109 protein-coding genes, 2 pseudogenes and 1 riboswitch (1 of these 112 running past the window's edge) are annotated in these 115,343 nt (G+C 49.5%); of the genes and pseudogenes, 54 read left to right on the forward strand and 57 right to left on the reverse strand.

Features of this window, described 5'->3' with window-relative positions:
* Together PHI12_00005 and PHI12_00010 are read left to right on the forward strand one after the other, a co-directional pair.
* On the forward strand, positions 1–252 hold a 252-nt coding region (locus PHI12_00005), incomplete at its 5' end, for a DDE-type integrase/transposase/recombinase (GenBank protein MDD5509192.1).
* A gap of 707 nt (positions 253–959) precedes the next feature.
* The gene (locus PHI12_00010) at positions 960–2,780 is read left to right on the forward strand and encodes a PAS domain S-box protein (GenBank protein ID MDD5509193.1); all 1,821 of its coding nucleotides are present in this window, start codon (positions 960–962) and stop codon (positions 2,778–2,780) included.
* A 127-nt stretch (positions 2,781–2,907) separates the two neighbouring features.
* Here PHI12_00010 and PHI12_00015 read toward each other — a convergent pair.
* From PHI12_00015 to PHI12_00025, 3 genes and pseudogenes are all read right to left on the reverse strand, one after another.
* A pseudogene (locus tag PHI12_00015) lies at positions 2,908–3,048 on the reverse strand (IS3 family transposase).
* A 41-nt stretch (positions 3,049–3,089) separates the two neighbouring features.
* Positions 3,090–3,221 (reverse strand): hypothetical protein, encoded by a 132-nt coding sequence (locus PHI12_00020; protein MDD5509194.1) that lies wholly within the window; start codon positions 3,219–3,221, stop codon positions 3,090–3,092.
* A gap of 244 nt (positions 3,222–3,465) precedes the next feature.
* Complete coding sequence (locus tag PHI12_00025) at positions 3,466–4,845, reverse strand: aspartate aminotransferase family protein (protein MDD5509195.1); 1,380 nt, start codon at positions 4,843–4,845, stop codon at positions 3,466–3,468.
* Between the two features lie 363 nt (positions 4,846–5,208).
* Between PHI12_00025 and PHI12_00030 the strand changes: the two are divergent.
* The 6 genes and pseudogenes from PHI12_00030 to PHI12_00055 all read left to right on the forward strand — a co-directional run bounded on the left by PHI12_00030 (position 5,209) and on the right by PHI12_00055 (position 10,286).
* A pseudogene (locus tag PHI12_00030) lies at positions 5,209–5,887 on the forward strand (integrase core domain-containing protein).
* Between the two features lie 33 nt (positions 5,888–5,920).
* Positions 5,921–6,679, forward strand: coding sequence for a hypothetical protein (locus tag PHI12_00035; GenBank protein MDD5509196.1), 759 nt, complete (start codon positions 5,921–5,923; stop codon positions 6,677–6,679).
* Between the two features lie 18 nt (positions 6,680–6,697).
* Positions 6,698–7,495, forward strand: coding sequence for a glycosyltransferase family protein (locus PHI12_00040; GenBank protein ID MDD5509197.1), 798 nt, complete (start codon positions 6,698–6,700; stop codon positions 7,493–7,495).
* Positions 7,496–7,576: 81 nt separating this feature from the next.
* Positions 7,577–8,560 carry a UDP-2,4-diacetamido-2,4,6-trideoxy-beta-L-altropyranose hydrolase gene (gene pseG, locus PHI12_00045; GenBank protein MDD5509198.1) on the forward strand — a complete coding sequence of 328 codons (984 nt, stop codon included), beginning with the start codon at positions 7,577–7,579 and terminating at the stop codon, positions 8,558–8,560.
* A gap of 5 nt (positions 8,561–8,565) precedes the next feature.
* Complete coding sequence (locus PHI12_00050; GenBank protein ID MDD5509199.1) at positions 8,566–9,579, forward strand: NAD(P)-dependent oxidoreductase; 1,014 nt, start codon at positions 8,566–8,568, stop codon at positions 9,577–9,579.
* Positions 9,576–10,286 (forward strand): WbqC family protein, encoded by a 711-nt coding sequence (locus PHI12_00055; protein MDD5509200.1) that lies wholly within the window; start codon positions 9,576–9,578, stop codon positions 10,284–10,286. The genes PHI12_00050 and PHI12_00055 overlap by 4 nt, the downstream gene beginning before the upstream one ends.
* Before the next feature lie 103 nt (positions 10,287–10,389).
* On the opposite strand, the gene PHI12_00060 is transcribed toward PHI12_00055, so the two are convergent.
* Both PHI12_00060 and PHI12_00065 read right to left on the reverse strand, forming a co-directional pair.
* Positions 10,390–10,686, reverse strand: a complete 297-nt coding sequence (locus PHI12_00060) for a hypothetical protein (protein ID MDD5509201.1) — start codon at positions 10,684–10,686, stop codon at positions 10,390–10,392.
* Complete coding sequence (locus PHI12_00065) at positions 10,667–11,125, reverse strand: hypothetical protein (GenBank protein ID MDD5509202.1); 459 nt, start codon at positions 11,123–11,125, stop codon at positions 10,667–10,669. Before PHI12_00065 ends, PHI12_00060 begins: the two co-directional genes overlap by 20 nt.
* Positions 11,126–11,325: 200 nt before the next feature.
* On the opposite strand from PHI12_00065, the gene pseI reads away from it, so the two are divergent.
* The gene (gene pseI, locus PHI12_00070; protein MDD5509203.1) at positions 11,326–12,384 is read left to right on the forward strand and encodes a pseudaminic acid synthase; all 1,059 of its coding nucleotides are present in this window, start codon (positions 11,326–11,328) and stop codon (positions 12,382–12,384) included.
* 62 nt (positions 12,385–12,446) lie between these two features.
* Here pseI and PHI12_00075 read toward each other — a convergent pair whose 3' ends face one another.
* Positions 12,447–13,940, reverse strand: a complete 1,494-nt coding sequence (locus PHI12_00075; protein MDD5509204.1) for a flippase — start codon at positions 13,938–13,940, stop codon at positions 12,447–12,449.
* A 239-nt stretch (positions 13,941–14,179) separates the two neighbouring features.
* On the opposite strand from PHI12_00075, the gene PHI12_00080 reads away from it, so the two are divergent.
* The 5 genes from PHI12_00080 to PHI12_00100 are packed head-to-tail and all read left to right on the forward strand — an operon-like array spanning position 14,180 to position 19,309.
* Positions 14,180–15,301 (forward strand): hypothetical protein, encoded by a 1,122-nt coding sequence (locus tag PHI12_00080; protein MDD5509205.1) that lies wholly within the window; start codon positions 14,180–14,182, stop codon positions 15,299–15,301.
* A 41-nt stretch (positions 15,302–15,342) separates the two neighbouring features.
* Positions 15,343–16,305 carry an NAD-dependent epimerase/dehydratase family protein gene (locus PHI12_00085; protein ID MDD5509206.1) on the forward strand — a complete coding sequence of 321 codons (963 nt, stop codon included), beginning with the start codon at positions 15,343–15,345 and terminating at the stop codon, positions 16,303–16,305.
* Positions 16,302–17,639: a nucleotide sugar dehydrogenase gene (locus tag PHI12_00090; GenBank protein MDD5509207.1), complete on the forward strand. Its 1,338-nt coding sequence runs from the start codon at positions 16,302–16,304 to the stop codon at positions 17,637–17,639. The genes PHI12_00085 and PHI12_00090 overlap by 4 nt, the downstream gene beginning before the upstream one ends.
* The gene (locus PHI12_00095; protein MDD5509208.1) at positions 17,632–18,402 is read left to right on the forward strand and encodes a class I SAM-dependent methyltransferase; all 771 of its coding nucleotides are present in this window, start codon (positions 17,632–17,634) and stop codon (positions 18,400–18,402) included. Before PHI12_00090 ends, PHI12_00095 begins: the two co-directional genes overlap by 8 nt.
* Before the next feature lies 1 nt (position 18,403).
* A complete protein-coding gene (locus tag PHI12_00100; protein ID MDD5509209.1) occupies positions 18,404–19,309 on the forward strand; it encodes a glycosyltransferase family A protein in 906 nt (301 codons plus the stop codon).
* Positions 19,310–19,347: 38 nt separating this feature from the next.
* Here PHI12_00100 and PHI12_00105 read toward each other — a convergent pair whose 3' ends face one another.
* The 7 genes from PHI12_00105 to PHI12_00135 all read right to left on the reverse strand — a co-directional run bounded on the left by PHI12_00105 (position 19,348) and on the right by PHI12_00135 (position 26,267).
* Positions 19,348–20,055: an ABC transporter ATP-binding protein gene (locus tag PHI12_00105; GenBank protein MDD5509210.1), complete on the reverse strand. Its 708-nt coding sequence runs from the start codon at positions 20,053–20,055 to the stop codon at positions 19,348–19,350.
* 1 nt (position 20,056) lies between these two features.
* Entirely contained in the window at positions 20,057–21,217 is a 1,161-nt protein-coding gene (locus PHI12_00110) for an FtsX-like permease family protein (GenBank protein ID MDD5509211.1), read from the reverse strand.
* 222 nt (positions 21,218–21,439) lie between these two features.
* Entirely contained in the window at positions 21,440–22,381 is a 942-nt protein-coding gene (locus PHI12_00115; protein ID MDD5509212.1) for a hypothetical protein, read from the reverse strand.
* A gap of 418 nt (positions 22,382–22,799) precedes the next feature.
* Positions 22,800–23,537 carry a PKD domain-containing protein gene (locus PHI12_00120; GenBank protein ID MDD5509213.1) on the reverse strand — a complete coding sequence of 246 codons (738 nt, stop codon included), beginning with the start codon at positions 23,535–23,537 and terminating at the stop codon, positions 22,800–22,802.
* 182 nt (positions 23,538–23,719) lie between these two features.
* On the reverse strand, positions 23,720–24,283 hold the full coding sequence (locus PHI12_00125) for a manganese efflux pump MntP family protein (GenBank protein MDD5509214.1): 564 nt from the start codon (positions 24,281–24,283) through the stop codon (positions 23,720–23,722).
* A 107-nt stretch (positions 24,284–24,390) separates the two neighbouring features.
* Positions 24,391–25,701 (reverse strand): FecR domain-containing protein, encoded by a 1,311-nt coding sequence (locus tag PHI12_00130; GenBank protein ID MDD5509215.1) that lies wholly within the window; start codon positions 25,699–25,701, stop codon positions 24,391–24,393.
* 161 nt (positions 25,702–25,862) lie between these two features.
* A complete protein-coding gene (locus tag PHI12_00135; GenBank protein ID MDD5509216.1) occupies positions 25,863–26,267 on the reverse strand; it encodes a DUF151 domain-containing protein in 405 nt (134 codons plus the stop codon).
* 250 nt (positions 26,268–26,517) lie between these two features.
* Between PHI12_00135 and PHI12_00140 the strand changes: the two genes are divergently transcribed.
* On the forward strand, positions 26,518–27,312 hold the full coding sequence (locus tag PHI12_00140) for a TatD family hydrolase (protein MDD5509217.1): 795 nt from the start codon (positions 26,518–26,520) through the stop codon (positions 27,310–27,312).
* A gap of 71 nt (positions 27,313–27,383) precedes the next feature.
* On the opposite strand, the gene PHI12_00145 is transcribed toward PHI12_00140, so the two are convergent.
* The 3 genes from PHI12_00145 to PHI12_00155 all read right to left on the reverse strand — a co-directional run bounded on the left by PHI12_00145 (position 27,384) and on the right by PHI12_00155 (position 32,446).
* Positions 27,384–28,433, reverse strand: coding sequence for a zinc-dependent alcohol dehydrogenase family protein (locus PHI12_00145; protein ID MDD5509218.1), 1,050 nt, complete (start codon positions 28,431–28,433; stop codon positions 27,384–27,386).
* 53 nt (positions 28,434–28,486) lie between these two features.
* On the reverse strand, positions 28,487–31,288 hold the full coding sequence (locus PHI12_00150) for an alpha/beta fold hydrolase (protein ID MDD5509219.1): 2,802 nt from the start codon (positions 31,286–31,288) through the stop codon (positions 28,487–28,489).
* Positions 31,289–31,540: 252 nt separating this feature from the next.
* Positions 31,541–32,446, reverse strand: a complete 906-nt coding sequence (locus tag PHI12_00155) for an alpha/beta hydrolase (GenBank protein MDD5509220.1) — start codon at positions 32,444–32,446, stop codon at positions 31,541–31,543.
* Between the two features lie 231 nt (positions 32,447–32,677).
* On the opposite strand from PHI12_00155, the gene PHI12_00160 reads away from it, so the two are divergent.
* Both PHI12_00160 and PHI12_00165 read left to right on the forward strand, forming a co-directional pair.
* On the forward strand, positions 32,678–33,379 hold the full coding sequence (locus PHI12_00160; GenBank protein ID MDD5509221.1) for a hypothetical protein: 702 nt from the start codon (positions 32,678–32,680) through the stop codon (positions 33,377–33,379).
* A gap of 741 nt (positions 33,380–34,120) precedes the next feature.
* A complete protein-coding gene (locus tag PHI12_00165; protein ID MDD5509222.1) occupies positions 34,121–34,339 on the forward strand; it encodes a dodecin family protein in 219 nt (72 codons plus the stop codon).
* Positions 34,340–34,384: 45 nt separating this feature from the next.
* Here PHI12_00165 and PHI12_00170 read toward each other — a convergent pair whose 3' ends face one another.
* Positions 34,385–35,251, reverse strand: a complete 867-nt coding sequence (locus tag PHI12_00170) for a class I SAM-dependent methyltransferase (protein MDD5509223.1) — start codon at positions 35,249–35,251, stop codon at positions 34,385–34,387.
* Positions 35,248–35,988 carry a pseudouridine synthase gene (locus PHI12_00175; protein MDD5509224.1) on the reverse strand — a complete coding sequence of 247 codons (741 nt, stop codon included), beginning with the start codon at positions 35,986–35,988 and terminating at the stop codon, positions 35,248–35,250. The genes PHI12_00170 and PHI12_00175 overlap by 4 nt, the downstream gene beginning before the upstream one ends.
* A gap of 181 nt (positions 35,989–36,169) precedes the next feature.
* On the opposite strand from PHI12_00175, the gene PHI12_00180 reads away from it, so the two are divergent.
* Positions 36,170–38,872 carry a GNAT family N-acetyltransferase gene (locus tag PHI12_00180; GenBank protein MDD5509225.1) on the forward strand — a complete coding sequence of 901 codons (2,703 nt, stop codon included), beginning with the start codon at positions 36,170–36,172 and terminating at the stop codon, positions 38,870–38,872.
* A 95-nt stretch (positions 38,873–38,967) separates the two neighbouring features.
* Entirely contained in the window at positions 38,968–39,738 is a 771-nt protein-coding gene (locus tag PHI12_00185; protein MDD5509226.1) for a hypothetical protein, read from the forward strand.
* A 23-nt stretch (positions 39,739–39,761) separates the two neighbouring features.
* Here the strand turns inward: PHI12_00185 and PHI12_00190 are convergent, their stop codons facing one another.
* Both PHI12_00190 and PHI12_00195 read right to left on the reverse strand, forming a co-directional pair.
* The gene (locus PHI12_00190) at positions 39,762–40,955 is read right to left on the reverse strand and encodes a trypsin-like peptidase domain-containing protein (GenBank protein ID MDD5509227.1); all 1,194 of its coding nucleotides are present in this window, start codon (positions 40,953–40,955) and stop codon (positions 39,762–39,764) included.
* 410 nt (positions 40,956–41,365) lie between these two features.
* Complete coding sequence (locus PHI12_00195; GenBank protein ID MDD5509228.1) at positions 41,366–42,193, reverse strand: hypothetical protein; 828 nt, start codon at positions 42,191–42,193, stop codon at positions 41,366–41,368.
* Between the two features lie 295 nt (positions 42,194–42,488).
* Here PHI12_00195 and PHI12_00200 point away from each other — a divergent pair, with 295 nt between their 5' ends.
* From PHI12_00200 to PHI12_00215, 4 genes are all read left to right on the forward strand, one after another.
* On the forward strand, positions 42,489–42,908 hold the full coding sequence (locus PHI12_00200; protein MDD5509229.1) for a hypothetical protein: 420 nt from the start codon (positions 42,489–42,491) through the stop codon (positions 42,906–42,908).
* Between the two features lie 71 nt (positions 42,909–42,979).
* Positions 42,980–43,285, forward strand: a complete 306-nt coding sequence (locus PHI12_00205) for a hypothetical protein (protein ID MDD5509230.1) — start codon at positions 42,980–42,982, stop codon at positions 43,283–43,285.
* Between the two features lie 205 nt (positions 43,286–43,490).
* Positions 43,491–43,922: a hypothetical protein gene (locus PHI12_00210; protein ID MDD5509231.1), complete on the forward strand. Its 432-nt coding sequence runs from the start codon at positions 43,491–43,493 to the stop codon at positions 43,920–43,922.
* A gap of 108 nt (positions 43,923–44,030) precedes the next feature.
* Positions 44,031–45,707: an IPT/TIG domain-containing protein gene (locus PHI12_00215; protein ID MDD5509232.1), complete on the forward strand. Its 1,677-nt coding sequence runs from the start codon at positions 44,031–44,033 to the stop codon at positions 45,705–45,707.
* Between the two features lie 147 nt (positions 45,708–45,854).
* Here PHI12_00215 and PHI12_00220 read toward each other — a convergent pair whose 3' ends face one another.
* Positions 45,855–47,216 (reverse strand): SLC13 family permease, encoded by a 1,362-nt coding sequence (locus PHI12_00220; GenBank protein MDD5509233.1) that lies wholly within the window; start codon positions 47,214–47,216, stop codon positions 45,855–45,857.
* Between the two features lie 56 nt (positions 47,217–47,272).
* Positions 47,273–48,181, reverse strand: a complete 909-nt coding sequence (locus PHI12_00225) for a universal stress protein (GenBank protein MDD5509234.1) — start codon at positions 48,179–48,181, stop codon at positions 47,273–47,275.
* Between the two features lie 277 nt (positions 48,182–48,458).
* Between PHI12_00225 and PHI12_00230 the strand changes: the two genes are divergently transcribed.
* Entirely contained in the window at positions 48,459–50,504 is a 2,046-nt protein-coding gene (locus PHI12_00230; protein ID MDD5509235.1) for a bifunctional mannosyl-3-phosphoglycerate synthase/mannosyl-3 phosphoglycerate phosphatase, read from the forward strand.
* Between the two features lie 49 nt (positions 50,505–50,553).
* On the opposite strand, the gene PHI12_00235 is transcribed toward PHI12_00230, so the two are convergent.
* Positions 50,554–53,094: a glycoside hydrolase family 38 C-terminal domain-containing protein gene (locus PHI12_00235; protein MDD5509236.1), complete on the reverse strand. Its 2,541-nt coding sequence runs from the start codon at positions 53,092–53,094 to the stop codon at positions 50,554–50,556.
* A gap of 147 nt (positions 53,095–53,241) precedes the next feature.
* Positions 53,242–53,362: riboswitch (molybdenum cofactor riboswitch) on the forward strand.
* 80 nt (positions 53,363–53,442) lie between these two features.
* Here PHI12_00235 and PHI12_00240 point away from each other — a divergent pair.
* From PHI12_00240 to PHI12_00255, 4 genes are all read left to right on the forward strand, one after another.
* On the forward strand, positions 53,443–54,237 hold the full coding sequence (locus PHI12_00240) for an ABC transporter permease (protein ID MDD5509237.1): 795 nt from the start codon (positions 53,443–53,445) through the stop codon (positions 54,235–54,237).
* A gap of 41 nt (positions 54,238–54,278) precedes the next feature.
* Positions 54,279–55,280: an ABC transporter ATP-binding protein gene (locus PHI12_00245; GenBank protein MDD5509238.1), complete on the forward strand. Its 1,002-nt coding sequence runs from the start codon at positions 54,279–54,281 to the stop codon at positions 55,278–55,280.
* A gap of 80 nt (positions 55,281–55,360) precedes the next feature.
* On the forward strand, positions 55,361–56,335 hold the full coding sequence (wtpA, locus tag PHI12_00250; GenBank protein ID MDD5509239.1) for a tungstate ABC transporter substrate-binding protein WtpA: 975 nt from the start codon (positions 55,361–55,363) through the stop codon (positions 56,333–56,335).
* A 189-nt stretch (positions 56,336–56,524) separates the two neighbouring features.
* Positions 56,525–56,728 (forward strand): TOBE domain-containing protein, encoded by a 204-nt coding sequence (locus tag PHI12_00255; GenBank protein MDD5509240.1) that lies wholly within the window; start codon positions 56,525–56,527, stop codon positions 56,726–56,728.
* A 235-nt stretch (positions 56,729–56,963) separates the two neighbouring features.
* Here the strand turns inward: PHI12_00255 and PHI12_00260 are convergent, their stop codons facing one another.
* From PHI12_00260 to PHI12_00290, 7 genes are all read right to left on the reverse strand, one after another.
* Complete coding sequence (locus tag PHI12_00260) at positions 56,964–57,185, reverse strand: NIL domain-containing protein (protein MDD5509241.1); 222 nt, start codon at positions 57,183–57,185, stop codon at positions 56,964–56,966.
* Positions 57,186–57,269: 84 nt separating this feature from the next.
* Positions 57,270–57,647: a response regulator gene (locus PHI12_00265; protein ID MDD5509242.1), complete on the reverse strand. Its 378-nt coding sequence runs from the start codon at positions 57,645–57,647 to the stop codon at positions 57,270–57,272.
* Between the two features lie 13 nt (positions 57,648–57,660).
* A complete protein-coding gene (locus tag PHI12_00270) occupies positions 57,661–58,965 on the reverse strand; it encodes a PAS domain-containing sensor histidine kinase (protein ID MDD5509243.1) in 1,305 nt (434 codons plus the stop codon).
* A 121-nt stretch (positions 58,966–59,086) separates the two neighbouring features.
* Entirely contained in the window at positions 59,087–60,550 is a 1,464-nt protein-coding gene (locus PHI12_00275) for a Ni/Fe hydrogenase subunit alpha (protein MDD5509244.1), read from the reverse strand.
* A complete protein-coding gene (locus tag PHI12_00280) occupies positions 60,543–61,535 on the reverse strand; it encodes a F420-nonreducing hydrogenase (protein MDD5509245.1) in 993 nt (330 codons plus the stop codon). The genes PHI12_00275 and PHI12_00280 overlap by 8 nt, the downstream gene beginning before the upstream one ends.
* A gap of 23 nt (positions 61,536–61,558) precedes the next feature.
* Positions 61,559–61,990, reverse strand: coding sequence for a hydrogenase iron-sulfur subunit (locus PHI12_00285; protein ID MDD5509246.1), 432 nt, complete (start codon positions 61,988–61,990; stop codon positions 61,559–61,561).
* Between the two features lie 23 nt (positions 61,991–62,013).
* Positions 62,014–63,804: an FAD-dependent oxidoreductase gene (locus tag PHI12_00290; protein ID MDD5509247.1), complete on the reverse strand. Its 1,791-nt coding sequence runs from the start codon at positions 63,802–63,804 to the stop codon at positions 62,014–62,016.
* Positions 63,805–64,062: 258 nt separating this feature from the next.
* On the opposite strand from PHI12_00290, the gene PHI12_00295 reads away from it, so the two are divergent.
* Complete coding sequence (locus tag PHI12_00295) at positions 64,063–65,220, forward strand: pyruvate kinase (protein ID MDD5509248.1); 1,158 nt, start codon at positions 64,063–64,065, stop codon at positions 65,218–65,220.
* A gap of 91 nt (positions 65,221–65,311) precedes the next feature.
* Positions 65,312–65,815, forward strand: coding sequence for a rubrerythrin family protein (locus tag PHI12_00300; protein MDD5509249.1), 504 nt, complete (start codon positions 65,312–65,314; stop codon positions 65,813–65,815).
* 45 nt (positions 65,816–65,860) lie between these two features.
* Here the strand turns inward: PHI12_00300 and PHI12_00305 are convergent, their stop codons facing one another.
* Positions 65,861–66,442 carry a Fe-Mn family superoxide dismutase gene (locus PHI12_00305; GenBank protein ID MDD5509250.1) on the reverse strand — a complete coding sequence of 194 codons (582 nt, stop codon included), beginning with the start codon at positions 66,440–66,442 and terminating at the stop codon, positions 65,861–65,863.
* Between the two features lie 225 nt (positions 66,443–66,667).
* Here PHI12_00305 and PHI12_00310 point away from each other — a divergent pair, with 225 nt between their 5' ends.
* The gene (locus tag PHI12_00310; protein ID MDD5509251.1) at positions 66,668–67,261 is read left to right on the forward strand and encodes a zinc-ribbon domain-containing protein; all 594 of its coding nucleotides are present in this window, start codon (positions 66,668–66,670) and stop codon (positions 67,259–67,261) included.
* Positions 67,262–67,310: 49 nt separating this feature from the next.
* Here the strand turns inward: PHI12_00310 and PHI12_00315 are convergent, their stop codons facing one another.
* From PHI12_00315 to PHI12_00325, 3 genes are read right to left on the reverse strand one after another with little or no spacing between them, the layout of a single operon-like run.
* A complete protein-coding gene (locus PHI12_00315; protein MDD5509252.1) occupies positions 67,311–68,183 on the reverse strand; it encodes a hypothetical protein in 873 nt (290 codons plus the stop codon).
* 8 nt (positions 68,184–68,191) lie between these two features.
* Positions 68,192–68,842, reverse strand: coding sequence for a hypothetical protein (locus PHI12_00320; GenBank protein ID MDD5509253.1), 651 nt, complete (start codon positions 68,840–68,842; stop codon positions 68,192–68,194).
* Entirely contained in the window at positions 68,781–70,229 is a 1,449-nt protein-coding gene (locus tag PHI12_00325; protein MDD5509254.1) for a hypothetical protein, read from the reverse strand. Before PHI12_00325 ends, PHI12_00320 begins: the two co-directional genes overlap by 62 nt.
* Before the next feature lie 324 nt (positions 70,230–70,553).
* On the opposite strand from PHI12_00325, the gene PHI12_00330 reads away from it, so the two are divergent.
* From PHI12_00330 to PHI12_00340, 3 genes are all read left to right on the forward strand, one after another.
* On the forward strand, positions 70,554–71,156 hold the full coding sequence (locus PHI12_00330; GenBank protein MDD5509255.1) for a zinc-ribbon domain-containing protein: 603 nt from the start codon (positions 70,554–70,556) through the stop codon (positions 71,154–71,156).
* A gap of 92 nt (positions 71,157–71,248) precedes the next feature.
* The gene (locus PHI12_00335) at positions 71,249–71,812 is read left to right on the forward strand and encodes a TM2 domain-containing protein (protein MDD5509256.1); all 564 of its coding nucleotides are present in this window, start codon (positions 71,249–71,251) and stop codon (positions 71,810–71,812) included.
* Positions 71,813–71,872: 60 nt separating this feature from the next.
* On the forward strand, positions 71,873–72,568 hold the full coding sequence (locus PHI12_00340; GenBank protein MDD5509257.1) for a zinc ribbon domain-containing protein: 696 nt from the start codon (positions 71,873–71,875) through the stop codon (positions 72,566–72,568).
* 182 nt (positions 72,569–72,750) lie between these two features.
* Here PHI12_00340 and PHI12_00345 read toward each other — a convergent pair whose 3' ends face one another.
* Positions 72,751–73,659, reverse strand: a complete 909-nt coding sequence (locus PHI12_00345) for a DUF72 domain-containing protein (protein ID MDD5509258.1) — start codon at positions 73,657–73,659, stop codon at positions 72,751–72,753.
* 156 nt (positions 73,660–73,815) lie between these two features.
* Here PHI12_00345 and PHI12_00350 point away from each other — a divergent pair, with 156 nt between their 5' ends.
* From PHI12_00350 to PHI12_00360, 3 genes are all read left to right on the forward strand, one after another.
* A complete protein-coding gene (locus PHI12_00350) occupies positions 73,816–74,646 on the forward strand; it encodes a radical SAM protein (GenBank protein ID MDD5509259.1) in 831 nt (276 codons plus the stop codon).
* 118 nt (positions 74,647–74,764) lie between these two features.
* On the forward strand, positions 74,765–75,808 hold the full coding sequence (queA, locus tag PHI12_00355; GenBank protein MDD5509260.1) for a tRNA preQ1(34) S-adenosylmethionine ribosyltransferase-isomerase QueA: 1,044 nt from the start codon (positions 74,765–74,767) through the stop codon (positions 75,806–75,808).
* 30 nt (positions 75,809–75,838) lie between these two features.
* Positions 75,839–76,369 carry an epoxyqueuosine reductase QueH gene (locus tag PHI12_00360; GenBank protein MDD5509261.1) on the forward strand — a complete coding sequence of 177 codons (531 nt, stop codon included), beginning with the start codon at positions 75,839–75,841 and terminating at the stop codon, positions 76,367–76,369.
* Positions 76,370–76,371: 2 nt separating this feature from the next.
* On the opposite strand, the gene PHI12_00365 is transcribed toward PHI12_00360, so the two are convergent.
* The 10 genes from PHI12_00365 to PHI12_00410 all read right to left on the reverse strand — a co-directional run bounded on the left by PHI12_00365 (position 76,372) and on the right by PHI12_00410 (position 85,029).
* Positions 76,372–77,091 carry a queuosine precursor transporter gene (locus PHI12_00365; GenBank protein ID MDD5509262.1) on the reverse strand — a complete coding sequence of 240 codons (720 nt, stop codon included), beginning with the start codon at positions 77,089–77,091 and terminating at the stop codon, positions 76,372–76,374.
* Positions 77,092–77,110: 19 nt separating this feature from the next.
* A complete protein-coding gene (tgt, locus tag PHI12_00370) occupies positions 77,111–78,295 on the reverse strand; it encodes a tRNA guanosine(34) transglycosylase Tgt (protein MDD5509263.1) in 1,185 nt (394 codons plus the stop codon).
* Between the two features lie 151 nt (positions 78,296–78,446).
* Positions 78,447–79,148 carry an ABC transporter ATP-binding protein gene (locus PHI12_00375; GenBank protein MDD5509264.1) on the reverse strand — a complete coding sequence of 234 codons (702 nt, stop codon included), beginning with the start codon at positions 79,146–79,148 and terminating at the stop codon, positions 78,447–78,449.
* 58 nt (positions 79,149–79,206) lie between these two features.
* Complete coding sequence (locus tag PHI12_00380; GenBank protein MDD5509265.1) at positions 79,207–79,935, reverse strand: ABC transporter ATP-binding protein; 729 nt, start codon at positions 79,933–79,935, stop codon at positions 79,207–79,209.
* Entirely contained in the window at positions 79,919–80,917 is a 999-nt protein-coding gene (locus PHI12_00385; GenBank protein MDD5509266.1) for a branched-chain amino acid ABC transporter permease, read from the reverse strand. Before PHI12_00385 ends, PHI12_00380 begins: the two co-directional genes overlap by 17 nt.
* A 20-nt stretch (positions 80,918–80,937) precedes the next feature.
* On the reverse strand, positions 80,938–81,792 hold the full coding sequence (locus PHI12_00390; GenBank protein MDD5509267.1) for a branched-chain amino acid ABC transporter permease: 855 nt from the start codon (positions 81,790–81,792) through the stop codon (positions 80,938–80,940).
* 123 nt (positions 81,793–81,915) lie between these two features.
* Entirely contained in the window at positions 81,916–82,983 is a 1,068-nt protein-coding gene (locus PHI12_00395) for an ABC transporter substrate-binding protein (protein ID MDD5509268.1), read from the reverse strand.
* Positions 82,952–83,341, reverse strand: a complete 390-nt coding sequence (locus tag PHI12_00400; protein MDD5509269.1) for a hypothetical protein — start codon at positions 83,339–83,341, stop codon at positions 82,952–82,954. Before PHI12_00400 ends, PHI12_00395 begins: the two co-directional genes overlap by 32 nt.
* A gap of 286 nt (positions 83,342–83,627) precedes the next feature.
* Positions 83,628–84,296: a sensor histidine kinase gene (locus tag PHI12_00405; protein ID MDD5509270.1), complete on the reverse strand. Its 669-nt coding sequence runs from the start codon at positions 84,294–84,296 to the stop codon at positions 83,628–83,630.
* Between the two features lie 67 nt (positions 84,297–84,363).
* The gene (locus PHI12_00410) at positions 84,364–85,029 is read right to left on the reverse strand and encodes a response regulator transcription factor (GenBank protein MDD5509271.1); all 666 of its coding nucleotides are present in this window, start codon (positions 85,027–85,029) and stop codon (positions 84,364–84,366) included.
* Positions 85,030–85,314: 285 nt separating this feature from the next.
* Here PHI12_00410 and PHI12_00415 point away from each other — a divergent pair, with 285 nt between their 5' ends.
* Positions 85,315–85,890 carry a rhomboid family intramembrane serine protease gene (locus PHI12_00415; GenBank protein ID MDD5509272.1) on the forward strand — a complete coding sequence of 192 codons (576 nt, stop codon included), beginning with the start codon at positions 85,315–85,317 and terminating at the stop codon, positions 85,888–85,890.
* Between the two features lie 28 nt (positions 85,891–85,918).
* Here the strand turns inward: PHI12_00415 and PHI12_00420 are convergent, their stop codons facing one another.
* Positions 85,919–86,602: a TIGR00730 family Rossman fold protein gene (locus PHI12_00420; GenBank protein ID MDD5509273.1), complete on the reverse strand. Its 684-nt coding sequence runs from the start codon at positions 86,600–86,602 to the stop codon at positions 85,919–85,921.
* Between the two features lie 170 nt (positions 86,603–86,772).
* On the opposite strand from PHI12_00420, the gene PHI12_00425 reads away from it, so the two are divergent.
* The 4 genes from PHI12_00425 to PHI12_00440 all read left to right on the forward strand — a co-directional run bounded on the left by PHI12_00425 (position 86,773) and on the right by PHI12_00440 (position 91,072).
* Positions 86,773–88,035: a 3-isopropylmalate dehydratase large subunit gene (locus tag PHI12_00425; GenBank protein ID MDD5509274.1), complete on the forward strand. Its 1,263-nt coding sequence runs from the start codon at positions 86,773–86,775 to the stop codon at positions 88,033–88,035.
* A gap of 40 nt (positions 88,036–88,075) precedes the next feature.
* On the forward strand, positions 88,076–88,582 hold the full coding sequence (locus PHI12_00430) for a 3-isopropylmalate dehydratase small subunit (GenBank protein ID MDD5509275.1): 507 nt from the start codon (positions 88,076–88,078) through the stop codon (positions 88,580–88,582).
* A 34-nt stretch (positions 88,583–88,616) separates the two neighbouring features.
* Entirely contained in the window at positions 88,617–89,693 is a 1,077-nt protein-coding gene (locus tag PHI12_00435; GenBank protein MDD5509276.1) for an isocitrate/isopropylmalate dehydrogenase family protein, read from the forward strand.
* A 125-nt stretch (positions 89,694–89,818) separates the two neighbouring features.
* Complete coding sequence (locus tag PHI12_00440) at positions 89,819–91,072, forward strand: homocitrate synthase (protein MDD5509277.1); 1,254 nt, start codon at positions 89,819–89,821, stop codon at positions 91,070–91,072.
* A gap of 146 nt (positions 91,073–91,218) precedes the next feature.
* Here the strand turns inward: PHI12_00440 and PHI12_00445 are convergent, their stop codons facing one another.
* The 4 genes from PHI12_00445 to PHI12_00460 form a co-directional block, all read right to left on the reverse strand.
* Entirely contained in the window at positions 91,219–92,541 is a 1,323-nt protein-coding gene (locus tag PHI12_00445) for a TRAP transporter large permease subunit (protein MDD5509278.1), read from the reverse strand.
* Between the two features lies 1 nt (position 92,542).
* The gene (locus PHI12_00450) at positions 92,543–93,106 is read right to left on the reverse strand and encodes a TRAP transporter small permease subunit (GenBank protein ID MDD5509279.1); all 564 of its coding nucleotides are present in this window, start codon (positions 93,104–93,106) and stop codon (positions 92,543–92,545) included.
* 126 nt (positions 93,107–93,232) lie between these two features.
* Complete coding sequence (dctP, locus tag PHI12_00455) at positions 93,233–94,372, reverse strand: TRAP transporter substrate-binding protein DctP (protein ID MDD5509280.1); 1,140 nt, start codon at positions 94,370–94,372, stop codon at positions 93,233–93,235.
* A gap of 196 nt (positions 94,373–94,568) precedes the next feature.
* Positions 94,569–95,912 (reverse strand): aspartate aminotransferase family protein, encoded by a 1,344-nt coding sequence (locus tag PHI12_00460; GenBank protein ID MDD5509281.1) that lies wholly within the window; start codon positions 95,910–95,912, stop codon positions 94,569–94,571.
* Between the two features lie 285 nt (positions 95,913–96,197).
* Here PHI12_00460 and argF point away from each other — a divergent pair, with 285 nt between their 5' ends.
* The 5 genes from argF to PHI12_00485 all read left to right on the forward strand — a co-directional run bounded on the left by argF (position 96,198) and on the right by PHI12_00485 (position 101,035).
* On the forward strand, positions 96,198–97,160 hold the full coding sequence (argF, locus tag PHI12_00465; GenBank protein MDD5509282.1) for an ornithine carbamoyltransferase: 963 nt from the start codon (positions 96,198–96,200) through the stop codon (positions 97,158–97,160).
* A gap of 21 nt (positions 97,161–97,181) precedes the next feature.
* A complete protein-coding gene (locus tag PHI12_00470) occupies positions 97,182–97,841 on the forward strand; it encodes a hypothetical protein (GenBank protein ID MDD5509283.1) in 660 nt (219 codons plus the stop codon).
* A gap of 94 nt (positions 97,842–97,935) precedes the next feature.
* Entirely contained in the window at positions 97,936–99,261 is a 1,326-nt protein-coding gene (gene der / locus PHI12_00475) for a ribosome biogenesis GTPase Der (GenBank protein MDD5509284.1), read from the forward strand.
* Entirely contained in the window at positions 99,261–99,911 is a 651-nt protein-coding gene (gene plsY, locus PHI12_00480) for a glycerol-3-phosphate 1-O-acyltransferase PlsY (GenBank protein ID MDD5509285.1), read from the forward strand. Before der ends, plsY begins: the two co-directional genes overlap by 1 nt.
* A gap of 71 nt (positions 99,912–99,982) precedes the next feature.
* Entirely contained in the window at positions 99,983–101,035 is a 1,053-nt protein-coding gene (locus tag PHI12_00485) for an NAD(P)-dependent glycerol-3-phosphate dehydrogenase (GenBank protein MDD5509286.1), read from the forward strand.
* 83 nt (positions 101,036–101,118) lie between these two features.
* Here the strand turns inward: PHI12_00485 and dnaJ are convergent, their stop codons facing one another.
* The 4 genes from dnaJ to hrcA all read right to left on the reverse strand — a co-directional run bounded on the left by dnaJ (position 101,119) and on the right by hrcA (position 105,758).
* Positions 101,119–102,174, reverse strand: a complete 1,056-nt coding sequence (gene dnaJ, locus PHI12_00490; GenBank protein MDD5509287.1) for a molecular chaperone DnaJ — start codon at positions 102,172–102,174, stop codon at positions 101,119–101,121.
* A gap of 76 nt (positions 102,175–102,250) precedes the next feature.
* Positions 102,251–104,158 carry a molecular chaperone DnaK gene (gene dnaK / locus PHI12_00495; protein ID MDD5509288.1) on the reverse strand — a complete coding sequence of 636 codons (1,908 nt, stop codon included), beginning with the start codon at positions 104,156–104,158 and terminating at the stop codon, positions 102,251–102,253.
* Positions 104,159–104,163: 5 nt separating this feature from the next.
* Positions 104,164–104,700, reverse strand: coding sequence for a nucleotide exchange factor GrpE (locus tag PHI12_00500; GenBank protein ID MDD5509289.1), 537 nt, complete (start codon positions 104,698–104,700; stop codon positions 104,164–104,166).
* A gap of 17 nt (positions 104,701–104,717) precedes the next feature.
* Positions 104,718–105,758, reverse strand: coding sequence for a heat-inducible transcriptional repressor HrcA (hrcA, locus tag PHI12_00505; protein ID MDD5509290.1), 1,041 nt, complete (start codon positions 105,756–105,758; stop codon positions 104,718–104,720).
* 215 nt (positions 105,759–105,973) lie between these two features.
* Here hrcA and rpmH point away from each other — a divergent pair, with 215 nt between their 5' ends.
* The 7 genes from rpmH (at position 105,974) to ileS (ending at position 112,920) form a co-directional block, all read left to right on the forward strand.
* A complete protein-coding gene (gene rpmH, locus PHI12_00510; GenBank protein MDD5509291.1) occupies positions 105,974–106,114 on the forward strand; it encodes a 50S ribosomal protein L34 in 141 nt (46 codons plus the stop codon).
* A gap of 229 nt (positions 106,115–106,343) precedes the next feature.
* Positions 106,344–106,736: a ribonuclease P protein component gene (gene rnpA / locus PHI12_00515; GenBank protein ID MDD5509292.1), complete on the forward strand. Its 393-nt coding sequence runs from the start codon at positions 106,344–106,346 to the stop codon at positions 106,734–106,736.
* Between the two features lie 27 nt (positions 106,737–106,763).
* Positions 106,764–106,979 (forward strand): membrane protein insertion efficiency factor YidD, encoded by a 216-nt coding sequence (gene yidD, locus PHI12_00520; GenBank protein ID MDD5509293.1) that lies wholly within the window; start codon positions 106,764–106,766, stop codon positions 106,977–106,979.
* Between the two features lie 26 nt (positions 106,980–107,005).
* Entirely contained in the window at positions 107,006–108,133 is a 1,128-nt protein-coding gene (locus PHI12_00525; GenBank protein ID MDD5509294.1) for a PQQ-like beta-propeller repeat protein, read from the forward strand.
* Positions 108,134–108,188: 55 nt separating this feature from the next.
* The gene (locus tag PHI12_00530; GenBank protein ID MDD5509295.1) at positions 108,189–109,124 is read left to right on the forward strand and encodes a YidC/Oxa1 family membrane protein insertase; all 936 of its coding nucleotides are present in this window, start codon (positions 108,189–108,191) and stop codon (positions 109,122–109,124) included.
* Positions 109,125–109,174: 50 nt separating this feature from the next.
* A complete protein-coding gene (locus tag PHI12_00535; GenBank protein ID MDD5509296.1) occupies positions 109,175–109,669 on the forward strand; it encodes a KH domain-containing protein in 495 nt (164 codons plus the stop codon).
* 134 nt (positions 109,670–109,803) lie between these two features.
* Positions 109,804–112,920 (forward strand): isoleucine--tRNA ligase, encoded by a 3,117-nt coding sequence (gene ileS / locus PHI12_00540; GenBank protein ID MDD5509297.1) that lies wholly within the window; start codon positions 109,804–109,806, stop codon positions 112,918–112,920.
* Here ileS and PHI12_00545 read toward each other — a convergent pair.
* The 3 genes from PHI12_00545 to PHI12_00555 all read right to left on the reverse strand — a co-directional run.
* The gene (locus tag PHI12_00545) at positions 112,917–114,023 is read right to left on the reverse strand and encodes a trypsin-like peptidase domain-containing protein (protein ID MDD5509298.1); all 1,107 of its coding nucleotides are present in this window, start codon (positions 114,021–114,023) and stop codon (positions 112,917–112,919) included. The genes ileS and PHI12_00545 overlap by 4 nt on opposite strands.
* Before the next feature lie 119 nt (positions 114,024–114,142).
* On the reverse strand, positions 114,143–114,919 hold the full coding sequence (locus tag PHI12_00550) for an RNA methyltransferase (GenBank protein ID MDD5509299.1): 777 nt from the start codon (positions 114,917–114,919) through the stop codon (positions 114,143–114,145).
* Between the two features lie 299 nt (positions 114,920–115,218).
* On the reverse strand, positions 115,219–115,343 hold the 3' end of the coding sequence (locus PHI12_00555) for a TrpB-like pyridoxal phosphate-dependent enzyme (GenBank protein MDD5509300.1). Its footprint extends 1,234 nt past the window's final position; the window shows 125 of its 1,359 coding nt (coding positions 1,235–1,359); the start codon falls outside the window, past its right edge; the stop codon is at positions 115,219–115,221.

The raw sequence follows: 115,343 nt of genomic DNA on the forward strand, positions 1-115,343 counted from the left end.
ATCGCTACTCATCCAAATGAGAACTGGTCGATGGATTTCATGAACGATGCACTTTTTGTTGGGCAGAAAATCAAGACCCTAACGTTAGTGGATAACTTTACCCGGGAGAGTCTGGCGATAGAGGCAGTCTGGCGTCTCGCTGGGCATGGTGTCGTAGCAGCATTACTGAAGGTTGCTGATGAGAAGGGATTACCTAAGTCAATTAGGATTGATAAGAGGCCTGAATTTACTTCAAAGGCGCTGGATCAATAGGCGTATTTAAATGGCGTGGAGTTGGATTGTATACGTCCTGGAAAATCGACGGACAATGCTTTGATCGAAGCATTCAATGGAAGATTCAGACAAGAATGCTTGCACGAAAGTTGGTTTCTGTCCATGGAGGATGCCAGGGAGAAGATAGAACAATGGCGGCACACTACAACTATGAAAGGTCTCATGGATCGTTGGGAAACCTATCAGCGGTTGAATTCGCAGGAGTACAAGTGGCAAAATGGTCGGAAAAATCTCCTAATGATTGTTCCTAAGAAAAGGACAGGTCCATATCATAGGTAGACTCTAACTCATGGTGTGGCTGTTTTCGGTGGAAAGGTCAAAAACTGGGGCATATCGAGAATTTCAATTATAAGCCGAGAAAAAATTTCCTGAACCGAAAGACGTTTAATAATGGGAAGGAAGTATAGTATATTGCGTGAGCCTTTAGGCACGAGTATAATAACTCTTGGCCAAATAATCCACTGCACTATCTTATACCGGTAGATTTGGTTACAAGATTATGCGAAAATATCTATAAAAGGGGAAAACAACCTTAGGGAAAGATGGGTAGCTACTCCTTATATGTGGTACTAGAAATTATGATACTAAGTGCATCATCTTGTAAATAATAATGCGAACAATATCGAAGAAATGGCTGCATTAAGTAAATGGTGTATTAAAGTAAGTAGTAGAGAGGGTGAATCTCATTGGCAGGAAGCAGACTAAACGAACTTAATTGTATTTGTGATATCGCTCAGATTATTGACAGATCGAATCTTACCCCGGATGAATTGTGCCAAGATTTTATAGGCGTAATAAGTAGATATCGAACCTCTGACATCAGTATCGTTGGTGTTACGATCAGGATTGGAAGCAAGGATTTTAGATCAACAGGTTTTCAAATGGGCAATTGGAAACGAATTGCGGACATTTTAGTAAAAGAAGTTAGGGTAGGCACACTAGAAATTCATTGTTTGACCCCAAGTCGCGGATTTGAGCAAAAGCAATCTTTCGCATGGCTAAGCTTCTTAACTGACTTTGTCGCTGAGAGAATTGGAAGAGCCGTTGAGCGCACGCAGATACTGTGGGAGATAAAACGCAGAGAGGAACGTTTTAGGGCTTTAGCCGAACATACAAGTGACTGGGTCTGGGAAATGGATACTAATTGTGTATACACCTATTCCAGCCCCAAATCTAAGGAAATCATAGGTTACGAACCAGAGGAAGTGATTGGTCGGTATGAATGGTTCTCTAGCTTGCCCGAGTATTTAGAGGAATACAAAAAGAAACTCCGTAGTATTATTAGATCCCAGCAGCCATTTGTACAATTAGAGAATTCTAACTTACATAAGGATGGCCGATTGGTAATATTAGAAACCAGTGGTGTACCTTTTTTCGATGAGTTCGGTCGGCTTTTGGGCTACAGAGGCATTGATCGTGATATTACTAATCGAAAAAGTCTGGAAAAAGCACTCAGGGATAGTGAGGAGTTCGCCTCCGATTTATTGCATATGTTACCTAATCCGATAATAGTGTTATATCCTGATACCAGTATAAAGTATGTTAATCCTGCATTCGAAAGGCTGGTTGGTTATTGCTCCTCAGATGTTGTTGGCGCTAAACCCCCATTCCCATGGCAGACAGAAGGAACTCGAAGCCAAACAAGTATGCAGTATAAAAAATCCGTGTCTAAGAAGGCGAAAAATATAGAGCTACTTCTTCAAAAGAAGCATGGTGAGACATTCTGGGTTGAGAAAACACTGCTACCGATAATAGAAAATGGGGGTATCGAATACTATCTAGAAACCTGGGTTGATATAACAGAACCGAAGCGTCTTAGAGAATCTATGCAGTTCTATATAATGATGGCTACTTCTGCCCAAGAAGAGGAACGTAAGCGAATTGCCCATGAGCTACACGACGAGACGATTCAATCGCTCTACAGCCTACTTCAGGATATAGATGCGCTGATGAATAAGGAAAAACACATGTCAGAGAGTATCGTTAGTAATTTGAAACGCCTTAAGGTTAGGATTGATACTATAATGGGTGAAACGAGACGGCTCAGCCAAGAATTGCGCCCCGGGTTGTTAGATAAATTTGGGCTTATACCATCTATAGAGTTGCTGATCGAAGAGACGCGGAAGACAGATAACCTCAATTGTCGTATTGAAATATTCGGCTCGAAGCGCCGCCTGTCTTCCGAGATTGAGTTGATGCTATATCGTGTTACTCAAGAGGCACTACATAATGTGAGGAAACATTCTAGGGCAACCGAGGCTATAGTGAGAATCGGATTTAGCAAGAGAAAAATCAAACTTAGTATCATCGATAATGGTATCGGCTTCGAATTACCTGATGACTTGTACGAATTTGCCCATGTTTATAGAATGGGTTTATTGAGTATGACAGAACGTATTCGTTTGATTGGTGGTAGCATATCAATTATATCGGAGGTTGGCAAAGGTACAAACATAGTAGCTGAAGTATCGATCCCAAACGCACAAAGTAAACTACCATCTGGATAGACGATGATCTACCTAGAACACCGCTGTCAGCTATTTGTAAGTAGTTTAGTGTGCATGACCTTACCCCTGAATTAGCGCACCGATGATTTGAGAGTAATCCCTTGAGCGCCCTAATATCGAGCGCCTAGTCGGCTACAATCTGCTTGAGACGGCAATTTTCGCCTTCCAGAGATTTCAGGCGTTTCAATTCGCTGATGGTGAGACCGGCTTACTTGCCTTCCCGGAGCACGGCTATGATCTGTTCCTCGGTGTACTGTCTTGCTTTCATGAGTCCTCCTTAGTTTATTTATTATACCGGAAGACTCTAACTCATGGTGTGGCTGTTTTCGGTGGGAAGGTCATGTAGCCAGAGCCGTTATCTGATAGCAACACCACTTGGTTTTCCATCAGCACATTCATCATACTGGTGAAGCGTGTTTGTCCCAGTTTCACTGAAAACATAGAACCTCTTGCTCTGTTGGCTTAGCCTTCCGTTTCTTTTATTACCAGTTATACATAAAGATATCTTTGAGATTACTCGTGGATAATACCTCAATAGTATGACATAAAATGAGAATACAAAAACACTTTATTTACTGGTCCGTTATCTAGCATTGTTAGCATATGTTATTGGGAATTAAACTTTGGCAAGATAGTACACATCTCTCCTTTACTCAATACTGAATCCACACGTCTCACTGCATGACTAAATATAACCAAGATCTTTAGCTAGCTCACCACAGATAATATCCAGTTTAGCGATGATCTCTTCAACATCACTCTTGTTTAAACATAGCGGCGGTGTTAATACGATAGTTGATTCAAAATCTCGTGCCAATATACCATGTTTCTCCATCTTACTGTACGCTCGATCAAAAATATTTACCTCTGGAGGGAAGAAAGCTCTTGTCTTTTTGTCTGCTACCAGCTCTATGCCAACCATTAGTCCTATTCCACGAATGTCACCAACTATTGGATACCTATAAAGGCGCTCCTTGAGACCCTCAAGCAGATAATCTCCCATCTTAGCTGAGTTATCAACCAATCTTTCACGCTCGATGATAGAGATATTTGCCAAAGCTCCGGCTGCAGAGTTAGGGTTTCCACCCCAGGTGGAAAAGTTGACAAGGCCCATTCTGGGGCCACTCTCTATTACCTCAGCTATTGCCGGTGTTGTAATAGCTGCCGCACAAGGTATGTAACCGCTGGTAATTCCTTTGGCAAAATTAATTATATCAGGAAGATAATCCCAATGCTCACAGGCAAACCACTTACCAGTACGACCAAAACCGCAGATTACCTCATCATTGATAAGCAGTACACCGTATTTGTTACAAATGTTGCGTACAATAGGCCAGTATTCAGGCGGTGGTACTGCAACACCACTGGAATGAGATACAGTATCCCCTATGACTGCTGAAACAGTTTGCGGTCCCTCGTTTAATATAACACGCTCTATCTCTTGAGCACACTGAATATTACAGTCAGGGTATGACATCCCGTAATCACAATGGTAACAATAAGGTTGAGGAACGCGTATCGCCTGTGGCATCATGGGTTCAAAATACGAAAGCACTTCTCTATAACAGCCCATTACACTCATGCATGCCCAAGTTGTTCCATGATAGGAGCCCCTCCTACTAATCATCTTATGTCTCCTGGGCTCTCCGTTTAGCACATGGTATTGCTTGGCCATTTTCATCGCTGCCTCTACTGCTTCGGAACCCGAGTTACAAAATGCTACCTTTGTCAAGTCCCCTGGTGTAATCTCAGCTAATTTCTCGGCTAATTCTATACAAGGAATATTACAAAACTCAGGAGCGACAATAGTTATCTCGGCTGTCTGTTTTAGTATGGCTTCAGCAATTTCCACTCTGCCGTGTCCGACTATTCCAAACTGCCAACCCGCAGCACCATCAATATATTCTTTCCCCCTTATGTCCCTAACACGAATCCCCTCTCCTTTTACCAGAATCTTTATATTACCTGGTTTTTGATACCAATCTAGCGATCTATATGGAAGAAAAATGTGTTTAAAGACCTTTGCTCTCATTTCTTCATAATTATTTTTATTCGTTGCTACCATTACCTAACTCGCCTCCCTCTTTTCTTTTAATTTAAACACGATACTATGTGTAGATTAATTAAAGAATAGCACTTGATATTATTTAAAACATCATACCAATTATGTATTCTGCTAATGTAATATGTTTGTATTTTGTGTGTATCATCTGTATATCGTCAATAAAAATGCAACAGTACTTCTGAACACCCATCGGTTCTAAATCTCAAGTCAACTGGGACTACGAGAAATTTTAATCTTCCCACCGAAAACAGACACACCGATGATTAGAGTCTTCCGGTATAATAAATAAACCAGGGGGACTAATGAAAGCAAGACAGTACACCAGAGGAACAGATCATAGCCGTGCTCCGGGAAGGTTAAGTCATTGACAGGGTCGCTGATCTCTGTCGCAAGTCGGGATGAGCGACGCCACCTATTACAACTGGAAGGCGAAAATCGCCGTCTCAAGCAGATTGTAGCCGACCAGGCGCTCGATATTCGGGCGCTCAAGGAATAATTACTTCTGAAGCCCAGGGGTAAGCGTTTAGCGGTCTCTCACATCAGGAAGAGCCTTGGGCTGAGTGAAAGACGGGCCTGTGAGCTGGTTAATATCTAGTCCTCGGTATTCCGTTACCGGCCGAAGCCGGGTAATGATGATGCCTTGCGTCACCGCCTGCGGGAGCTTACGGAGCAGTGGAAACGGTTTGGTAGTCCTCGGCTGCATATCTTGCTGAAAAAAGAAGGCCTGGTGATTAATCATAAAAGGACTGAACCATGGGTAACGGACCGGAGTTTACCAGTCGAGCTCTTGATGAGTGGGCGTACCGTAAAGGCGTGAAGCTGAATTTCATCAGGCCCGGGAAGCCGATAGAGAGCGCCTATGCCGAGAGCTTCATCGGCAGACTGAGGGACGAATGCTTGAATACCAATCGGTTTCTCAGCTTGAAACATGCCCGGGATGTTATCGAAGACTGGCTTATAGACTATTAATGTTGTCAGACTACACAGCTTATTGAAAGGAAGTACCCCCAAGGAGTATGCTGAAATAACCGCGAGACGCTAATCATCGGTGCGCTAATTCAGGGGTAAGATCAGCATGACCAAGAAGATTGCAGTATTAACTGTTTCGGAGTCTAAGAGGTTAATCGCCAAAGGTGTAGCAAATCTAGACATAGTCAAAAACGCGTTGGGGTGCGGTATAGTAGCCATTGCAAAAGGAACTACAAATGGATATGTAGTTGAAGAGCTTTTGAATAAGGGAATAGATAAAACTGTATACGTTCTGGGAAGAGTGCTGCCGGAGAAAATGGAGAATACGTATGACTTCTCTCCCTCTATGAATGATATTGTATTGAAAGATGGTAAATTAGTTGGTATTTCTGTGATCGAGGCAGTGCACCACATGGGTGAAAATGACGTATTCATTAAAGGATGCAATATATTGAACTATGAAAAAAGGATTGCCGGGGTCCTAAAGGGTAGCGGGACTGGCGGAACCATAGGAGCAACGATTGAAGTAATAAAACGTAATAAGATAAATCTAGTACTGCCTGTTGGCATTGAGAAATCATCAGGTGCTGACATCTATTCTATTCGTAAGGAACTTGAAGAAGGTGTGACTTGGCGGGGTAGTCTTCTCAGATTAGAGCCTCTAACCGGTACAATAGTGACTGAAATTGAGGCGTTAGAGATATTGACCGGTGTAAAGGCGATTCAGGTTTCTGCTGGGGGGATTGGAGGGGCGGAGGGTTCTGTAAGACTCCTGCTGAAGGGTAAAGAAGGGCAAGTGCAAGAAGCGGAGGACCTAATCGAAGATATTCAGGGAGAACCTCCATTTTTGAAACTGCTGGGGTGAATGCAAGAGGAGTAGATCATGACAGATAGTAAAGAAGGTGTTAAGGTCGGCGTTTTTATCCAGGTAAGAATGAAATCCACTCGGCTTCCCAGGAAAGCAATGATTGAAATAGAGGGGAAAACGGTTATTGAGCACCTGATTGAGCGAGTTAAAATGGCTAGGATGCCAAATGTAATTGTAGTTTGTACTTCCACACATCCGGATGACGCTATTCTTATTGAGGTTGCTAAAAGGGCAAAGGTAAATTGGTTTGCCGGGAGTGAGGAGAATGTGATGGAGCGGTTTTTGGGTGCTGCCAAGCAAGAGAGGGTTGATATAATCGTTAGAGCTACCGGGGATTGCCCTCTAAAAGCCCCTGACCAAATTGATAAAGCTATCGCTCACCTCATTGCCAATAAAGCTGATTATGTTAGATTAGTGGGCATGCCATTGGGTACAGGTTGCGAAGTATTCACGACCAAGGCTCTTGAGAAGGCTCACTCTTATGCCATTGATCCTAACTATAGCGAGTACATGTCTTTTTATTTTTGGAATAATCCGGACGTATTCTCCATGGAGGAATTAGAATGCGATGAGAGCTTAAAGCGCCCTGGTTATCGTCTCACGGTTGACGAAGCCGTGGATATAGAGCTAATGGAGCAAATATATCGAAGTTTATACCATGGAGGGAGAATATTCTCGCTAAAAGAGGTTATAGAATTGCTTGATGCCAGGCCAGACTTGGTAGAACTCAGTAAGCGAGTGAAAGTCAAATGGCAGGATGATAAGGAATTAGTTGATCTCTTGAAACAGAAAACAAGGCTACGGAATAAATAAGGCTTTTCTTCGTGCAAATGGTTGTCGTGCTGCACTATTGGTTATAAATGATCATATCAGGCAATAGAGTCTGGGGGAATAATGAAGATTGCTTTTGTGGTTGAGGGCGGCTTGAAGATGGGGATGGGTCATATTTGCAGATCTATAACCCTGGCTGAGGAATTAGTGTGTGGAGCCGAGATATGTTTTCTGACGAAGAGTGATGAGACCGCAGTCAATCAAATAAAGACTGCTGGATTCAAAACGATTAAACTAGAGAATGATGAAGAAGTATTGAAACTTTTACAAGAGGTGAGACCCGGTATAGTCATTATTGATAAGCTTGATGTGGAAGAGGACTTTGCCAGGAGGTTAAAAGAAGGTCTGAGTTCGAAGATAGTAATATTTGCCAACATGACTGCAGCCAATAAGTATGCGGATATTGTGGTAAATGCTGTTGTTGGAAGCAAGCTTAAGAACAGGAAATTTCTAGACGAAAATACAAATACACTTTATTTCTTTGGTCCCAGTTACTTTGTGTTAAGGGAGGAGTTCCTTAAATTTAAGGAGAGAGGAAAAACGTCAAAGGATAAGGTAGAAAAGATAGTTTTGATTTTTGGGGGAAGTGACCCCTCAAATCTGACCACAATTGTATCGAACGAGCTGCTTAGTTTAAGTTATGACTTCAAAATAGATGTAATCCTGGGGATTCACTTTGTGCACTTTGATGAACTAAATCGGGTCTTGGAGAAATATCGAGATAAAAAGGACAACGTACTTATATACAGGAATGCCAGGAATGTTGCTGAGTTGATGTATAAGGCAGATTTAGTAATAGCTTCCCCGGGTGCTTCAATATTTGAAGCCTTGTGTACCAGAACACCAGTAATAGCAATACCCCAGAATCTGCTGCAGAAAAGTTGGTTCGATGGATTGTTGCCCGCATTGGATAAGAATGAAGTCAACAGACTTAGTAATATTATTGCTAATACCAATTTCATTAACCCAGACGCAGACTACGTTAGGGAATTGGATATTGGAGGAGGGAAAGCGGAACTAATTAAAGCGATAGTGGAGGGGGCTTAATAGTAATGATAATAGTTACAGGGGCTACCGGGCTTATTGGTACATACCTGATTGATCAGCTAGTCAAAGATGGCGTGGAGGTTTTAGCTACAGGCAAAAGTGGAATCGGCGAAGCATATTATAAGAATCAGGACATACCCTTTCAAAATTTGGATATCACACAAGAAACAGATTTTAGAAAACTTCCCCAAAGAAATATCAGTGCGGTGGTGCATTTAGCAGCTCTGATACCAGCTAACGTAATAGAAGAAGACTATGACCCTAGGCATTATATAACTGTGAACGTCGTCGGAACCCTTAACGTCTTGGAATTTTGCCGAAGAAATAGTGTGCACAAAATTATATATTCATCATCACATAGCGATGTTGAGAATCTTTGGGGCTTCGGCAAGCCAATAGGCGAAGAAGCAGGCAGTAATTTCAAGTACACCGGAGACCATGCCATGTACATTATTTCCAAGCTATGTGGGGTGGATTGCGTCAGACACTATTATGAACAATATGGCGTACGGAATATAGTATTCAGGCTACCACCGGTGTACGGTTATGGACCACATACCGAGATTTACAAGGATGGCAAGTCTCTTAAAACTGGATTCGTAATCTTCATTGAGAACGCTGTCGACGGAAAACCAATTGAAGTCTGGGGCGATTGCCAAAAAGGAAGGGATGTAGTCTATGTCAAGGATGTCGTTTCTGCCATTATTCTAGCATTGAAAAGCGAAGACGCTTTAGGTTTGTATAACATTGCTTCTGGGAAAGTCGTTACTCTGAAAGAGGAGGCGGAATCAATTGTAAGAGTATTCTCACCAAAGGAAACTCCGTCCAGAATCGTCTATCGTCCCGATAAACCAAATTCAATACAACCTTTCCTATATGATATCAGCAAAGCAAGAAGAGATTTTGGGTGGTTTCCAAAATACTCATTTGAGCAAATGCTTGAGGATTACAAAAAGGAAGCGGAAAGCGGGAGATTCACATTCTTGCTAGAAAAGAGGAAGGAGATTAACCGAAAATGAGGTCGGTTGTTCTACAGCCCACTTATTTGCCATGGATGGGCTACTTCGGGATGGTTGACGCTGCTGATATTTTTGTCTTTTACAATGATGTGCAGTTTTCACCTCAGTCTTGGCAACAGCGAAATAGGATTAAGACTTCTCAAGGCTGGATTTGGCTATCAGTGCCGGTTGTACGGCAATTCGGCTCAAAGATTAATGGTACCAGAATCAACAATAGCACCGATTGGAACAAAAAACACTGGGAATCTATAAAACAAAGTTACACCAAAGCCCCTTTTTTTGAACAATGGGCCCCGATTTTTAAGGAAGTTTATGATAATGAATGGGAATATCTCGCCGACTTAAATGTAACCCTCATTCAAAAAATAGCCAAGGCCTTGGGATTGGAAACGAAATTCGCTGTTTCTTCTGATTTAGAGATTGGGGGCGTAAAAACAGAACGTTTGGTAAATACCCTGCAGAAAATAGGTGCTGATGAATATGTCAGCGGTCCTGGGGCAAAGGACTATATTGACGTTGATAGCCTCAGGGAAAAAGGCATCAAACTGTATTGGTATGAATACCAACACCCGGTCTATCCCCAAATAAGAGGGGAGTTCGTGCCGTATTTGTCAGTAATCGATCTGTTGTTTAACACTGGTGCAGAGGCAGTAAGGTATATAAGAGAAGGGGCGAAAGGTGTCATCAGATTAGAAGGGGAGGTGTAGAAGGTGATAAGACCGGCGGCTGCTGATAAGTCATCACGTAGCAACGTAATGAGATTGCTGAGATGGCTGTTCAGGCTAGGTGGGGGAAGTAATTACCGCTTAGTTAATATTTATCCGGGTGATGGCCGGCACGCTTGATAACTACACAGCGATTTTCTCTATCAACAATATACCAAACCCTTGCGTCATTCTTGGTTACATCATACTGCAAAATACCTTTGTATCGGCCTTTTAGCTTCTTCAACCTGTTGTTGCTTTTTAGTCTATCTTCCGGTGTTTGCTCAAGATATTCCCTACATTCTTGCATAAAGTTTGGTAATTCCTGTTCTAAGGAAATCCAACTTTTTCTTGTTTGAACACTTCCAAACACTATCTCATATCTACGCATTAAGCCTGACATACTTAGATTTGTCTGCTTTCTTCAATAGCTTCCGGGAGAGAGCAGGGTGCTTTGCTATTTCTGCAGTGGCCTCCCAATCGCCGAGCATTTCTTCTAAGATACCCCAGTTATCCGAAGCAAACGCCTCCTGATAAACCTTTAGTAACTCTAAAAAGAATTCCCTCTTCTCGCTGTCAGACAAATGAGCAACCCATGGTAATGGGGTAAGCACTCCGGTACGCTGTATATAGTTCTGGCAGAAATTGACCACCAAGTTCGTATAAAAAGCCTTTTCAGTAAGGTCTCTGAGTGTCTTACGATTTATAATAGTTACAGGCTCACCCTTATAGAATATTGTTATTGGACGACAACGGGCTGCCCCTAGCCATTTAGGCAATTGGTTTTTTAGGTCTGTAGAGTTAATAATCTCATCATTAAAAACAGACGGAGCGAGTACCATAGCAGCCTCCTTTTTCCCTTATTATGTACTTTATTTCGTACTCATTTTAGGCTACTATAGTGGTCATAATTTGTCAAGGGATAATTACCAAATAGAAAATATGAGAGTTGTTGCATTGGTTAAGTGGAGCGCCTATAATCGTGTTAGATATGGTGTTAACAATAGTTGGCGTCTTGTGTTACTTATAGAATTAGTCAAAGATGAAAACAGCTTACATAGAAATCAACGGGCGTAAGATCGGACATCACTTCCCAGTTTATATTGTCGCTGAAATGTCGGCTAACCACAGCCAGGACTTTGACCAGGCGGTGAGGCTTGTTCAGAAAGCCAATGAGGTCGGAGCCGATGCCGTCAAGCTGCAGACTTATACGCCGGATACTTTGACTATCGATGTTGGCTCCGACTTGTTTCGGCGTACCGAGGGGCTTTGGGCTGGCCTCACCCTTTATGATCTCTATAGTGAAGCTTATATGCCATGGGAGTGGCAGCCTGAGCTGAAGAAGGTGGCCGACGATATAGGAATCGACTTGTTTTCCTCACCTTTCGACAGGACGGCAGTCGATTTTCTGGAAGAGATGGACTGCCCAGCTTACAAGGTGGCTTCATTTGAAATAGTCGATATCCCTCTTATCGAGTATATTGCCGGTAAAGGTAAGCCGATAATAATCTCAACCGGCATGGCTACTCCGGATGAAATAGATGAAGCAGTACAAGTGGCAAGGGGGGCCGGTGTTTCCCAGATTGCGCTGCTTAAGTGTAGCAGTGTTTATCCGGCGCCAACGGAGGAGATGAATCTAAGGACCATCCCTCATCTGGCTGAGTCGTTTAGGCTGCCCGTTGGCGTTTCCGATCACACCCTGGGAATTACCGTGCCGGTAGTGGCAGTGGCATTAGGGGCTTGTATTGTGGAGAAGCACTTAACCCTTTCGCGGAGTATTCCAAGCCCCGATCAGGCCTTTTCTCTGGAGCCCGAAGAGTTTGGAAAAATGGTAGAGGCAATAAGAACTGCTGAGAAGGCACTGGGTGAAGTTCGCTATGGGATAAACGCACAAGATGCCAAAAGTCATAATTTTCGCCGCTCTCTGTTTGTGGTAAAGAATATGAAGGCAGGGGATATCTTCACCGAGGAGAATGTGCGTTCCATCAGACCGGGTTACGGCATTCACCCCCGTTACTTAAAAGATGTACTGGGACAGCGAGCGGGACAGGATATTGAGCGGGGGACGCCAATAAGTTGGGAATTAATATGCAGACAATAATTCCCAAAAGCTAATTCATCGTGAAGGTGATCATCGCTTCCGGCAGCGGATTCAGGCGGAGTTCAGAGAGTCGTATCCTCACCGCTATTAGGTTCTGTAGAATTTTTTCTGCGCAGTAGTCCGAGGAAGAACCGGAGCTCTGTTTTACTGAATCCCTTTGAAGCAATAAGGATACCGCCATAAATAGCTGCTCCGGCAAGCACAGTTACTACGGTATCCAGATTTCCCTGTGGCGCCATTTGCCAGATGGCCAACGACATCACTGCCGATGCGATCAAGCTTTTACCGATGAAACGCCGGTCGATAGGAAACCTGAACTCCCTAAAGGCAAAGTAGCTTATTACACCAAATGCCAGGGAGTAGGCAATCAGGGTGGTGATGGCGGCTCCCAGGATTCCCAGGCGGGGTACTACCAGTATGTTGAGGCCGATGTTGAGTCCGGCAGCGATTGCCCAGGTTATACCCAGTATCTTTGTCTTCTTGGCCAGTAGCAGATTATAGGATACTATATTGTGGACGCTTAAGAACGAAACAGCCAGGGCGACTAAAGGAATAATAAGACGTCCTTGACTAGCTATCTCGTCGGTAGAAAAAAGCCTCAAAACTGACTCACCAATGATGGCTGCTCCGAAGACGAAAGGAATAACTATCGCCAGAAGGTATTTTAGGGAGTAACTTAAATGATTCTTTACCTCATCCATTCTGCCTTCGTCGTAGAGCTTGGACAGGGTCGCCAGCAGAACAAAGGTCAATACTGTCGCAACGGAATAGGGGAGACTGCCTATCGAATAGGCAGCCGAGTATATGCCTACCGGGGCTGCCCCCAGAAAAAAGCCGATAACATAACGGTCGCTTAGGTTAACCAGCCAGAATGCGATACTCCTTGGTATAAGCGGTATGCTATAGCTCAGATATTCTTTTATCGGGGAAAAGCGCGGCCTTATTATGCCGACCTCCGATTTTATTAAGAAGAACAGGATGATAAGAGTAACAAGTTTTACCGCGACGGAAGCTAGTGCCACGCTAGTGACTCCGTGTCCATTTAGTACCAGATAGGCGATTAGCCCGAGTTGACCACACCCTTCAGCAATCATAAAAATTGAGAGCCTCTTTATTTGTCGGAATGTCCTTATCAGATTATGGTACAGTGCGACCAACGGACTTAATAGAATGAGGATACCGGTTATCTTTACCATCTCGACGGCGCCGTCGAAGAAGTTCACTGCGATGATATCGGTGAGGCCGAAACCTATTACTACTGCGGTGGTCAGATTGATCAGAAACGACATGGCTACCACGGAGTAAAATGATTCTTGAATCTTGTCCCTGTCCTTTTCCCCGGCGAGAAACCTTATCATGGCACCGCCCAGACCCAGTGCGGTAAAGGGTAGAACAAGACTTACCGTGGCATTGAGCTGTGACCATAGGCCATAATCATGGGCACCCAGGGTTTTTGTCAGTAGCGGCAGTTGAACTAACCCGATGACGAACTGTACGACGGTGGCGATCGCAATGAATATCGTATCCCTGCCTGATTTTTGGTAAGAGCTGACCAAGCATCTCTCCTGCTTTGTGTGCTAACAGCCAGTATACAATAAAAGCCATTCTTGAAAACAGAGATTCCAGAAATGTTTAGAATATATTTAGAAATAGTCATTGACTTTCAACGTGCAGTAACTTATGTTTTTAATAGCGTGAGTGGTTATCCTGGAAATAGGTTCGCACTTGGTAGATACTCCCGTCAATGAATGACGAGTACTTTCTAAGCTATCAAATAAAGTATAAGAGAGCATCTTTGAAGCGATTAGTAGTATTCTGCGGGTCGTATCCACAAATCAAAAATACCTTATACGTTGTAACCAGGATGCATCCCGATGTATCCGCTACCATTATAGTTCTTGCTAATCATGACCTTTTTAGATTTTTCGAGGTAATTAACGAAAAGGCGTTTCATAACAAACTCGACGTTTTATATTTGAAGACGTACCAAACACGCAGAGCTAAAGCTAATAGACTAATCCAGAGAGTATTCTATTTGCCACTCGATATCATAGGGGAAAAGCGTTATTTAAAGCTGATTTATGATACATGTTTTGGTGGATTAAAAGGAGCGCGGGTATTCTTTTCCAGCAGGTGCTTCTGTTCGTATACCTGGTATCTACTTAATAAGCTTAAGCGGGTAAATACTCTGGTTCATATCCCTGACCCATCCTGCGATGCTCTGGCGATAGATAGGTCCAAACCGAAGGATATCTTCGAGCTGGCGTGGCTGGCCGTGATGAAGCTTACCTTTGGGTATGGTATAACGGTCGGCAGACTCAGTTATACGAAATTCACCTGCATTCCGAATAGATTCATGGAAAAGGAAGTGGATAAAGCTTTCAGCATAGAAGAGCGCAACGAGATGATGAAGGATTTCGATCTGGATAAGTTTGATGTTTTCGATGCCGGCAGTTATAAGGTGCTATATTTTGACCAGCCCATAGCGGGGACAGGCTGTGTTGATAATTATGATACTTACAAGGTAGAGCTTGCTGCTATTTTCGCTATACTGAGAAAATATTTCTCTGAGCATGAGATAGCTATTAAATATCATCCGCATTATGTTACTGATAGAACCATGATGGAATTAGGAGTAGTGCTAGAGGATTTTATACCGGCAGAGTTTCTCTATAATGATAATATAAAAATGTATCTAGGTCTTTCTTCTATCGCCTTGGCCAATGTCAAGAAAGGGTTGGTGGTTTCCATAGCCGATCTAATTTCTCTCGCAAATGATGAACGCAGTAAGCAGTTAAAAGAGACATTAATACTAAGGAGTCGGTCGCAGATATTGTTTCCTGAGTCCCTGGAGGAATTTGAGCGGATAGTAGCCGGTGTTAGCGGAGTAAAAGGTGCTACGGCTGATAGGGGATAGAAGGGATTAGAAGAAATAACATCGGGAACGGAGGATTGAGTATGATAAAAGCATTGGTTTGCGGAGCGGGCGGCTTTATCGGCAGCCACCTGGTCAAAAGACTAAAGGATGTGGGCTACTGGGTAAGAGGAGTAGACTTGAAATACCCTGAATTCAGGCAAACTCATGCCGATGATTTTGTCATCGGTGATTTAAGGGATCCCCTCATCTGCAAGGAGGTTACCGACCGGCCTTTCGATGAGCTTTACCAGCTTGCCGCCGATATGGGCGGTGCCGGTTTTGTCTTCTCCGGCGACAACGATGCGGATATCATGCACAATTCCGGGCTGATAAACCTGAATATGGTTGAAGCCTGCTATAAGGCTGGTGTGAAGAAGATATTTTATTCTTCATCGGCATGTATTTATCCTCAGTATAACCAGATGGATCCGGATAATCCGAAGTGTTCCGAGGACTCTGCCTATCCGGCATATCCCGATAGTGAATACGGCTGGGAAAAGCTGTTCAGCGAGCATCTCTATCTGGCCTTCAGGAGAAACTACGGCATGGACGTGCGTATTGCGCGCTTCCATAATATTTTTGGCCCGGAGGGTTCCTGGAATGACGGCCGTGAAAAAGCGCCGGCCGCTTTCTGCAGGAAGGTTGCCGAAGCACCTGACGGCGGAGAGATCGAGATGTGGGGTGACGGGCTACAGACCCGTTCTTTTCTATACATTGATGAGTGTCTGGATGGTGTCCGCAGATTGATGGAATCCGACTTTGTCGGTCCGGTGAATATCGGCTCTGAAGAAATGGTGTCCATTAACCGGCTGGCGGAAATGATCATGAATATCGCCGGGAAGAGTCTTTCCATCAAGCATATTTCCGGCCCTCTTGGCGTCCGGGGCAGGAACTCGGACAACCGGTTGATTGAGGAGAAGATCGGTTGGAAGCCGTCGAATCCGTTGAGGGAAGGATTGGAAAAAACCTACCGATGGATTGAAAAAATGGTGAGGAAGGAATGAAAGCAATTTCTGTTATCGGCATCGGTAAGCTGGGGTTTCCCATCGTCGCCTGTTTTGCCCATAAGGGCTACAAGGTTATCGGAGTTGATGTCAATCCCGACCTGGTGCAGGCAGTGAACAACCGAAAGCCCGTTATCAATGAACCCGGTCTTGCCGATTTGTTGAGGGAGCCGGTGGACCTGTCCGCAACCGGTGATTACGCGTATGCCATTAAGAATTCCGTGATGACCTTTATCGTTGTGCCCACACCCAGCCGGGAAGACGGCAGCTTCTCCACAGAGTACGTGGAGGCTGCTGTCGGGCAAATAGCCGCCGTGCTGAAGAATAAGGATGACTTTCATGTGGTTGTGCTTACCAGTACGGTCCTTCCCGGTGCTACCGAAGGAGTAGTGATACCTCTGCTGGAAAGGGTCTCCGGGAAGAAGTGCGGGCGAGACTTTGGTTTGTGTTACAGTCCGGAGTTTATTGCCCTTGGCAGCGTAATTTGGGATTTCTTAAACCCCGATGTAATCCTGATTGGCGAGTCGGATGCGAAATCTGGAGATCTACTGTCCGAAGCTTACCGGGGGGTCTGCGATAACGATCCGCCGATGGTGAGGACCAATATCAACAGTGCCGAACTGGCCAAGATATCGCTGAATGCTTATGTTACTATGAAAATAAGCTTCGCCAACACCCTTGCCGAGCTTTGCGAACGTGTACCCGGGGGTGATGCCGAGGCGGTGAGTAGAATGCTGGGCTTCGACTCACGGATAGGCAGAAAGTACCTGTTAGGTGCTCTTGCTTATGGGGGTCCCTGCTTCCCCAGGGACAACAGGGCCTTCGCCCACTTTGCGGAGCGGGTTGGTTGTGAAGCCAAGCTTGCTAAAGCCACCGACGAAGAAAATGCGCACCAGAGTCAACGGATAGCGGCAATGGTCAAGGAAAAGCTGGGTACATTGAACGGTAAAAACATTGCTATTCTCGGCTTGACCTATAAGCCGAATACCGATGTTATCGAGGAGTCGGCGGCGGTCAAACTGGCGGCTGCTCTGTTACAGGGAGGGGCCGAGTTGTCACTCTATGATCCATTGGCGATGCCGAATGCCAGAAAAGTCCTCAGGGAGGATAATGTTAGATACGCCGCTTCGGCAGAGGAATGTCTGCGAGGCGCCGATTTCTGTATCCTGGCAACCCCGTGGGATGAGTTCAGGAACCTGAGGGCTCGTGATTTCGTTGAGAATATGAGGCAGCCCGTACTGCTTGATTGCTGGCGTCTGTTCAACCGGACTGAATTCAGCAAAGGGATGGATTACATAACTATCGGACTAAATTCAGGAGTTAAAGATGGATAAGGTGACGAAGCCGGAGGATATCAGGGACTTCTGGGAGCAGGGGCCGCCGATGAGTTTTATCAATGAAAAATTCAGTTACGAAGAGAAGAGGAAATTCCGCTACTCCCTTCAGGACTATATGCATGCTACCTTCAAGTTCGATAGCTTTTCCGGCAAGAAGGTGTTGGACCTTGGTTGCGGGGCCGGTATTGACTCCGCGGAGTTTGCTCGTAACGGTGCTTTGGTCACGAGTGCCGACTTCAGTGAAACGGCTGTTCAATCCACCAGAGAACTATTTAGGGAAGCCGGCCTTCCGGGTCAGGTAGTACAGGCGGACGCAACCGCGCTGCTTTTCGAAGATAACACTTTCGATTGCGTGTATTCCTTCGGAGTGTTGCATCATATCCCTGACGTCCAAAAGGCGCTTGGGGAGATAAAGAGGGTACTCAAACCGGGCGGGTTGGTGATGGCGATGCTGTACAACAGGGACAGTTTGCTATACGGCTACAGCATCGTATATCTGAGGGGAATAAAAGAAAAGCAACTGGATAAAATGACTATGGATGAGCTCCTGGCTCGATATTCGGAGAGAAGGGAAGACAATCCTTATACCAGGGCATACACCAAGACGGAAGTAAAGGACTTGTTCTCCGGGTATTTCAAGAACTGTTCTGTCGAGGTACGCTACAATGTTATTGACCTGCCCGAGCAGCGGAAGGTGAAGGTTGGCGTTTCCGATGATTACGAGCTTGGCTGGCATCTTGTCGTCAAAGGCGTAAAGTGACATGCTGACGATATTCTCGTTGCCCAAGGCTTTTAAGGGGCATATCAAAACGATCCAGGTTAATGCCATACTGAGCTGGCTGAAGCTTGATTCCGGGTGTGAAATAATACTTTTGGGAGATGATGAGGGCACTGCGGAGGCAGCGGACAGGTTTGGCGTACGATATTATCCTGGTATTGAGCGCAATGAATACGGCACGCCGCTGGTTAGCTCTGTTTTCGATAAAGGGCAAAGTTTGGCCAGTAATGACATCGTGTGCTACGTCAACGCAGATATCATCCTGCTGAGTGATTTCTTAACCGCTATTCGCCAAATCAAAATGTCGTCCTTCCTCGCTATCGGACAGAGATGGGATTTGGATGTCAGAGATGAACTGGACTTCAATACCCCGGGTTGGGAAGATCAGCTGCGCACACGCCTTCTTAAGAATGGTGAGCTGCATAACCGCTCGGGGCTGGACTACTTTATCTTTCGCCGTGGTTTCTATCAGAATATTCCTCCCTTTGCCATTGGGCGTACTACCTGGGACAACTGGCTCATCTACCGGGCACGTTATTTAGGCTCATCCGTAATTGATGCTACCCAGGCCGTGGTCGTCGTGCATCAGAACCATGACTACTCACATAATCCCGGAGGTACAGCCGGCGTCTGGAAGGGGCCGGAAGCGGTACGGAACCGCGAGCTTGCCGGGTGTAGAGAGCATGCCTTTACTCTGGAGCATGCTACCTGGATTCTATCCTCACAGGGCGTGAGGCGGGCACTGTCACCGCGATACCTGTACTTTCGGCTGGATGCCATGACCGTGCTGTCTCCACGACTCCGCTTTATGCGACGGCCGATGAAGGCATTGACACGGCTGCTGGTCCGTATCCGCTCAAGGCTGGGTGTTAATCGAAACACGGGCTGAGATTGTCCTCTCGTCGGTGCGCTGATTCGGGGGGAGGGTCAACGTGGTTCCGGTACGATTTTAGAGTTCAGTTCATCGCTGATTATTCTGCCGTCCCGGACCTCGACGATGCGGTCGGTGTGTGAAGCTACCGTCCGATCATGAGTGACTACGATAAAGGTGGTATTGAACTCATTCTTTATTTCTCCAAATAGCCGGCAGACGTTTTGTGTGGTTACCGAATCCAGATTGCCGGTGGGTTCATCGGCCAGTATTATGCTGGGGCTGTTCATCAGTGCCCGGGCAATCGCCGTTCGTTGCTGTTCTCCTCCCGAGATCTGTGTCGGCAGTCTCTTCTCGAGCTTTGCTATACCCACGAGATCCAGGAGATTTCTGGCTCTATTCAGTACCTGCCCGGATTGACTTCTGTTGTGTATTAGATGCGGTATCAATACGTTTTCCAGAACGGTAAACTCCGGCAGCAGATAGTGGAACTGGAACACGAATCCGATTGTCCTGTTCCGAACTTCGGCCATCTGCTTTCTGTTCATGCCGGATACGAGGTTGCTGGCAATGGTTACCTCGCCGCTGGTCGGCGTATCCAGAATGCCCATAATATTCATCAGTGTACTTTTGCCGCTGCCGGACTCGCCGACTATTGCCGAGCAAGTCTTTGCTTCGAAACTCAGGTTGATATCGAATAATACCTGAGTCTGGTAGGCACCGGAATATATTTTGTTAACTCCCGATAGTTCCAGGGTAATCATTTTAACCCTCTCTGATCACATCGACCGGGTTCAGTTTCAGAGACCGTCTTGCTGGGATTAAACCGGCCAAAGTTGATGACGATATCGCTATCACCCACGAGCGAATGATAAAGTTGTAGTCAATATAGATTTCAATCAGAGCTGTACCTTCAGCACTTGACGTAAAGGTATTAAAAGCATAGAGCAGACCGAGGCCAAGTGCGATGCCTACTGTGGCACCTATCAAGCCGATCAGCAACCCTTGAAAAACGAAAATGAGACTGGCGTCGCGATCCGTAATTCCCATGGCTTTCAGAATGCCCAATTGCCGGGATTTTTGCAGTACCGTAATCGAAAGGACGCTGGAAATAGCTACCACTACTGAGGCTAGTACAACCCCCTGAATAACGCCGCTGGATATCGATTGGCCTTCCAGTCCGCTCAGGAGCTCCTCGTTTTGGTCCTTCCAGTTCGTTACCTCGATATCTTCGTTGTCGACTGCTTCCTCTATCCGGGCGGCGATCTTGTCGGCATCGAAAAGCCTGTCCTGATCGACGGTCATTATTATCCCCGTTATCCTGTCCCGGTAGCCAAAAAGGCGCTGCGCTGCAACCAGGTTGGTGATCACCCAGGATCTGTTGATACTCTCGATACCCAGGTCATAGAATCCGGCTACCTCGAAGAGGTTAACCCCGCCGTCGGGAGTAAGGATGGGAAGCTTATCTCCTATTTCGACCTCCAGTTCCTCTTCCAGACTTCTCCCGATCAGTACCTGTTTTAGAGACTGTATTTGCTCCCCCTGGTATATCGATTCAGATATTCCGTAGATTCGGTCTGCGCTTTCAAAATCAAACCCCTGTACCAGTATCGGTAATATACCGTTGTCATTAGGTACCGAGGCATTGCCGGCAGCGGTAACGGATATCTTATCCAGGCCGTCGACACCCCGGACTTGATTGACGATAATCTCCCAGTTCTTAATCGTATTGGTGTCTCCGGCCGGACGTATTGTTATCTGTGGCTGATTGCCTATCGTGCTGTTGACCAGGCTAATCTGTAAGCCGATTATCAGCAAACCGACAAATATCTGCACCGAGACGGCGATAGCTATTCCGAATACAATCAGGGCTGTCTGTCCCTTGCCTGATTTCAGAAACCTGGTGGCGATTTTCAGGGGAAGCAATTAATAAGCCCTCCTCATATGGTTTGCTATCAATAATCGTCTTATCCCTGCATTATCCAATAAATAGCGCTGTCTGGCAATCATTATGATATAAGTTTGGTGTTTTTTAATACATGCTTTTGCGAAAAAGGGGTAAGGTATTAGTAAATCACGCTTCGTATCGCAGCGTAAATTAAGATATGGCGAATCTAGAAAGTGATAGCAGGGTGTATTGTCAATGGACTATCGAATGATCAGTAGCCCCACTAAAGCCAGAGCAGCGATGGGCGGCAGGGCGGGTACCGCCTTGCCTTTGAGGAAAACGGCCTGTATCAGGTAGGCCAGCGCCAGTCCCGAGAGAGCGAAGGCTGCCGTGATGGTGGCCGTAGCCAGGCCGTGGGCGAAATAGACCGAAGTTGTGAGCAGGCAGGGGAAGGCTATGTCGCCTCCACCGAGTAAGGAGTATTCGCGTTCGTCAGGCTGCTGCTCGACTACATTGGTGATAACCCCTTTTCTCAAGTCGGCTCCCCAGTGCGAAGGATTCTTGGGAATGATGAATGCCGGTAACACTCCTACTTTAGACAGCTTGCCGGTTAACCAGAGCATTAAGCCGCGACGCACCGCAATGAAGTCGTAGATTGCCAGTGCTCCCATTATAGCCATAACTGTCCAGGGTGTGATGAAGTGGCCGAAAACGGCTCCCACACTGGCCAGTGCCAGAATCAGGGCTAAATTGTGAAACCAAACTCGTGGTATCAGGAACCAGATGATGGCTACGGCAGAGGCTATGCCGAGTGCTCCCGCAAGAGGCATCCAGAAGACACAGGCGATAAATGATCCCCAGGCGAATAGGAAGGCGAAAAGTATTCTCAAGGTTAGTATCAGGGTTGACAGCGGAACTCGTAGCAATATTATCACGATCACTGCCGTTGCGACGAGGAAGTAGATTATTACCGGACCCAGTGATGAATAGGCAGGTACTTGAGTCACCTCACCCGAAGGTGTCGTTGCCGGGCCGGGCCACACGGATATCGTCTGATCGGGTTGGGCGGGCATGTATATGTTGTTGGCTTCTAAGAACGAGGTTTCCTGCGATGCGATCGAGATAGTGAGTATCTGGGCCACGATAAAGAACAGGACGGCGATGAATACAGGATGCTGTTTGGTCAGTCTTATTATTTTCATGTTAGTAGTTTATCCTTAGTCTAAGAAAGCCGTGGTTGTCCACCGAATTACGCCCCCTGTTTTTTTGAGATGCTGCGGTATGAACTATAGCTGTTATATGCATTAGAAGGTATTACGGTTGATTGGAATTTTCTTTCAGAGATCGGAAGCTTCTGGTTGTTGTTACAAAAAAACTTGTGAATATTATCTATGTATTTTTACGTTGTGGCAACCTAATAGTATAACGATGGAATTCATCATCGGTTAGCTTTTTATGGTCTGCCGACAATAATTGAACAAACTGCAAATTACGGACAGGCAGCATAACTAATTAGGCGCTATGATATAAGTTTACCGCTTTCCCGACACTGAGGTTGAGTTCTGGTTTAACTGATACAGGTGTCCACCCTGTAACAGGACTATCAAGAGGAGACGTTCACTACTCCATCCGCTCTCCTTCCCATGATTGCCATGAGCCCGAAGAGTCGTAACGCCAATGGCCGGTGAAGGAATTACCGTCTGCGGACATGGTGAACTCGATATCTCCGGCATCTTCAGGAGGTATATGGGTCGGGTCCTCTGACCAGGTTCCTATCAGGGTGTTCCCATTGTCTCCTGTTGCGGTGGCTGTCAGTATCCCTCCCTGGTAGGTGTATGTGCCGGTTACCCGTTCACCTGACTGGGACAATGTCATTATCCCCCATATCCCGCAATCCCATTGCCCGCTCCAGTTTGCCTCTAATGAAGGGCTGACTGGCTCTGGCGTCGGCTCTTCCCGCGGTTCAATCTTCAATATGGTAGTAGCTTCCTCCGACCAGTCTCCATTATTGTCCTGGACTATCAGGCGGATAACGTGGTCTCCTTCGGAAAGCGACGTAGTTTCAAAGTTGGCGGTGGTGCCCAGGTCGCCGTCCTGGCTGGAACTCCAGAGGTAGGCTACTACCGAGCCATCGTCATCGGTTCCATGACCCTGGAAAGAAACAGGGTCTCCCTGAACTGCCTCGGTTGGGATAATAGAGTATATATAGGCAACTGGCAAAAGATTGGCGGTAACAGGGGCGGGCGTTGGCTCCGGTAGCGGGGTTGTGGTCGGGCCAGTAGGAATGAAAGGCAGGCAACTGATTGACATAAGTCCTGCAATTGCCGCGATAATGATGGCTGGAGTTAGCTTATTCATAACTGTACCTCCTGCTAACTAGAAAGCCTTAACTGACCTGCTTCCAGAGGTTGGTATTGGAGCCGTGAATGCTTCTGGGGCCGACGGTCGGCGTCCGATAGCGCTATGCGGACGGAACTCATTCTACTACCGCCGCTGTTGCTTAATCAATACCTTAATTGCGCCGCTTCGCATTTATTGTGTCATATCATATGAAGTATCAAAATCCTGATGCCGATGACTATCAGGATTGCTCCGCTAATAATCTCTGCTCTCTTGGCGGCCAGCTTGCCCAGTCTTCCGCCTAGAAGCAGGCCCAATATGGTGACCGCGAATGACACCATTCCGATAATCATACTGCCTGATGAAATATTGATATCGACAAAACTGAAGCTGAATCCAACGGCGAGAGCATCCAGGCTGGTAGCTAATGATAGAATTAGCAGCGTGAAGCCTTTAGTATTATCAGTTCCGGGTACGCTGTTATTTCTACGATGGACGGATTCCCAAATCATTCTGCAGCCTACGAAAAGCAGTAGGCCAAAAGCTACCCAGTGGTCATAATCGGAGATGGCTGCCAATATTCTCTGTCCTGCCAGCCACCCCAGGAATAACATCAATGCCTGAAAAGAGCCAAATGATAAAGACATCCGGAGCATTTGTTGGATCGAGATCTGCTTCAGGGAAATGCCGGTAATCACTGATACTGCGAAACAGTCGGCTGAGAGTGCTAGGGATATGGGTAGAATAGTCAGTAAGTCAAGCATGTCCAGGAATTATGGCATGTTTAGAGACATCTCGTAAAACCTGGCCTGGACGGAAAGCGCAACAGGCCAAGCGCTGTAATACAAGTTATGAAAGCTCGCAAGTGATACTAAAACAGGGACTTAAACCAGTTAACGAAGGATTCCCAAAGACTGATAAATTGATCGCCCCAACTACCCCATGAATCAGGCTCTGAAGAATCATCATCTTCGAGGTCCTCATAGAAACTCTGCCAACCGGCTTTTTCTTCGTCAACGTCGAAGCTCGATACCTCGCTGATTCCACTATCTGTGGCGGTTGCCTGCTTGCCTGCTTCTAACGTTACCGTTTCATCGTAATCATAAGCGGTGAATTCGACCGATCCCTCAATAACCTTGATCGTATCAGAATCCTCGGTAACCTCAACGACAAAATTGGTACCCTCGATGCCGACAACTGCTCTATTGAGAGAAACCTCATACTTTTGGGCTCCAGCCTCTCCCTTAGGAAAATAGAAGTTCGAAATTCCTTCCCACAATCTGCCCACAGCGACACCGTATGGTGTGTATTGACTAACGGAAGGCTGGCGTTCAAACCAGCTTCTTTCCTTCTGTCTATACATAGCACCAGTGTGTGTTCTTATAACTGTCTCGGCCCCTGAGGGAGTCCTTACCGTCCAATTTTCACCAATAAATATGTTGTTTTCACCAGTGCTAGAATAGTCACCGGGCATTATCTTAACCCAGTTTCTCTGCGATGGTGGGAGCGAAGGCGGATCTGCTGAAATGTATATCGGATTGCCCTCAACTTTAGTAATATAACACAGCCCCCTTGTAGTTAAATCAACATCGGGAAGACTATCGATTAGAGGACCTGGCGGCGGGTCCTCTGCTGTTTGCGGCGGTGTCGGCGAAGGCATGCTTGTGCTTGAACCAGCACCAAACGTCCCGCTGACAACCAGCCCTCTATCGCCGGCATTGTAATGGCCTGTCATACTGATGGAGAAGCTGCCACCGGTAGCTCCCGTGGGGATCGGCACAGATATGGTGAAGGATTCTTCATTGAAACCGGGGAAGCCGCTCGGGATGTTTGTGGTGAACTGATCGGTTTCACCTCCGCACGATACGGTTGCGCTTACGTCGGCATCATAGCCATTTCCCATTTTAGCGGAACCGGAAATAGTCAGTTGTCCTGTTCCTAATGTGCCGCTTAAAGTACGGCTAGTTGTGAAACCCCATTCATCGCTAGTATCGGTAACGGTAGCTCCTGAAATGTCATAGTTGATCTGCATTCCATTGAACGGTTCGTCCGGGAATGTACCGCCTTCTGCCATAACATCAGATGGGGGCATAATTACAGTCGGTAGCATTGTCGCCAGGCAGAGTGTTACCACTGCCATGGTACGTACACGTTTCCGCAGAAGGGTTCTTAATATCATCATCGGGACTCCTTGTTTGATTAAGGAATGACCGTCAGGTTCGAATACCTCTGATAGTGGTTCCTCTCGTTATCATAGCAAGGCAGGCGCCATAATACAAGATTGTCCGGTTATCAATGCAAACTTGGGAAAATATAGCTTGGTGAGGTTTTGTAGCACGGCAATTAGTTAACCGGGATATCAATCCCGGCCTTATCCAGAACATTCTCTTCGACAAGTATATGGCCGCTCGTTCTCATGCAGATTGCCAGAATCTGCCCGATCGAGTACTTAACGGATGATGCCCCCCCTCGCCACCCCATAATGCACTCGGCATTAAAGATCCCTTTGTTGACGCCGTCGATTACCAGTGCTACCTCGTCGCCCCCGGCCAACATCGCCCGTACGCCATCATCAACAATCCGGTCGGAGCGATCTCCTCTCAGTACCTTGTTGACTGTGTCAGCAGAGGACTTGTCCACATATACCGGCAAATAGCGTTGGCCGTCCTTTTCTTTGAGCATTATTAGCCATTCGTCTCTGTACTTGGCAAGCCTTACGGAATCAATTCTCATTTCGACGTAGGCCATTTGCGAATTACCTCGCTGTTTTCTATTGCTTAGCAGTCAACCGGTTCACAGGGTATGTATTGTATCACATAATTTGTAGTTTGCAATAACTTCCCCAGAAATTGGACTTAAAATATTATTGCCGGCATCATTGACCGGGAAGGATTGAGGTTGAATATTTAGGGAATTGGAAGGATAAGGGCTTATCATTTAGTATAATATTATATGGTAGGTACCGAATATATCGAAGATATAAAACGATGGAGAGTCTATGTGCCGGCTGATTGATAGCCACGCTCACCTGGAAGAAATTGACGACCTGGAAAAGATTATCGAAGAGTCTCGGTCGTCCGGCATCATAGCCATCATTGCCGTTGGCTCCGATTACCAGTCCAATCAGCGGGTCTTACAGATAGCTAAAGACTTTGAGGGGTTTGTTTACCCGGCTTTGGGTCTGCATCCTGCTCGTATCGAAAAGACGGAGTTTGACCGCACCATGGAGTTCATCGAGGCGGAGATAGACCGGGCCGTATGTATAGGTGAAATAGGGCTCGACTACCATAAGAAAATCAGAGCTTTTGCCGATAAAGATTGGCAGCAGAGTGTATTCAGAGAAATGCTTGGCATCGCCGGTAAATACGGTAAACCGGTATCCGTCCACTCGCGTTATGCCTGGCGAGACGCATTCACTTTAGTTAATGAGTCCGGAATTGAAGAAGTGGTGTTTCACTGGTATACCGGACCCTCGAGTGTCCTGCGTGAAATAATAGGCCAGGGCTATTTTCTTTCGGCAACGCCGGCCATTGAATATCACGAGGAACACCGTAGGATGGTAAAAGAGACCCCTGCGAAGCAGTTGCTCTTGGAAACGGATTGTCCTGTGGTCTACGGGAGGGGTCGGGAATTCGCATTTGAATCCAGGCCTGCCGATATTTGCCGAAGCCTGAGGGGCGTCGCGGTGACAAAAGGAATGGATGAAACCGAAATCGCTGAGGCAACTACCGCAAATGCCGAAAGGCTGTTCCGGTTACGTAGTTACCCTAAGGAGAGCACGGAGTACATTTAGATATTGCTGAGGTATAAGACGCCGATTAGGTTTGAGGGTGGTTTGAGGGTTCATAGGGGTACGGATTAGATTCAACCGGAGATCTTCAAAACTCCCGCTCCACGATATTTCCCCTGCTTCAACGCAAGCAAAGCCTGATTTGCTTCTTCCAGGTCAAATTCAGTGATTTCCGGTCTTATGGGGATTTCGGCGGCCAGAGGAAGAAATTCTTCAACATCTCTCCTGGTGATATTTGCCACGCTCTTCACTTCCTTTTCCTGCCAGAGGTGTTCGGTATAGTCTAACTCAGGAATGAGAGTCTCTTTCCGAATTGCATTGATAACCAGTCTTCCCCCCTTGCTTAGATTTCTTAACGCCTCACGCACCGGTATCCCTATCGGGGTGGTATCAATGGCGCAATCAAGTTTTACGGGTGATGCTTGCCCGGTTATTCCGACCCAGTCGGCCTCCTTTTCTCCGGCTAACTGGCTCGGAGCATCTCCCCTTTTCCGCGTGAAGACAAAAACCCGTGAGTTCGGGTACTGGTGTTTGGCAATCTGAATAACCAGATGGGCTGAGGCACCGAAGCCGTAAAGTCCGAGGGTTTGACCGTCTTGCATTCCGGTCAGCTTTAAAGCCCGGTAGCCGATGGCACCGGCACACAAAAGGGGGGCAGCTTCAAGGTCGGTAAATCCGGTCGGAATCGGATAGGCAAAATCCTCCGAAACCGCTGTATATTCGGCGTAACCGCCGTCGGCGTCGCACCCTGTACCCTGGAATTGGTCGCACAGGTTTTCATATCCCCTCTGGCAGAGAGAGCACTTCCCGCAACTCGAGTAGATCCAGGCAATCCCGACCCGGTCTCCCGGTCTGAACCTGGTTGCCGCTGAACCCAGTTTTTTCACTCTACCTACGATTTCGTGGCCCGGTATTACCGGTAGCTTTGTCCGGCGCCTTCCTTCGATTTCGTCAATTTCGGTATGGCAGACCCCGCAGGTCGAGACCTTTACTAGGATCTGCTTGGGTCCAACTTGAGGGAGCGGCCAGTCCTGGATCTCCAGGGGTGCGGCGTCGATCTGTGTGACTTTTCTGAGCAGCATCGCCTTCATTTCCAGACTCTCGCTTTGATTACTGCCTGGCATTGTCGGAGTAATCGATCAAAAATGCGAACCGGTTTACTAACCACTAATCAACCTTACGAAAAAAGGGATTTAACCCAGGTGATGAAGGAATCCCAAAGGCTCTTGAATTTGTCAAACCAGCCGCCTCCTGCGGTCGAATCCAGGAAGTCGTCATCTTCAGCTGCCCACCAGAAGTCATCTTCTGTTACAGGGCTAATTGCGGATACTGTTTCTCCATCAACGGATGCAGAATTATCCGCGGATACGGTAGTGCCTGCCCCGGTTGATTCGGGGGTGTCCACGACAAGTTCACCTTCCAGGCAGTGAACCTCAATATTGTCTCCGGCGGCAACGGCAAACTCGGTATTCAGTCCGGTGACCACTGCCTTCGGACTATATGTCCACCATTCTCCATCCTGCGATTGCTTGATGTTGACAGGTACAGTGAAGTGGCCGTTCTCCTTGCTGCGGAAGCTGGCACTCCCTTGCCAGAGGCGTACCTCAACCAGTTGGGGAGAACAATAACCAAGGAAGATCTCACTGTCCGGATCTAGGAAGATAATCCCCCAGGGGGTGTCGTTTATGGTCAGGTGTAAGATTGCCTTCGAATCCGGGCCGGTACGTAAGCTTTGAAAGGAATCGAACTGCGTTGGGCTGGATGTCAGCTTAGTCTCATGGCTGCCGGACGCATCATAACTTACGAGGTATACATCCCTCCAGTATTTAAAGACTTCGACATGCGAACCTGCTAACTGTGGCCGCCAAATGTCGCTGGTGAGCCAGGTTTTTACCTGCTCCCACGTATTCAAATATTCGGTGATGGCTACATAGGGGACAGCGGGAATGTCCGGGGAGTGCTTTACGTCAGCCTCAGTCACGCTGGCTACGCCATTCAGATAGGCTGATGCTGAACTGACTACCCAGTCATCAGGAAACCCGTATATGTTGCCGTACTGTATCTCGGTATTGAGGTGGGCGCCGGTTGCCTCGCCGCTGTTGAGCGTTTTCATAAACGGACTCTCGGAATAGAGTTGTTCTGCCGGGAGCCTGTGCGTCTGGTACCACCCGGCGCCGACATTTCCGGTTACCTTCTTGGTCCAGGAAACGCCATGATTCGGCGTTCCGACCATTATCAGTTTCCTGAGATCGCCTTCGTAGCCTGTGAGGCCATGTGAGTAATAGCGGGAAATAAGTCCGCCCATGCTATGGCCGACCGCATCCACCTTGGCCAGTTTGAGGTTAGCGTTGGAGTAGTCTGACTTCTGCTTCCTGATGTCGTTCTTTAATATCACTGATAGCCCTTCGATAGACTGGCCGGTAGCACCGTAATTACCCAGGTAGGTATCGAACTTCTCTCCCTGCAGGTAACTGGACAGCTTGCCCCATGTAGCCGTAGCTCCGAGAAAGCCGTGCACCAGCATTACCGGAGGGCGGCATACCAGGATTTCGGCCTCTATCTTCCCTTCCTGATCGCTGGCATCGGTATAGGTTAAGGTTAAGGGAACCTCAGCCGCCCATACCCTGGAGCCTGATTGATGCACGCCTAATTCTTCTCGAGTAAGTTGACTCGTGGTGAGATAATCCGGCGGATAGTAGGTAATCTCGGCCATGCCGGCGGAATCCAGGATTATGTTACCGGTGGTACCTATGGCACTCCCTTCCAGTCTGCCGAGATCCGGCTGGCTGATTTTAACGTTACTAAACCCCGGCAGTGAAATAGACATACCCAGAGAGCTGACTCCATCTGCGGTAACGCCGACGAATGGCTCCCCCGTCGCGGGATTCATTTCCACCAGAAGTCCAATGTCCCCCACGATGAAGGTGGTGCTGTTGCTCACACTGGGATATGCGGAATGGGATGCCGTCGCCGAAACAGTGTAAACAGCCTGGGTAGCATCCGCGGGTATGGCGAATTCACAGCGGTAATTACCGGATGAGTCGGTGGTCGCTGAAAACTGGGTGCCGCTGACATCAACGGCCACGGCAGCACCGGCCAGCTTACCCTGTATATCTGAAACACCGCCCTGAATAACTACCGTCTCTCCCGCAGTATAGGCCTTCTTATCGGTGGTAAGACTTAAGCTTATCCCTTCAGCAAGTGGACATCCGCTGGCATCCACGGCAACTCCTGCCGGAGTACCCGGACACTGGTCTATGTCATCGGCAACTCCGTCCCCGTCCGAGTCTTGAGTCAGAACGGTTCCCCCCTCGTCGGTTAACAGGCCATACTTAATTGCATTAGCATATAAGGCCTCGGCTATCTCATCGTGGGAAATGCCGACGTCGATACTGAGTCCTGCGTAAAAGAGGAAGCGGCCTGCTTGCCAGTCTATACTGGTACCACCCAAAGAACTGATATCGCTAATAATAGCGGGATGGTTGTGAAACGTTGTTACCTCAAAGCCGGCCATGGATGAGGATGAGACTGTCGCAATGCTTTTAGCTATCGAAGCCTCTGCTGCCGCTTCGGTGGTGTATGCCTGGATTTTCATCGGCAGCGACTGCCAAACCGCCCCTTGTTCAGGTATTGGAACATCCAGGCCATAGGCAGCCACGCCTTCTATTATCTCCCATTCACCCCCTTTTGATTCATACTGTACCCTCGGGCCCCATATCTCAGGACAATAGTAGGGGGCTTCGGCACCCTCGTGAGCAGGCGTACCGTAGAAACAAAAGCTCTGGTCCCAGCCGAACTCGGCACCTGCCTCCGCCAGAACCTGTTTGATGGTTGCTTCCTGTGAGTCGCTTGGCGCTGATGTATAGGCCAGCGCTGTCTTCGCGGGTAAAATAGCGCTTAGCCCCATCATTGCGAAGAGCATCGTTATAGCGACGAGGGTAATCAAAAGTTTCCCGGTAATCCCCACTCTTGTCTTCAATAAAACCTCCTTTGTGTCTTGCTGCCATCACGAAGGTACTAGGGGCTGACAGATGGATTCCTCTGCTATTGGGTAATAGTACATGAATATTTAGGAATTCACAAGCATCTTACCGGACGCTATGGTAGGCGATTACTGTGTTTTCAATACAAGGCGGGGTAAGTTTTATAGTTTTTAGCAGTGCGGTTTTATAAAAGAGCCTGTGATTTTAGATAACAGATCGGTATTGCTGAAGGATACCCGTAGGTTTTCCTAGCCTAGGCTCGAACGGAAAAAGCGCTTTATCTTCCGGCTGATAAAGGGATATCCGAGCCATATGCTGGCATGGCCGCTGGGGAACCATGTAATAGGGGGTCTGCCGGCAGATTCCCAAAAGTCCGTGGTGGCTTCTTTCGGGATAATTTCATCCCAGCGCGCGTTTATCATAAGGAGAGGGCGGCTATGGAGATAATGCGCGTAGGTCATGGCATCCACGAGAAAGCTGCGCTCCGGTGGGATAACCTGCTCCCAACCTTTTTCTATCACCTCGTCGAGGTATTGACGGTAGCGCTGTTGCTGGGTGTTGAACTCGGCTTCGCTACGGTGGAAGCCCCATTTCCGTGTCAGTACCCGGCTTCTCATTCCTATCTTCTCCAGATTCCCGCCGCTGATAATCAGCACGCCGCTGTTGATGCGGCGGTCTATCCCCATGGTAATAGCGGAGATAAAACCCCCGAAGCTTAGCCCGACGATGCCGGTCTTTCCCTTAGCTAACTCGTCCCTGGTTCCTATCCAGTCGAGCACATGGCACACGTCAATGACCGAGGTACGGTAGTTCTCGAACCATTCGTCATCCGAGAGCGGATGAGCAATCGGTAACGTACGACTGGAATGTGTGATGAGGTAGATGATGAAAGAGGCGATTCCCTGGCTCGCCAGTTCACGGGCAAGGAACTTCATCGGGACAACGCTCCGGTCACCCAGCCCGTGCACCAGAATGACCAGGGGTAGATTATGGCCATAGGGTCTCAGGTATTCACCGTGCAATGAGTTGTTACTTTCATCGGGAGTGTTACATGCAGGCGGGAAGCTGACTAGATATCGCTCGTATCTACCAGTTTTCTTAATTAGCCGGGTATCAGGGTCGGTGTTTGGCTCGTAGTTAAAAAGGTTGGTCATATTGGGCATCGCCACCTTCCCGAGAGCCCGAATAAACTTTGGTATCCGTCGAGTCTTATTCTATTCCTTTATCTCTATCTATATCAACATACCGGTCTTATCACAACGGTTCATTCGCGATATGGATCGTCCTATCTCTATTTTAACTTGTGAAGTAAACATATAGTCTCTTGACACAGCTCGGGCATAGGACTAAACTCAAATTTCAGGTATGCACACAGGAGATACGCTATGAGCAAAATATTTATTTCTGCAAAGTGTCCCGAGGACTGGAATCGGCTACTCGCTGAGCCGGAGAAACACTGGAGGAGAGGTTATTCGGCAAGAACACTCGCTTATTGTTGGCAGGAAGCGGACGGTTTCCCGAGTTCAGTCAAAAACACGTTTAAGGACTCTGGTATAGAATTATTTCATGATGTAAAGCTAATTGTTGCCTTTCCCGAATACTGGGCTGCCTTGAAGCCATACATGTCTCAGCCATCTCAAAGTGAGATCTTTGCCCTAGCCAGGACCGGGAACGGACGATTAATCTCAGTCGCGGTGGAAGGCAAGGTGGATGAACCCTGTGATAGGGCGGTTGCTGATTGGCAGTTGACCGATATGGGCAATAAGCAGACCAGACTGAAGTTCTTATCTGATGAGTTAGAACGCACTAAGGCTGATATAGAACACATCAGGTACCAGCTTTTACGCATGACCGCATCGGCGCTGTTAGAAGCACAAAGATTTAACGCTACCAACGCCTTGATGCTGATCCATTCCTTCAGCAGATTTGAAGGGAGCGAAAATAAAAGCCTTCAGGATTACTGTGCTTTTGTGAGTTCCTTCGGGAAGCGGGGGAGAATGAATTCCGTGGTTTTTGTGAAGAACGTGAATGGTATAGATCTATACCTGGCGTGGGTAAATGGGGAGAGGAAATACCTGGAGAGTTAAAGGCTAGAACTGCATGATTTACCGGTGCTGATGCATTTTATCATGGCTATAGTCACTAAGAATAGCGAACCAGTATTGCCGGGTAGACGTAAAAAGGCTCCAAGTAATCTCGCTCTCTTACAGTTCTTCGACTGGATCCTCCCTTGACCTTGCGGTGGCCGGTCGTTTCCCCTCTATCGAACCGTACTAAGCTCAACCACTTGGAGCGAATGTAATAATCTCATATTAACATTAGCCTGTCAAAGCCGTTGAGCGGATGAGAAAGGCAATAATCATATTGTTTGATTCATTCAAACTATCACATAATCCCTAAAATCCCTTTATTAACCTCTGTCTTCATAGGTAACATTATTTTGATACCGTTGCTCCTGGTTGGCAGGGCGAAGTAGATAAAGTCCGTTACTTAACTCATTGGCATACACCCGGGTCCCCAGCTTGATGCCATATCTTGAAGCTAAATACAGCGGTATCGTTAAACGCCCGTCCTTATCCGCTTCCAAGTATAGGTCGCGGTCGGTTGTATTATTATTCATAGTTGATATATGCGTTTTTTTGATTATTACAATATCACATTCCCACCCAACGGACTTGGTCTTAACCATTATCTAAGCATAAAGGTAATATGAATAGAAAGTTATCCTAATCCCCCAAATGATTCTACTGAACACGGTTGACTAATGGGGATTTTGGTGTATACTGTAAGCTAGTCTAAACTAGAGAAGAAATTAAAAGGAGGCGCAAATGACAGTTACACGTGTGACGGAAATCAAGTCATCTTCTAAAACGAGTTTTGATGATGCGATCAAGCTGGGAATTGCTCGCGTCCAGAAGACTATTAGAAACGTCCGGTCTGCATGGATTGAAAACCAGGAAATTATGCTTGATAATAAGGGACAGATATCTGAGTACCGGGTACAGATGAAGGTGACCTTTATTCTCGAAGACCCAAGTGGAAAGTAACCTGTCCCTCTTAGAGTCTCTCAAAATGTGATACGGTCTTCTGTATCATAATGGCTTAGTGCCTATTCTGCCGATGGCGCATTCAATCCATCCGTCGCTCGGCTTCTCAAAATATGCGTTAGCGCCAGTCCTGTTTAGTTCCATGTCCGCCATAGAATAGCCGGCGATGAAATCCCCGCTGTTTTTCAGAAAGAGTGTTCGTAATTCGTTCTTCGTGTATGAAGTTACCGTGCTTAAGCCGCAAGAATCCCGAATTATCTTGAAGATCTCTTCGGGTATCTGCCTTCTTACCGGGGTAACATATCGGTAGGGTATCATGTATTCGATAATGAAAATGTTCTCTCTATCAGTACGAAATCGGGTGATAATGTTCTGTAAATCATTTTTATGCAGGTAGTAGCTGATACCTTCCATAATGATTATTGATTGCATATCATGACGGTATCCGTTTACCGGCATGTCCAGCACGCTTAAAATATCGGGCGAGGTAATGTCTGCTGTTACACACCGTAGTTTATCCGTTAATTCCGGGCATACCTGAAGGTATAGTCTCTTTTTGTCTTCCATTCCCGATGAATCGACCTCGAAAATACGATGAATTTTGTGGGGATTCATATACAGTATTTCTACGGACAAAGGGGATTTTCCGGCAGCAAGAAAAATCAACTGAAATTCCTGTTTTGCGGCACTCAATTCCTGTTCTATCAAATACTTTATGAAGCTTTTCCTGTTGAGAATAACCTCATCGTACCAATCACAAACGGAATTACACTCTTTAAGAAGAGCCTCTCCTGAAGATAGGTCGAGTTGATTCACATACTGTAGAACGGCGTCTTCGGTATAAAGTTTTAGTGCCCATTGCATGACTAAGGCGGCCGTCGGCTCGAGTCTTAATTTATCCGTCAACATCATCGTACTTTTTGTCTCATTGCTCCCTTGCTGAGTGATTCAACCTCCGCGGGACTGAGTTCGCGAATCTCGCCATCCGGTAGTCTATTTAACCTCAGACTACCCAGGCGTATCCTTTTCAACTCCAGCACATCGTGTCCCAGAGCGGCAAACATCCGACGCACCTGATGTTTCTTGCCTTCATGGATGGCTATGGAGTAGCTGAAGGGTGGATATCTGGATACCTTGACCTTAGCCGGATGGGTCTTACCATCATCCAGGTAGATTCCCTTCGCCAACTCGGCTATTTCTTCCAGATTCAGTTCTCCGTCGATTTGAACCAGGTATTCTTTTTCTTGTTCAAAACGGGGATGGGTCAATCGAAAAGTAAGGTCGCCGTCATTAGTCAGGAGAACCAGGCCTGTGGAGTCTTTGTCCAGGCGGCCAACCGGGTAAATCCGGATGTCCCGGTATTTCTCCGGGAGGATGTCGATGACCGTTTTTCTCCCCCTGTCATCACTGGTGCTGGAAACAATGCCCTTGGGTTTATTGAGCATCAGATAAACATCAGGTTCTTTTTTGTATGAAGCACGTTTACCATCAATAGTGATAACATCCCTGGCGCTATCAACCGGTTCATTAAAGCTCTCGGCTACTTTACCGTTGATGGCTACGCCGCCTCTCTTGATAACAGCTGCGATTTTTCTGCGAGAGCCAATTCCGGAAGCTGTAAGTAACTTGATTATGGGCTGTTGTGCCATTTACTTCTGCCCTCCTGAATTTTCCGGTACAATCCCCTGAGTCCGGCTAAACTCATAAAAGTCTAAATCAACTGCTTCGAGCTAAGCAATCCAGTCTTGAGAGTTGCTACTTCAAAACTCCCGTAGTTATGTGTATACTGTTATACTGTGTCGATAGATTATACTTTAGACGGAGAAAATAATGAATCCTGAGACATATCAGTACCCGCAGCAATATGAAACCGAAGCAGTTTTAAAGGACGGATCGAGCATACTACTCCGACCGATAAAGAAGGATGACGTCCAGCTGTGGCTGGATTTTGTCGGACGGCTGAGTCCCCATACCAAATATCTGCACTTTCAGCATGTACCTAACCTGGCCGCCGAAGATGCCGTCAGGGCCTGCAGTGTAGACTATGACAATACCTTTGCCATCGTGGCCGAGGTGATGGAGTCCAGGCGTAAGAAAATAGTCGGTATCGGTAGATACTATCGCCTGCCCGATCGGCATTCTGCAGAAGTGACGTTTATAACCGAAGATGCTCATCAGGGCAAAGGTATCGCCACCAGACTTCTGGGACTGTTGGTCGATATTGCCCGTGACAGGGGCATCGACAGATTTGAGACAGATGTTCTGGCAGAAGAAGGGCAACTAGCTTTCTTTAGAAACTACGGGTTTCACATTGTCCGTAGTATACAGTCGGATGTTCATCGCATCAGCTTCTCCGTTGCTCAGACCGAGCAGGTAATCAGGAAAGAGGAGGCGAGAGAGTCCGCTGCTACCATCGCTTCGCTGCGGTACATTCTTTCACCTCGTTCAGTGGCCGTAATCGGAGCATCGCGTGACAAAGACTCTATCGGTAATGTGCTCTTCCGCTGTATCCTTCAGAGTGATTTTTCAGGCGTAATCTATCCGGTGAACCCGAATGCGGATGCGGTAGTCGGGGTGAGAACATATCCCTCGGTCCTGGATATACCGGGTAACGTGGAAATGGCCGTTATAGCCGTACCGGCATCTATAGTAAACAGGTTGGCTCATGATTGTGGCCAGAAGGGGGTACGGGCACTGATCGTTATTTCGGACGGGTTTAAAGAGACCGGTCCGGAGGGAATGGCCCGGGAAAGAGAACTGAGGGAAATCTGCCTCGGCCATGGCATGAGAGTGGTTGGGCCGAACTGTATGGGGGTCATCAATACCGAACCCGCTGTTGGTTTGAATGCAACCTTTTCAACAGTGTATCCCCCGAGGGGCAATGTTGCCTTTCTTTCCCAAAGTGGGGCTATGGGACTGGCAATACTTGAATACGCCAGGGATCTCAATATGGGCATTTCCAGTTTCGTGAGTGTCGGAAACCGATTGGACATTTCTCCATCCGATCTGCTGCAGTACTGGGAAAAGGACACGGCAACTAGGGTGATACTGCTTTATCTCGAGTCTTTTGGCAACCCGGAAAAGTTTGCCCTCATCGCCCGTAGAGTCTCGGCGAAGAAGCCGATTGTGGTGGTAAAGAGCGGAACCACCAAAGCAGGCACTCATGCTGCGGCATCCCACACCGGTGCTATGGCAACTTCGGAGGTGGCTGCCGAAGTAATGTTCCATCATGCCGGTATCGTAAAGGTTAACACCATGGAGGAGCTTTTTGATGTGGCGGCACTACTTTCCAACCAGCCCCTGCCGAAAGGAAACCGGCTCGCTATTGTCACCAATGGCGGTGGTCCTGGTATCATCGCGGCTGATGCTGCCGAACGTAATGGTCTGGAACTGCCGCCCGTCTCGGAAGAGACGGCAGAGAAACTGGGGAAGGTCTTGAAGCGCAAGGTTACGATAAATAATCCCCTGGATACTACTGCCGGAGCCAGTGCCGAGGAGTTCGAAAATATATTGAGAATTCTGGCTGGTGATAAGGATAATGATGCCGTGCTGATAATATTCGTGCCGCCGATAGTGGTTAATCCGGAGGCTATCGAGAATGCCTTGCAGCGGGTGGCACCGGTTTTCTGGCGGCGGAAAAAGCCGTTGTTGGCCTGTTTCCTGGGGCGCCGGGGCCTTCAGGCGAGGATAGGAACGCTGGGAAGATTGGTGCCCAGCTTTTCCTTCCCCGAAGAAGCGGTCGCTTCTCTGGCAAGAGCTGTAGAGTATGTTGATCTGCAGAGTAAACCGAAGGGGGTTATCCCGGATATTAAAGGTACCGAGCCGGTAGAGGCACACAAGATTGTAGAGTCGGCATTGAGGGCTGGAGTGCAGAGGCCAATCTGGCTCTCTGCAGAGGAGATAATAGGGCTTCTTAACTGCTACGGTATTAAGATGGGAGAGACGGTTATGGCGGAGACCCCGGATGAAGCAGCTGCCGCCGCAGAGCGTCTCGGTTTTCCGGTAGTAGTGAAGCTTGCCTCAACGACTATCGTTCATAAGACTGAAGTTAACGGAGTAGTGCTTGATGTGACTTCGTCCGAAGGCGTGAAGATGGCCTTCGACGATATCAGAAAGAGGTTATCAGGTATCGGCCGTAAGGATGAGATGCAGGGTGTGCTTATACAGAAGATGGTCAGGGAAGGAATAGAGACTATTATAGGGGTAACACATGATCCTCAGTTTGGGCCGTTGATTATGTTCGGTCTGGGTGGTATATATGCCGAACTGTTCAAGGATACGACCATACGCCTTCATCCGCTGACCGATGTCGATGCCGGCGATATGATACAGTCGGTAAAAATGGCGAAGCTGCTTTCCGGATACCGGGGATTGCCTTCCAGCGATACTAACGCTCTAGAGGACCTCTTGCTCAGACTTTCGAAAATGATAGAGGATGTTCCGCAAATTGTAGAGCTCGATTTTAACCCGGTTAAGGTGCTGCCGCGGGGGAGAGGTTACTATATTGCCGACGCCAGGATCCTGGTAGGATAGTACAGAAATGCTTTTCGTTAGAATGTGACTAAATCGCGTATTTCTGTTCTGTTATGGTTTACATAATATGAATAAATATCGGAGTTGTTGACATAATGAGGCAGTGTGTATTGACATCATCAGCGGGGAAGCGTCTCATCGGTAAGGCTATAGCGGGGCTTCCCGTGATTAAAAGTACGCTGTGCAAGGGGACTATAGTGATTGTGGCTGGGACCACAAACGGCTATGTTGCGGAGGAAATACTGAATACTCTGGGTGGAGAAAACGCCTTTGATCGAAAGCGATTCTTTCGGGGGGTTACTCTTCCCCCTGAATATAAGGTGACCGAAGCGGGCAGATTACCTGACGAGAGAGGATTCCCGGGTGATGTGATTATCAAGGACGGCGTTTGGCAGCGTGGTAAAACAATAAGTGACGTAGCTGATGAACTTAAAGAAGGAGATGTTATTATCAAAGGTGCCAATGCGCTTGATCCGGTTCACAAGCGTGCTGCCATTCTGATGGGTCATCGACAAGGTGGAACAACGACGATAGCGCTTCAGGCTGTGGTAGGAAGAAGGGTGCATTTGATACTGCCGGTCGGGTTGGAGAAACGGATATACGGCAATCTGGATGAAATAGCAAGACTGTTGATTATGCCGGAATCAGAGGGGTTACGCTTGCTTCCGGTTCCCGGCGAAGTGTTCACTGAGATCGAAGCCCTTTCATCACTGGCTGGTGTTACCGCTGAATTAATTGCCGCCGGCGGGGTTTGCGGAGCAGAAGGAAGTATGCGGTTAGCCTTTAGCGGGACTACTGAAGCCGAGTCATTTGCCGAGCAGATAATTCAATCCGTAGCTTTTGAGCCCCCTTTTACGATACCTTGATGGTTCTTGTCGAGGCGGGTGCCTTAGTCCTGTGAGAATGCCACATCCTGCGGCCATTCGTCGAGGGTTACCTCCACCGCTATTGTCTCATTCCCTCTGATTACAGTTAGGTAAACTTGCTCCCCGACATCCTTAGTATTGAGATACTGCAGGAGGTCGGACACTGTGGCTACCTCATGTTCGTCAATCGCAATGATGATGTCACCTCCTGAGGTTGGACTACCCTGATCGATGCCGCTTGGGACCAGTCCGGCCCGCTCGGCAGGGCTATCCGGCATCACCGAGACTACATATACCCCGTGGTCGGTGTTCAAATCGAGCTTTGAAGCCAGTGTTTGATCGATTTCCGTGCCGCTGATGCCCAGCCATGGGGTGCCGACCTCGCCGCCTTGAAGCAGTGCCGGCAGCAGAGACTTGGCGTTGTTGATGGGGATGGCGAAGCCGATGCTGTTTGAAGAAGCTTCAATAGCAGTATTTATGCCGATTACCGCACCTTTTGAGCTTAGAAGAGGACCGCCGGAATTTCCCGGATTTATGGCGGCGTCGATCTGTAACATGTTGGGTATTGACCTTGTCTGAGCGCCGGCCATGTTTCTTCCCAAACCGCTGATAATACCGACGGTGATGGAACCTTCCAGTCCGTAGGGTGAACCGAGCGCAATCGCCATCTGGCCCGGCTTAACACTGTCAGAATCACCCAGAAGGAGCGGGCTAATGTTGCTAATATTGCTTGGGTCTACCTTCAGCAGTGCCAGGTCGTTCTCACTGTCGGTGCCGATTATTTGAGCTTCTACCGTCTCGCTGCTGTGCAGGGTAACGCTTATGCTGGAAGCGCCGTCCACTACGTGATAATTGGTTAAAATATGGCCTTCTTCATCGACAAAGAATCCGGAGCCTTGTCCTTTTACATCAGGAGTACGGAATAAGCCGGAGGGGTATTCGTTACCGCCGACTACGGTATTTATCTCGACTACTGCTGGAATCGCCTGGCTATAGAGTGTTACGATTGCCTCTTCATCGTAAAGCGATATTACCGGCACGGCGTTGGCAGTTGTTACAGTTTCGTTCGGGATTACATCAGGAGTAGCCGAGGCCAGAGGGATGCTCGCAGCGCAACCGGAGAACAGAAGGGATGCCGACAGGGCTACGGCAACAAGCGAGGTTAGAACTATCCGCTGCTGCATCTTCATCATCGGTACGGATCTATTCGAGTTCATCTATCCTTCTTCTTTCTATCTATTTATCAGAAATCTCGGATATTTAAAAAATAACATGAAAATATTAAGAAATTATTAAAAGATGCCATGCTCTAGCCCCGGTAGTGCTGCCGATTACCGAGTCGTTGCCGCTACGGCGTTTGGAGGTGGAGGCTGCTATCTACAGTGGTTTAAGACAACTGGGGTTGGATGTGTGAAACGAAAATTGCACTTAATATACTGCAATTTTGAGATATACACTGAGTCACATTAGTAGGGATGCATTATTCTGTTTGCGTTCGCTTAGCCATCTGTTTATTCGCGGCTCTTTTCATCCTCGAAACTGAAGATTTCATTAATGCTGGCTCCCAGGGCTTGGGCGACGTTGTACTCCCGGAAAGATATTAAAGATACCAGTAGATATTTTCGGATCACAACCTCTGGCATTGCTCGCAGTAGTAGATACTGCCGCCCAGGTAAGCCTCTTTCCTGATCACCATGCCACAGAATGGGCAGGGCTTACCGGCGGTGTTCTTGCACAGAACGGTTTTATAGCCCCCGGGTGAGCCGAACAAACCCAGTTCGGTATCCCGGCCTCCGCGGGCTGCCATCATGGAGATGGTGGTTTTTAGAGAATTAAAAAGGGCCTCTTTATCGTTATCGGAAAGAGTGTTTACCTTCTTCTTCGGATGCATTCTTGCGTTGAACAAGATATCCTGCAAGATACCGTTGCCGAGCCCGGGGATTCTCTGCTCGGTGGCCAGAAAAGCCTTCAAGCTTAATTTCTGGACTTCATCTGAACCAACCATACGGCTAAAATATACTCCATCAAACATTGCAGAGAGCGGAGACGGTTTTTCTTGGGCAGCTTTGTAGTAGGGATTATCCAGTTCACCATCAAAGAATGCTCCCAGTCCGCCATACATTTGAATCGAGGCGCTTACAGCAGAATGATCGTCAAACTCAATTAAAATCTGGTGTTTAGCAGGACGCGGCTCATTTTTGTCGTGAAACCTGATTGCTACACCCTCTCCGAATAGGATATTAGCCTTTTCAACCCCTATCTCAACCATACCGCCATATGGACTGGCTTTGCCTACTGTCCTGCCGATAAGCAGGTCAGAATATGTCGACGGTTCTCCATAGTACCAGGCTAATTTGTGAGGGGTGTGTGCAGCAACGACACCGGCAATCCGCTTCCCCAAAATAGCATCTTTAATTTGACCGGAGAGATTTACCGCTTCGGGTAATTCAATCACGATAATACCTCCATCCCGCTGTTTTTTATACAGGCTATTCTACAACGCTGAATGTCTTGGGACAAGACGCCTGTTTTCTTTAGCCATATTCAGACACTTTCAAAGGCTGATGATTGTCGTGCCAGACGGCTAGTAAAAGCGGCCATTTTTTGGGCGGGCGGATTACTATTGACATTGCTAGAGTGCGAGCCTAGAATAAATGATATAAGGGTACAGCGAAGCGGTATTATTTATGCGGGTTAGGTCTTATCAGCCGGTCTATCCTATTTTATGGTAACCGGTAACAAGGAGCAAAGTGGGTAGGTGGGCTGAGGTTCTGCTCGTTACGATGTTGGTGTTGACCATTGTCTTTGCCAAGCAGGCAGAAGCGATGGTCAAACAATGCCCGGTGTCAGCGAGTTCGGTTGCTCCTCTATCGGTTTCCAATCCGGTCCAATCGGATACTTCAGATATCTTAACTGTACGCCCAATGCCAGGAACACCTCTCAAAATACCGTCGTACATGGTTGCTGACTTCCCCCCGGAGTCATTCTGTATACGCTTTGCCCAGCATCAAAGAAGGCTTGTTACCTGTAATAATGGCTATGGCTTTTTTCTGGCGAAGTCGGGTAGTGGGGCTGTATTTCAGGATGGACGGACCAAGCCGTCGTTTATCGCCCCGCTTTTGAGAAGTTTCGACTCTTTTTCTCCGCCCGGTCTCGTTATGCGCCTATGATTAGGTTTGAGAGCTCTAGTTTTCGATTGGTAATGTCCCATTGAAAAATAGGTCTGAGAAGGAGATTAGTAATGTTCGGAATGAAAGCAAAGGAAAAGGAAAAGGGAACCTCACCAAAAGATATTATGGCCGGCGAAATCGAGCGGTTGACCCCCGGCCAGTCTCTCTGCTATAAACTGCCGCCGATATATGGTGACGATTTGGTAATTGTTAAGCCAAACCCGAATTATCCTAACAAGGGAAAGAAGTACCTGGTGTGTTCAGAGAGTGTTGTGGATGGTAAGCCAAGCGGTAAGGTTCTTACCGGTTGGGATTCTGACAAGGCCAGTTACATCGCCGGTTGGGTTGTGGAACGTCTCGGTACGCCCTTTGCTTAGTCTGAATTTGGGGTAGATTTCATATCGGCAAATGCTATTGAAAGCCGGGGGTCAGGCACTTTAGTGGTTACACCTTCGGCTTTCAATAATCATAAATCGGAAGATATGTGTTTAGGCTCTTGGGGTGGACAGTGTTTGTTACTACAAAGCTTAGTCCTCGCCGGATAGTATACTCGCTAATGACGAAGTAAGGAGGCAAGCTATCGTGCTGGTTGACGAGATTAGCAGAATCGCTAGTGAAATCCCTGCTGAACTAAAGGAAAAGAAAGGAGTCTTCTCCCTTGAGTTCATTATTGCAGAAAGAAAGGTTATGTTTTCTAAGAAGAAGCTGACCTACAGTGCGAAGTTTCGCATCGATGAGGGTAAAAAGGAGCTTCGTTTTACCGAGATGCTCAAGGAGTCTGGCGCCGGATTCTCCTCCGGTGATAGCGATATCGGTCCCGGCTTCGGATTTAAGGCAGAGACCTATAAGACCGGAGGTGGCCCCAGGGAGGGTAATATCAAAGAACAATCCGAGCTTTTTGGTAAGCAATACAACTATAATTACGACTTCTCTAAGATCAGGACCGCGGTTGAGCGTGAGGCTGACAGGGCTGGCTATGCCTTCAAGTACCATTTGACCAGCATCGGCCTGTGACGATACATGGATAGTAAAGATGCTGTGTCTTTTGATAGTAGGCATGTAACTTTTGGCGGAATAAGGCGTTCTAGAATTGTAGAAGGATAGTAATAAAGGGGGGTGCCAGTGAGAAGAAAAAGGTTTCTAAAGCTATTGGGGATGGGCGCGATACTGACGGTGCTCATGTCGGTGTTCCTGCCTGCCTCGCCGGCCTTGGCGGCAGGCATCAGCATTGACCCGGATGAGGGCAGGATTGGCGATGAGGTCGAGGTGGAAGGGACGGGTTTTGATCCCATATCCTCCGAGGAATATCGATATGTTGATATCTATTTTACGGCAAAAACGACCACGGGCGCAGTTCCGTCAACTTCATCCGATATTAATGATGAGATCAGAACCTACGAGCTATTGGACAGCGGAGTTCAGGCCGATATCGACGGAGAGTTCACCTTTGAATTCGATGTGCCCGATAGGCTCAGGGGCGGTACTGTCGATGCCGATGTCCATGGCGGCAGCTACTACGTCTGCGTCACCTATGAGGATGATGTTAGAGTCAGGGCGCGGGTGGAATTCACGGTTATCACCGGTGAAATCACGGACCTCGACTCTGACAGCGGGCCGGTTGGAACCGAGGTTACTCTCAGCGGCGAGAATTTCGCTGAAAATGAGACTATCACCATAATGTTTGACGGTAGTGAGGTGGACATCATCAGCGGTGATGACGAGACCGATGGCAGCGGTGATTTCGATAACACGACTTTTATCATCCCGCTTGCTACCGCCGGTGAGCATACCATCAGCGTCAGTGACGAAAGCCTGACCGAGGAAGCATTATTGGAGGGTTCGGACGAGCCGCCTGTCTTCACTGTGGAATCCTCGCTGGATGTCTCTCCGGTAACTGGGCCGCCCGATGATACCGCCACGGTGAGCGGTACAGGATTCGGGAACAGAGCTGATGTTGATATTATGATTGACGACGTACTGGTGGCAACTGCTACAACTGATAATAAGGGTAGCTTTTCGGTCATTTTCACCGTGCCCGACATTACCGAGGGTATCTATGACCTGGTAGCCATGGATGAGGATGATAACGAAGCAGAGATGCAGTTCACGGTAGAGGTAGGTACGGAAATTATGGTCAGCCCGGTGACAAGTGCCGGAGCTCCCGGTTATGTTGGACAGAACGTCACCATCAGTGGTGTGGCCTTTGTCCCTAACTCCAGTGTGACCATTACCTATACCTCTACCCCTATAGTGGTGGGTACAACTACGACCAACGCCGATGGCGATTTCTCCTTTACCTTCAAGGTTCCTAAGAGCCAGGCGGGCGCTCATACCATCTCGGCGAGCGACGGCACCAACTCACTGCAATTGCCTTTCTATGTTGAGTCTAATGCCCCGCCGGTGCCGCAACTCCTTCTCCCTGAGGCTGCTACCAAGGCCCCGGCAACCGCCGTTTTTGACTGGAGTGATGTCACCGATGCCAGCGGCATTACCTATATCCTGCAGGTGGCCATCAGCCAGGACTTCGCCGCGAGCTCACTGGTCCTGGAGAAGGAAGGGCTGACCGTCTCGGAATACACCCTGTCCAAGGAGGAATCTCTACCCTCCCGGTCGCTAAAAGAGCCCTATTACTGGCGGGTGATGGCGATTGACGGTGCTGGTAACGAGGGGATTTGGACGAATGCCAGTGACTTTTCGGTGGGGTTCTCAATGCCATCTTGGGCGGTGCATGTCTTCTGGGGTATCGGTGTGATTGCGGGTACCTGTATAGGATATTACCAGGGCAAGCGCCGGGGTTAGACCATACTGAAAATAATACGGGCTGAAAATCGTTCGGGTTAGTATAACCGGGAGATTATAATCCAGCAAGTCCTAGAGGGTACCCTCTTATCAGGCACTACGGGGAGCACCTGGAGATTCCGGGATGCTCCCCGTATCGTTGTTGTGCTATACATATCTCGTTACTAACATCAGCATACAGATGGAAAGTACTATTATTGTAATAGGCAAGCTGTATTTGAGGAATCTGCCCCAACTCACCCGGTAGCCTGCCTTCTCGGCAATAGCAACGCCGACGACATTAGCTGATGCCCCGATTGGGGTAGCATTACCGCCGATATCAGCGCCCAGGGCCAAAGGCCAGGCCAGAGAAGGTAGCGCTACTCCGGTGGCTTGGGATAGCCGAACTATTATCGGAACCATGGTGGCGGCAAATGGAATGTTGTCCACTACGGCTGAAGCACATGCTGAACCCCAGAGTATGATGGTGATCATGGTAAACGGGTTGCCGCCTGAGGTTGTTCCGATAAAGCCAGCAATAAGATGCAATATACCGGTTTCCTCAAGCCCGCCAACACAAATAAAGAGTCCGATAAAGAAAAGCAGGGTTCTCCAGTCGACCCCCTTCATAATTGATGGTGTTTCTTTGCCCATGGCGGCTATGGTAGCTAGGGCGGCAATTATGCCGATCATCGCCATTGAGAGACCGCTTTGAGCGTGCGTAATAATCAAGAATACTACCGTGATGAAGATGGCCAATTGGATTTTGTAGAGTCGATGGTTGATAATGGCGTCTTGGGGTTTCAGTTGTGTCTCCGCAGTGTTAGCTGAGATGACTGCAGTATGAGCGTAATCCCGGCGAAGGCGCCAGTAGAAGTAGCCTACGGCTGCTGCCATACCCGTCCAGGCAATGGGTCCAGTATTAACTACGAAGTCGTTAAAGGTATAGCCGAGACTGGTCCCGATTATGATGTTGGGGGGATCACCTGCCATAGTGGCGCTGCCGCCGACGTTAGCCGCGAAGATCGTGGCAATAATCAGCGGAACAGGATCAAATTTTAATATGCGTGCCAGCTCGATGATCACCGATGCCATAAAGAGCAATACAGTGATACTGTCAATAAACATTGACATTACACCAGCAAGCAGCATGAAGACAATAGAGATGGGGATGATACGGTAGTTGACCATCCGGGCAGTATATAGGCAGAGCCAGCGGAAGAAACCCACTGCTCTTAATCCCTCTACTAGAACCATCATCCCGCCGATGAAGAAAATAGTCTGCCAGTTGACGCCGTGGGCCATTATCGGTTCATGTCCGGCTATCCAGAAGGTAGGACGACCAATCTCGGCGAAGTTAAGTACACCGATGGCAGTATCAGGACTTCTCAGAATACCGAGAAATACGACGAGAATGGTGAGGGCGGCTCCGATAAGCACAGGAATGAAGCGTTGTACCTTACCGATGATAAGAAAGGTAAATACCCCGATGAAGATGCAGAGTGTAACAATTTGGCTGGGATCAAGCATCTATAATTTTAGCTTCTTTCTCTATCTTAGTCATTAAGGTAAGGTAGGTGCTGTTCCTATTCATGTTCGGACAGAATAACATCGCAGCTTGCTTCAGAAGTCCGGACAACCAGTACTGCAACGTCCCCTGTATGCAGAATTTTGTCCGTTACGTTGCCAAAGACCCAGCGTCCCATACCAGATCGGCCATGACTTGATATAGTGATGAGGTCAACGCTGTTCTCTTCAGCATATTTCATAATCTGACTGGCGGGATTGCCGAAGGCAACTACACTGGACACCTTGATTCCCTGCTCTTTGATAGGCTGGGCTATGGTGTCAAGGTAACCCATCAGTGTTCTCCGTACCGCTTCATCATCGCGTACGGTATAGAAAATCCCGCTTGCTCCTATGGTTCCTACCGGCTCGAAGACTTCGATCAGGACTATCTCGGCACTCATGGTTTTGGCTAATCTTTCCGCATAACATAGTGCTGACTCTCCTGCTTTAGAGCCATCCAGGGGTACCAGGATCTTGCGTACCAACTTCTTTTGTTCCAGTGCAGCGTCGCTGGCGGGGGTTCTAACTAAGAGCACCGGCCTATCGGTCGTTCGTAGCACCTTGGCAGCGATATGTCCAAGCAGCCAGGGTCCCTCACCGGATGAACCGCGACTGGCCATCACGATAATACTAATCTTTTCCTTACTGGCAAAGCCTACGATTTCAAGTGCCGGGTTGCCGACCAGTACCTTGTTTTGCACATCGTATTGCTCATCCGTCTCCCCCCATTCCTTGAGTTGACGTCTGAACTTACTGGCAACGCTAGTTAGATAGGTTTCATAGATATGGCTGGCGTCGGCTGCGGATTCGGAAACACTTACCAGCATGATTTGTGAACCATATATGTTAGCTATCGCGGTGGCATAAGGCATTACTACCTCTGCGGTTTTGGAGCCATCAAGAGGGACTAGTATTCTTCTAAACACATCTACCCTCCGTAAATATCGGGTGAGGATGTCTTACCCACGTAAATAGTCATGAATCCTCGACATTTTGGCTGAAAAATAAAACAGCAAAACGTGTTCTTGTGAATGAATTATATTACGAACTTATCTTGTTGTAAAGTATGCCGGTTATTAGTATCGAACTCTTGATATAGGGTATAATATCTTTCGTGGTTTAACTGCGGAGAGTAGTGACGGACTGCTTTTATGAATCTAACGATAAACGGGACGTCCATTTGATAAGCGGGAGGAAAAATAAATGCGTATCGAAAGCAGCAAACAGATTGAACACCTCGGGGCAGTGCGGATTCACGACGTACGCCGGTTTTTGGAGCTTGATTCCGGTGCCAGAGTTCCTGCTTTGCTCAAGGAAGGTATCTACGCCCAGAAGATTGAACGGGATACTATTGCCGGCATTCAACAGCAACTGGCCATTGTTCTACCCATCAAAAACGAGGACGTGAAAATCTTTGAGGGCGTGCTGAGCGGCGTTCCCCATGATTGCCTGATGATAGTAGTATCCAACAGCGAGCGGGGGGAAATCGATAATTTCAAAAATGAGCAGGATGTTCTAAGCCGGTTCTGCGATGCCACCAAGAGAAGTGCTCTCATGGTTCATCAAAAAGACCCCTATCTAGCCGAGGCACTGGCAAGTTGCGGGTATAATGATATTCTCGATGAAAAAGGAATGGTCCGAAACGGAAAGAGCGAGGGAATGATTCTCGGTATCCTGCTCGCTCAATTGCAGGGTAAGGAATATGTTGGGTTCATCGATACCGACAACTATATTCCCGGTGCGGTATTGGAGTATGCCCAGCATTATGCGGCAGGCTTCAGCCTCTCGGAGTCTCCTTATGCTATGGTCCGGATTCTATGGCGCTACAAGCCTAAGACCTCAGGAGAGCTTTATTTCAAGAAGTGGGGGCGGGTGTCTGAGATAACCAATAAATATATCAATCATTTCATATCTACCAAGGGTAAATTTGAGACCGGTATTATCAAGACGGCTAATGCCGGGGAGCATGCTATGAGCCTGCGGCTGGCGATGAAGTTAGCCTATGCCACCGGCTACGGTGTCGAGACGCAGGAGCTCATGTCGATATTAGAGCAGTTTGGTGGTTTTTTACCCATTGCCGATGCAACCGTCGCCGAGCGAGGTGTTGATATCATTCAAACGGAAACGATCAACCCGCATCTTCATGCCGAGAGAGGTGAAGACCACCTGGTCCAGGATATGGCAGTGCCCAGCCTATCTGTGATTTACCACAACCAGTTGTGTGAAGAGTCGACCAAAGAGCTGATAACCAAACAACTGGTTGATCTGGATTGCATCGGTCCCGACGGAGAAGTCCCCGAAATAAGAATGATAGCGCCACCGGAAAGTATCGATATTCAGAAGTTCGCCGCTGCCCTCGAGGGTCACTACAACGATTATTCGGTACCACGAGGGTGGTCGGTATGGGCCAAGTTGCCGCTGCCGGGTCGTAAGCAAGAGGAAGCCCTGAAGGTGGTCTTTACCGACCTTGACGGTACACTGCTTCATCCGGTCAGCTATTCGTATGCGGCGGCTCTAGACTCGTTACGCATATTACAGGAAGAAAGAGTTCCGGTCATCTTCTGCTCTGCCAAAACGATGGGTGAACAGCAGGTTTACCGGCAAGAGCTGAATATAGGCGATCCCTTTATTGTTGAGAACGGGGCGGCTGTTTTCATTCCTAAAGACTATTTCCGTTTCCCATTCTCCTTCAGTAGGACTACTGACGACTGCTTCGTCATTGAGCTTGGTATCTCGTATCAAGAAGTGAGGGAGAAGCTGAAAACATCAATCGATAGATGTGAGGCTAAAATTACCTGCTTCGGGGACCTCAGCAACGAAGAGGTGTCTAAAGTAACCGGCTTGAACCTGTTAATGGCCGAGCTCGCCAGGAAAAGGGAATATAGTGAGACTCTGATAATAGAGGGGAACAGAAAACAGATAAAAGCGGCGCTGGATGTTATCACAGAAAGCGGTTTGAGTTATACCTACGGAGGCAAGTTCTACGAAGTATATCAGGGTGGCGATAAGGGTAAAGCGGTAAAGATCCTGATCGAGCTTTTCAAACTGAATTTCGGTAGTGTTACCACGACTGGCATCGGCGATAGCCCTAATGATGTAGGCATGCTGAACGAAGTAGACCTACCGTTACTGGTGCAGACGGAAGGCAATCGGTGGAATAGACTGAAGGTTAAGAATCTAAAACGTGCCAAGGGGGTTGGCCCCGAGGGATGGTCTCAGGCAATTGCCGAGCTATTCGGTCCGAAATAGGGGCTGTTGAAGTAGAGTACCGACCATATCCGGTGTAGTGAATCGAAGACTAGAACTTAATCTTCAAGCTCACAATTTCGAAAGGTTTTACCTGCAGCACGATCCTGCGGCCCCGGTGTTTGATGTCTCCCTCTTCCACTTCCAGGAGATTGACCGTTTTCACTGCACTGGGCTCTTTGTATAGAGTGATTACTCCGCTGGTCTTCTTCCCCTTAGTTTCAAAGAGTCTTAAGATTATCTCGTCGCTATCCTCTGCCTTCTTGAATACCACCAGTATAAGGCTTTCCGGCTTTACTTCAACGAAAGAGAACCGGTAGGGCAGGCTGCCTTTCCTCCTTTTTTCCACGGGTAGCTGGAAGCCGGACAAACCATAGTTGAATTCGTATGCCGGCTTAAAAGAGTCGGCGTCTTTCCATCCCTTCTGATGGGGGAAGAGGGCATATTCAAAGGTATAGTGCTTGAATTCCTGGGCATCTGGGGTAGGAATGGCAGGACCGATGATGCCATCGGAAGCCAGCATTAGTATACTTCGCAGCAGGGTTAGGTAGATATTGCCGTCCCTTATTTCGTGTGAAGGCAGCCCCTTATTGATCAGGGTTATCCCCCTGTCTTTGTCCGAATAGTCTACCCAGTGCAGTGCCGGATAGACTCCTGAAGGTTGTTCCACCCATTTGTCCCTGGTCTTTTTGTAGTACTGGTCGACGGGGCGTGCTATCACTCCGAACTGAGTTTCCGATTGATAATTAGGCGACTTTATGTTTGTGGAAAACCGCATCCTCATTCGAACCTGAGGGTGCCGGTTGTCGATGTTGGTTATAAAGTCAATACGCGGTACGTCATTGTAAATGATAATCCTCTTATGCATAGAGAGGTATTTATGACGCCATATCAGGGGCCTCAGTTTCTTTAACAGCCGATAGGGCCACCTCAGTGAGAAGAACTCACTCTCAACCTCAATTACTCTCCGGAGCGGGGTCTTAACAATCTTGAAGCTCTTGGTTCGAAATTGACCGAAGGTTACCCCCTCTTCGCCGCCCTCGGTTCCTAACGGCTCACCCAGATTTTCACGATGATAATACAGGTCGCCTATCTCTTCTTCCATTACCAGTTCGTTACCGTTTACCAATCGTTTGCCGTCCTGAAAAACATCGATCAGACCATTGGCAGGATTCACTCTGACCTTAAAGAACTGGTTTTCAATGGTATTGCCGGAAATTATTATCCGGGGAGCCGCCCCGTCGCGTGGGTTTCTCCGAATTATCTTGTAGGTGCGGTATCCCAGAGCCGGTACCGTGGCTACGAAACCCAGCTTAACCGTTTGATAGGAATCATCGGCGTAACGGGAGAAATCCAGGATCTCCACCTCTGTTTCTTCCCTGCCGCTGCGCAGTCCCCCGATTCTCTTTATCTTACCTCTGTCGAAGCCCATCTCCACTTCAACCCAGTTTTTGACTTCCCATGACAGTGGATTGAAAACGATGACATCTTCCTGCACCTGAAGGTTCTGGGAAATAATCGAGCAAAAGTTCTGCAGGAACTGTTGGAGGTGGTTCTGCAAATAGCTGAAATTATCCCTGGCTTCCTCATAGCCTTCATCCATACCGGTTCCGGGAGCGACGTCATGAAAGGCTCCCCACAGTACCTTCTGCCAGCTATTCCTGAACTCGTAGTTAGGGTAAGGGATTCCTAACAGCCAGGAAACAGACGCCCACCTCTCGCATGTCAGCAGCAGGTTTTCGTATTTCCTGAGCTCCTGCTTTATCCAGATTCGACTGGAAGTAGTATTGGGGAAGACCTGAGAATATCGCCCCGAGTAAAGTTCTCCGCGGCAGGTTTTTAGTTTATCGGCAGATTTCCCGACCTGAGTGAAGAAACCGGAGACGGTGGCGATTTTCATTTGCGAGTCCTGGTGATTCTTGTTCCATCTGTTTACCACTCTGAATATCTTGGTCTGGGGTGGTATTGAACCGCTGCCGGAAGGCATCAGGATATGGCGTGTCGCTGCGGCATCTTTCAGCAGCTTGAAGTTTTCCTCAAGTCTGTCGAAATCAAGTCCGGCCCGATAACCGAGAGGCATCCAATGGGATAATATCCTGGTTCCGTCCAGCCCCTGCCACCAGAATTCGGAGGGTTTGTCTCGATTTGCTCCACGGCGAAAAGCAAAATACTTATACCCCGATTTTCGGTAGATCTGGGGCATCTGGGCATTATAACCGAAGCTGTCGGCCCCCCACATGACGGGAACGTCGGTGCCGAATTTCTCTCTGGCATACCTCTTGCCCAGCATTATCTCCCTGACCAGGGTTTCCCCGTTGGGTATCATCGTGTCTGCCATGAGATATTCGCCGCCGGCAATTTCAATCTTGCCGGCTTTGATGCATTTTGCCAGTCTGTTGAAGAGGTGTGGATTTCTCCTCTCAATCTCTTCCAGAAGCGCAGTCTGCTCGATGAGGAATTTGTAGTCTCTGTTTTCGACCAGATCCAGGGCTTGTTTGATAATAAGATCGATGTTGATATAAAAGTAGTCTTCTTTGGTCAGAGCCCAGACAGCATCATAATGAGAATGAGGTACCAGGTATATCTTATCCATATCACCCTTTGTGCGCTGATTTCAGCGAGGACAGCTATTTTCTGTTTGGACGTATTATACAACATAATCTGGCAACCAGGAACCCACCGATCAGATAATCTCTAAAGATATATTGACATAAACGCTGTAGCTATAGTAATATATTTCGAAAAAACTAATCTCCGAGCTACTTTATACCTAAAGGTCATCCTATGGTGAGTAGCCGTGAGGGTATCACTAGAAATGGTGATGCCTCCCGTGTTAGGAAAGGAGATTTATGTCGGCCATCATATTCTCACCTTATGATAACCATCCTGATATCAGATTTTCATTTTTCGCACCCTGTTTTACCGACAGCCGGAGGTTGGATTGGTAAAACAGTGGCTGAAATCCAATAAACTGACGCTGACCTTCATACTACTCGGGGCGATCATTTTCCTGTTTATTATCGTGCCTCTATTCCGTATGATTTTTGCCTCCGACCCGGGCATATTGAGAGAAACCCTGTTCGACCCCGAGGTAACCAAAGCGATATTGCTTACCCTGTGGGCGGCTCTTATCGCCACCGGGATTGGTTTCGTACTCGGGGTGCCTTTAGCTTACCTACTGGCCCGTTATGAATTCCGGGGCAAGAGAATAGTCGAGGGATTGATTGATGTCCCGATAGTCGTCCCCCATACCGCTGCCGGTATCGCGTTGCTCTTTGTCTTTGGTCGCAACTTTTTTATGGGCAGTATTTTCGGTTCAGTAGGCATTCAGTTTGTCGATTCTATGGCCGGTATCGTGGTAGCTATGCTGTTTGTCAGTGTGCCTTTCCTGATAGACTCGGCTAAGGATGGTTTCAAAAAGGTAGATATTAGACTGGAGAAGGTAGCCCGTACCCTGGGTGCTTCATCCTGGCAGACATTCTTCATGGTTTCCTTTCCGTTGGCCTGGAGAAGCATACTCTCCGGAAATATAATGATGTGGGCCCGCGGCATAAGCGAGTTCGGGGCGGTTATCATTCTTGCCTATCACCCCATGATTGCCCCGACGCTAATCTACGAACGGTTTGAAACCTATGGCCTGACCTATTCAAGACCGGTAGCGGTATTACTGATTATAATAAGTCTGATTATCTTTGTCGTACTGAGGACTCTGGTGCAGCGAGGGAAGCAAAGATGATCAGGGTAAGGCACCTTTGGGTAGATCTAGGTGAATTCGTATTGAAAGATGCGAACATGGATATCAATCAGGGGGAGTACTTCGTCATTTTAGGGCCTACCGGGGCCGGGAAAACGGTTCTGCTCGAATCTATCGCCGGCCTCTATCCGCTCAGGGAGGGTCGCATATGGCTTAACGATGAAGAGGTTACGAGACTTGAACCTGAAAAGCGTGGCATCAGCATCGTCTACCAGGACCAGATGCTTTTCCCCCACCTCTCGGTCAGGGATAATATTACCTTCGGTCTGAGAATCCGCAAGATGAAACCTGCTGAAATCGAGCGTACTTTAAGCTGGCTGGCAGGGTTGCTGGATATACATCACCTGCTTGGCCGCAAGCCGGATACTCTCAGTGGCGGAGAGAAGCAGAAGGTGGCCCTGGCCCGGGCTTTGAGCGTTAAGCCTAAGTTGCTTTTGCTGGACGAACCGCTCAGCGCTCTAGACCCAAACAGTCGTGAGATACTCCAGCGTGAACTACGTAATATACATGAAGAGTACCGGGTAACTACGGTCCACGTTACTCATGATTTTGAGGAGGCGATTGCTCTGGCTGATCGTGTTGCTGTAATCGGAGACGGTTGTGTCCAGCAGGTAGGCACTCCGGAGCAGATATTCCGCCAGCCCGGTTCGGAGTTCGTCGCTCGCTTCGCCATGGTGAGGAATATCTTTCGAGGTGAGGTAATTGAAGGTGAAAATGGAGATGCCCTCTTCTGCGTCGATGGGGTGAGTCTGTCTGTTGTCACCGGCTACCGCGGATTTTATCATGCTTCACTCCGTCCCGAGGATATCATCGTTTCCCATGCTCCCTTTCCCTCAAGCGCCCGCAACTCGTTTGGGGGGCAGATAACCGCTATTGCCGATAAAGGTTCCACTCTTCTGCTTACGGTAAGGGTCCCTCCCGATTTCATCTGCCTTATTACCCGAAATTCTTTCGATGCCATGGATCTGTCGATAGGTGATAAAGTCTATATCACTTTCAAGGCATCTGCGGTCAATATCTTCTAGAGGGGGATTGTCATGTGATAAATTAAATGTCTGATGAGTCCTTTTTCCCATAACTCAATATCTATCTGGAGGTTGGTAAGATGAAAAAAAGATTTTCTGTAGTCGTTCTTTGTCTGGCAGCAAGCCTTGCACTGAGTCTGGCGGTAGGATGTACCCGTCAGCCGGCTGACGAACCGGAGCTGTCAGGAACGCTGCACGTATTTCATGCGGGGAGCTTAGCGGCGCCATTCGATGAAATAACACAAGGGTTCAATGAACTCTATCCCGACGTAGAGGTGCTGGCTGAAGGAGCCGGAAGCGCCACCACTATTCGTAAGGTCACCGAACTAGGTAAAGACTGTGGAGTGATTGGTTCCGCAGACTACCTGTTGATTCCCCAGCTCATGTTTCCCGACTATGCCGACTGGTACATTATCTTTGCCACCAATCAAATGTGCATTGCTTATAACGACGGTTCTCAATATGCCGATGAGATAGATGGCGACAACTGGTATGAGATACTGCAGAGAGAAGGGGTCACCTATGGGCGTAGTGATCCCGACCAGGACCCGTGCGGCTACCGGACACTGATGGTATGGCAGCTGGCGGAAGAACACTATGACGTACCCGGGTTATACGATGCACTTTATCAGGCTGAAGGGGATTTAATGCGCCCGAAGTCTGTCGACCTGATTGCTCTTCTGGAATCCGGCGATCTGGACTACGCCTTTGAATACACCTCGGTAGCTGCCGAGCAAGGATTGGAATACGTAGAACTACCGTCTGAAATAAACCTGTCCGACGAGACCTACAGCGAATTCTATGATACCGCCGTGGTGGAAATCGCCGGTACCGAGCCGGGGACTACCATCGAACAGAGGGGGACGGCTATCGTTTATGGAGTTACCATACCTACCGGCTCACCTGAGTACGACCTGGGCTTAGCCTGGATCGATTATCTTCTCAGCGACGCGGGTGTAGCGGTTATGGAAGCATACGGTCAGCCGGCCGTTGTTCCCGCCCAGACTAACGACGCCGGTAAAGTGCCCGAGCTGCTTCGAATATATCTCGATTAGCGAATTTACTGCGATAGCTCTACATAATGTAGTTGAGAGCTGTATTCAGCCGGGATTGAAGGGTATCTGATCCGTCCGCCGGGTCGGGTACCCTTCCGTCCAATTAGTATATTGACAATAGGCGATAGTGGTGCTATGTTGTAGCCCTACGCCGGACCGATTCATCCGGCAGGGAGGTGCGAGATAAAAATTAGTGCACGGAACATACTCAAGGGTAAGGTGAAGAGCGTCAAACCGGGTGTGGTCAATACGGAGGTGGTGATTGAACTCTCCGGCGGGGAGATTGTAACGTCGATCATTACAAAGGAGTCCGCCGAGGGATTATCACTGGCTCCGGGTAAAAGTGTCTACGCCGTCATCAAAGCCTCGAATGTGATGATTGCCATTGATTGATGGCTATACCACCCCTAATCCTGATCTCGGGATTGAATTCGTAAAGTTCCTTCTGGGACCGGAAGGGCAGGGGATAATGACCTCGAACGACCATCCCATAATATCCCCGGCCATTACTAATAATCCCCGGAGCCTGCCTTCCGGAATTGAGCAATTAGTGCGTTGAAAAGCAGGCTCCGGTCTTAAATGTTACCCTTCAGATGTGGAGAAGCAGTATACCCGCCAGCGAATGGTTTCAGGAGGACTCTACCTGTATCCCCCTGGAAATAGCCCAGGCAATACCGGCTTCAATATCTTCTTCCTGGCCCTCGATCTCAATGATAACCCAGCCCCGGTCGCCGGTTATATTGGCCTGACGGATATTGGTTGCCAGGTTGAAATTACGGCTCAGCGTATATATGACCGGTTCCGATATTACTTCCCTGGGATAGGTAAACATCACCTTTCTTTTGGCCATATTCTGTTTCCCTCTCGTTTCCAATCGGGTGGAGTTGCCCCTTTCCACAAGCGCAAAGTGCTACAGGCGGCATAATGGATAGTATTAAGCGCTCTTCTTCTTGAAGTATTTCTCCACTATATTCAGTAAGTCCTTGGAACGGACAGGCTTACTAACATACTCGTCAAACTGATAGTCGAAAGGCTGCCCCAGCGATTCAGAAAAGCTGGTTATAGCTACAATCGGGATTCCGGAAAGGGCTTCATCCTTCTTAAATTGCTCTGCGGCGCTGAATCCGTCCCGTACCGGCATCATGATATCCAGAAGAATCAGGTCAGGCTTATCTTTCTTTGCTTTTTGTAAACCCTCGTCACCATTATAGGCCACCACTACTTCATAGAGCTTGCTTCTCAGTACCTTACTCATGACCTGGACTAGTTCGGCATCATCGTCGACAATCAGAATTTTTGGCGTCTTACTCATAGCATTACTCCTTTCATTTTTTAATAGCCTCCTGTTTGATGGCTTGCCGATCACTGGTACCTGCCTGTTTCTTCCTGGGTAGCGTGAAGCTGAATCTGCTACCCTTACCGGTTTCAGAACACGGGCTTTCTGCCCATATTTTACCATTGTGAGCTTCAATAATACGCTTGCATATGGATAACCCCAGTCCGGTACCGCGCTCCAGAGAGCCTTTGCTGCGGAAGAAATCGTCAAAGACATGGGGTAAGTCCCCGGCAGAAATCCCTATACCGTTATCGATAACTTCCACCTTTACTTCGTTACGGCTATCAATCACTCTAACCACCACCTCACCGGTAGCGGAGTACTTAATGGCGTTGCTGATCAGGTTTTCGGCTACCTGTTGCAGCCGTGGGCCGGACCCTTGAATCCGCCCCAGCTTTACCGGTGCCTCTATCCGGATAGTCATGCCTTTATCTTTAGCCAGACTTTCCATCTCTTCTACCGAATCCCGAATTATTTCCATAAGGTTGATTGGCTTCATCTCGTAAACGAGCTGCCCGGTCTCTATGCGCGGTATGTCCAGCAGATCCTTGATTAGCCGCATCAGCCTGTCGATACGCTGGGTGCTCTTCTCCAGCATGTCCCGCTGTTCATCGGTAATATCCCCGGTAAAGCCATCCAGCATCTGCCATAGGAATGATTGAGTAGCCACCAGCGGCGATTGCAGGTCATGGGCCACAACACCCAGGAAACGGACGAAACGCACCTTTTCTTCCTCCAGACGGGCGACCTCACGGGATATTTTTTCGAGCTGTTCCGCCTTTTGAGTCAGTAGCTCCGATTTCAACTGGGTGACTTTGACCAGGTCGACTTCGAATTGCTTGCGTAACGAAATATTTCTCAGGGTGATTAGAGCACATGGCTCGCCATCAGTACTGACGATGGGTGAAGCAACGACGTCGTAAGTGCGTCCGTCCGGAAAAGCATATTCCCACCTTTCTATGTTCCCGCGTAGTACACTGGATCGACGGCATATATCACGGCACGGCTTTTCACGACCGAAAAGGTGCTTGTGGCACTTGGCACCTATACCGTTACCGAAGTCACGGATCATGCTCGGGTTCATGAAGCGTATCTTACTTTCGTGATCGATAATGGCAACGCCTTCGTCCATGGAGTCGAGCATGGCGATAAACTGATCGCGCTCATTTTTGAGGAGTTTTTCCAGGTAACGGACCCACTCCGCCTCGTTACCACCGGTAAAGGGGCCCATGGTTAGACCGTCGCCATCCCATTTAGTTACCTCTGCCTTCGGGTATTTCGCTAAAGTTGCCATAGCCAGTCACCTATCCTCAGCTATAATTAATTATGACACGGCAGGTTGATATTTTCCAGCTAGACCTGTAAGGCAATAGGTTAACGCCGGTAATCTACTATCTGCATCGGAATAACAGGTGTTATTCTCTGCGTACGGTCCGGATTATATTACCGTCTAGCCCCCTGATATTTAGCTCCAAGGGCATCGGTTTATCCAGGGAGTGAGTGGCACAGGCAAGACAGGGATCGTAGGCACGGAAAGCCATTTCCACCATATTGAGAAAGCCCTCTTCTACATCTGTACCCTTGACGAAGCCCTGGGCAGCCTTCTTGACCGACATGCAAATCGGTGCCGCATTATGCTGTGTCGCCACGATAAGATTGACCTTGGTAAGCAGGCCCTGACTATCCGTTTCGTAGTGGTGAATGAGAGTCCCCCGGGCCGCCTCCAAACAGCCGATGCCGACCTTCTTCAGCTTCAGGTCCATATTGCGGATGTTAGTACCGGTAAGCAGGGGGTCGTTGGCGATTTGCTGCATGGTTTCGGCAGCCTGGAGCGCTTCAATCAGCCTGGCCCAGTGGAAAGCCAGCGTGTGGTGACTGGGTTTGTTACCCAGTACGCTGTACATCTGCTGGTATTCTTTTTGAGCCAGCGGCGTTGCCATGTTTTTGGCCACGTTCAGACGGGCCAGCGGTCCGACCCGGTATAGGGAAGTGCCCTCACCCTCAATTAAGCCACTCCAACCCACCTTGCGCAGGTGGGTCAGTCTAACATAGGTCCATGGTTCCACCCACTCGCCGATATGTTCGATATAATCACGGGGATGGAAGTAGGCGTACTCCTTGCCGGCAGGGTCGATGATCCTGATGTTACCGTCGTAGAAACTCACGTTGCCGGATTCATCGACCAGACCCATGTAATAGGTCTGTAATTTATAGGCATCGTTCAGGATAAGGTCCACATATTCCTTATTCTTCAGAACCACGTCTTTGAAGAGATCGAGGGCAAACTGGGTCATGGTAACCGCATCGTCTGCTGTCTTTTTGATCCACACCCGCTCCTCTTCCGTGATACCGCGCGTGACACCGCCGGGTACGCCACCCTCCGGGTGTGCCGGTTTGCTGCCGATCAGGGCCATTATTTCACGGCATCTTTTTCTAATATCGATGACCTTTTTACCGACGTCAATCCCGGCTTTCTGAATGACGCCAACAATATTTCGTAACGCCGGATCGGCCAGAGGGCCGACCACAAAATCCGGTGCGGACAGGAAGAAAAAGTGGATAAAATGGTCTTCCAGCATAAAGGAGTTGTACTGTAATTGTCTGACAAGTTTGGCAGTCGGTGTAGGAGACACACTGTACAGGTCATCCAGGGCCTTGGTTGCAGCCATGTTGTGCGGTGTCGGGCAGACGCCGCAGATATTGGGGGTGATACGCGGCATCTCTTCAGCAGGACGCCCCAGGCAAAACCGCTCGAAGCCGCGTAGCTCAACCACCTGCCAGTAGGCATCTTCGACATTGCCCTTGTCGTCAACGAAAATATCAATTTTCCCATGTCCTTCCAGTCTGGTGATGGGATTGATGGTTATTTTTTTAGTCATCCGATTTCACCTCGTCTGATTGGAGTTTTTTCTGATTCATGATTGATATTGGTAGCGAAAAGCGGTAGAGGTAACCGATAGTGTCGCGGACCTGGTCGGAAATTTTTTCCAGTCCCGCCTCATCGTCGGCATCAATCATTGATGCCAGACCGGACAGGAACTTAGCGCCCGAATCAGCTACCAGTTCGATATGTCCGAAACAACCCCGGCACGGTATATTAATATTGATGCAGGATTCTCCGCATCCCGAGCGCGTCGCCGGCCCCATGCAGATGATGCCTTGCGATAGGAAACACTTGGTCGGATCGGCCTCTACTTCGTGTATTCTCTTAATCTCGGTTATGGCCACCTTATTCGGCTTGCTGGCATTGCGCGGGCAGGTATCGCACAGGGCCTTGTGAGACGCCAGGCTCGAGCCCTTGGCCGGCAGGGTATTTTCCAGGAAAGCGGTGATCGCCTTTAATACCAGATATGGCGGCGGCGGACAGCCGGGTAGATAATAGTCCACATCAATTACCTGGTCCAGAGAGTGTACGCTTTCAAACATTTCCGGCAGCGTGAGTTCCTTACCGTCCACTCTAGTAGTAGTTTGAGGACAGACACCTTTGGGATTTATCACCGTAGGAGCTTCTTGATACACCCAGCGAAAGATATCCTCTTTGGATCGTAGATTAGCCAGCCCCGGCGTGCCGCCGAAACAGGCACAGGCACCGAAGGCCAGTATCACCTGAGACTTCTGGCGCATAAGTTTAGCCATTTCGGCATGGTCCGAGTTCCGGACATGACCGTTGATTATACCCAGGGCAATCTCGCCGTCAGCCATTTTCTCGATGTGATGGTATTTGAAATCGAGGGCTACCGGCCAAAGCACCAGATCAACGGAATTGACCACACCGAGTATCAGTTCATTTATATCTACGATAGTCTCATCGCAGCCACCGCAACTACCCAGCCATAGAATTGCGACCTTCTTTTTATCCGTCATTTTTCTCCCCTTCTTTGCTGCAGTCATTTCGTCCGGGTTGCCGATTTTTTCTGTGTAGGAGTATCTCCGGAGCGAGGGCCGAGCTTGCGAACGGTATCGGCCATCTCCTTAACAAGCTGGGGCATGGTTTTACCCTCGGGGTCTGCCCCCAGGTGCAGCTTTAGTCTCTCCCGCTCTATACCATATGACTGCAGCACATTATACAGCAGTGTTATTCTTTTCCGGGCTTCGATATTACCATCTTGGTAGTGGCAGTCTCCTTCGGGGCAACCCAGTATCAGTACTCCTTCCGCTCCCTGACGGAAAGCAGTCAGGATATGTACCGGATCAATTTTGCCCGTGCAGATAATGGGAATCCAGTTTTCTAAGCGAGCGGCAATATCCTCTTCGCTTACCAGATAACCCCAGCTAAAGCGGCACGAAAAACAGACAATTTTGGGTTCTTTTTCTTTCATGTCAACTTCCTTTCCCGAATTCTTTACAGAGTGGCCAGTGCCGTCTCTATCCTCTTTTCAGTGTCATCTTCGACCAGCTTCCGGGCATGCGAAGGACAGGCTACTACGCACATGCCGCATGACTTGCAACGGAACATATCGGTGGTAGATACCAGCCTTTCCTCTACTTCTTTCAATTGTGCTGCTTCATAGTTGCAGGCATAAACGCATATGCGGCAACCGCTGCACTTCTCTTCATCCACCTCGACGGCATATAATGATTTCTCAAAGCCAATGGAAACGCAGGCCTTACAGGAAAGACAGGGACCACAGGTAAGACACCTTTTCGCCTCCTCGCGGGCTTCTTTGAGAGTAAAACCCTTCTCGAAAATTTGGAAGTGTAAACGCTTCTCCGGGGGCATCCAGAAGGTCTCTGGTTCCGGTTTGTAGGATTTTCGTAGCGGAAGCCCGAAGGTCTCAAAATCCCGCTTGCGTCCTTCGTGCATATCCAGTCCCCTCAGGAATCTCTCGATCGAATCCGCTGCTATCACGCCTTCTTGCATCGCTTCCACCATAAAGCCGACACGCCGTACGTCACCACCGATGAAAACATAGCCCCGCCTTAAGCTCTGCAGGGTGAACTGGTCAACGGCCAGTTTACCTCTTTCATCGAGAAGGTCCTCCTTTCTTAAGAAGGCTACGTCCGGTCCCTGGCCTACGGTTATTATCAGCACATCACCTTCAAGGTTGATGGCATCGGTACAGTCAAACTGGGGATTGAAGCCATTCTCATCGAAAACGCTGGTACACCGCGGCGAGGTGATGGCTTTAAATCTACCCTGTTCGCCGACGATTTTCTGTACGCCACGTGAGTAGACTATCTTAATGCCTTCCTCCCAGGAGCCCTCAATTTCCTCTTCATCGGCAGGGATGCCGTCTTTACACTCCTTATTCTCACACTCCAGGCAGGCGATGGTGACGTCGCCGCCAAGACGCTTGGCAATACGGGCTACATCGAAGGCAACATTGCCACCGCCGATGACTACAGCCTTCTTACCCTTGAAGTAATCCGGGGGGAGGTTGCCATGGCTCACCTCGTAGAGAAAATTGAGACCATAAATGACACCGGAGAGGTCCTGGCCTTCTACCGGCTTTCCATTGAACGTCAGTACCCTGGCATAGGGCGTGCCTTTGGCCAGAAATATGGCCCGGTAGCCTTCGTTACGCAGTCTTTCAAAGGTCAGCTTGCCTTCACCGACCTTGGCATTAAGCTTGACATCGATATGGGCCACTCTTACCAAATTATCCAGGGTCTGTTGCAGGACGGCTTCCGGCAGACGGTACTGCGGTATCAGCCAGAGGGCACCGCCGAGGCGTTCCGTAGCTTCGAATACAGTTACCCGGTAGCCCTTCTTACTGAGAATGTAGGCGCACATGAGACCGCCGGGGCCGCCGCCGACGACAGCCACATTTTCCTTATCCTTGATAGTATCGAAGTCATCTTTATCCTTGAGGTAGTCGGTATAGGTGTCGGACAGGAAGCGCTTGAGCATCCGCCTCCTTATAGCGCCACCCCTGGTTTTATAGTTGCATTCGAGTTCACACAAGCCGCAGATATAACCGCAGATATTGAAAAAGGGGTTCTTCTCATAGAGATAATTGCCGATCTGTATAATCGGCTCTCTGGCGGCGTCAGGGTCTTCGGGTAGTAGTGATATCAGTACATTGGTGCGCTGGATGTCTTCATTGATGGGGCATTTGAGCTGGCAGGGCGGCAAGAACTGCTTCATTGCCGGTTCAACATGACTGCCCCCGCTACTCTGCGTCTTCCACATGTTTTTATCTCTCCCTCCCTCTTTTTGAAATTTTGTCTTATTGACTTATCGCAAGCAAGTCCAGATTTAAGCATTAAGTATATTAAATAAAAAGACCGATTGTCAAATAACTAAAAAGTCCGATAGGTGCTATCATAAAAGTCATAGATTATATTTAGTCAGACTGGCAAATTAAGAAAACAATAATTTTTATAAACCCAATTGCCATATAATGGTAGTTCATTCGGTCGATGAAAATGATATATAATAGGTGTGATAATGGATAAAACAAGAGCACCGCGTCATACCAAGATAGTATGCACGCTGGGTCCTGCCAATAGTTCTTCTGAAGTCATTGCGAAGATGTTGGGAGCCGGCATGGATATTGCCCGGCTCAATCTGGCTCACGGCACATTCGATGGACATCGCCAGCTTATTTCGGCAGTCCGCCTGGCCAGCCAAAAACTCAAACAAGGTATCGGTATCCTCCTCGATCTCCCCGGGTCGAAACGCCATGCCGGCGATGTTCAAAGCGCCTTTGGCAAGCATCTCGAGTTTGCTCTCTCTCAGGATGCCGATTTTATTGCCCTCTCCTATATTTCCTCAGCGAGAGAGGTGGAGGAGGTCCGAAAACTACTTAATGAAATGAATGCTGATGTATCTCTCATCGCTAAGATAGAGCGGGCAAAAGCTTTACAGGAAAGCGGCCCGATACTCGGGGTCTGCGACGGGATAATGGTAGCCCGGGGTGATCTAGCCCTTGAGATCAGTATTGAGAAAGTGCCAATGGCCAGCAAGCGTCTCATCAAGGAAGCTAATCGCCTGGGTAAACCGGTGATAACAGCTACTGAGATGCTGGAATCAATGGTACGATCGGCTACTCCAACCAGGGCGGAGGCTGCTGATGTAGCCAATGCCGTCCTCGATGGCACCGACGCGCTGATGCTTTCAGAAGAAACGTCTGTTGGAAATTACCCTATCGAAAGCATAGAGATAATGACAAGAATAGCTTTGGAAGCCGAGGCATCGTTGCACTTCGCTCAGATACTACATGAGAGGTGGCAGGATGTTCCTCCCGAGGTAAATGATGCCACGGCTAGAGCGGCATGTCAGGTTGCCGATCAAGTAGGAGCCAGGGCTATCGTAGCCTTTACTGCCGGTGGGACCACAGCTTTGAGGGTATCGAAATATAGACCCTGCCAGCCTATTCTGGCCGTAACCCCGTCCGAACATATCATGAGACGCCTTTCGCTATGCTGGGGAGTTTTTCCTATCAGGAAGCCTGATCCGCAAAATCTTGAGGAGGTTTTTGGTATGGCAGGTGAAGCGGCGCTGGAGACGGAATCAGCTCGAAAAGGCGACCTGATAGTAATTACAGCCGGGCTGCCGCTGACTCTCCCGGGAAGTACCAATCTGCTCAAGGTACATCGTGTCTGAAACCCGACGGTACTGAAGTGAATACTTTATTGGTAACAATCAGTGCGTTACAATAACATTTAGCTACAAATATTCCAGCGGGAGGACAACCTTGAACAAAACGATGGAAAATCTGGGGAGCGCATTTGCCGGAGAGAGCCAGGCAAACCGTAAATATCTCTTCTTTGCGGAGAAGGCAGAAGGAGAGGGACAGAAACGTATAGCACGTCTATTCCGTGCCGCTGCTGACGCGGAGACGGCACACGCTCGCAATCACCTGAAGGTTATGCAGGGGATAAAATCAACTCGAGAGAACCTGCGGGCTGCCATTGACGGGGAAAACCACGAGTTTACTGAAATGTATCCTGCCTTTATTAAACAGGCAAAAGCGGATGACGAAAAGAAGGCGGCTGATAGTTTTGATATGGCCAACAAGGTAGAGAAAATACATCATGATTTATATCAGGATGCTCTTAACCGGCTGGAAAAGGGCGAGTCTATGGAACTGGAGCCTTTCTATGTTTGCCAGTATTGCGGTTATACCGTGGAAGGAGAGGCTCCGGAAAGGTGCCCGATTTGTGGCGCGCCGAAAAAAATGTTTAAGCTGATAGACTAACGTAATGCCGGGAGATATATCTGTGAGCGGCAAATATTATTAGCGTCATTTCGTCAGGTTCTGAGCTACAAATTCCCAGTTTACCAGGTTCCAGAACGCATCGATATACTTGGCTCTCGCATTACGGTAATCAATATAGTAAGCATGCTCCCATACGTCACAGGTCAGCAGAGCTTTCTTTCCTTCTTTAATCGGGTTGCCGGCATTACTCGTAGTTTCGATCGAGAGCCTGTTCTCGGCGTCCTGCACGAGCCAGGCCCATCCGGAACCAAAGAGCGTTGCCGCAGCACTGGTGAAGGCCTCTTTGAATTCATTGAACGTCCCGAATTGCTTATTGATGGCGTTTGCCATCTCTCCACCAGGCTGACCTCCGCCATCAGGAGAAAGGCAGTTCCAGTAAAAAGTATGGTTCCATACCTGCGCAGCGTTGTTGAAGATGCCGCCCGACGATCTACGGATAATATCTTCCAGAGGCAGCTTCTCCATTTCTGTGCCTGTGATAAGCCTGTTTATGTTATCGACATACGCTTTATGGTGTTTTCCGTAATGGTATTCGATGGTCTCTGCAGAGATATGGGGTAAAAGGGCATCCTTCTCATAAGGCAACTCCGGTAGTTGGTGTCCCATGATTTCCTCCTTTACTTCATTACTCTTGGTCGGGTTAGTCCAATATTATATTAGACCGGAAATATAGTCAATTGAACTCCTTTGTTATATTGATTATGCCGGTACTGCCGAACTTGTAAAACTACCGATAATTAGCCATAATTATAGTGGCCAGTGACGGAGTTCGTATCTGATGAGCGACAGGTTATCCAAATTGGTCTTCAGTCATGGATTAAGGAGGTTTTCATGTATTGCATTAATTGCGGAAAGAAACTGCTGGACGACAGCCGGTTCTGTGACGGATGCGGCATGCGCTTACACTCAAATACGGCGCCTGAGGTACCGGTAGATAAACCGGCTACCAAGCCAATCCCACGCAAATCGGAGGCGGAGACATTTTCTGGAAATATCGAATACGTGAAAAAAGACGAGGTCAGGCGGGTATGCGAAGAGCTCGGATTAGCTGACTGGTCGACTCAGAGTACCATTTCGGTTACTGATGAAGATGCCGCCACGATTCTAAGGGTGATTAATCTGAAAGGCATGGATATCCCGGTTGAGGATTTCAGGCTGGGCCTGGAGGTGGAGCTCGAGCATGGTACCAGGTATGAAGATGCTAATGTAACCAACAACCACCCTGTGCTAACCGGCAAGATAGTCCTGGCCCATCTCAAGGAGACGATGGACTATTACCAGCGTCTTGATGTTGCCGAAGTAGAGGGAGACCTGCTGAAGGCAATACTAGATAAGGACTTGAAAAAAACCGAGGTGAAGTACCGCAAGACTGTCGAGGCACAGGACCGGCTCAACAAGGCCGTGTCAGGCCAGCTAAAATCATAGTCGCTTAACAATAAAAGCGTGTTTATTTCCTGCGTCTTCAACATTATGATCAAGAGAACAGGGACTTAACCCAGTTGATGAAGGAATCCCACATACTCTTGAATTTGTCTAACCAGCCGCTGCCGGCCCCGGAACCTGGTTGCTCAGGCTGAGTCCCCTGAGCTGGTACGCACTCCGTACCACTACTATTCCACTCGTAGCCGGGGTCGCAGTAGCATTCGCCCTGAAACTTGAAGGCATGAGATGGGCATTCCAGCTTGGGCACACATCCGGACAGGTCTGCGTTCCATTCGTAGCCATCATTGCAGACATATTGCGAACCTTCAAGGTGTGCATTGGGCGGAGACGAGATTTCCACACAGCCCTGAGCGTTGGCTTTGGCGCTGGTCGGATCGCATTGCTCGTTAGGATAGCAGCCGCACTCCGCACAGTTGCCACAATTTTCACCGCGGTTGGGTTCGCATTCACCTATTACAATCAATGGACCCCGTGTCAACGGATTGAATTCCAGTCTATCCATAAAATCATCTTCAGAGAGATGACTGCTTATAAAGGCCACCCCATCGGTGGGAATGGCAGAAATCTCCATTATCTGTCCGTCATCGAAGTGTTGCCGGACTCTGGCCAGAACCACCCCGGGAAGTTCTTCTGAAACGAATGTCAGAATAGTAGCTATCTTGACCAGTTGATCGCTTATACTGCCCATCTCGGACACCGGCTGGTTGTAAGCTATTATGACCTCGTTGCCGGAAAGGGAAACGCTTAACCCGGTAAGTCCATAACCGGACAAGCGACTCTCCAGACTCTCTTCTCCGGCTAGCACGATGGCGGCGCTGCCGATCATAGTGAATACAGTAACAGCCATCAGTAGAGGCAGGATTATTCTGGTCAGCCTTCGTCGTTTACTGAAGATTCTACTCATAGTATCTCCTACGGCTTATAGGTTTTGGTGAGATAGGCGCTGCCCGGTAACTTGCCCTGGTACCCCCAGAAGGCCCCACCACTCTCTAGTAGATAGTCACGGAGGCTGTAGTTATCAAGGGAATAACAGGCGAAGATAAAAGCATTTTCCAGGTTGGGGTGGTCGGCCTGCCCCCGGGCTATCTTCTCCAGTTTATCTTGAGTATCCACCCATTTGGCGGCATAGGTGTTATACTGGCAGATGTTCAGAAATCCTCCGTCCTGCTTGCTGGCAGCCGTTATGGCCGTCTTTATGGAATAGCCGCCCGCAGTCGCCTCGGCAGCCTCTATCATCGGGGTACCACCCGGTTCCTCACCATGCCCGAAATAGGCGATTGCCTTGGTTGAAGGCCGTGATAGGTACTTGGCGATGTCGTTGATATGACCAACGGTAATGTCCGGCTCTACCTGATAACCCAGCGCCAGGAAAAGCTTCCGTGCATATCTGATGTCGTCTGAGGCCCACCAGCGGTGATATGCACTCAGACCGTCGGAGATAAAGATGTAGGCCATCTTGGGTCCGCACATGGTCTGGGGATCTTGCAATCGGCTGGAGGGATCACAGACTTTGTCCGATGCACACTGACAATCCTCCGGACAGTCGATGCAATCCTCCTCCATCTGTCTTCTCCAGGTCGCCACAGCCGCAGATGGTAACCGTGGTTCTACCCTGGGTATCATCTTTGCTGGCGATAATATCTATTTGAAGCTTACCTTCTGCTATCGTCCGGCCGCTATCATCCTGCCCCCAGGTAAAGCCCCACTGGCTCTCGCCCAGGGCGTTCGTTGTGTTAGAAAGGTTAGTCGTCCTCCCCGAATCCAGTCGCTTTGCCGTGATCTGAAGATCGGCATCGGAAACAGGCTGGTCCTGGGCATCCTTGACCGTTATTGTGCAATAGACAGTATCCCCGATAAGGTAATGGCCTTTGTCGGTGGTCATGGTAACTATCAGTCCTACCTGCCCAACGCTGAAGGTGATGCTTGAACTGGTGCCGGTTTTACCCCCGTGGGAGGCCTTGGCAGTGGCAACATAGGAAAGCTGCCCGACATCAGCGGGTATGGGATACTCCACCCGGTAATTGCCGGAAGCATCAGCCGTTGCGGGTCCTTTCCAGCCGCCAACATCTACGGTGACGCTGGCACCGGCCACGGGACCACTGCCGTCAGATACCTTGCCCTGAATAACCGCCGTCTCACCGGGTAGGTATTCCGTCTTTTCGGTCGTAATAGTAATATTCAATCCAACGGGGCATCCGCTGGCATCCACGGAGGTGCCTGCCGGGGTTCCCGGACACTGGTCCTTATCATCGGTAACTCCATCACTATCCGAGTCTGGGATCTGACCGGATCCTCCGTCTCCTGCTATCAGGCCATTCCTGACAGCACTGGCGTATAAGGCCTCGGCAGCATCATAGGTAGAAATACCCAACGAATTGTGTGGCATTGCTTCAAGCTGGAAACGCCCGGATTGCCAAAGCACCATGGCGACAGGTTCTCCCACGGTGACGGTTGGCTGACCGTGAAATGTAGTCACATTAAATCCCTGGCCGGTTAGATTAGCAGCATCTGCGATGGTTCGGTTCATGGAAGCCTTAGCGGCTGCTTCTGTGGGATAAGCAAAAACCACTATCGGGACGTCATCGAGTAACCATCCGTCGGCAATGTATGGTACCATTAGTCTGTAGGTAGCCCCGGGCACGGCTACCCATGCATCGCCTTGCTTCTCATGCAAAGCGAGTGGGCCGTCTATTTTCGTGCAGTGGCGGACCGGGGTGGCACCCTCAACCGGGTTGGTGTGGTCGATACAATCTCCGATGTCCCAGCCTAACGCAGCACCGGCTTCGGTCAGGGTCTTTTTGATTGTTGCTTCTTGAGAGTCTGGCGGAGCTTCCGCTGCCAGCAGCGTTTCCGCTGGCGTAAGGGGTCCCGAACCCATTATTGTGGCGAGCATCGCAGTAGCAAGTAGGATTATCAGAAGTCTCCACTTAACCCTATTTTTTATCTTCATAACAATCAAACCGCAATTAGAATGTCTGGCAAAAATTAATGGACGCCGTTCACGATTTTAATATTACCTCGCAAAAAAATCAACCTGCACTAACTCAACTGTTGCTAATTTGACATAACCAGTTCAGCAAGCGCTGAAAAGTCAGATTAGGACACTCCGTTCCTAGTCAGGGGCACCGGCATATCATTTGTAAGGAAAGTCTCAGCTATCAGGTGGGAATTTTATCTATTGATTATATAAAAGCGGTAGTGTAGTATGTATACTAAATAGTCTGCGTCGATTGAGTAGGCGCCACTGGTGATCATATTCAGAAAGAGGTGAGATATGTTCTGTCGGCAATGTGGTAAAGAGATAGCTGCCAATAGTAAATTCTGCAATGGATGCGGTGCTCTGGTGACTGCGGATGCTGCTGCTCCTACCGGTGCGAAGGCCAAAGCAGCTGCGCCAGTCGCAAAGGCACCGAAAACAGTCCCGCGGGAGGAAAGGGTAGCCACGGGAAATAAGTCAAGAGATCAGGAAGAAGCTCAGGATGCCCCGGCCAAGACCAAGGGAAATACCCGAGGCCTGCTCTGCTACCTCGGGTTCTGGGTAACCGGTATCATCTTTCTCGTCATAGAAAAGAAGGACAAACTCATCCGCTGGCATGCCATGCAGTCCCTGGTCACTTTTGGTATCCTCAATATTATCTGGGGTATCGCCAACACCGTCAGTTGGGGATGGGTTGGTGGCATGGGATGGGGATTAGGATTGGGCATGTTGGGTCCGGGTATTATTGCCGGGATGGTAGTTTTCATCATTTTCTTTGTCCTGTGGTGGGTCTGGTGGGCTATCCTGATGTACAAAACATATCACAACAAAGTCTACCGGGTGCCGGTATTCGCAGGGCTGGCGGACAAGTGCCTGGCGGCGCTTGATAAAAATAAATAGGTAGATACAGCAGTAATCCTGGTTCACTCTAGAACGAAGGTGTCGTGTTTTGGTGGCCAAAAGTGCTAAGGTGGTAAATAAGGAGGTTTTTTATGTACTGCAGGAAGTGCGGTAGTAAATTGCCTGATAATAGTAAATTCTGTGATACGTGTGGTACGGCTATCAATACCGGACTATCGTCCAGTTCGCCGGTAGCTACGCCTCCGGCCAGGCCGTCGGCTTACCAATCCGAAGGCGATATTGCCAGGGCAGGAGCGGAAGTGGCCAGGGCTGGTGCCGAGGTAGCCAGAGCGAAAGCAGACTTTGTGAATGCGGCGGCTTATGCGGCAGCAAGAGATGTTTCACCCAAATCGAGACTCGCAGCCACATTGCTGGCAGTTTTTCTGGGTGCTTTCGGCGCTCACCGTTTCTATCTGGGTAAGTACGGCAGTGCGGCGGGAATGCTGGTTTTGACTATAATCTACTTCATAATAGCCGGCGTAACCGGTACCGGCATCATGTTTCAGCCTAACCTTGCCATGATGAACCTATGGGCTTTGGGCTTTGCCTTAATTCCCCTCATGATAGTTAGTATCTGGGCCTTTGTCGATTTCATAGTGGTTGTCTCCGGGCATATGAAGGACGGCCAAGGAAGACGGGTCAAGAAGTGGCGATAGCTACGCCACCATCTCTTGAACTCAGCACGAATAACGACTATAGCGAATAAGAGGTGAGAGATGTTCTGTCGGCAGTGTGGTAAGGAATTAGCACCGGACAGCAGCTTCTGTGATGAGTGTGGTACTGCGGTGGCTTCGTACTCGGACGCTACTGGTGCTGTAGATGTCGAAATGTCCGCAGATAGTGTGGAAGTGGAAACAGCGGGTGTTGAGTTGGAATATGAAATGACGCAACCCACAGGCGAAAAAACGATGGGTATAATACCGGTCTTGAAAAAACCGAAGTCCTTTGGGCGTTGGGACACCTACGCCATGGTTATTACCGACCGCCGTAGCATTTTCCCACAAATCACCAGCCAGATGCTCAAGGAGGCCGTTGTTGAAGCCCAGCGCAAGGGGAAGGAGGAAGGAAAAGGGTTTTTCTCACGCTGGGCCGATCAACTAAGGTCTACCTTCAACTATTCTCAGCGCTATTGGAACATCCCGCCGGAAGATATCCTTCGTGAGACCCCGGGGAATTTCGCTATTGACAACGGGGACATCCGGGAGATTAAGGTGAAGCGCAAAGATGATTCCCGTGGCGATGACGTAGCTTCCCAGACTTATACCGAGATTAAGATAGATACTACTATTGGTGAGTTTAAATATAATATCGACGGACATGCCGGTGACGAGGTGAACATACTCAAGAGCCTGTTCGGGGAAAGAGTAAAGGTATCACACTGGTCTATGGGGGGGTTTAGTATCAGTATCTGAACCACGGAAATCTCCTGACACTTAGCTGAACTAGATGACATAATGTAACATGTCGAGTTCAACCGTCAGTGATATGCCCAAGTTCTACCCATCCGCCGTATGCGAAACACGATGACGGTCTATTTGAGTTACTAGGACAGCCTCAAGAAGTTGAGAGAGGGTGTTGGGCTCGATAGGGTTGACTATTCATTACGGTAAGATTCCAGCATCAGGCGCATCTGACTGGCGTTTAGCACTGCCTTGTCCTGCTGACAGTTGTTAAACAGGACATGCAGCTGATGTGTCTTTGTCGCCAGATCTTTAATTCTATCGATCCATTCGGCCAGCTCCTCTTGACTATAGAGATAGTCGAACCGCTGCGCGGCACCGATCCCTTTTTTGTCCCAGGCCTCCCGGTTTCTACCGTGGAATCTGATCAGGGCGATATCAGCCGTAGCTTCAGCAAGCGGTGGCACACTGGAGGAAAACCCCTGCGGCTCATCGACGCATACGAGCGGCAGATTATGCCTCCGCAGGAAGCTCAAAGTATGTTCCATATTAACCTGATCGAACCACGAATTATGGCGGAATTCCACTGCGATGGTATACTGGGGCAGGTTTTGCTGGCAGGAGAGGATATGAGCACATTGTCCTTCCCCGGTGCAAAACCACGGCGGAAACTGAAAGAGGACTACGCCCAGCTTGCCGGCACTGTCTAGAGGGAGCAGGGCCTGACGGAAACGATGCCATATCTCCTGTAACACATCATCCGGGAGGTCATGGTAATAGAGGCTGTTCTTAACCCCTATCCTTGAGGGCAGGGATGCCCGGATATCTCTCGGCAGCGATGATAGTGGTGTGGGGTGCTGGGTAAAGAGCCGGAAGGCCTTGATGTCGAATATGAAGTTGGCCCCGGTTCTTGTTACCCATAGTCCGCTGGTTCCCTCACCGGGCAGGGCATAGTAGGAGCTGTCTACCTCAACGACAGGAAACTGGCTGGCATAGTAGCGCAGTCGTGCCTCCGCAGAGAGTGACGGGTTGGGATAGAAGCGGCCGCATTCTATAAGAGTCGGGTCGGTCCACGAGCAGGTACCAATCAGGATATTGCCCATCTATCGTATTCCTGTCTTTATTGCAACGATTTTAACATCCGGAGTATGGGTTAGCCAAGCCTGCTGAAGACAGGGCTAAATTTACGGCTGGCGACAGCATAGTGTATCATTATAGTAATTGTTAACTACGCTTAGTAATGAGGAGTCTGGATAGAAATGAATAATATCCCCCTGCAGCCCGGTCCTACCTATGGGCCGGTCAGATCACGGAGACTGGGATGGTCTTTAGGCCTGAATATCTCTCCGATAAGCTATAAGCTGTGTTCATTCAACTGTGTCTACTGTCAGTACGGTTGGACCGCAGTCCATACCCTCGATATTGGCGACAGATTTCAGGACCTCCCCAGCACGGATGATTTCGCCAAAGCGTTAGAGAATGCCCTGAGGCAGGACAGGCCCATCGATAACATCACCTTCTCCGGCAATGGTGAAGCCACGCTTCATCCTCAGTTTGCGGAACTGGTCGACATCACCGTGGCGCTGAAGAAAAACTACCGTCCTCTGGCCAGGCTGGGGATACTCTCGAACTCATCCTCTGTTGCCAGTGAAGGAGTACGTTGTGCTCTAGCCAAGCTTGATTTTCGGATCATGAAGCTTGATGCGGGTGATATCGAGACCTTTTCTCGAATCAACAGACCCTGCCGGGGGGTGGACTATAACGCAATATTAGATGGTCTGAAATCAATGGATAACGTCAGCCTGCAGGCGATGTTCGTCGACGGGGAGATCCAAAACGTTAGCAAGCGAGAAATAATTAAATGGATCGAGAGGGTTTCTGAAATACGGCCGATTAATATTCAAATCTACTCTCTACATAGACCCCCGGCGGCATCAGGACTTGTGGAGGTAACGGAGGAAAAGCTGAAAGAGATTGCCGACCGCACCGAAACGGTAACCGGCATTGCGGTTGAGGTGATTGTCGCAGCATCGCCCTACAGCGAACGGGTGCACCAGCCCTGGCGGTGCCAACAGGAGCGTAAAAACTGATTACCGGTTATCCACAGCATCCAAAGTCTGCTTATTGGTTTTTCTCGTAATCTACAGTGGGCTAAAATCCATACAGGATTCTTGTCACTAATTCTGCTTATTATATGGCGGTTATTTTATGAGAACCGGTGACTTTGACTATGACCTACCCCCGGGGCTTATTGCTCAGACTCCGCTTGAGCCGAGAGACCACTCGCAACTCATGGTAGTTGAACGAAGCGCTGCTTCCTTAAGCCATCACAGGTTCTTTGAGATAACGGATTATCTGCATAGCGGCGACGTACTGGTCTTTAACGATAGCCGGGTTATCCCGGCCCGTCTTAGTGCCAGAAAAGCTGATACCGGCGGACGGTTGGAGATTCTGCTCCTCCGTCAGATTGACTCCCGGGTCTGGGAGGCGCTGGTCAGACCGGCGAAGCGCACCAGGGTCGGCAGCAGAATGGAGATAACAGCCAGTAACATACACGTTAAAGAGCAGAAAACTGTTATTGCCGAGGTGATTGAGATAAGAGAGGACGGGATACGGGTAATAAACTTCTCCGATGGGATGATCCCTGATGGGGTTGGGGAAATACCCCTACCACCCTACATTCGCGTTCCCCTGAGCAGTCCGGAGCGCTATCAGACAGTCTATGCCGATGCCGCCGGGAGTGTGGCTGCACCTACTGCGGGGTTACACTTTACTCCCCGGCTGATTGATGGTATAAGAAGCAAGGGGGTGCATTGCCTTTTTACCACCCTGCATGTCGGTCTTGATACCTTCCGGCCGGTACGTGAAGACAACCCGCTTGAGCATAAGATACACCGGGAATACGGAGTATTGGAGCGGAAGACCGCCAGTCAGCTCACTCTGGCCAGAAAAGAAGGCCGCCGCATCATATGTGTGGGCACCACAACAGTGAGATTGATCGAGGCGGCGGCTCAAGCAAGCAAACTGCCTTTAGTACAGCCGTTTCAGGGCTGGGTAGATCTGTTCATCTTACCGGGATACCGGTTCCAGCTGGTCGATGCTCTGATTACCAATTTTCACCTGCCCCGGTCGACACTACTGATGCTGGTAACCGCCTTCGCCGGTAAAGATATTATCAAGTGCGCCTACAAAGAAGCTATAGCCCGGCAGTACCGCTTCTACAGTTTTGGTGATGCGATGCTGATACTGTGAGAAAATAGCCGTTGGTTAGAGTCTGATAAAATGAGAATAGTGCTGCATATATGTTGCGGTGTCTGTGCTCCTGGAGCTTTTGAGAGATTATCCGGGGAAGGGCATCAGGTCCTCGGCTTCTTCTATAATCCCAATATCCACCCTGAAGCGGAGTATCAGAAAAGATTGGCGGCTGCCCGTATGGTAGCCCATAAGCTCGATTTTCCCTTCGAGGCACCTCCTTTTACGCCGCAGGATTGGTCAGCAGCAACCGGCCCTTTGGGAGATGAGCCTGAGGGTGGCCGAAGATGTGAAATCTGCTTCCGGATCAGACTTGAGAAGACATGTCTCTATATGAAAGACTGGGGTTACGACGCCTTTACGACTACTCTTACCATAAGTCCCCATAAGTCTGCCGATGTGATCAATCGGGTGGGGGTGGAGATTGGGGGAGACCGGTTTTTAGTCCGGGATTTTAAGAAGAAGGACGGCTTTAAGCAGACTATTGAGATGGCTAAAAAATGGGGCCTCTACCGGCAGGATTACTGCGGATGTGCCTATAGTATGCAAGGAAAGCGGTAAAACTAATCGAGGTCGGCGGTAACCTCTTTGGCCAGTACCGTATTACTCAATCGCTTGGCCAGATAGATGAACGGAGTATCGATAACCGCAACAAAGAGTTTGATAAGGTAGGTTGAGGCCAGTATCTGAAGCCAGGTACTGCTATCGAAAACACCCCAGAGGGCTATCGTACAGAAGATCGCGCTGTCAATCGCCTGAGAGACCATGGTCGAAGCGTTGTTCCTCAGCCAGAGAAACCTCCCTTTGGTCTTTCTTTTCCAGAAGAGAAAAGCCCAGATATCGTGGTGCTGGGAAACGAGGTAGGCAGTCATGCTGCCGGCGGCAATCCTGGGCATCAGGCTAAAGATGGTCAGCAGTGATCCTTGAGAGAAGTCCGATGTATGGGGAATGAAATGCAGGCCGAACTGCATCCACAGCGTCATCAGCGCCATCCCGATGAAGCCAAGCCACACCCCGCGCCGGGCTGCTTTCTTACCGTACACCTCGGTCAATATGTCGGTAGCAAAGAAGATACCTCCGTAAAGTATATTGCCCAGTGTCGAGACCAGTCCGAATACCTCGACCGTTTTCAAAACCTGAATATTGGCCGTGATCACCGCAGCAACAATGATAGCGTAGAGTCCGTATCGGCCGAAGAAGCGGAAGGCGAGCACTGTAATGCCGAGGTTGGCGAAGACAAAACCGATCCAGAGCAGACTGTTGGAGAGATTCGCGGAGTCCATTTCAATCTTCCTTCGGGCTCTATTTTACACCCTTCCGGTTACGGGCAGCCAACCACTTTTTCTTCTGGGCGAGACGTGTCTTTTCGTCGGTAGGCTCATAACCGGCAATAAAGGTATCCCGAAAACTTTCAAAGTTGTCGCTAGCGATGGCATTCCTTATTTCCTGCATCAACCGATTCATGAAACTAAGGTTATGAATGGTAGCCAGCCGATATGCCAGCATTTCACGGCATTTGAAGAGGTGATGCAGGTAGCCGGCGGAGAAGTTGCGACAGGCATAGCAGTCGCAATCAGGGTCAAGGGGAGCCTCTACCTGTCTATAGGCAGCGTTACGAATATTATACCTGCCCTGCCGGGTAAAGAGGGCCCCTTTTCGTGCTACCTGGGTGGGTAGGGCGCTATCGAAGATATCAATCCCCCTGGCGACAGCCTCGATGATATCTTCCGGAGAACCGATACCCATAAGATATCTCGGCTTGTCGGAAGGGAGCCGGGCAGCTGTTTCCCCGACCATAGCCAGCGTTAGTTCCTTGGGCTCCCCCAGGCTCAAGCCGCCGATGGCGTAACCGGCAAACCCCAGCGCAGTCAGCCGGTTGGACGACCGGTGACGCAGATCGGGATATAGCCCTCCCTGTACGATAGCAAACAGGGTCTGGTCTTTACGGGTCTGTGACCTCTGGCATATTTCAGCCCACCGGTAAGTTCGCTCCGTTGCTTGTTCGACTGCCTCAAATGAATCCGTGGGTGACGGACACTCGTCAAGTACCATTATGATATCCGCCCCCAGCGATTCCTGGAACCGAATTGCTGACTGAGGAGTAATCAGGTGCTGGCTGCCGTCGATGTGGGAGCGGAACAGAACTCCTTTGTCGCTGACGTTACGGAGCCGGGACAGACTGAATATCTGGTAGCCGCCGCTGTCGGTAAGTATCGCCCTCTCCCAGGACATAAAACGGTGCAACCCGCCCATTTTTTCAATAACATCTGTTCCCGGTCTCAGGTAGAGGTGGTAGGTATTGGCCAGCAGCATATTTACCCCCAGCTCTTTCAGCTCTTCGGGAGCTATCGTTTTGACTGTGGCCTGACTGCCTACCGGTGCGAAGACCGGCGTCGGCACCACCCCGTGTGGTGTAATCAACTCACCGGTCCGGGCAGAACTGCCGGGGCTGGTCTTGATGAGGCGAAAGCTATCAGTACTGTTTATTATCTCACCCCCCTGCTAAGCTATCCGGTAAACAAAAGGTTATTACTGAATACAAGAGTGCTCCTCTACCGGAGAAGTTGAGTAGGATATATCTCTCAGTATCGGAGCACCCGGGCTCATTGATATTATTGCGGTATTACGGACGGGAGTATTACTCGCCGAAGTAGGCTTCCCTGATGTATTCTTCCTTACCCAGCTCTTCGGCGGTGCCTGACGCGGTTATTGCACCTCGCTCCAGAATGTGTATCGTCTCGGCATGCTCGATAGTAAAGCTGGCATTCTGCTCGGCAATGAGGATGGTAAACCCTGTTTTCTTCAAGCTTCGTACCGCCTCGGATATATGACCGATAACAATAGGAGCAAGGCCGAGAGTAGGCTCATCCAGTAATATCAGCTTGGGTTCTAGCATAAAGGCCCTTCCCAGCGCGAGCATCTGCCGTTCCCCGCCGCTTAAGGTGTCCGCCTGCTGCCCCTGGCGTTCTTCGAGCCGGGGGAATAGTTCGAAGACATTGTTAAGATTCTGATCGATGTTGCTCCGGTTCAGGTAGGCTCCTACCAGCAGGTTATCCTTAACGCTCATACCGGGGAATATGCTGCCCCTCTCCGGAGCATAACCGACCTTTCGCTTCACTATTTCCCGGGGAGGTAGTTTACGGAGCGACTCACCGTTAAAGATAATCTCACCGCGCCAGTCGGTTATACCGAGAATTGAGTCCAATAGCGTCGTTTTGCCGGCGCCGTTGGAGCCGATGATTCCGACACATTTTCCCTCATCGATGCTGAAAGAAACGTTGCTTATGGCGCAGGCCTTACCATAGTAAACCTCGAGGTCTTTCACTTCCAGAAAAGCCATCTGTGCATCTCCTCTTTACTACCCTTATTGCCATCGTGAAGCCTGGTTCCGGGTATTGTTACATGCCGAAATATGCTTTCTTGACCTTTGTGTCATGGGCAACTTCTTCATAGGTACCTTCGGCAATGAGGTGACCGAACTGAATAACCACCGCCCTGTCTATCACTGCGGCCAGAGCCTTCAGGTCATGGCTGACCACGATAAAGACTAGGCCGGCTTTCTTCTTCTCCATCAGGAGTTCGGTTAGCTCGTTGATCTCGTGAACGGTCAAACCGGCGAATATCTCATCGAGCATGATAAGTTTGGGGTCGGTGGCGATTGCCTTGGCCAGCTCAACCCGGCGCAGGTCACCCAGGGACAGTTCGTGCGGGTATTTCATGAGGCGGTCCTTCAAACCGACACCAATACCAATCTGCTCCACCTCTTCAATATTCTTCTTTTTTCCTCTCAGGCATTTGGTAATGCTATCCGGTACGGTGCTGATACGAAGGTCCTCAATAACAGGCAGGTCGTGATACGGCCGGGGTATCTGATAAGTCCGGGCAATCCCCATTTTCACCCTTTGGTAGGTTTCCAGAGAGCCGATATCCTGCCCTTTGAAAGAGATCTGCCCGGTATCAGGTTTATAGTCTCCCATAATCAGGTTAAAGGTAGTTGTCTTACCGGCGCCGTTGGGTCCCATCAAACCCAGAATCTCGCCATCATCGACGTGGAAGTTGAGGTCGTTTACTGCGACGACACCGCCGAATTTCTTGGTAAGCCCCTTCACCTCAAGCAACCTGGTCATACTGCATACCTCCTCTCCGCTTCACTCTGAACCATGCTGCTATGTCATGAGCTATTCCGTAAAATCCACCGGGTCTGAAATAGACTATCGCCAGCGCCACCAGCGAGTAGGCCATAAACCGCCATGCCCCTTCCAGCAAGGTACGGGTGCTTTCGGTAAAGAAGGTGACGAAGTAGCCGCCGAAGATGGGCCCTATGATAGTACCCATACCACCGACGACCGTGGAAACGATTATATTGAGCAGGAAGACGTAGTCGAAAGCACCCCCAGGTGATATCGAACCCATGTAGTGGGTATAGAATACCCCCCCGATACCGGCGGTGACGGCGCTTAAAATAAAGGCGAACCTCTTAAACCGGTAGGTGCTTAGTCCGCTGCTCTCCACCACGTCTTCGTCCATGCGTATTGCCTTCAGAACATGGCCGACATCAGACCTGGCCACCAGCCACAGCCCGATAGCGATAGCGAACATGATGCCGGTGGAAAGCCAGTAGTTGTTGACTGCCCCGGTGACCACGTAGGGTAGCGAGGTCAATCCGCGGTCACCGCCGGTCATAGCACCGGCGGCAATCATGATTCGGCTCAGTATCATCAGAAAGGCCAGACTGATCAGGCTGAAGTAGGGCCCCCGAATTCGCATACTGGGCAGGAAGAATAACATGCCACCCCCTACTGCCGCGGCTATTCCCAGCGGCATGGTTAGGTAGAGCGGTAGCACGATATGGGGGGGCTGAAATCCACCCTGATGGGATAACATGGCACTAACGTATCCGGCCAGGCCGATCAAAAAGGGATGACCGAAGCTGACATAGCCGGTGTATCCCGACATCATATCCCAGCTTATGGCAAAGATTGCCATGAAGTTGGCCATAATACAAATCCTTAGGAAACTGGGCGGTACGATGAAGGGAAGCACCATCATTACCACTATGGCAATCAACCACCAGCGAAACGACTTGACTGAAGTTATCCAATTAACCACTTTATATCTTCCCTTTGCGTTTACTTACCGAATAAGCCCTTAGGACGTACTACAAGTACGATAATCATGATTATCAGGGCAAATACTCCCCTTAACCTCTCGTCTATGGCCAGTGTGGTCGTAGTCTGCATATAGCCCACGATATGGGCGGCAACCAGGGTGCCTTCAATGCTGCCCAGACCTCCGATGATCACGATGGCGAATGACATCACCATCGGCATATGCCACATGGCAGGAACCAGGTAAGTATAGCTGCCGAAGAATATTCCGGCAATTCCGGCCAGCCCTCCTGCCATCGTCCAGGTCAGCAGGTTGACCCGATCCGGGTTGATACCGGAAACAATCGCCCCTTTCCGGTCCATAGCCAGGGCACGCATCGCTCTGCCCATATGGGTCTTGCGAACGAAAAGGAGGACACCGCTGATGCAAACCCAGCTTACAACCAATGAAGCGATCATATTATTCGATACCGGTTGTCCCATCACCTGGGTTAAGCCTGATACGACTGGCCATACGTTCTTGGTTTCCATCCCCCAGATCAGTACCACAAGGTAATTTATTACCAGGGCTAGAATAAAGGTAGAGACAAATACAATGGTAGGATTGTACAGATAGCGGCGTACCAGACCTACGTAGGTTGCCAGAGAGGCACCGGCACAGACAGCGATGGCAATTAACATCGATATCGGTTCCGGTATTCCCACTATCTGCAGACAGTGGAAATATACATAACCACCTAACATGACGTAGGCGGCATGGGCGAGATTGAGCACTCTGCCCACGCCGTATATCATAGTGAATCCCAGCGAAATCAGCGCATACAAACCGCTCAGGAGAGCACCATTGATTGCTATGGATTGCGCTAGAGCTAACATATAATCTATCCTTATTCTAAATTGATCTTATGTTCTAGAAAACGGGGAGGATGGGAGGTTTTTCCCCTTCCCCCCCGTTTTCAACCAGATTACGGGAAACAGCAGTCTAAGACCGACCGTTGTCTAGCGAGCCCGCTTTGATTCAGGAATCCATTCCGGGAAGTAGAACTCACCGTTCTTCCAGCGGTAGGGGTGAATGACCTTCACCGTCTGATCCGGGTACCACTGCATGACCATGCCGCCGGGGCGCCCGGCCTCACCGGTAGTGTCGAGTACCGAAGAGTGGGTGTAGGGGTGATCCGGTCCGTAGAACTTGTAGTTCTGCCAGAGGACATCATCCGGACCAGCGGGTTCAAAACCGCCTTCCTTATAGAGCTTGAGGTCGGTTTTCTCCATCTCGGCAACCCAATCGTCCAGCGGCTCGAAGCCACCGGCCCGTTCGGCAGCCGCTGCCATCATCATGACCCCCCAGTAGGCGTTAAAGCCGTCGAAGTGCGGGAATATCGGGCGGGTGGTGTATTTAGCGGCGTAGGCATCGAGGAACTTCTGGGTCGTGGGATCCCAATCCATACCCAGACACGGTGGCGGTGATGTGGAATTGAAACCACCGGCCATACCACCCATGTCGTCCCAGAATTCCATGCTGGCAGCAGCGACATTAACACCGGAAATGGGATAGGGGATCTGCAGCTCAACATAAGCGGCACTGGGTGGAATACAGTTTACCGAGGCAATGTGGTAGATGAAATCAGGGTCATAATCTACTACCTTGGCGTAAACCGGGGCGAAATCAAAAGTTTCGATATCGTACATTACCTCGCCGATAACCTCGATACCGGCGCCGGGGGCAATCTCATCGCGGATGTATTCGGCTACCCCACCGCCGTAGGCAGTATCTTCAAAGAACAGCACACAGGTTTCCCAGCCCATGTCGCCATTCGGTCCCAGAACGTCATTGGCGTAGGCAACGTACTCGGCACCCTGATCATAGTCATTCATGTGGTCCATGAAATAACACTTGTACTTGTCATATTCGTCGTGTACCTGCTCGATAGCCCTGATCGCCGAGGCCCATGTCTCCATGATGGGAACCTGGTACTCAGCAAGACGCGGGAACCAGCCCAGGCTGACGTCATCGATACAACCGGAAACCATGAAATCAACACCGATATCCTCGTTGAGGTATTCCAAGGCCTTGATACCTTACGGTAATGCTTTCCGCGGAATCAGCCGAATAAAACTCAATCTGCCGCCCCAGGATGCCACCGTTGGCATTCAGCTCTTCAACGGCTACCTCGGTTCCTCTCAGGGCACTCCGGCCGACGTCGGTGTCGAAAGCGCCGATGTAGCCACATTTCCAGGGCTCTGCTGGTTCTGGAGTTGGTTCAGGGGTCGGTTCAGGTTCAGAAGTCGGTCCTGGTGTTGGAGTCGGTTCTGGAGTTGGAGTCGGTGTCGGGGTAGTACAGCTGGTCATTAAGGGTATACTTAGTGACAGTACTGTCACTAAACCGAAACCAATAATTGTCTTTAGTAACCCACTTTTCTTCACTAAATCTCCTCCTTACCTGGCAAGATCTTGTTCTTGAAACATCGGGTTTATCACTCTGGCCTAGGCGGGGCTCTATACCTATGCTCACCTCCTATATTTTGTATTGTTTCCTATTAACAAAGTGAAGTACAAATGACACCGGAATATATATCGTTATCTATTTCGTTAGTAGTACTTCTTTATGTTCTTTATACTACTACATATATACTACTATATAGCTACTTCGTTATACTATTACACCATTATACTATAACCTGTCAAGTGCTTGAGGTGTGGGATACTAATTTTAATTTGAAGGAATAGGAATAACAGCGGTTATTCCGGTCCCTTTACCGGCCTCCGATTCTACGGAAAAAGTGCCGCTAACCATATTTATCCGATCACGTATACCCAACAGACCCAGTTTACCGGCATTTGCATAGTTTTCCAGCGTTTCATCCGGCGCGAACCCGCATCCGTTATCGTTGATATCCAGGGTAACCTTACGGTGGCCAAAATCAAATCCGATGATAACCTCCGTCGCCCCGGCGTACTTTCTGATGTTACGAAGTGCCTCCTGGCTAACCCGAAAAAGCACCAGTTCAATCTCGGATGGCAGGCGCCGGTGACAGCCCAAGATTTCCAGACGACAATCCAGCTTCTCATCTCTATTTATCTCTTCAACCAGCAACTCCAGTGACGGCATCAGACCCAACGAATCCAGTAGACCGGGACGCAGCTCGGAACAGAAACGTCGTATTCCACCCATCACTTGGTTAACCGCGCTCTGAAGCGACCTTAGCCTTCGGGTATCTTCTGCCGATAACCGGTCATTCCCCGCGATTATCTCCTCGATGTTGGTAATGATAGTGAATAAATCCTGAATTGTCTCATCATGCAGTTCGCAGGCAATTCGCTTTCGCTCCGCTTCCTGTGCCCGGGTAATCTCGGTAATATATGACTGTGCCGTTGACATATTATCAATCCGCCCGAAAAGAATATGAGAGGGCTGGATAGTATTTGCTTGTCCTTAACCGGTTATGCTATTCGCAACCGGGCTCGTTCAAACTGTCCCAGCCCCTCTTCAAGGCATACAGCATCGCTTCCACCCGCGATTGAACTCCCAGCTTCTTGAAAATATTGGCGAGGTGTGTGCCGACCGTCTGCTCACTGATATGAAGTTCCGAGGCGATTTCCTTATTGCTCATCCCTTTGATAACCAGCTTCAGTATCTGTAGCTCGCGACTGCGCAATTCGTTCGAGTCTTGTCCCTTCTTACCCTTGCTGATAGCCATTCTACGCATAATCTCACCCGCTTTGCGGTCGAATACGTTGGTTCCGCCGTAAACCGTACGAATAGCGTTGACCAGCCTGCGGGGGAGCAGGTCACTCTTGAGCAGGTATCCGCTGGCCCCGGCCTCGACACAAGCACGCACGTAGTGGTCATAATCGTAGGCACTGAGTATGATAACCGCCGTGTTGGGACAGGCTGCTTTAATCGCTTTGGTAGCTTCGATGCCATTCATGACCGGCATAGCGACGTCAATCAAGGCTACATCGGGCAGCTTCTTACGGGCAAGCTCAATAGCCCTCTCACCATTCTTGGCCATCGCCACGCATTCAATATCAGCTTCTTTCTCTAAGATGCGGCGCAACCCCTGTTGAGCCAGGAGATGGTCATCCGCTATCAGTACTTTAATCTTTTCCATAACTAATCCCGGGGAAAGCAATAAGCTAGCTAAATATAGCTACTTCCTGCTATTCTGTCAAGCGGTTGCTAATCACCATATTATAGTAATGATATATAACTGATTAGCCTTATTATTTCATAGGTGTATTCATTATACTGGCGTTTTTCCACGGGAAATGTTAACCTTGGGTGTCTGTTATAAATATATTACGGTTGTTATTCACTGCCACCGCAGCACTGCTCCGTTCAAGCGAGCTCCCCGGGTAGCTTTTCCGGCTTTTACGATTACAGAAACTATGGTGTGATGATGTACAGGAGTTATCAAAGATCCCGTCTCAATCCGGTTTGGATCTTAATAGGAATAAACGTACTGCTTTTTATCGTTACCCTGACAACCCCGAGGATTGTTCTATTCCTCGGGTTAATACCGGTTGATTTAGCATCAAGACCGTGGACATTACTGACCTCTCTTTTCCTCCACGGCGGTATAGGACATATTCTGGGTAATATGATTACCCTCTACTTCTTCGGCAGAGCTCTGCGCACACTGGTCGGAGACAAGAGATTTCTCATCGTTTACTTACTGGGTGGGATACTGGGAAGTATTTTCTATGTATTGCTGGCGCCGCCCCTATCCATCTGTATCGGTGCTTCGGGAGCTGTCTTTGCCGTCGGAGGCGTACTGGCTGTAATGAGACCAAAGCTTAGGGTACTCGTTTTTCCCATCCCGGTTCCGGTGCCACTCTGGGCAGCAGTTATCGGCGGTTTTGTGATAATATCCTTTTTCCCGAATGTGGCATGGCAATCCCACCTCGGGGGGCTGGTCTTCGGTCTGGTAGCGGGCTACTTCTTGCGCCGGCAAGAAGGGTTCTATCGTTAATTGCGGGAAAATAAAGCTGATGTAACACTTACTCCAGCAAAGCTTCCCTGCCGCCGATTTCCTGCTTCAGATACCACATCTGGATAGCCTCAACAACCTCGTTGGTGGCATCACAAACCCTGAGCAGCTTGAAGTCGTCCTCAGAGATAAACCCTCTGGCCAGGGCAGAAACCCGCAGCCATTCCAGAAACCCCTTCCAGTAGTCGCTATTAAAGAGTATTACCGGGAACGGCTTTATCTTATGAGTCTGCATCATAGTCAGCACCTCGGTTAACTCGTCAAGCGTGCCCAATCCACCGGGCATGATGACAAAGGCGGTAGCATACTTGACCAGCATCACCTTGCGGGCGAAAAAGTGATTGAATGTGATTGACTTGGTCGTATAGGCATTACAGCGCTGTTCTTCGGGTAGCTCGATATTCAAACCCACTGAGGCCACTCCCGCCTTAAGGGCTCCCTTGTTGGCTGCCTCCATCACACCGGGACCACCACCGGTAATGATAGAGAAACCTATCTGTCCCAGGCAATAGGCTATCTCCTCCGTTTCTGCGTAAAGTTCATCCTCCGGATTGAGCCGGGCCGAACCGTATATCGTTACCGCCGGCTCGATGCCGGCAAGCTTGTCAAAGCCTTCTACCAGTTCCCCGATAATGCGGAACATCCGCCAGCAATCTTCCTTGGCCAGGTCATCTATCTCATATCCGTGTGTCATATTCTCCTCCCGGAAGACAAATAATACCATACTAGAGACAAGTTGTATATCACAACAGCTTCGGTCTGCTCCGGAGTTGCGTCTAAGGTATCTTGTTGCTACAATTATTACATATTTCAAGACACTACCATATTCTTACCAGGCGAAAGAAAGTGGCATCGGGGTTAACTGTGATTAAAGCGAGTGGAACTCTGGCGGAAAAGATATTAAGTGATAAGTCGGGTGGTCAAGCCGGGGCGGGAGATATCGTTATCGCTCAGGTCGACCTGGTTTTTGTGCAGGACACTACCGGTCCCTTGACGGTGCGGCAGTTTCAGGCCGCCGGCTTTAAGCGTCCGGTTTCTTCAATAAAGGCCGCCCTTTTTCTGGACCATGCTGCTCCCAGTCCGAACCGCGAACTTGCTGACGACCACAGTTTCCTGCGTGGATTTGCCCGGCAGACCGGTTGTTTTCTCTTTGATGTTGGCGACGGCGTCTGTCATCAAATAGTTGCGGAGTCTCTTGCCCGTCCCGGTGATTTGATTCTCGGTACCGATTCTCATACGGTGACTGCCGGGGGTCTGGGGGCTTTTGCCTGCGGCATGGGATCTACAGATGGAGCGATTGCTCTTGGCCTGGGTAAAACCTGGCTCCGCGTACCGGAAAGCATCAGCGTGAGACTTTCGGGCAGGTTCCCTGTCGGTGTCTATGCCAAGGACCTGATCATCTATCTGATCGGGCGGATCGGTGCTGATGGTGCCACCTACCGGGCACTGGAGTTCGGCGGCGATACGGTGAGCGTTATGAGCGTTCCAGAGCGCCTTACTGTGTCCAATATGGCGGTGGAGGCCGGAGCCAAGGTGGGGCTTTTCCCGGCCGATGAAATGACGCGGGACTACCTGGCAGCACAGGGGCGTGTTAGCGACTACCGACCTCTGTCGCCTGACCAGTCTGCCATCTATGAGGATACTATTGAGATTAATGTCACTGAGCTTGAGCCGATGGTGTCCAAACCTCACACTGTGGATAACACAGCTCCGGCTGGAGAACTTCGGGGCACCGAGATTCAGCAGGTGGTTATTGGTACCTGCACCAACGGCCGTCTCGATGACCTGGCAGTCGCAGCTAATATTATGCAGGGTAAGCGGCGTTGTTCCCGAACCCGTCTAGTAGTTGCCCCGGCATCACGAGGAGTATTACAGGCAGCAGTGGCAGCGGGATATATCCAGACCCTGCTTGAAGCCGGAGCTGTTATTCTGCCGCCGGGTTGCGGACCATGCCTCGGCCTGCATCAGGGAGTGCTGGGTGCCGGGGAAAACTGCCTAACTACCGCTAATCGTAATTTTAAGGGTAGAATGGGTAACCCGGATGCTTTCATCTATTTAGGTAGTCCGGCTACTGCTGCTGCTACCGCGCTCAGGGGAGAAATTGCCGACCCCAGGGAGTTTCTGTAATTAGAACCTGCGGGCGAGCGTAGAAAGGAGAACCTTAGAATTGATCACGGGCTGTGCTTTTAAATTTGGCTCGGGTATCTCGACCGATCAGATTATACCGGGTCGATTTGCTTACCTGAGGAGTAATCTGCCCGAGCTGGCCAAACATGCCATGGAAGATGCCGACCCTACCTTCGTCAGCAGGGTAAAGGAGGGGGATTTCATCGTTGCCGGTAGTAATTTCGGGCTTGGTTCCAGCCGTGAGCACGCCCCGCTGGTTATAAAGATGGCCGGGGTACGGGCAGTACTGGCCAAATCGGTAGCCCGGATATTCTTCCGAAATGCGATTAACCTGGGACTCCCCGTCTTATTATGCGATACCGACAGCATTAACGAAGGTGATCAATTAGAGATAGACCTTCAAGAGGGTACTATTAGAGATATCACCAATGACAGGCGGCTTACCTTTGCTAAAATTCCCGGGATAATGCTCCAGATCCTTAACGAAGGCGGGCTGCTGCCTTACCTTAGTAAATATGGCGATTTCAGATTGCCGTCGGTTAGGTAACTCTACTGAAAAAAATGAGGAGAGACAGTTTCTGATGGCTTACCGGATTACTCTTATTCCAGGTGACGGCGTAGGACCTGAGATTACCGAGGCTACGGTGAAAGCCCTGGAAGCTACCGGCATCGCCTTTAACTGGGATGTGGTTTGTGTCGGGGCTGCCGCCCAGGATAAACTGGGTACCGTGCTTCCCGAATCGGTGCTGGAGTCGATTAGGGAGAACAGAGTGGCCCTTAAGGGACCAGTTACCACACCAGTCGGTTCCGGTTTTCGCAGCGTCAATGTCGCTCTGCGTAAGAGTCTGGACCTTTATGTCTGTCTGCGTCCATGCAAGTCCTATGCCGGTGCACCGACACGTTATGATAACATCGACATTGTCGTGGTGCGAGAGAATATAGAAGACCTCTACAGCGGCATCGAATTTGAAAAAGGGACCCCTGAGGCAGCCAGGTTGATAGAGCTTATCGCGGAAACTAAATTCGAGCAGGTTAGAGCGGACTCGGGTTTCAGCATCAAGGTGATTTCCGAGATGCGCAGCCGGCGTATTGTTCGCTTTGCCTTCGAATATGCTCGAAGCAATCATCGTAAAAGGGTCACCGCGGTACATAAGGCCAACATCATGAAGTTCTCCGACGGGTTATTTCTCGCTGCGGCCCGGGAGGTCGCCCGAGAGTACCCCGATATTGATTTTGAGGACAGGATCGTGGACAACATGAATATGCAGCTGGTGCAGAAGCCACACGAATTTGACATACTGGTCGCCCCTAATCTTTACGGCGATCTGCTCTCCGACCTCTGTGCCGGACTGGTGGGAGGACTGGGGCTGGCCCCCGGAGCTAACCTGGGTGATGAGATAGCCCTGTTCGAACCGACGCACGGCAGTGCCCCCGGGTATGCCGGGTTAAATAAAGTCAATCCCATGGCCATGATGCTTTCCGGTGTGATGATGCTTCGCTATCTGGGGGAAGTGGAGGCTGCCGGCAGGCTGGAAAGGGCAATAGCCGGAGTGATCGCCGAGGGTAAGAGCGTTACCTATGATTTGAAAAGGCGCCTTCCGGGTACCGCGGTCGGTACCGCACAGGTGGCTGATGCCGTAGTGGAAAAACTCAGATAACGGAAGGATAACTGCCGCTGCCGCTTTTTTCAATTGTGGCCCGGCCTTATGCTATAAAAATGATATGCTTTCTTTAAGGAGTTAATTGTGTTTTTGCCATATTCGATGGCAGGAGAGAGGAACTAATGGGAAAAATCTACCTTATCGATGTGACCAACCGGGACGGCGTACAGACAGCGAAACTGGGGCTGTCCAAGCTGCAGAAGACAATGATAAACCTGTACCTGAATAAGATGGGGGTCTTTCAATCAGAGTTTGGCTTCCCTACTACCCATCACGAGTCGCGTTACCTCCAGGCCAACCTGGAGCTGGTAAAGATGGGAGTACTCAAGCCGATCCGGTTGGAGGGATGGGTCAGGGCTACCGTTCCGGATGTTGAGGCTGCTTTTCGAATGGTTCCCGACATCAAGCACCTTAACCTGTCGCTATCCACATCAAACCAGATGATAGAAGGCAAGTTCCGGGGCAGTAAGAAGAAGTCTGATATCGTCAAGATGATGGTTGAGGCGGTTAGAGCAGCCAGGGGCTGCGGTGCGGAGAGTATCGGAGTAAACGCTGAGGATGCCTCGAGGACGGAGATAGATTTCCTGATTGAATTCGGCCTGGCGGCTAAGGATAACGGGGCAGATAGAATAAGATACTGTGATACTCTCGGCTATGACAATCCTTTTACCATTTATGACACGGTGAGCAAGCTTGCCGAGGCGGTAGGCCTACCGATTGAGCTGCATTGTCATAACGACCTGGGTATGGCGGTAGCCAATTCTATCGCCGGCGCTAAAGGGGTTATCGATGGTGGCCAGGACGCCTATATCAATACTACCGTTAACGGCATCGGCGAAAGGGCGGGTAATGCCGACCTTTTAGCGGTAATACTAGCCGTTACCAAGTCGAAGGGATTTGCCCAGGGTTACTGTCTTGGCAGCCCGGTTAATCTATCTATGTCCTGGAAGCTGGCTAAATTCGCCAGCTATGCCTTTGGCGTTCCCATCCCAATAAATCAGCCCGGCGTCGGGGCTAATGCCTTTGCCCATGCCTCCGGTATCCATGCCGACGGTGTTCTGAAGGACCCCGACAACTACGAGCTGTACAACTTCAAGGAACTGGGCAGGGGCGATCCTGAGGAAGTCGAGACGGGCAGGGAGATATGTACCGGGGAGTACGGCGGGATATCCGGTTTCCGGCACGTCCTGAATGAGATAATGGGAGCATCAGCGGTATCCTTCACCAGTACCGAGGAAGCCCAGGAAATCCTGGAGCTGGTCAGGTATGCCAATGTAGAAGCACAGAAACCCCTCGTTGAAGATGAGTTGAGGTTCATTTACGACTATCCCAAGATTGCCCGGATGCTGCTGACTTTACGGCCGCTGGACTACTGAATTCCAGCCCATTTCGTTGCTTGTTTAGGGATGTCATAACCTCATGCTGCTACCTTAACTGAGGGATCCCAAACAGAATACCCTGCCCCGGTCATATTCGAACCGGAGCAGGGTATCTTCTCTTTACAATCCCCTCTATAACCCGATTAGCCAAAAATTACGCTAGGCAACCACAAGGCTAGTTGAGGGTAGAACAGTAGTACAACCAGGAGACCGGCGTTTATGATCACAAAAGGAATGATGGACTTATAGATATCCACCATAGTTATACCGGAATCTTTGGGGACCAGTCCTTTCATGATAAACAGGGCAAAGCCGAAGGGTGGCGTCATCAGGGCGATCAGGACGGTAACGCAGTAAAGGACGCCGAACCAGACCATATTTGTTCCCATGCCCTGTAATATGGGCAGGAAGAGGGGGGCGGTAACGATAAGCATGGCGAAGTCATCCATCACCATCCCCAGTAATATATAGATACCTATCATCGTAGCCACTATCATGGTCGGGTTCTGGCCTATCGTACCGGAAAGTATGATGTCAAAAGCGGCCGCTGCACCGAGCCCCTGATAGACAGCGCCGAAGAGAATGGCAGCGACGAAGATCCACATAATGACGCTGGTAAGCTGCCAGGTCTGATCCACCACCTGCACCAGATTTTTCCAGGTGAATCTGCGATAAATCAGGGTAACCACTATGGAACCCAGTGCTCCGATTGCGGAGCTTTCCGTTACCGTGGTTACTCCCATCAGGAGCAACCCCATCACCGTGAAAAGCAGGGCCAAAGGAGCAACACCAGCCTTCATGCTGACGAACTTCTCTTTCCAGCCGGCCCGCTCCTCAAGGGGTATGGGGGGGCCGATATGCGGCTGGACGCGGCAGCGGATGCCGATATAAGCAACGTACATGCCAGCTAATATGCAACCGGGTATTGCCCCGGCAATCCATAACTGACCGATGGGCACCCTGGCCAGCATTCCGTAGAGAACGAAGACCAGACTGGGAGGGATGAGATAGCCCAGTCCGCCGCCGGCCTGAATGAGGCCGGTTACTATTGACTTGTCGTATTTTCGCTTGAGCATCGAGGGCAGGGCGATAAGTCCCATGGCCACCTGACCGGATACGCAGGTCCCCTGTACCGCCCCGATCAGAGCACAAATGCCGATGCTTCCCATCCCCAGTCCGCCCTTAACACCTCCGGCCCACTTGTATATCATGTTGTAGAGGTCATCCGCCATCCCCGACTTGGCCAGCATGTAGCCCATGAAGATAAAGGCCGGGAAGGAGAGCATGACATCCCAATATATCATGCCAACGGTGTTAAAGTGCGGCATCATTATGCCGCCGGTGCCCCAGAGGGCCATGGCGGCGACAGTGGCGACAGCACCGACAAGGAGAAAGACCTGACGACCGGTGGTAAGCAGCGCCATCATGCCGGCAAACATCACAATGGTAATCAGCATTACATTCATTTCAGGCGTCCGCCTTTCCGAACCGGTCGTGCTCTTTTTCTGCTATCTCAGCCCGGGTAGGGATGTGTTTACCCCGGATGGTAGCGATGTCCCGGATCAGGTTAGCTACCGCTTGAAACAGCAGGATGATACACCCTGCTGCGATACAGGCCTTAAGGGGCCAGAGGGGAGGACCCCATATACTTTTGGTATGCTGCCCAGTGACAAAAGAGTCGAATGTAGAGGTCAGTGCAGTTACCGCCATCACAGCAATGTAGATAAAGAGGACGAAGGTACATATATCCATGATGGCTTTTTTCCGCGGAGACCACCGGGCATAGAAGGCATCCATTCTGACATGCTCATCCTGAAGCAAGAGGGGCCCTCCGGCCAGAATGAAAGCTGCCGTCATCGTGAACATGGCCAGTTCGTAGGCTTCAATACTGGGGGCATTCATGGCATGCCTTACGAACACCGCATAGGCCAGGATAACTATGATTGCTATCGAAGTCCACCGTAATCCTGTCCACATCTTCCACACGAACGACTCAACAGTCATTACATAAGCAATCAACGGTTTTGGCATTCAAGATCTCCTCAAAGGATTACAACACAACCACACCCCACCCCCGACCCAACTAAGCCCGGGGGTGGGGTCTATCTCAAAAAATCGAGATAATTATTTTGTTAAGGTTAAGCTAACTGGCCAGTATTAATGGCCGTACCATGCTGCTTCTTCCACTTCAGCACGGAAGTCCTTGATTATCTGAACTGCCTGGGCACATAAGGCATCCCTCTGTGCGACGATGTCCAGATAGTCCATACCATGGCCCCGTAATACCTCGATATCTTCCTCGGGAAGGAAACAGATTTCCTGGAAGGAGCCGTCGGTTCGGTACTTGTACTCGCCATGGGCCCTTATCGTTTCGTTCCACACATCAAGGTGCATGACTCCCTCTTTAATGATCTGGCGAATGTCGTCGGGCATGCTGGCCCAAACATCCGGATTAATCAGGTAGGCAACATTACAGACATCAACAAAGGGCGGGTCCCAGAGGTACGGAGCAACCTCATTGTTGCCGAACTGTACGATCTCATCGGCGCCGGACCAGCCGAAACCGTCCATGGCACCGGTCTGGATGGCCAGGTAGACATCTGCGGGAGGAGTAGGCATACAGGCAACACCGACCTGCTCGTAAGGGTAGGCATGCTCGGCCAGCAGCTGTATTCTCTGTCCCTTCATATCCTCAAGAGAGTAGGCCGGTTTTGAGGAACAAATCTCCAGAGGGTCATGCAGCGAGGGGCCGATGTAGACCAAGCCCTGGTCCTCGTAGGATTGGGCGAAGAGGTCCATCAAGCCGCGGTGGTAGATGAGCACCCTGAACTCTATCGCATTCTTGGTGGCGAAGGGGGCACCGCATTCAATGGTCCTCAGCTCGGTGGCCGTACCCATCAGCGGGTACCACTGCAACATATCGATAGTACCGGCCTTGAGGGCGGGAATCTCTTCCTCAGAGGGCATAATCTGACCACCGGCATACCAGTCGAAGGTGACTCGGCCACCGCTCATCGCGGTTATGATATCACAGCACTGCTCGATCGAGTCCCTCTGTACGATGGATGCGCCCTGCGGTGAGATACCTCTCAGGTGCCAGGTCTGTCCTTCGACAGCCGGTTCCGGAGTGGTTGGTTCTGGTGTTGATGTTGGTTCTCCCGGGGTAGGAGTGGGCGTCGGTTCTGGTGTGGTCGGTGTTGGGGTCGTACAGCCGCTTAGCATCGGGATGCTGACTGCCAGCACCGCTACCAGACTAACACCAGCGATTAACTTTAGTAGTCCTTTGCTCTTTTTCAAATAGAATCTCCTTACTGTAATTTCTCTCCAATTCCAGGTTCGGGTTATGGTTTTTTACGATAGGCAACACCCCCTCAATTATCGTTTTCTTACTATACTTACTCTTACTTACTTTACTATTACGTACCCAACAGGTCAAGTTCAAGAGAACCTGCCGTACGAAGAACTGGCTCCTGACTCTCTAAGAAACAGGCAACTATACCGGCTTAATATCCTTGAGGACGCTGTAGATGATATCGAGGCCGTGGTTCAGCTCTTCCTCGGTGATGATAAAGGGCGGTACAATCGGTTGACGGTGCGGGTAGCCGTCACAGTAGGTCAGCATCAGCCCCTGCTTGAGACACTCGGCATTGAGTTTCTCCCTGGCCGCTACGGTCGCCGCAGCATTGTAGGGCTTCCCGGTGGTCTTATTGAGCGAAATCAGGAACGACTGGTAGAGACCCTTCCCCATCGGAGCATCGACAACAGGCAGCTTGGTGAACTCGTTAAGACGCTTGCTGAGCAGAGATCCCAGCTTGGCAACACGGTCCGCCATTCCGTTTTTGTATATCCGCAGGGCTGCCAGCGCCGTCGCCAGCACAACGGCATTACCATCGGAGGTGGTGTAGCTCATCAGCTTCTTCTTGCTGTTGACCATGGCATCAAATATCTTGTTGCTGAAACCAACCGCTCCGAAGGGCAGGATGCCACCGTTAATACCCTTGGCCATGCTGATCATATCGGGGATCACACCATAGTGGTCCACTCCCCAGAACTTGCCGGTACGGCAGAAACCAGTCTGTACCTCATCGGCAATCAGCAGTATGTTGTGCTTGCTGCATATCTCACGAGTGATCGGCCACCACTTGTCACCGGGCCAGACCACACCACCGTTGCCCTGGGCTACCTCGGCCATAACACAGGATATGGTATCGGCTCCCTCCTGCTGAATAACCTGCTCCAGATAGCGGGCATTCTCTTCATCAGTCTTGAAACAGTTCTCAATGCCGGTAACAAAGTTCGGCATCTTGACCACTTCCGGACTGCGACGGGAGAAACAGGATAGCCCGATGTGCGCCCCGGTCATGCTCCGGGAAAGCTGAGAGGAACCATGGTAGGCACGGTCCAGAACGATAATCTTGTACTTGCCCAGCTCACCAACCGACTCCCAGTAGGCCCGGGCTATCTGAATACAAGACTCGGTGGACTCGGTACCGGTGACGGTCAGGTAAACATGATCCATTCCGGCAGGAAGTGCCCCCGCCAGCTCATCACAGTACTCAATGGCCGGTATGTTGCTCGCTACCGGTGCTCCCGAAGAATAGTAGATGAACTCGTTCATCTGCTTGGTGGCAGCCTCAATCAGCTTGGGATGACAGTGGCCCAGGTTGCAGAGATGAACACCACCGGAGGAAAAGTCGAGATATTTGTTGCCATCAATGTCCCACAGATAGCAACCTTCTCCCTTGGTAAAGATGAAGTGGGGAGCTTCCGCCGGCATCCCCAGCGGGTGGAACCAGTGTGCCTGGTCCTTCTTGATTAAATCTTGCTTGGAAACCATTCTTGCCCTCCTTACTTGGTTATTTATTGGTTTTCCATATTATATCCGCTATACCAAGAACCACTATACTCGACGGGTCTACAGAGTTTCAAAAAGAAGAGACATCGAAGGACGTGTCTGCTTAACGAATACAGCTATCAGCTGGGCGAATCATATGAATGTGTTTGCATCAGGACATCTCACGGTAGATAAAATAAATTATCGTTGTGATATTACCAGCATCAAGCGATTTTGTCAATATATATCTTAACAATCTTAAAAAATATTTTCATTTCGTGGTATACTATGGATTATATAAAATGGGAGGATATTTTGCAGGGTAAAGATTTGCTTTCCGTATCCGATCTTAGCAGTGAAGATGTTCATTCACTGATTCATGATGCCATCGATATGAAAAACAGGGGCCGGCTGACTTCACTTAACGGAAAGACACTTGCTCTCGTTTTTGAGAAACCATCCCTAAGAACAAGGGTGAGTTTCGAAATGGCGATGCGGCAATTAGGCGGGGACGCGATCTACCTCTCACCGGCTGAGGTTGGTATGGGCAAACGCGAGTCGGTAGCCGATGTAGCCCGTGTGCTCAGTCGCTATGTAGATGTTATTACCGCCCGTACCTATACCCACCGGACACTCGAGGTTATGGCCAGCTGCGCCGACGTACCTGTAATAAATGCACTATCGGATCTGGAGCACCCCTGCCAGGCTCTGACCGACCTGCTTACCATTTATGAAAAGAAGGGGGCGCTGGGTTGCTTGACGCTGGTCTTCGTCGGTGATGGTAATAACGTATCACAGAGCCTGATGCTGGCTGCTGCGATGGTAGGGATGAACTTCAGGATTGCTTCCCCACCCGGTTACCGGATCAATGAAGATATACTATATCTGGCCCAGGGCTATGCACTCGACAGCGGGGCAGAGGTATTATGTATCGAAGAGCCTCAGCAGGCGGTAAGCGGGGCAGACATTGTTTATACCGATGTCTGGACGAGTATGGGACAGGAGAACGAGGCGGATGAGCGTCGTAAAGCATTTTCAGGATATCAGATAGACGATAAACTGCTCTCGCTGGCTAAGGAGGATGCCATATTCATGCACCCCCTACCGCTACACCGGGACGAGGAGGTATCGGCAAGCATTCCGGATAGCCCACGGTCGGTTATCTTCGACCAGGCCGAGAACAGGATGCATATGCAGAAGGCGCTGCTGGCGATGATGCTGGGGGCTCAGGAGATACCGCTGCCCGGTTGACGTTCAGAGGACAACATAATTATGAATGTACCGAAAAGCATAACTAACTGGATATGGTGCCCTATTATCATCACCGTACTGGCACTGGTTGCTCTCAGGTACGATTGGCCGATATCAGCTATGGCGCCAGTGCTGATTACTATTCTGGTTATCGGGCTGACGCTATCCATCAGCGGGGCCAGAAAGAAGGAGCTGGAGCTTTCCTTACTGAAATTGAGGCAGATAGCGGGCTATTTCAGCCGCCGGTTTATGGGTGAGTCCTCACTTTCCATCTTTGCTATTATCGATAGCCTGTTCAGGGTTGATAACCCCCGGTTATGGGACTGGGCACGGGCATGCGATATGTCACGGAGGATATTTAACACCTGGTGTAAGAGCTTTCAGGATAGGGTAGAAAGCGATGTCCGAAGCGGTCAGCTTGAAACCTATCTGCACACCTATCTCAATGAGCTGTGGCTGATGAATAACCATTATAATGAATTTACCGAGCAGTTTTATGAGATAGCGGAGAAGGTTGTACTGCCCCGCGAGACAACGGAGCAGTACAATCGATTTGTTATGGAATATAATGCCTTTGCACAGGAGTTCCGGGATAATATCAGTCACCTCAAGAAGATTACCCGGACTGAAATTGAGCCTCCCAGTGTTAGGTTCGCCAAAGAGCTGCCCTTAGCGGAGTGATAACGGCTTATCGATTAACATTCACACGTCCCCCTCTCTTATCGTAAGGGAGGGGGAAAATATTAATAGGGAGAGACGAGGTAATTATCTCAAAATGAGTGTTCTGAAGCCTGTAGTCGCTATTGTCGGCAGGCAAAATGTGGGTAAGTCTACCCTCTTCAATCGTCTGGCGGGTAGGCCGATAGCTATTGTAGATGATTTCCCGGGGACAACGCGTGACCGGATACTGGCCAGTGTCTCCTATCCGGGGGGCGAGTTCATTCTGGTGGATACCGGCGGACTGGAACTAAACCCTGATTCTGCTATGGCCAGGGAGGTTAATGAACAGGTCGCAACAGCTATTAAAGAGGCTGATGTTATCGTTATGCTGCTGGATTGCAGGGACGGCGTTATATCTACCGATCTGGAGATAGCGGACAGCCTCCGTAAGACAGGTAACCCGGTAATACTGGCGGCCAATAAGGCGGACAGTACCAAATCCGAGAGCATGGTCGCGGAGTTCTACCAACTCGGTTTGGGTGAACCAACGGCAATTAGCGCCTATCATGGCCGGGGTATAGCCGATTTACTGGATAGGATTATCCGGTTGTTACCGACACCGTCACCGGTTGAGCCTGAGCCGGCAGCACCGGAAGCGATTAAGGTAGCCATTGTCGGCCGGCCCAATGTGGGCAAATCGACACTGCTTAATACCATTCTGGGGAATGAGCGGGCTATCGTGGATGATACTCCCGGTACCACCCGTGACGCTATAGATACCCTGGTTGACTTAGACGGGGTAAGTGTGCTACTTATTGATACAGGTGGTATCAGGCGTCGGGGCCGGATAGAGGGAGGTGTAGAGCGCTACAGCGTAATCCGCGCTCTGCGTGCTATTGACCGTGCCGATATTGCCCTGCTGGTTCTTGACGCCACGGAACTGGTAACAGCTCAGGATATGCATATTGCAGGATATATCCGCCAGGCTTACAAAGGGATTATGCTGCTGGTCAATAAATGGGACAGGATTGAAGGCGGGGGCACCGTTGATTTCAGCCGGTATGTGAAAGGCTGTTTCAAGTTTGTGGATTATGCGCCAGTGCTTCATACTTCAGCCCGGCTGGGATGGGGTGTAGATAAGATAATGCCACAATTGCTTGAGATATATCAGGAGAGGCTGAAGAGATTACCCACCGCTGTCGTTAACAGTATTATCCAGCGGGCAGTCGCCGCCCATAGCTTACCCCGTAAGGGTAATCTCCAGCTAAAGGTTCTCTACGTAACTCAGGCGGAGGTGAATCCGCCGACCTTTGTCTTTTTCGTTAATGACCCTCAGTTGATACATTTCTCTTATCAACGCTATCTTGAAAACAGGTTACGTCAGTCATTCGGCTTCATGGGCACACCGATCCGTTTCGTTTTTAAAGCAAGAGGGGCATAATGGTAATTACCAAATTTATTATCGTAGCGGTAGTCGGTTATCTTCTGGGGGCGATTCCGTTTGGTTTACTGGTGACCAGAAAGATGACCGGCGTTGATGTCAGAAACAGGGGTAGCGGCAAACTGGGAGCAACCAACGTCCTGCGGACCGCCGGTCGTAAGGCAGCAGCCATTGTTTTCTGCCTTGACCTGCTGAAAGGCTCACTAGCAGTAATAATTGCCGGTCTGATATTCGGTCGGGACTATCTGGTGATAGGTAATTTTGCCTGGGGGATGCTGGTCGCCCAGGTCATTGCCGCATTATCAGCTATGGTTGGGCATAGCTGGTCGGTATTCCTTAAATTTCGTGGCGGAGGGCGTGGTGTAGCCACCTTTTTCGGCGGGCTGGTTGTCCTTTTCCCACCGGCAGCACTCATCGGTGGCGAAGTCTTCATTCTTGGGGCCGGACTAACCAGGTTTGTTTCCCTGGCTTCCATTGCTGCTGCGGTTAGTACCTATTGCGTATTTATCCCCCTGACCATCATCAATAAGTTCCCTATCGAGTATCTCATTTATGTATTAGCCGGCACCATAGTCATTATTGCAATGCACCGGGGTAACATAAGCCGCTTGCTGGCAGGTAAGGAACGCAAGCTGGGCGATAAGGCTTAAGATAAAGGAATTGCCTTAGCGGTATCATATAAGAGCATTTCTGTTTGTGAAAATAATCAAGGGGTAGGCATATGTCCCGGATTGCTATTATCGGTACCACCACCTGGGGAAAAACGCTGTGTGTAATTCTGGCTAATAATGGGCTGGAGGTCAATCTATGGGCCCGGACCGAGCAGGAGGCCATTAAGCTCCGGAATGAGGGGCCTAACCCGAACCTGTTTCCCGGTGGCAGCTTTCCCGACCGGGTATTCATTACCAGTATTCTCAGGAAGGCCTTGACTGAAACAGAAGCAGTAATACTAGCCGTACCATCTCAAACAATGAGAGCTAACATCCGGCTGGCCGGAGAATATCTTAGCAGTTCAATGCTGGTGGTGAGTGCTGCTAAGGGGCTGGAGCTGGTCACCAACAAGCGTATGTCGCAGGTAATTGCCGAAGAGATAGCTAATGATTTACGGCCTAATATCTGTGTACTGTCCGGACCAAATCTATCCTGTGAGGTTATCCGCAACCTACCGGCAGCCACCGTAGTAGCTGCCGAAAGCGAGGCCATTGCCGTAAGAGCACGCCGGCTGCTCACCAGCCCCGGTTTTTGTGTTTATACCAACACCGATGTCACCGGTGTCGAACTGGGTGGCGCGCTAAAGAACATCATAGCTCTGGGCGCGGGTATGGTTGACGGATTGGGTTTTGGCGATAATACCCGGGCGGCTTTTATCACCCGGGGGCTTACCGAGATAGCAGCTCTCGGTGTTGCTCTCGGCGCCAATCCGCTTACTTTTTCCGGCTTAGCCGGTCTGGGAGATTTGATAGCAACCTGCACCAGCACACTAAGCCGTAACCACCATGTCGGAGTCGAACTGGCTAAGGGACACTCACTCAACGAGATAACCAGATCAATGACGGCTGTGGCAGAGGGGGTAAATACTACTATCGGAGCCAGGAATCTGGCCCGGCAGCTCGGCTTGGGGATGCCGGTCACAGAAAAGATCTACCAGGTCTTATTTGAAGGTGCTGCTCCCCATCAAGTTGTAGCCGAAGTGGTATCGGTTGAGGCCAGTCATGAGTTAGACGGGCATAACTGGGAGCTCTTTTCTTTTTCCAACCACCGTAACCATGCCTGATGTTTGACCGCTCGCCGGGGATACCAGCCAAAACAATTCTATATGCCGGGGGAGTATCCTTCTTACTGCCTGTCGGGAAGAGGTTAAAACGTCTCCGCCAGTTCTTCGAATAGTTGACGTTGCCTCTTAGTTAATGTATCAGGGGTAACCACTTTCAGCTCGACGAACTGATCACCGCGTCCTCTTCGTTGAAGGTGTGGAATACCTTTGTTTTTAAGCTTAAAAACCTGGCCTGTCTGGCTACCGGCCGGTATCTTAATGGTTACCTTACCCTCAAGGGTAGGCACCTCCACTTCAGCACCCAGAGCCGCATGAGCAAAATTGATCGGCAACTCATACTGCACATCGTTACCATCACGAATAAAGAACTCGTGACGACTCACTGCTAAAGTAACGTAAAGATCACCGGGGCGACCACCCCTCTCCCCGGTCTCACCTTCACCGCTCAAACGTATTTGAGTTTCGTTATCAACCCCAGCCGGGACCTTGACCATGATATTGCGCTGCCGTTTTTCCTTACCCTGCCCCCGGCACTGGGGACAGGGATCGGTAATGATTCTACCCTCACCATGACATTGAGGGCAGGGAGCAATATTGGTAAAGCTTCCGAAGATACTCTGCTGGGTACGCCGAACTTGGCCGCTGCCATTACAATTAGGGCATCTGGCAGGCTGGCTACCTGTCCTGCAACCGGTACCCTGGCACTGAGAGCAGCTCTCAGTGCGCATAATGCTAATATCCTTCTCACAACCAAAGGCAGCTTCTTCGAAAGTGATGGGGATATTGTAGCTCAGATCAGCGCCGCGCTGGGGTCCCTGGCGGGTAGTTGTGGTAGACCCGCTAAAGAATGCATCAAAGATATCCCCGAAACCACTGAAACCAAATCCCTCAAAGCCACGTCCGAAGAACCCCTCGGTAGCACCGTGTCCGAAACGGTTATAGGCGGCGCGTTTCTCCCGGTCCGAGAGAACTTCATAGGCTTCATTTATCTCCTTGAACTTATCACCGGCACCGCTGTCACTATGGTTATGATCAGGGTGATACTTGAAGGCCAGTTTACGAAAAGCCTTTCGTATCTCTTCATCGGTAGCATCCCTGTTAACACCAAGGACTTCATAGTAGTCCCGTTTTGTTGACATATTACGATATAAACCTCTTTCCCCCATCTCCTTAGCAAGAAGATGGGGGAATCATAGATTGATAAATTAGACTACGTTAGACTTCGCGGAATTCCCCTTCTACAGTACCTTCATCTTCACCTTTACCCTGCGGTGCCTCACTGTCGGGCGGGGGCGACTGAGCACCCGTCGGTGGCGGTGGTTGCTGTTGATAGACGGCCGACCCTATCTTCTGCATTACGCTATTTAGTTCCTGTGTCGCCTGACGTATAGCCTCGATATCGGTTCCCTGCAGCGCTGAGCGGACAGCGGCTATTTTGCCTTCTCCCTCTTGATTCAGATCGGAAGGTATCTTATCCTTATGCTCCCGCAACGTTTTTTCGGCAGTATAGGCCAGCGTGTCAGCGCTGTTGCGCGCCTCTATCTCTTCCCGCCGCCGGGTGTCTTCAGCGGCATGTGTTTCTGCATCCCTCTGCATCCGCTCCACGTCTCCCTTAGAAAGCCCGCTGGAGGCGGTAATAGTAATCTTCTGCTCCCGACCGGTGCCCTTATCATGAGCTTTGACATTGAGGATGCCATTAGCATCGATATCAAAGGTAACCTCAATCTGGGGTATGCCCCTTGGCGCCGGGAGAATACCATCAAGAATAAAACGCCCCAGGGTTCTATTGTCGCTCGCCATCGGCCGTTCTCCCTGGAGCACATGAATCTCAACCGTAGACTGGTTGTCAGCCGCCGTAGAGAAAACCTGGCTCTTTGAAGTCGGGATGGTAGTATTACGCGGGATGAGCGGAGTAGCTACAGAACCTAGAGTCTCAATACCAAGGGTAAGCGGAGTGACATCAAGCAGCAACACATCTTTGACCTCACCCTTAAGGACTCCGGCCTGAATAGCGGCACCGATAGCTACTACCTCATCAGGATTAACCCCTTTATGTGGTTCCTTACCAAAAAACTGCTTCACCTTATCATTGACCAGAGGCATTCTGGTCTGCCCGCCGACCATCACAACTTCATCAATCTGGGATACGGTCTTTTCGGCATCCTGAAGGGCCTGACGACAGGGTCCCATAGTCTTATCTACCAGATCCATGACCAGTTGCTCCAGTTTAGCCCTGGTGAGATTAATGCTAAGATGCTTGGGACCACTGGCATCGGCGGTGATGAAGGGAAGGTTTACCTCAGTCTGCTGGAGAGTAGATAGCTCACACTTAGCCTTTTCAGCAGCCTCCTTCAACCGCTGAAGAGCCATTTTATCCTGCTTGAGATCTACCCCCTGATCGCGCTTGAATTCATTACACAACCAGTCGATAATCCTCTGGTCGAAGTCGTCACCACCGAGGTGGGTATCACCATTAGTCGACTTGACATGGAAAGTACCTTCACCCAATTCCAGGATGGATATATCAAAGGTACCGCCTCCAAGGTCGTAAACGGCGATGGTCTCATCTTCCTTCTTATCCATTCCATAGGCCAGAGCAGCCGCAGTTGGCTCATTAATTATCCTGAGCACATCCAGTCCGGCTATCTTACCGGCATCCTTGGTTGCCTGACGCTGGCTGTCGTTGAAATAGGCTGGTACCGTGATTACTGCTTCCGTAACCTTTTCGCCAAGATAGGCTTCCGCATCAACCTTGAGTTTTTGCAGAATCATCGCCGAAATTTCTGCCGGACTATAATCTTTATCACCCATCTTGACATTAGCATCACCGTTGGCTGCTTTAGTTATCTTATACGGCAACAGCTTCTTATCATACTCTACGCTGGGTTCATCGAACCGGCGTCCCATCAATCGCTTGATACTGAAGATCGTGTTTTCCGAATTAGTGATAGCCTGTCGCCTGGCTACCTGTCCTACCAGTCGTTCACCGGACTTACTTACTGCCACTACTGAAGGAGTGGTACGTCCCCCCTCGGAATTAGGGATGACCTTCGGTTCTCCTCCTTCCATTACCGCAACGCAAGAAAAAGTTGTACCTAAGTCAATTCCGATAACCTTTCCCATAGTACTTATTCCTCCTTTTCTTCTCCACCGCCCACAACTACCTTGGATGGGCGAATGAGTCTACCGTTTAGCTTATAGCCTTTTTCTATCTCTTCAACCACTATTCCCTCCTTCCCCTTACCCTGCATTACTGCTTCGTGAAGGTTGGGGTCGAATAATTCGCCGAGCGCCTTGATCTGGCAAAGCCCCTGTGCTTTTAGATTTGATTGGAGTTTACGTTCGATCAGCATAATTCCATCTACCCAGCTATGTTTTACCAGATCATCGGGGGCAGAGGCAATAGCACGCTCAAAATCGTCCAGAATAGGCAAGAGACTGAGTATAATAGCAGTATTACCAAATCTACCAATCTCCTCCTTTTCCTGCTCAACACGACGTTTATAGTTGGTCAGATCTGCCTGAGCCCTCTGCCAGCCAGCCAGATTAGCTGACGATTTATCTCTTTCTTCAGCCAGGGCCTGCTTTAATAACTCTATATCCTCTACTTCAGCAAACTCCGTTGTCATTTCACTGTTCAGGTCTGCTGATTCTTGCTGATCCATTATCAATTACCTCTCTGTTAATTATCATCGGAGTGGAGGGACTCCTCTCCGTATAACTCGTTGGCCAGGCTGCTCAATACCGAAGAAAGATAGCTTATGGTAGAAATAGCACGGGCGTATGGCATCCGGGTGGGCCCGATAATACCGATGGCACCCGTCGCTTCATTTGGTAAACCATACCGGCTGATTACTACACTGTAGTCCTGAATCTCAGCCGCCTTATTTTCCCTGCCGATAATTACCCGTATTCCCTGGTTAGCCAATCCCTCCGGGATAATACTTTTGAGGATGCTTCTCTGGTCAATGAGTTCCATCAAGGACTGCAGCCGCTGGCTGTCGGCGAATTCCGGCTGGTTGATCATCAGATGCAGGCCGTCAAGGTATGGCTCTTCATAGTCTTGCTGGCACTCAGTTTGCATGATCTTCACCAGGCATCCGGTCAGTTGCTTTTCAACAGGGGAAAGCTCTATCTCTTTAGCCTGAATCTGTGCGCAGGTCAGGCCAGAATACTCAGTATTCATTTTCCTGGCAATAGTACTAAGCTCGGACTGAGACATAGCCTGATCGAAAGTTACCAGCTGTTGCTTTATTTTAGCGCCGCGCAAGACCAGGACAACTAGTGCCAGCAACTCCTGGAGAGCAACTATCTCCAGATACTGGAATCGGCAGTTAACCGGCCTGGGGCGTGTGACAATAGCCATATTCTGCACCAGTTGAGCGATAAGTTTAGCGGTTAGCTTCAGCCACTCCTCCAGTTCCCCTTCCACCTGGTGGAAGAGATGACTTATCATTCGCTGTTCGGTTAAAGGAAGCTCAATATCACCCAGTGATTCCACATAGTAGCGGTAGCCCTTGTCGGAAGGAATGCTTCCTGCCGAATGGTGTTGACGCTTGATGTAGCCTTCCTGTTCCAGATTTGCCATTTCATTACGAATGGTAGCCGGACTCACCTTCAACTCGTGATCGCTGACAATACTTTGTGAAGCCACCGGTATTGCCCTCATGATATACTGACCTACTATAGACTTGAGAATCGTCTCTGTTCTTATTGATAACATTGGTATTCTTCCACTTCGATTAGCAGTCTAGACTCGAGATTGCTAATTACTGCTAAATTTACCATTTTCAGCACTTCTTTGTCAAGGGAAAATCGTAGCAAAATACAGGATAGCCGTTTCCTTAAATGCCGGAATAATGCCCCGGCTTATAGTGCATAGTTGACAGGCAATGAGCAAGATAAGTATAATTACTTCAACTTACTGTAGGAGTCGAAGTGCCAAAAAGGACTTATCAGCCAAAGAAAATCCCGAGGAAGCGTGAGCATGGTTTTCTGGCGAGAATGAGCACGCGGGGGGGGCGAGCTGTTTTAAAAACAAGACGCCTTAAGGGTCGTAAGAGATTGACTGTAGTATGATACTACATGTATCGCCTCTCAAGATGCCTTTAGTTCCTCTTCTTGTAACACATCCTCATTATTGCTCTTAACTTAAAAAATATTGCCTTTGGGGTAATAGCGCTATCCGGGAAACCTGAGCTTACAATAACTTCCCTAAAAGCGCAGATTAAAGAATGGTTTTTAGAGGACAGGGGTTCGGCATTATCTTGTGAATAGCCTCTTTCCTGGCAAATTGAGGAGCGGGGATATGAGGGGTGAAGGATGGCTTAGAAAGTCAGCGCAGTTTGCTGCGGTTTACGGGGAGGGGAGGTCTTGGGCGAACAAGCTATTGGTGCTAAAGGTTATACCTAACGGACTTACTTTATCACGTTATGGCTTTTCGATCAGTCGAAGGGTAGGTAAAGCAGTAACCAGGAACCGGGTAAAACGCCTGCTACGTGAAATATCACGCGCAGAGTCAATTGAAACAGGGTGGGATGTTGTTATCATCGTTCGGTCAGCAAATGTCGCCATCGATTATAATAGCCTCAGCAAAGCAACAAGAGGTTTACTATTGAGAGCCGGTCTACTAAGGACGGCTAAAGAGAAAATTACGTCAACAAGATATGTTGCCGGGGATGAAGATAAAGAAGCAGGCTAGTACGTAGCCACCCTGATCTAGAGGAGCATGAAGAAGTTAGCTTTAGCGTTGATCAGATTTTACCAGGAATACATCTCGCCGGCCCGGGCCCCGTCCTGCCGCTATTACCCGACCTGCTCTCAATATACCTACGAAGCTATTGAGAGGTTCGGGGTTTTCAAAGGGATCTGGCTGGGAGCAAAGAGAATAGCCCGATGTCATCCTCTATACCCGGGTGGTTATGATCCAGTGCCCAATAAATGATATTTTCGTGGGGTGTGAGTAGATAAGTGCAGATTAAAGATAAGGTACTACCGGGCAAGCTATTACTCCTGCTCGCAGTGATACTGGTTCTCGGTGGCCTACTACTTTCCGGCTGCACTGTAAAGTCAAAGCCGATAGGCTGGTCAGGGGTGACAGTAACAGATGACGCTCTTTTTGTCGCTTCTCTCGAAGGAGAACTGGTCGGCCTGAATAAATCGGATGGTAACCGCTTATGGCCAGATTGCTCTCTGGAGACATCGAAAGGGACAACGGCTTTCTACGGTATCCCGGCAGCGGAAGGGGATCTGGTCTATATCGGCGGCTATGACGGCAGGGTCTACACCGTCAGTTCTACCACGGGATATCGGGGGTGGGTATATCCTCCTGATGAGAATCTTGAGCCTATAATCGGCGGCCTGCTTTTATCCGGGGGGAAGGTCTATTTTGGCTGTAATGACGGTAAGGTCTATGCCATCAATACAGCTGAACTCCGTAAGGAGTGGGAATTCTCGACCGGAGATAAGATCTGGTCAATCCCGGTGATCAGCGGGGAGACAATATACATCAGCTCTTTTGACAAAAAGGTCTACGCTCTGAATGCTGCCGACGGCACTGAAAAGTGGCACTTTGAAGCTGATGGTGCCATTGCCTCGACGCCCCTTGTCTATAACAATACGGTATATTTCGGCTCCTTTGACAGGCATATTTATGCCGTTGATGCTGCTGACGGCAGCCTGAGATGGCGTTCTGAAATTGAAGCCGGCAAATGGTTCTGGGCACAACCGGCGGCCTATGATAATGTCATCTATGCACCGAATCTTGACGGTAAGGTCTATGTACTAAATGCCGAAAACGGCTACGAATTAGCTGCCCCCATCGAGTTGGACAGCCCGATAACCTCATCGCCGGTAGTGGTTGGCGATAAGATTATTATTGCTTCTCAGGAGGGCAGGGTGTTTTCCCTGGATGCCGGCAGCAATCGGGTCCCCACCTCAATATTTCAGGTAAAGAACGACGATGAAGGGATATTCGCTCCCCTGGTTGCCAGTGAGGGAGTCATCTATATTCATGCTCAGACCTCGAAGAATGATACTCTTTATGCGGTTGATGTCGAGACGGGGAGAGAGATATGGGTACCCGTCTCTCTAAGTTAGGTAAGTGAGGTAGCTTTAGTTAATGGAATGGTGGTATGCAGGTCCAGTAGCATTGATGCTAAACTCGCTGGTCGCGTTGTCCAGCTACCTGTTTGGCAGCCTGGGACTGACTATCATTATTTTGACCATTATTATTCGCTTCGCTATGTATCCCCTTACCGTAAAGCAACTTCGTTCTACTAAGGCAATGCAGGATCTTCAGCCTAAGATCGCCGAGCTGCAGAAAAAGTATGCCAGGGATAAGCAGCGGTTGGCTGAAGAACAGATGAAGCTATATCGGGAGTCGGGTATAAGCCCGGCTGGCTGCGGGATACCCATGCTAATCCAGATGCCTATCTGGATAGCCCTCTACCAGTCGATTATCCGGCTTTTAGCCGTAACTCCCGAGGACCTACTAACCCTATCCAAATCCCTTTGGTCATGGCCAGTAGTCTATACGATGGTTCCTTTAGACAACAGCTTTCTCTGGTTCAGTCTGCAAAATCCCGACACACCTCTGGCCGTTCTGGTTGGCGTTACCATGTGGCTCCAACAAAAGATGGTAACACCTGACACCACCGACCCGCAGCAACGCTCGCAGAGTCAGTTGATGCTGTGGATGATGCCGCTGATGTTTGGTTTTCTGGCAATGAGCTTCCCCAGCGGTCTGGCTCTCTACTGGGTGGCATCTAATGTCATTACAATCATAATGCAATATTTTATTACCGGCGGATGGGGAGGTCTGTCCCGCTCTAAAGACGGTAAGACAACGATCAAAACCAGTGTCGGCAAGGGTGGTGGTGATCTTAAGAAACGTATCGCCCAGGCGGAGCAGTCAGCCAGTATTACGGCTATGGAGGCTGACATTGTGATACCAGCCAGTACTCCCGAAGAGAAAACAGGTGACGAATCATCTCCGGATAAGCTCCGTGGCATAAGCTACCCGGGAGGCGCGAAAACGATCCGGCATCAGTCGAAACGAAGCAAAGGCCATCGTTCCAGGGGGAGGTAAAACGGGCTTAGTGTGCAGGGAAAGCAAACTAGATTAGGGGGGAGTCATCAGTGTCTATCAGCGGAGAAGAGACCAATATTACTGAAGTAGCCAGAAGTGTCCTGGAAGCACTGATAGAAAAGATTGGCTTGGATGCTTCAGTGGTACTGCAGTCTAATGAAGATGTTGGTGAAGAAGATTCCCCCGCTCCGGTTGTCTTTGATATTGAAGGCGATGACCTGGGGATTTTAATCGGGCGGCGGGGACAAACCCTGGCCTGCCTGCAATTTATCCTCAGGCTTATCGTAGGCCATCAAACGAAAACCTGGCTGCCCATCGTTATTGACGTCGAGGGTTACAAGCAAGGCCGCTTTGAAAAGTTGCAGGCTTTGGCATGTCGTTTGGCCCAGCAGGTCAAGGACAGGAGAAAGCCATTTACCCTGGAGCCGATGCCAGCATATGAGCGACGTGTTATCCATCTAGCCCTGGCTGACCACCCTGATGTTACCACTGAAAGCATCGGCCTGGGTGAGGCTCGTAAGGTCGTTATTCGCCCGAAGCTGTAAAAGTTCTTCCGGGATTATACTGTTAGTGTGGTAGTTATCCGGTCGGACAGGTCAGTAGTTACCGCATCGTCTCAGTTCCGTCCGGGAGGACGGGATTTTTATATCGAACACTATTTTGCTAGAAAGGTCTGTTTATGTTCCGCGCCGTAGCCAGCCGGGTTTCTTTCCCGGAGATGGAGAAATCTATATTAACCTGGTGGCAACAAAACTGCATCTTTAAGCGAAGCGTTGATAACCGGAAAGGGGAAAGTCGCTTCGTCTTCTATGAAGGCCCGCCCACCGCCAACGGCAGTCCCGGGATACACCACGTGCTGGCCCGTGTTTTTAAGGACATTATCCCTCGCTACAAGACAATGAAAGGCTATTATGCCCCCCGTATCGCCGGGTGGGATACCCACGGACTGCCGGTAGAGCTGGAAGTGGAAAGGAAGCTGAGTTTCTCCAACAAAGCCCAGATTGAGGAATACGGCATCGACCGTTTTAATTCCCTCTGCCGTAAGAGTGTTCTGGGATATCTCAAGGAATGGAACACGATGACCGAGCGTATCGGTTTTTGGGTTGATCTAGAGCACCCCTATATCACCATGGACAATAACTATATTGAGACTGTCTGGTGGGCGATCAAGCAGATGTGGGACAAGGGACTAGTATATCAGGGCCATCGGGTTACCCCGCACTGCCCGCGCTGTGGTACGTCCTTAAGCTCTCACGAAGTTGCCCAGGGCTATCAGGATGATACTGAGGACCCGTCGGTTTACATAAAGTTTGAAATTGCAAAGTCGCTATATAAAAAGCCGGGATTCCTCGAGGAACTACGCGATGGTTATGGCAACAGGGCAGCAGATTTTGCCAGGTGGCTTATTGACCTGGTGGGAAGCAAACCGGTTTACTTGCTAGCCTGGACAACCACACCGTGGACACTACCGGGTAATACGGCTCTGGCAGTGTCCGCCGACGCTGAATATTCCATTGTAGAACTTGATAATGAATACCTTATTCTATCTTCTGCCCGGATGGGGCAGGTCGGGTTAGATAATATGTCCGCTATTGCCAAGGTGAAGGGTATCGATTTGGTCGATTTGAGGTACGAGCCTCTATTTAACCCGCATGATTATGGAATAACTGTCCAGACAATGACACAACTGGATAAGAAGGGAAGGCCTTCGGCAGACATCATATGGAAGCGGGGAGGGACTCTAAACTACCCGGTGATTACTACCGGGTTCGTTACCATGGAGGACGGTACCGGCATCGTTCACATTGCTCCCGCCTATGGTGAGACCGACTACCAGGCAGGGCTGGATAATGTCCTTGATTTCGTCCACCCGGTTAACCTGGAGGGTAAGATTACCGGTAGTTACCCATTCTCAGACAGGTTTGTCAAGGAGGCTGATCCTCTTATTCTGGATGACCTCAAGACAAAGGGGCTGCTATTCCGCAGCGAGACAATTCACCATACCTATCCCTTCTGCTGGCGTTGTGAAACACCTCTGCTCTATTATGCCAAGCAGACCTGGTATATCCGGACCACTGCGGTAAAAGAGGAGCTTATTAAGGGGAACCAGGAGATAAACTGGTACCCCGAGCATATCAAGTACGGTCGTTTCGGTGACTGGCTTAAGAACAATATTGACTGGGCTTTTTCCCGTGAGCGCTACTGGGGTACGCCGCTGCCGGTGTGGCGCTGCGAGTCCTGTGGCAACTGTGAGTGTATCGGTGGCATCAACGAGCTGAAGAATAAACCCGGTGCGAGTGGATTTAAGGAACCCCTGGACATGCACCGTCCCTTTGTTGATGAAATAACATTCCGCTGCTGCCAGTGTGGAGCACAGATGAAGCGGGAACTCGAAGTAATTGATTGCTGGTTTGATTCCGGCGCAATGCCTATTGCTCAATGGCACTACCCGTTTGAAAACGGAAGTCTAATAAAGGACGGCCGCTTCCCGGCCGATTACATCTGTGAAGCAGTCGATCAGACACGGGGCTGGTTTTACAGTCTGCATGCTATCTCTACACTATTGTTTGGTCAGCCCAGTTTCAGGAATGTCATTTGTCTGGGACATATCCTGGACGATAAGGGTGAAAAGATGAGTAAGGCGAAAGGAAATGTGGTCGAACCCATGGCGATGATAGATAGATATGGTGCCGATGCGCTACGCTGGTACTGCCTTACGGCTTCACCACCGGGCAACGTGCGCCGCTTCTCAGAAAAGCTGGTCTCCGAGATAAGCCGCCGCTTCCTGCTCACACTGTGGAATGTATATTCTTTCTTTGTAACCTACGCCAATATCGACCATTTCACTCCCGGAACGGGAGGAATGTCGGAACCATCGGGAATCGATAAGTGGGTTATCTCCGAGCTTAATCAACTAATCATTGATGTTGATCAGGCACTGGAAGCTTACAACCCTACCGAGGCAGGTCGTAAGATAGAAGACTTTGTGGACGTTCTCTCTAACTGGTATGTACGCCGCAGCCGCCGGCGGTTCTGGAAGAGTGAGGATGATGCCGATAAGCTCGCGGCATACCAAACCCTTTATCAGTGTTTGGCTACACTCTCCAAGCTGCTGGCCCCGTTTACACCCTTCCTGGCCGAGGAACTGTACCGGAACCTGGTCGGCACGGTATTTCCCCAGGCTCCCTCAAGCGTCCATCTGGCCGACTTTCCTTTGTCTGATGTGACCTTGATCGATAACCAGTTGTCCAGCGATACCCGCCTGGCGATGAAGATATCAAGCCTGGGGCGGGCAGCCCGCAGCAAAGCGGGTATAAAGGTCCGCCAGCCGCTGGCAATCAATTACGTTGGCTTGGCTTCAACATCAGAGCGTCAGGAACTGGAGAGAGTTAAGCCCGAGGTACTGGAAGAGCTTAACATAAAAGAACTCCAGGTTATTGATAATATGACCGCTCTGGGGAAAAAAGGCTACGTTATCAGTGCGGAGGGTGACTATTCGATTGCTGTCCCCACTGAAATTTCAGCGGAACTTCTTGCCGAGGGGATGGCACGTGAGATAGTACACCGACTACAGACGATGCGCCGCTCCGCCGGATTTGATATTACCGACCATATTACAACCTATTATCAGGGTGGGGTTTATGTCCGGCAAGTAATGAGTGGCTTTGCCGGCTACATCAAGCAGGAAACACTATCCCAAGAGCTCATCGAAAGCGCCCCCTCGGAAGACGCCTTTACCGAGAGCTACAGACTGGGGGGACACGATATGGTACTGGGAGTGAGCCGGCTGGACTAGTATGGTGGCGGGCTTTCCACCAGAGTAGCATAGGCGGTATATTCAGTAGTACCACGCCAGTAGACTATCTTGACCTCCTGTCCGACCTGGCGGGAGTGTATACCCTCGATTAAGTCCCGGCCATTGGCTATTTCCTCATCATCCAGACCCACGATGACATCTCCCTCTTTAAGACCGACTTTATCCGCCGGGCTATCCGGAGAAACAAAGGTTACCATAGCCCCTTTATCTACGGATAGATTGTTAAAGAAAGCCACTACCGGGTTCACGTCGGAAAGCCGGACTCCCAGGTAGGTACGGAGCACGTAACCCCTCACAATCAGCTGATCGATGACATCTTTAGCAGTATTGATGCTGATAGCATAGCCGAAGCCCTCGACACCAACCTGGGCAATTTTGACACTGGTGATGCCGATCACCTCCCCCGCCATATTAACCAGCGGTCCGCCACTGTTACCGGGGTTAATGGCAGCATCGGTACGGATAAGGTCATCTAGCGTCTGCCCTGCTGATACCGGCAGGGTAACCTCGAGTTGGCTGATCCAGCCTCCGGTCATACTTATCCCCTCCCCCAAGGCATTACCGATTACTGCCACCGGCTCTCCCAGCTGCAGCTTCGAAGAATCTCCGATGTCGGCTGCGGGCAGGTCCTGGACATCAATAGTGACCACGGCCAGGTCGGTAAGCGGATCGGTACGTACCTCTTGAGCCGGGAACGTCCTGCCGTCATCCAGAAGTATGGCAATATCCCTGGCACCGCTAACCACATGATTATTGGTCACGATAATCCCATCCTCCTCGATAATCCAGCCTGAGCCGGCACCCGCCTCTGTCTGTATCGATACTACCGAGGGCTTGACCTTAGCCACAACATCAACAAAATCGGGAAGAGGCGGCTCGCCCTCATCACAGGGCGGTGGCTGCCAGGCGGGGTCGATAGGAGTAGCCGCCGGCTGTGTGGGAATAGAAACTGCCGGGGGTTCTTCCACCTCAGGTTCTTGCGTCAGCCAGTCACCGGCTATATCTATCCAATTACAGCCGCTGCTCAGCATAACAAAGGAGGAGAGAAGAAATACAACTAGTGCGTATTTCAGCTTTATCATTTCCACTAGGTAACATTGTAGCACGCGCAAATGTTGAAAGCAATTACGAGTAATTTACTCATATAACCTGTACCGACCCCGATTTATCATTGCGGACCGGAGTTATGACGATAGAAGTGCTATTGCCGGGCGCTTAAATAAATACAGATTGCCCCGCAGATAGCTACGTTCAGCGATTCTGCCTTACTCTGTGTAATGGCAATTCTGACTTTGTAGTCTGCCATATCCATCAATACCGGCGAGGGACCGACAGCTTCATTGCCCAACGCCAGTAAAAGACTATCCTTACCGTGCAGAACTGAGGGCCTATCGGTGCCTTCAAGTGCCGCAACGATCAGTGAGTAGCCACTTTCCTTTAGTCTCTTCACCAGCTCCAGATAATGGGGAGTTCGTCTTATCCATAGCGATAGAATACTACCGGCTGTCGACTGGACACACTTTGGCGATAGGGGATCGGCACACTTTTCACTGAGTACAACCCCGGCATAATCAAAGGCGGCAGCGCTGCGGATAAGAGTACCCACATTACCGGGGTCCTGGATATCTTCCAGCAAAAGAACCCTACCGCCGCTGCCTTTGGGCAGCAGGTCGGAATAGATACCCATGGGGATACGGACAACGGCAATAGGCCCCTGGGGTGTTTTAGTAAGACAGATCCTGCGGAACTGGCCCTCAGTAACCTCGCGCCGGGGATAATTAGAATACACAGGAGCCAGTTCCTCCTTGGTTATAATCTCGGTTATCTCATCCGGACAGCTCTCGATAATCTGCCTGATTGCCCTGTCTCCCTCAATAAGAAAGACCCCGGCTTCCTGCCGCCCCTTGGTGGTGGCAAGCATCTTATACCATTTGATTGGCTTTAACGGGACATTTTTATTAACTGGTGTTTGCGGCATACGCTCCTACCATCCATTTTCCGAACAGGCGAGGTGTATCGGTACTACGGTGTATCGGTACTACTATTATCATAACCAAACGCAGATAATAGAAACTTTAATCCGACCGATAGGTTCTGTCAATAGCCCCTTAAAGAACTGTCTGATAAGCTATTCGCCTCTAAAACGGAGAGTGGTTAACATAATGTTTGCCCCGGTACAGGCAAACGCTCCGGTAATAAATGCCCCTGACACTCTGTGTCAGGGGCATTTCTCCAGAAACAACGCTATCCAGAGTCAATTTATGGCCCGGTCTCGCTTCACACCTCAGGCAGTTCGGCCAATGACTCTTTAAGTTTATCTTCGGGAAACGCGTAATCCTCAAGTTTACCGGATAGATAAGCCTCATAAGCGCCTAGATCAACATGCCCGTGCCCGCTATGGG

Source organism: Dehalococcoidales bacterium, from assembly GCA_028716225.1.
Taxonomy (GTDB): domain Bacteria; phylum Chloroflexota; class Dehalococcoidia; order Dehalococcoidales; family UBA5760; genus UBA5760.

Bases quoted from the DNA above. Each gene is read 5' to 3' on its own strand.
- PHI12_00020 (MDD5509194.1), bottom strand. From the start codon at position 3,221: ATGTTTTCAGTGAAACTGGGACAAACACGCTTCACCAGTATGATGAAT.
- PHI12_00025 (MDD5509195.1), bottom strand. From the start codon at position 4,845: ATGGTAGCAACGAATAAAAATAATTATGAAGAAATGAGAGCAAAGGTC.
- PHI12_00035 (MDD5509196.1), top strand. From the start codon at position 5,921: ATGACCAAGAAGATTGCAGTATTAACTGTTTCGGAGTCTAAGAGGTTA.
- PHI12_00040 (MDD5509197.1), top strand. From the start codon at position 6,698: ATGACAGATAGTAAAGAAGGTGTTAAGGTCGGCGTTTTTATCCAGGTA.
- pseG (MDD5509198.1), top strand. From the start codon at position 7,577: ATGAAGATTGCTTTTGTGGTTGAGGGCGGCTTGAAGATGGGGATGGGT.
- PHI12_00050 (MDD5509199.1), top strand. From the start codon at position 8,566: ATGATAATAGTTACAGGGGCTACCGGGCTTATTGGTACATACCTGATT.
- PHI12_00055 (MDD5509200.1), top strand. From the start codon at position 9,576: ATGAGGTCGGTTGTTCTACAGCCCACTTATTTGCCATGGATGGGCTAC.
- PHI12_00060 (MDD5509201.1), bottom strand. From the start codon at position 10,686: ATGTCAGGCTTAATGCGTAGATATGAGATAGTGTTTGGAAGTGTTCAA.
- PHI12_00065 (MDD5509202.1), bottom strand. From the start codon at position 11,125: ATGGTACTCGCTCCGTCTGTTTTTAATGATGAGATTATTAACTCTACA.
- pseI (MDD5509203.1), top strand. From the start codon at position 11,326: ATGAAAACAGCTTACATAGAAATCAACGGGCGTAAGATCGGACATCAC.
- PHI12_00085 (MDD5509206.1), top strand. From the start codon at position 15,343: ATGATAAAAGCATTGGTTTGCGGAGCGGGCGGCTTTATCGGCAGCCAC.
- PHI12_00090 (MDD5509207.1), top strand. From the start codon at position 16,302: ATGAAAGCAATTTCTGTTATCGGCATCGGTAAGCTGGGGTTTCCCATC.
- PHI12_00095 (MDD5509208.1), top strand. From the start codon at position 17,632: ATGGATAAGGTGACGAAGCCGGAGGATATCAGGGACTTCTGGGAGCAG.
- PHI12_00100 (MDD5509209.1), top strand. From the start codon at position 18,404: ATGCTGACGATATTCTCGTTGCCCAAGGCTTTTAAGGGGCATATCAAA.
- PHI12_00105 (MDD5509210.1), bottom strand. From the start codon at position 20,055: ATGATTACCCTGGAACTATCGGGAGTTAACAAAATATATTCCGGTGCC.
- PHI12_00115 (MDD5509212.1), bottom strand. From the start codon at position 22,381: ATGAAAATAATAAGACTGACCAAACAGCATCCTGTATTCATCGCCGTC.
- PHI12_00120 (MDD5509213.1), bottom strand. From the start codon at position 23,537: ATGAATAAGCTAACTCCAGCCATCATTATCGCGGCAATTGCAGGACTT.
- PHI12_00125 (MDD5509214.1), bottom strand. From the start codon at position 24,283: ATGCTTGACTTACTGACTATTCTACCCATATCCCTAGCACTCTCAGCC.
- PHI12_00130 (MDD5509215.1), bottom strand. From the start codon at position 25,701: ATGATGATATTAAGAACCCTTCTGCGGAAACGTGTACGTACCATGGCA.
- PHI12_00135 (MDD5509216.1), bottom strand. From the start codon at position 26,267: ATGGCCTACGTCGAAATGAGAATTGATTCCGTAAGGCTTGCCAAGTAC.
- PHI12_00140 (MDD5509217.1), top strand. From the start codon at position 26,518: ATGTGCCGGCTGATTGATAGCCACGCTCACCTGGAAGAAATTGACGAC.
- PHI12_00145 (MDD5509218.1), bottom strand. From the start codon at position 28,433: ATGCCAGGCAGTAATCAAAGCGAGAGTCTGGAAATGAAGGCGATGCTG.
- PHI12_00155 (MDD5509220.1), bottom strand. From the start codon at position 32,446: ATGACCAACCTTTTTAACTACGAGCCAAACACCGACCCTGATACCCGG.
- PHI12_00160 (MDD5509221.1), top strand. From the start codon at position 32,678: ATGAGCAAAATATTTATTTCTGCAAAGTGTCCCGAGGACTGGAATCGG.
- PHI12_00165 (MDD5509222.1), top strand. From the start codon at position 34,121: ATGACAGTTACACGTGTGACGGAAATCAAGTCATCTTCTAAAACGAGT.
- PHI12_00170 (MDD5509223.1), bottom strand. From the start codon at position 35,251: ATGATGTTGACGGATAAATTAAGACTCGAGCCGACGGCCGCCTTAGTC.
- PHI12_00175 (MDD5509224.1), bottom strand. From the start codon at position 35,988: ATGGCACAACAGCCCATAATCAAGTTACTTACAGCTTCCGGAATTGGC.
- PHI12_00180 (MDD5509225.1), top strand. From the start codon at position 36,170: ATGAATCCTGAGACATATCAGTACCCGCAGCAATATGAAACCGAAGCA.
- PHI12_00185 (MDD5509226.1), top strand. From the start codon at position 38,968: ATGAGGCAGTGTGTATTGACATCATCAGCGGGGAAGCGTCTCATCGGT.
- PHI12_00190 (MDD5509227.1), bottom strand. From the start codon at position 40,955: ATGAACTCGAATAGATCCGTACCGATGATGAAGATGCAGCAGCGGATA.
- PHI12_00205 (MDD5509230.1), top strand. From the start codon at position 42,980: ATGTTCGGAATGAAAGCAAAGGAAAAGGAAAAGGGAACCTCACCAAAA.
- PHI12_00220 (MDD5509233.1), bottom strand. From the start codon at position 47,216: ATGCTTGATCCCAGCCAAATTGTTACACTCTGCATCTTCATCGGGGTA.
- PHI12_00230 (MDD5509235.1), top strand. From the start codon at position 48,459: ATGCGTATCGAAAGCAGCAAACAGATTGAACACCTCGGGGCAGTGCGG.
- PHI12_00235 (MDD5509236.1), bottom strand. From the start codon at position 53,094: ATGGATAAGATATACCTGGTACCTCATTCTCATTATGATGCTGTCTGG.
- wtpA (MDD5509239.1), top strand. From the start codon at position 55,361: ATGAAAAAAAGATTTTCTGTAGTCGTTCTTTGTCTGGCAGCAAGCCTT.
- PHI12_00260 (MDD5509241.1), bottom strand. From the start codon at position 57,185: ATGGCCAAAAGAAAGGTGATGTTTACCTATCCCAGGGAAGTAATATCG.
- PHI12_00265 (MDD5509242.1), bottom strand. From the start codon at position 57,647: ATGAGTAAGACGCCAAAAATTCTGATTGTCGACGATGATGCCGAACTA.
- PHI12_00270 (MDD5509243.1), bottom strand. From the start codon at position 58,965: ATGGCAACTTTAGCGAAATACCCGAAGGCAGAGGTAACTAAATGGGAT.
- PHI12_00275 (MDD5509244.1), bottom strand. From the start codon at position 60,550: ATGACTAAAAAAATAACCATCAATCCCATCACCAGACTGGAAGGACAT.
- PHI12_00280 (MDD5509245.1), bottom strand. From the start codon at position 61,535: ATGACGGATAAAAAGAAGGTCGCAATTCTATGGCTGGGTAGTTGCGGT.
- PHI12_00285 (MDD5509246.1), bottom strand. From the start codon at position 61,990: ATGAAAGAAAAAGAACCCAAAATTGTCTGTTTTTCGTGCCGCTTTAGC.
- PHI12_00290 (MDD5509247.1), bottom strand. From the start codon at position 63,804: ATGTGGAAGACGCAGAGTAGCGGGGGCAGTCATGTTGAACCGGCAATG.
- PHI12_00295 (MDD5509248.1), top strand. From the start codon at position 64,063: ATGGATAAAACAAGAGCACCGCGTCATACCAAGATAGTATGCACGCTG.
- PHI12_00305 (MDD5509250.1), bottom strand. From the start codon at position 66,442: ATGGGACACCAACTACCGGAGTTGCCTTATGAGAAGGATGCCCTTTTA.
- PHI12_00310 (MDD5509251.1), top strand. From the start codon at position 66,668: ATGTATTGCATTAATTGCGGAAAGAAACTGCTGGACGACAGCCGGTTC.
- PHI12_00315 (MDD5509252.1), bottom strand. From the start codon at position 68,183: ATGAGTAGAATCTTCAGTAAACGACGAAGGCTGACCAGAATAATCCTG.
- PHI12_00320 (MDD5509253.1), bottom strand. From the start codon at position 68,842: ATGGAGGAGGATTGCATCGACTGTCCGGAGGATTGTCAGTGTGCATCG.
- PHI12_00325 (MDD5509254.1), bottom strand. From the start codon at position 70,229: ATGAAGATAAAAAATAGGGTTAAGTGGAGACTTCTGATAATCCTACTT.
- PHI12_00330 (MDD5509255.1), top strand. From the start codon at position 70,554: ATGTTCTGTCGGCAATGTGGTAAAGAGATAGCTGCCAATAGTAAATTC.
- PHI12_00335 (MDD5509256.1), top strand. From the start codon at position 71,249: ATGTACTGCAGGAAGTGCGGTAGTAAATTGCCTGATAATAGTAAATTC.
- PHI12_00340 (MDD5509257.1), top strand. From the start codon at position 71,873: ATGTTCTGTCGGCAGTGTGGTAAGGAATTAGCACCGGACAGCAGCTTC.
- PHI12_00345 (MDD5509258.1), bottom strand. From the start codon at position 73,659: ATGGGCAATATCCTGATTGGTACCTGCTCGTGGACCGACCCGACTCTT.
- PHI12_00350 (MDD5509259.1), top strand. From the start codon at position 73,816: ATGAATAATATCCCCCTGCAGCCCGGTCCTACCTATGGGCCGGTCAGA.
- queA (MDD5509260.1), top strand. From the start codon at position 74,765: ATGAGAACCGGTGACTTTGACTATGACCTACCCCCGGGGCTTATTGCT.
- PHI12_00360 (MDD5509261.1), top strand. From the start codon at position 75,839: ATGAGAATAGTGCTGCATATATGTTGCGGTGTCTGTGCTCCTGGAGCT.
- PHI12_00365 (MDD5509262.1), bottom strand. From the start codon at position 77,091: ATGGACTCCGCGAATCTCTCCAACAGTCTGCTCTGGATCGGTTTTGTC.
- PHI12_00375 (MDD5509264.1), bottom strand. From the start codon at position 79,148: ATGGCTTTTCTGGAAGTGAAAGACCTCGAGGTTTACTATGGTAAGGCC.
- PHI12_00380 (MDD5509265.1), bottom strand. From the start codon at position 79,935: ATGACCAGGTTGCTTGAGGTGAAGGGGCTTACCAAGAAATTCGGCGGT.
- PHI12_00390 (MDD5509267.1), bottom strand. From the start codon at position 81,792: ATGTTAGCTCTAGCGCAATCCATAGCAATCAATGGTGCTCTCCTGAGC.
- PHI12_00405 (MDD5509270.1), bottom strand. From the start codon at position 84,296: ATGTCAACGGCACAGTCATATATTACCGAGATTACCCGGGCACAGGAA.
- PHI12_00410 (MDD5509271.1), bottom strand. From the start codon at position 85,029: ATGGAAAAGATTAAAGTACTGATAGCGGATGACCATCTCCTGGCTCAA.
- PHI12_00415 (MDD5509272.1), top strand. From the start codon at position 85,315: ATGATGTACAGGAGTTATCAAAGATCCCGTCTCAATCCGGTTTGGATC.
- PHI12_00420 (MDD5509273.1), bottom strand. From the start codon at position 86,602: ATGACACACGGATATGAGATAGATGACCTGGCCAAGGAAGATTGCTGG.
- PHI12_00435 (MDD5509276.1), top strand. From the start codon at position 88,617: ATGGCTTACCGGATTACTCTTATTCCAGGTGACGGCGTAGGACCTGAG.
- PHI12_00440 (MDD5509277.1), top strand. From the start codon at position 89,819: ATGGGAAAAATCTACCTTATCGATGTGACCAACCGGGACGGCGTACAG.
- PHI12_00445 (MDD5509278.1), bottom strand. From the start codon at position 92,541: ATGAATGTAATGCTGATTACCATTGTGATGTTTGCCGGCATGATGGCG.
- PHI12_00450 (MDD5509279.1), bottom strand. From the start codon at position 93,106: ATGCCAAAACCGTTGATTGCTTATGTAATGACTGTTGAGTCGTTCGTG.
- PHI12_00460 (MDD5509281.1), bottom strand. From the start codon at position 95,912: ATGGTTTCCAAGCAAGATTTAATCAAGAAGGACCAGGCACACTGGTTC.
- argF (MDD5509282.1), top strand. From the start codon at position 96,198: ATGGATTATATAAAATGGGAGGATATTTTGCAGGGTAAAGATTTGCTT.
- PHI12_00470 (MDD5509283.1), top strand. From the start codon at position 97,182: ATGAATGTACCGAAAAGCATAACTAACTGGATATGGTGCCCTATTATC.
- der (MDD5509284.1), top strand. From the start codon at position 97,936: ATGAGTGTTCTGAAGCCTGTAGTCGCTATTGTCGGCAGGCAAAATGTG.
- plsY (MDD5509285.1), top strand. From the start codon at position 99,261: ATGGTAATTACCAAATTTATTATCGTAGCGGTAGTCGGTTATCTTCTG.
- PHI12_00485 (MDD5509286.1), top strand. From the start codon at position 99,983: ATGTCCCGGATTGCTATTATCGGTACCACCACCTGGGGAAAAACGCTG.
- dnaJ (MDD5509287.1), bottom strand. From the start codon at position 102,174: ATGTCAACAAAACGGGACTACTATGAAGTCCTTGGTGTTAACAGGGAT.
- dnaK (MDD5509288.1), bottom strand. From the start codon at position 104,158: ATGGGAAAGGTTATCGGAATTGACTTAGGTACAACTTTTTCTTGCGTT.
- PHI12_00500 (MDD5509289.1), bottom strand. From the start codon at position 104,700: ATGGATCAGCAAGAATCAGCAGACCTGAACAGTGAAATGACAACGGAG.
- hrcA (MDD5509290.1), bottom strand. From the start codon at position 105,758: ATGTTATCAATAAGAACAGAGACGATTCTCAAGTCTATAGTAGGTCAG.
- rnpA (MDD5509292.1), top strand. From the start codon at position 106,344: ATGAGGGGTGAAGGATGGCTTAGAAAGTCAGCGCAGTTTGCTGCGGTT.
- yidD (MDD5509293.1), top strand. From the start codon at position 106,764: ATGAAGAAGTTAGCTTTAGCGTTGATCAGATTTTACCAGGAATACATC.
- PHI12_00530 (MDD5509295.1), top strand. From the start codon at position 108,189: ATGCTAAACTCGCTGGTCGCGTTGTCCAGCTACCTGTTTGGCAGCCTG.
- ileS (MDD5509297.1), top strand. From the start codon at position 109,804: ATGTTCCGCGCCGTAGCCAGCCGGGTTTCTTTCCCGGAGATGGAGAAA.
- PHI12_00545 (MDD5509298.1), bottom strand. From the start codon at position 114,023: ATGATAAAGCTGAAATACGCACTAGTTGTATTTCTTCTCTCCTCCTTT.
- PHI12_00550 (MDD5509299.1), bottom strand. From the start codon at position 114,919: ATGCCGCAAACACCAGTTAATAAAAATGTCCCGTTAAAGCCAATCAAA.